119 protein-coding genes, 1 tRNA gene, 5 pseudogenes and 1 riboswitch (1 of these 126 running past the window's edge) are annotated in these 104,367 nt (G+C 62.0%); of the genes and pseudogenes, 103 read left to right on the top strand and 22 right to left on the bottom strand.

Features of this window, described 5'->3' with window-relative positions; genetic code table 11:
* The 32 genes and pseudogenes from F4827_RS26420 to dsbD all read left to right on the top strand — a co-directional run.
* Positions 1-120, top strand: a pseudogene (locus F4827_RS26420) (elongation factor Tu); the annotation flags it as partial.
* Positions 121-312: 192 nt separating this feature from the next.
* Positions 313-624 (top strand): 30S ribosomal protein S10, encoded by a 312-nt coding sequence (gene rpsJ, locus F4827_RS26415; protein WP_017777154.1) that lies wholly within the window; start codon positions 313-315, stop codon positions 622-624.
* Between the two features lie 199 nt (positions 625-823).
* A complete protein-coding gene (rplC, locus tag F4827_RS26410) occupies positions 824-1,483 on the top strand; it encodes a 50S ribosomal protein L3 (RefSeq protein WP_167065684.1) in 660 nt (219 codons plus the stop codon).
* Positions 1,483-2,103, top strand: coding sequence for a 50S ribosomal protein L4 (gene rplD / locus F4827_RS26405; RefSeq protein ID WP_065062797.1), 621 nt, complete (start codon positions 1,483-1,485; stop codon positions 2,101-2,103). The genes rplC and rplD overlap by 1 nt, the downstream gene beginning before the upstream one ends.
* The gene (gene rplW / locus F4827_RS26400; protein WP_027819354.1) at positions 2,100-2,414 is read left to right on the top strand and encodes a 50S ribosomal protein L23; all 315 of its coding nucleotides are present in this window, start codon (positions 2,100-2,102) and stop codon (positions 2,412-2,414) included. Before rplD ends, rplW begins: the two co-directional genes overlap by 4 nt.
* Positions 2,415-2,416: 2 nt before the next feature.
* Complete coding sequence (gene rplB / locus F4827_RS26395) at positions 2,417-3,244, top strand: 50S ribosomal protein L2 (RefSeq protein WP_027819353.1); 828 nt, start codon at positions 2,417-2,419, stop codon at positions 3,242-3,244.
* A gap of 10 nt (positions 3,245-3,254) precedes the next feature.
* The gene (gene rpsS, locus F4827_RS26390) at positions 3,255-3,530 is read left to right on the top strand and encodes a 30S ribosomal protein S19 (protein ID WP_027797286.1); all 276 of its coding nucleotides are present in this window, start codon (positions 3,255-3,257) and stop codon (positions 3,528-3,530) included.
* A 12-nt stretch (positions 3,531-3,542) separates the two neighbouring features.
* The gene (gene rplV, locus F4827_RS26385) at positions 3,543-3,872 is read left to right on the top strand and encodes a 50S ribosomal protein L22 (protein WP_004199272.1); all 330 of its coding nucleotides are present in this window, start codon (positions 3,543-3,545) and stop codon (positions 3,870-3,872) included.
* An 11-nt stretch (positions 3,873-3,883) separates the two neighbouring features.
* A complete protein-coding gene (gene rpsC, locus F4827_RS26380; protein WP_167065690.1) occupies positions 3,884-4,663 on the top strand; it encodes a 30S ribosomal protein S3 in 780 nt (259 codons plus the stop codon).
* A 2-nt stretch (positions 4,664-4,665) separates the two neighbouring features.
* Entirely contained in the window at positions 4,666-5,082 is a 417-nt protein-coding gene (gene rplP, locus F4827_RS26375; protein WP_103706962.1) for a 50S ribosomal protein L16, read from the top strand.
* A gap of 10 nt (positions 5,083-5,092) precedes the next feature.
* Positions 5,093-5,287 carry a 50S ribosomal protein L29 gene (gene rpmC, locus F4827_RS26370; protein WP_027819350.1) on the top strand — a complete coding sequence of 65 codons (195 nt, stop codon included), beginning with the start codon at positions 5,093-5,095 and terminating at the stop codon, positions 5,285-5,287.
* Entirely contained in the window at positions 5,284-5,556 is a 273-nt protein-coding gene (rpsQ, locus tag F4827_RS26365) for a 30S ribosomal protein S17 (protein WP_027819349.1), read from the top strand. The genes rpmC and rpsQ overlap by 4 nt, the downstream gene beginning before the upstream one ends.
* Positions 5,557-5,901: 345 nt before the next feature.
* Positions 5,902-6,270, top strand: coding sequence for a 50S ribosomal protein L14 (gene rplN, locus F4827_RS26360; protein WP_006998478.1), 369 nt, complete (start codon positions 5,902-5,904; stop codon positions 6,268-6,270).
* 9 nt (positions 6,271-6,279) lie between these two features.
* Positions 6,280-6,588 carry a 50S ribosomal protein L24 gene (gene rplX / locus F4827_RS26355; protein ID WP_027819348.1) on the top strand — a complete coding sequence of 103 codons (309 nt, stop codon included), beginning with the start codon at positions 6,280-6,282 and terminating at the stop codon, positions 6,586-6,588.
* 16 nt (positions 6,589-6,604) lie between these two features.
* Entirely contained in the window at positions 6,605-7,144 is a 540-nt protein-coding gene (rplE, locus tag F4827_RS26350) for a 50S ribosomal protein L5 (RefSeq protein ID WP_028206519.1), read from the top strand.
* A 7-nt stretch (positions 7,145-7,151) separates the two neighbouring features.
* On the top strand, positions 7,152-7,457 hold the full coding sequence (gene rpsN, locus F4827_RS26345) for a 30S ribosomal protein S14 (RefSeq protein WP_027819346.1): 306 nt from the start codon (positions 7,152-7,154) through the stop codon (positions 7,455-7,457).
* 14 nt (positions 7,458-7,471) lie between these two features.
* Positions 7,472-7,867, top strand: coding sequence for a 30S ribosomal protein S8 (gene rpsH, locus F4827_RS26340; protein WP_027819345.1), 396 nt, complete (start codon positions 7,472-7,474; stop codon positions 7,865-7,867).
* 18 nt (positions 7,868-7,885) lie between these two features.
* A complete protein-coding gene (gene rplF / locus F4827_RS26335) occupies positions 7,886-8,416 on the top strand; it encodes a 50S ribosomal protein L6 (RefSeq protein ID WP_167065696.1) in 531 nt (176 codons plus the stop codon).
* 12 nt (positions 8,417-8,428) lie between these two features.
* Entirely contained in the window at positions 8,429-8,794 is a 366-nt protein-coding gene (gene rplR, locus F4827_RS26330) for a 50S ribosomal protein L18 (protein ID WP_027819343.1), read from the top strand.
* Between the two features lie 14 nt (positions 8,795-8,808).
* On the top strand, positions 8,809-9,327 hold the full coding sequence (gene rpsE, locus F4827_RS26325; RefSeq protein WP_028206522.1) for a 30S ribosomal protein S5: 519 nt from the start codon (positions 8,809-8,811) through the stop codon (positions 9,325-9,327).
* Between the two features lie 11 nt (positions 9,328-9,338).
* Positions 9,339-9,521 carry a 50S ribosomal protein L30 gene (gene rpmD, locus F4827_RS26320; RefSeq protein WP_027819341.1) on the top strand — a complete coding sequence of 61 codons (183 nt, stop codon included), beginning with the start codon at positions 9,339-9,341 and terminating at the stop codon, positions 9,519-9,521.
* Positions 9,522-9,548: 27 nt separating this feature from the next.
* A complete protein-coding gene (gene rplO, locus F4827_RS26315; RefSeq protein ID WP_028222618.1) occupies positions 9,549-9,983 on the top strand; it encodes a 50S ribosomal protein L15 in 435 nt (144 codons plus the stop codon).
* A 59-nt stretch (positions 9,984-10,042) separates the two neighbouring features.
* Positions 10,043-11,389, top strand: a complete 1,347-nt coding sequence (gene secY / locus F4827_RS26310; protein WP_183728973.1) for a preprotein translocase subunit SecY — start codon at positions 10,043-10,045, stop codon at positions 11,387-11,389.
* 6 nt (positions 11,390-11,395) lie between these two features.
* The gene (gene infA, locus F4827_RS26305) at positions 11,396-11,614 is read left to right on the top strand and encodes a translation initiation factor IF-1 (RefSeq protein WP_004521905.1); all 219 of its coding nucleotides are present in this window, start codon (positions 11,396-11,398) and stop codon (positions 11,612-11,614) included.
* Between the two features lie 20 nt (positions 11,615-11,634).
* The gene (gene rpmJ / locus F4827_RS26300; RefSeq protein WP_183728970.1) at positions 11,635-11,751 is read left to right on the top strand and encodes a 50S ribosomal protein L36; all 117 of its coding nucleotides are present in this window, start codon (positions 11,635-11,637) and stop codon (positions 11,749-11,751) included.
* Positions 11,752-11,786: 35 nt separating this feature from the next.
* Positions 11,787-12,152 carry a 30S ribosomal protein S13 gene (gene rpsM / locus F4827_RS26295; protein WP_103706958.1) on the top strand — a complete coding sequence of 122 codons (366 nt, stop codon included), beginning with the start codon at positions 11,787-11,789 and terminating at the stop codon, positions 12,150-12,152.
* Positions 12,153-12,180: 28 nt separating this feature from the next.
* Positions 12,181-12,585 carry a 30S ribosomal protein S11 gene (rpsK, locus tag F4827_RS26290; RefSeq protein ID WP_006052224.1) on the top strand — a complete coding sequence of 135 codons (405 nt, stop codon included), beginning with the start codon at positions 12,181-12,183 and terminating at the stop codon, positions 12,583-12,585.
* Positions 12,586-12,750: 165 nt separating this feature from the next.
* A complete protein-coding gene (rpsD, locus tag F4827_RS26285; RefSeq protein ID WP_183728967.1) occupies positions 12,751-13,374 on the top strand; it encodes a 30S ribosomal protein S4 in 624 nt (207 codons plus the stop codon).
* A 124-nt stretch (positions 13,375-13,498) separates the two neighbouring features.
* Positions 13,499-14,476 carry a DNA-directed RNA polymerase subunit alpha gene (locus F4827_RS26280; protein WP_027819335.1) on the top strand — a complete coding sequence of 326 codons (978 nt, stop codon included), beginning with the start codon at positions 13,499-13,501 and terminating at the stop codon, positions 14,474-14,476.
* A gap of 141 nt (positions 14,477-14,617) precedes the next feature.
* Positions 14,618-15,010, top strand: a complete 393-nt coding sequence (gene rplQ / locus F4827_RS26275) for a 50S ribosomal protein L17 (RefSeq protein ID WP_027797304.1) — start codon at positions 14,618-14,620, stop codon at positions 15,008-15,010.
* A 199-nt stretch (positions 15,011-15,209) separates the two neighbouring features.
* Positions 15,210-15,581 carry a divalent-cation tolerance protein CutA gene (cutA, locus tag F4827_RS26270; RefSeq protein ID WP_183728964.1) on the top strand — a complete coding sequence of 124 codons (372 nt, stop codon included), beginning with the start codon at positions 15,210-15,212 and terminating at the stop codon, positions 15,579-15,581.
* A complete protein-coding gene (gene dsbD, locus F4827_RS26265; RefSeq protein ID WP_183728961.1) occupies positions 15,574-17,574 on the top strand; it encodes a protein-disulfide reductase DsbD in 2,001 nt (666 codons plus the stop codon). Before cutA ends, dsbD begins: the two co-directional genes overlap by 8 nt.
* Positions 17,575-17,654: 80 nt before the next feature.
* Here the strand turns inward: dsbD and hemB are convergent, their stop codons facing one another.
* Positions 17,655-18,653: a porphobilinogen synthase gene (gene hemB, locus F4827_RS26260; protein WP_183728958.1), complete on the bottom strand. Its 999-nt coding sequence runs from the start codon at positions 18,651-18,653 to the stop codon at positions 17,655-17,657.
* 336 nt (positions 18,654-18,989) lie between these two features.
* On the bottom strand, positions 18,990-19,649 hold the full coding sequence (gene yihA / locus F4827_RS26255) for a ribosome biogenesis GTP-binding protein YihA/YsxC (protein WP_183728955.1): 660 nt from the start codon (positions 19,647-19,649) through the stop codon (positions 18,990-18,992).
* Positions 19,650-19,886: 237 nt separating this feature from the next.
* Here yihA and F4827_RS26250 point away from each other — a divergent pair, with 237 nt between their 5' ends.
* The 5 genes from F4827_RS26250 (at position 19,887) to msrQ (ending at position 26,128) form a co-directional block, all read left to right on the top strand.
* Positions 19,887-20,552 carry a cytochrome c gene (locus tag F4827_RS26250; protein WP_183728952.1) on the top strand — a complete coding sequence of 222 codons (666 nt, stop codon included), beginning with the start codon at positions 19,887-19,889 and terminating at the stop codon, positions 20,550-20,552.
* A 134-nt stretch (positions 20,553-20,686) separates the two neighbouring features.
* Complete coding sequence (locus F4827_RS26245) at positions 20,687-22,891, top strand: cytochrome c biogenesis protein ResB (RefSeq protein ID WP_183728949.1); 2,205 nt, start codon at positions 20,687-20,689, stop codon at positions 22,889-22,891.
* Positions 22,892-22,967: 76 nt separating this feature from the next.
* Positions 22,968-24,209 carry a c-type cytochrome biogenesis protein CcsB gene (gene ccsB, locus F4827_RS26240; RefSeq protein ID WP_260175424.1) on the top strand — a complete coding sequence of 414 codons (1,242 nt, stop codon included), beginning with the start codon at positions 22,968-22,970 and terminating at the stop codon, positions 24,207-24,209.
* 200 nt (positions 24,210-24,409) lie between these two features.
* On the top strand, positions 24,410-25,420 hold the full coding sequence (gene msrP / locus F4827_RS26235; protein ID WP_183728946.1) for a protein-methionine-sulfoxide reductase catalytic subunit MsrP: 1,011 nt from the start codon (positions 24,410-24,412) through the stop codon (positions 25,418-25,420).
* 33 nt (positions 25,421-25,453) lie between these two features.
* On the top strand, positions 25,454-26,128 hold the full coding sequence (gene msrQ, locus F4827_RS26230; protein WP_183728943.1) for a protein-methionine-sulfoxide reductase heme-binding subunit MsrQ: 675 nt from the start codon (positions 25,454-25,456) through the stop codon (positions 26,126-26,128).
* A 63-nt stretch (positions 26,129-26,191) separates the two neighbouring features.
* Here msrQ and lysA read toward each other — a convergent pair whose 3' ends face one another.
* Entirely contained in the window at positions 26,192-27,463 is a 1,272-nt protein-coding gene (gene lysA / locus F4827_RS26225; protein WP_183728940.1) for a diaminopimelate decarboxylase, read from the bottom strand.
* 51 nt (positions 27,464-27,514) lie between these two features.
* A complete protein-coding gene (gene lptM / locus F4827_RS26220) occupies positions 27,515-27,850 on the bottom strand; it encodes an LPS translocon maturation chaperone LptM (RefSeq protein ID WP_183728937.1) in 336 nt (111 codons plus the stop codon).
* Positions 27,851-27,885: 35 nt separating this feature from the next.
* Here lptM and cyaY point away from each other — a divergent pair, with 35 nt between their 5' ends.
* A complete protein-coding gene (gene cyaY / locus F4827_RS26215) occupies positions 27,886-28,203 on the top strand; it encodes an iron donor protein CyaY (protein ID WP_167065745.1) in 318 nt (105 codons plus the stop codon).
* A gap of 123 nt (positions 28,204-28,326) precedes the next feature.
* On the opposite strand, the gene F4827_RS26210 is transcribed toward cyaY, so the two are convergent.
* Positions 28,327-30,780: a penicillin-binding protein 1A gene (locus F4827_RS26210; RefSeq protein ID WP_183728934.1), complete on the bottom strand. Its 2,454-nt coding sequence runs from the start codon at positions 30,778-30,780 to the stop codon at positions 28,327-28,329.
* Positions 30,781-31,084: 304 nt separating this feature from the next.
* On the opposite strand from F4827_RS26210, the gene pilM reads away from it, so the two are divergent.
* The 8 genes from pilM to ugpQ all read left to right on the top strand — a co-directional run bounded on the left by pilM (position 31,085) and on the right by ugpQ (position 39,301).
* A complete protein-coding gene (gene pilM, locus F4827_RS26205) occupies positions 31,085-32,104 on the top strand; it encodes a type IV pilus biogenesis protein PilM (RefSeq protein ID WP_183728931.1) in 1,020 nt (339 codons plus the stop codon).
* The gene (locus F4827_RS26200; protein WP_183728928.1) at positions 32,101-32,763 is read left to right on the top strand and encodes a PilN domain-containing protein; all 663 of its coding nucleotides are present in this window, start codon (positions 32,101-32,103) and stop codon (positions 32,761-32,763) included. Before pilM ends, F4827_RS26200 begins: the two co-directional genes overlap by 4 nt.
* Positions 32,760-33,656, top strand: a complete 897-nt coding sequence (locus F4827_RS26195) for a hypothetical protein (RefSeq protein WP_183728925.1) — start codon at positions 32,760-32,762, stop codon at positions 33,654-33,656. Before F4827_RS26200 ends, F4827_RS26195 begins: the two co-directional genes overlap by 4 nt.
* Positions 33,656-35,251, top strand: coding sequence for a type IV pilus secretin PilQ (gene pilQ / locus F4827_RS26190; protein WP_409258859.1), 1,596 nt, complete (start codon positions 33,656-33,658; stop codon positions 35,249-35,251). The genes F4827_RS26195 and pilQ overlap by 1 nt, the downstream gene beginning before the upstream one ends.
* Before the next feature lie 152 nt (positions 35,252-35,403).
* Positions 35,404-35,958 carry a shikimate kinase gene (locus tag F4827_RS26185; protein WP_183728996.1) on the top strand — a complete coding sequence of 185 codons (555 nt, stop codon included), beginning with the start codon at positions 35,404-35,406 and terminating at the stop codon, positions 35,956-35,958.
* A 77-nt stretch (positions 35,959-36,035) separates the two neighbouring features.
* The gene (gene aroB / locus F4827_RS26180; protein ID WP_183728918.1) at positions 36,036-37,118 is read left to right on the top strand and encodes a 3-dehydroquinate synthase; all 1,083 of its coding nucleotides are present in this window, start codon (positions 36,036-36,038) and stop codon (positions 37,116-37,118) included.
* A 159-nt stretch (positions 37,119-37,277) separates the two neighbouring features.
* A complete protein-coding gene (locus F4827_RS26175; protein WP_183728914.1) occupies positions 37,278-38,495 on the top strand; it encodes a deoxyguanosinetriphosphate triphosphohydrolase in 1,218 nt (405 codons plus the stop codon).
* 56 nt (positions 38,496-38,551) lie between these two features.
* Positions 38,552-39,301, top strand: coding sequence for a glycerophosphodiester phosphodiesterase (ugpQ, locus tag F4827_RS26170; RefSeq protein WP_183728911.1), 750 nt, complete (start codon positions 38,552-38,554; stop codon positions 39,299-39,301).
* 48 nt (positions 39,302-39,349) lie between these two features.
* Here ugpQ and F4827_RS26165 read toward each other — a convergent pair whose 3' ends face one another.
* A complete protein-coding gene (locus F4827_RS26165; protein WP_183728908.1) occupies positions 39,350-39,727 on the bottom strand; it encodes a YqjD family protein in 378 nt (125 codons plus the stop codon).
* Positions 39,728-40,148: 421 nt separating this feature from the next.
* Complete coding sequence (locus F4827_RS26160) at positions 40,149-40,874, bottom strand: OmpW family protein (protein ID WP_183728905.1); 726 nt, start codon at positions 40,872-40,874, stop codon at positions 40,149-40,151.
* Between the two features lie 189 nt (positions 40,875-41,063).
* On the opposite strand from F4827_RS26160, the pseudogene F4827_RS26155 reads away from it, so the two are divergent.
* From F4827_RS26155 to F4827_RS26130, 6 genes and pseudogenes are all read left to right on the top strand, one after another.
* Positions 41,064-41,753 (top strand): annotated as a pseudogene (locus F4827_RS26155) (transposase); the annotation flags it as partial.
* Between the two features lie 674 nt (positions 41,754-42,427).
* Positions 42,428-47,128 carry a glutamate synthase-related protein gene (locus F4827_RS26150; RefSeq protein WP_183728902.1) on the top strand — a complete coding sequence of 1,567 codons (4,701 nt, stop codon included), beginning with the start codon at positions 42,428-42,430 and terminating at the stop codon, positions 47,126-47,128.
* A 102-nt stretch (positions 47,129-47,230) separates the two neighbouring features.
* Positions 47,231-48,697 carry a glutamate synthase subunit beta gene (locus F4827_RS26145; RefSeq protein ID WP_183728899.1) on the top strand — a complete coding sequence of 489 codons (1,467 nt, stop codon included), beginning with the start codon at positions 47,231-47,233 and terminating at the stop codon, positions 48,695-48,697.
* A 160-nt stretch (positions 48,698-48,857) separates the two neighbouring features.
* A complete protein-coding gene (gene thpR / locus F4827_RS26140; protein ID WP_183728896.1) occupies positions 48,858-49,406 on the top strand; it encodes an RNA 2',3'-cyclic phosphodiesterase in 549 nt (182 codons plus the stop codon).
* Between the two features lie 33 nt (positions 49,407-49,439).
* Entirely contained in the window at positions 49,440-50,066 is a 627-nt protein-coding gene (locus F4827_RS26135; protein WP_260175423.1) for a type VI secretion system amidase effector protein Tae4, read from the top strand.
* Positions 50,063-50,530 carry a type VI secretion system amidase immunity protein Tai4 gene (locus F4827_RS26130; RefSeq protein ID WP_183728892.1) on the top strand — a complete coding sequence of 156 codons (468 nt, stop codon included), beginning with the start codon at positions 50,063-50,065 and terminating at the stop codon, positions 50,528-50,530. The genes F4827_RS26135 and F4827_RS26130 overlap by 4 nt, the downstream gene beginning before the upstream one ends.
* 15 nt (positions 50,531-50,545) lie before the next feature.
* On the opposite strand, the gene F4827_RS26125 is transcribed toward F4827_RS26130, so the two are convergent.
* From F4827_RS26125 to F4827_RS26110, 4 genes and pseudogenes are all read right to left on the bottom strand, one after another.
* Positions 50,546-51,901, bottom strand: coding sequence for a D-amino acid dehydrogenase (locus F4827_RS26125; RefSeq protein WP_183728889.1), 1,356 nt, complete (start codon positions 51,899-51,901; stop codon positions 50,546-50,548).
* Positions 51,902-51,947: 46 nt separating this feature from the next.
* Positions 51,948-53,252: an MFS transporter gene (locus F4827_RS26120; RefSeq protein WP_183728886.1), complete on the bottom strand. Its 1,305-nt coding sequence runs from the start codon at positions 53,250-53,252 to the stop codon at positions 51,948-51,950.
* Positions 53,253-53,472: 220 nt separating this feature from the next.
* Positions 53,473-53,739 (bottom strand): annotated as a pseudogene (locus F4827_RS26115) (SDR family oxidoreductase); the annotation flags it as partial.
* Positions 53,740-53,801: 62 nt separating this feature from the next.
* Positions 53,802-55,559: an ABC transporter ATP-binding protein/permease gene (locus F4827_RS26110; protein ID WP_183728883.1), complete on the bottom strand. Its 1,758-nt coding sequence runs from the start codon at positions 55,557-55,559 to the stop codon at positions 53,802-53,804.
* Positions 55,560-55,879: 320 nt separating this feature from the next.
* Positions 55,880-55,993: riboswitch (TPP riboswitch) on the top strand.
* Positions 55,994-56,231: 238 nt separating this feature from the next.
* On the opposite strand from F4827_RS26110, the gene F4827_RS26105 reads away from it, so the two are divergent.
* The 28 genes from F4827_RS26105 to tatC all read left to right on the top strand — a co-directional run bounded on the left by F4827_RS26105 (position 56,232) and on the right by tatC (position 78,534).
* Positions 56,232-57,437, top strand: a complete 1,206-nt coding sequence (locus tag F4827_RS26105) for an FAD-dependent oxidoreductase (protein ID WP_183728880.1) — start codon at positions 56,232-56,234, stop codon at positions 57,435-57,437.
* An 83-nt stretch (positions 57,438-57,520) separates the two neighbouring features.
* Positions 57,521-57,718 carry a sulfur carrier protein ThiS gene (gene thiS / locus F4827_RS26100; protein ID WP_183728877.1) on the top strand — a complete coding sequence of 66 codons (198 nt, stop codon included), beginning with the start codon at positions 57,521-57,523 and terminating at the stop codon, positions 57,716-57,718.
* A gap of 62 nt (positions 57,719-57,780) precedes the next feature.
* Positions 57,781-58,593: a thiazole synthase gene (locus F4827_RS26095; protein ID WP_167065799.1), complete on the top strand. Its 813-nt coding sequence runs from the start codon at positions 57,781-57,783 to the stop codon at positions 58,591-58,593.
* On the top strand, positions 58,593-59,705 hold the full coding sequence (gene thiE / locus F4827_RS26090; protein ID WP_183728874.1) for a thiamine phosphate synthase: 1,113 nt from the start codon (positions 58,593-58,595) through the stop codon (positions 59,703-59,705). Before F4827_RS26095 ends, thiE begins: the two co-directional genes overlap by 1 nt.
* 191 nt (positions 59,706-59,896) lie before the next feature.
* On the top strand, positions 59,897-60,718 hold the full coding sequence (locus tag F4827_RS26085; protein WP_407671241.1) for an ABC transporter ATP-binding protein: 822 nt from the start codon (positions 59,897-59,899) through the stop codon (positions 60,716-60,718).
* The gene (mlaE, locus tag F4827_RS26080) at positions 60,715-61,491 is read left to right on the top strand and encodes a lipid asymmetry maintenance ABC transporter permease subunit MlaE (protein WP_183728871.1); all 777 of its coding nucleotides are present in this window, start codon (positions 60,715-60,717) and stop codon (positions 61,489-61,491) included. Before F4827_RS26085 ends, mlaE begins: the two co-directional genes overlap by 4 nt.
* 130 nt (positions 61,492-61,621) lie before the next feature.
* Positions 61,622-62,227, top strand: a complete 606-nt coding sequence (gene mlaD / locus F4827_RS26075; RefSeq protein WP_183728868.1) for an outer membrane lipid asymmetry maintenance protein MlaD — start codon at positions 61,622-61,624, stop codon at positions 62,225-62,227.
* Positions 62,228-62,239: 12 nt separating this feature from the next.
* Complete coding sequence (locus tag F4827_RS26070; protein WP_183728863.1) at positions 62,240-63,271, top strand: VacJ family lipoprotein; 1,032 nt, start codon at positions 62,240-62,242, stop codon at positions 63,269-63,271.
* A gap of 200 nt (positions 63,272-63,471) precedes the next feature.
* Positions 63,472-64,110: a phospholipid-binding protein MlaC gene (locus F4827_RS26065; RefSeq protein WP_183728861.1), complete on the top strand. Its 639-nt coding sequence runs from the start codon at positions 63,472-63,474 to the stop codon at positions 64,108-64,110.
* Entirely contained in the window at positions 64,107-64,379 is a 273-nt protein-coding gene (locus F4827_RS26060; protein WP_183728858.1) for an STAS domain-containing protein, read from the top strand. The genes F4827_RS26065 and F4827_RS26060 overlap by 4 nt, the downstream gene beginning before the upstream one ends.
* Positions 64,380-64,646: 267 nt before the next feature.
* Entirely contained in the window at positions 64,647-65,570 is a 924-nt protein-coding gene (locus F4827_RS26055) for an ABC transporter ATP-binding protein (protein WP_183728855.1), read from the top strand.
* On the top strand, positions 65,567-66,322 hold the full coding sequence (locus tag F4827_RS26050) for an ABC transporter permease (protein WP_183728851.1): 756 nt from the start codon (positions 65,567-65,569) through the stop codon (positions 66,320-66,322). The genes F4827_RS26055 and F4827_RS26050 overlap by 4 nt, the downstream gene beginning before the upstream one ends.
* Before the next feature lie 24 nt (positions 66,323-66,346).
* Positions 66,347-66,595, top strand: coding sequence for a BolA family protein (locus F4827_RS26045; protein WP_042298005.1), 249 nt, complete (start codon positions 66,347-66,349; stop codon positions 66,593-66,595).
* 108 nt (positions 66,596-66,703) lie between these two features.
* Positions 66,704-67,966, top strand: coding sequence for a UDP-N-acetylglucosamine 1-carboxyvinyltransferase (murA, locus tag F4827_RS26040; RefSeq protein ID WP_183728848.1), 1,263 nt, complete (start codon positions 66,704-66,706; stop codon positions 67,964-67,966).
* Positions 67,963-68,661, top strand: coding sequence for an ATP phosphoribosyltransferase (gene hisG, locus F4827_RS26035; RefSeq protein WP_183728845.1), 699 nt, complete (start codon positions 67,963-67,965; stop codon positions 68,659-68,661). Before murA ends, hisG begins: the two co-directional genes overlap by 4 nt.
* A gap of 136 nt (positions 68,662-68,797) precedes the next feature.
* Entirely contained in the window at positions 68,798-70,114 is a 1,317-nt protein-coding gene (gene hisD / locus F4827_RS26030; protein ID WP_183728842.1) for a histidinol dehydrogenase, read from the top strand.
* A 279-nt stretch (positions 70,115-70,393) separates the two neighbouring features.
* Complete coding sequence (gene hisC, locus F4827_RS26025) at positions 70,394-71,470, top strand: histidinol-phosphate transaminase (protein WP_183728839.1); 1,077 nt, start codon at positions 70,394-70,396, stop codon at positions 71,468-71,470.
* Between the two features lie 72 nt (positions 71,471-71,542).
* The gene (gene hisB, locus F4827_RS26020) at positions 71,543-72,136 is read left to right on the top strand and encodes an imidazoleglycerol-phosphate dehydratase HisB (RefSeq protein WP_183728836.1); all 594 of its coding nucleotides are present in this window, start codon (positions 71,543-71,545) and stop codon (positions 72,134-72,136) included.
* A gap of 196 nt (positions 72,137-72,332) precedes the next feature.
* Complete coding sequence (hisH, locus tag F4827_RS26015; protein WP_183728833.1) at positions 72,333-72,974, top strand: imidazole glycerol phosphate synthase subunit HisH; 642 nt, start codon at positions 72,333-72,335, stop codon at positions 72,972-72,974.
* A 171-nt stretch (positions 72,975-73,145) separates the two neighbouring features.
* Positions 73,146-73,898 (top strand): 1-(5-phosphoribosyl)-5-[(5-phosphoribosylamino)methylideneamino]imidazole-4-carboxamide isomerase, encoded by a 753-nt coding sequence (hisA, locus tag F4827_RS26010; RefSeq protein WP_183728831.1) that lies wholly within the window; start codon positions 73,146-73,148, stop codon positions 73,896-73,898.
* Positions 73,899-74,099: 201 nt separating this feature from the next.
* Complete coding sequence (gene hisF / locus F4827_RS26005; protein ID WP_183728828.1) at positions 74,100-74,873, top strand: imidazole glycerol phosphate synthase subunit HisF; 774 nt, start codon at positions 74,100-74,102, stop codon at positions 74,871-74,873.
* Positions 74,874-74,876: 3 nt separating this feature from the next.
* The gene (gene hisI, locus F4827_RS26000; RefSeq protein ID WP_183728826.1) at positions 74,877-75,293 is read left to right on the top strand and encodes a phosphoribosyl-AMP cyclohydrolase; all 417 of its coding nucleotides are present in this window, start codon (positions 74,877-74,879) and stop codon (positions 75,291-75,293) included.
* Positions 75,290-75,670 carry a phosphoribosyl-ATP diphosphatase gene (locus F4827_RS25995; protein WP_183728824.1) on the top strand — a complete coding sequence of 127 codons (381 nt, stop codon included), beginning with the start codon at positions 75,290-75,292 and terminating at the stop codon, positions 75,668-75,670. The genes hisI and F4827_RS25995 overlap by 4 nt, the downstream gene beginning before the upstream one ends.
* Positions 75,671-75,785: 115 nt before the next feature.
* Positions 75,786-76,178: a hypothetical protein gene (locus F4827_RS25990; protein WP_183728821.1), complete on the top strand. Its 393-nt coding sequence runs from the start codon at positions 75,786-75,788 to the stop codon at positions 76,176-76,178.
* Positions 76,179-76,214: 36 nt separating this feature from the next.
* Entirely contained in the window at positions 76,215-76,583 is a 369-nt protein-coding gene (locus F4827_RS25985; protein ID WP_183728818.1) for a histidine triad nucleotide-binding protein, read from the top strand.
* Positions 76,584-76,788: 205 nt separating this feature from the next.
* Positions 76,789-77,031, top strand: coding sequence for a Sec-independent protein translocase subunit TatA (gene tatA, locus F4827_RS25980; RefSeq protein ID WP_167065860.1), 243 nt, complete (start codon positions 76,789-76,791; stop codon positions 77,029-77,031).
* A 77-nt stretch (positions 77,032-77,108) separates the two neighbouring features.
* Positions 77,109-77,687 (top strand): Sec-independent protein translocase protein TatB, encoded by a 579-nt coding sequence (gene tatB / locus F4827_RS25975; RefSeq protein WP_183728815.1) that lies wholly within the window; start codon positions 77,109-77,111, stop codon positions 77,685-77,687.
* 67 nt (positions 77,688-77,754) lie between these two features.
* Positions 77,755-78,534, top strand: coding sequence for a twin-arginine translocase subunit TatC (gene tatC / locus F4827_RS25970; protein WP_183728812.1), 780 nt, complete (start codon positions 77,755-77,757; stop codon positions 78,532-78,534).
* A 94-nt stretch (positions 78,535-78,628) separates the two neighbouring features.
* Here the strand turns inward: tatC and F4827_RS25965 are convergent, their stop codons facing one another.
* On the bottom strand, positions 78,629-79,846 hold the full coding sequence (locus F4827_RS25965; protein WP_183728809.1) for a Do family serine endopeptidase: 1,218 nt from the start codon (positions 79,844-79,846) through the stop codon (positions 78,629-78,631).
* A 19-nt stretch (positions 79,847-79,865) separates the two neighbouring features.
* Here F4827_RS25965 and F4827_RS25960 point away from each other — a divergent pair, with 19 nt between their 5' ends.
* The 11 genes from F4827_RS25960 to F4827_RS25910 all read left to right on the top strand — a co-directional run bounded on the left by F4827_RS25960 (position 79,866) and on the right by F4827_RS25910 (position 87,178).
* Positions 79,866-80,612, top strand: a complete 747-nt coding sequence (locus F4827_RS25960) for a Nif3-like dinuclear metal center hexameric protein (RefSeq protein ID WP_183728806.1) — start codon at positions 79,866-79,868, stop codon at positions 80,610-80,612.
* Positions 80,613-80,673: 61 nt separating this feature from the next.
* Positions 80,674-80,865, top strand: a complete 192-nt coding sequence (locus tag F4827_RS25955; protein WP_183728803.1) for a hypothetical protein — start codon at positions 80,674-80,676, stop codon at positions 80,863-80,865.
* A gap of 33 nt (positions 80,866-80,898) precedes the next feature.
* On the top strand, positions 80,899-81,519 hold the full coding sequence (gene petA / locus F4827_RS25950) for a ubiquinol-cytochrome c reductase iron-sulfur subunit (RefSeq protein WP_183728800.1): 621 nt from the start codon (positions 80,899-80,901) through the stop codon (positions 81,517-81,519).
* Entirely contained in the window at positions 81,519-82,916 is a 1,398-nt protein-coding gene (locus F4827_RS25945; protein WP_183728798.1) for a cytochrome bc complex cytochrome b subunit, read from the top strand. The genes petA and F4827_RS25945 overlap by 1 nt, the downstream gene beginning before the upstream one ends.
* Positions 82,917-82,940: 24 nt before the next feature.
* Positions 82,941-83,717: a cytochrome c1 gene (locus F4827_RS25940; RefSeq protein WP_183728990.1), complete on the top strand. Its 777-nt coding sequence runs from the start codon at positions 82,941-82,943 to the stop codon at positions 83,715-83,717.
* Positions 83,718-83,831: 114 nt separating this feature from the next.
* Complete coding sequence (locus F4827_RS25935) at positions 83,832-84,443, top strand: glutathione S-transferase N-terminal domain-containing protein (RefSeq protein ID WP_027797364.1); 612 nt, start codon at positions 83,832-83,834, stop codon at positions 84,441-84,443.
* Between the two features lie 76 nt (positions 84,444-84,519).
* A complete protein-coding gene (locus F4827_RS25930; RefSeq protein WP_183728795.1) occupies positions 84,520-85,029 on the top strand; it encodes a ClpXP protease specificity-enhancing factor in 510 nt (169 codons plus the stop codon).
* A gap of 18 nt (positions 85,030-85,047) precedes the next feature.
* Positions 85,048-85,123: transfer RNA gene (locus F4827_RS25925), tRNA-Thr, on the top strand.
* A gap of 308 nt (positions 85,124-85,431) precedes the next feature.
* A complete protein-coding gene (locus tag F4827_RS25920; protein ID WP_260175422.1) occupies positions 85,432-86,187 on the top strand; it encodes a TIGR04255 family protein in 756 nt (251 codons plus the stop codon).
* The gene (locus F4827_RS25915; RefSeq protein ID WP_183728789.1) at positions 86,180-86,728 is read left to right on the top strand and encodes a hypothetical protein; all 549 of its coding nucleotides are present in this window, start codon (positions 86,180-86,182) and stop codon (positions 86,726-86,728) included. The genes F4827_RS25920 and F4827_RS25915 overlap by 8 nt, the downstream gene beginning before the upstream one ends.
* 6 nt (positions 86,729-86,734) lie before the next feature.
* The gene (locus F4827_RS25910) at positions 86,735-87,178 is read left to right on the top strand and encodes a hypothetical protein (RefSeq protein WP_183728786.1); all 444 of its coding nucleotides are present in this window, start codon (positions 86,735-86,737) and stop codon (positions 87,176-87,178) included.
* Positions 87,179-87,196: 18 nt separating this feature from the next.
* Here the strand turns inward: F4827_RS25910 and F4827_RS25905 are convergent, their stop codons facing one another.
* Together F4827_RS25905 and F4827_RS25900 are read right to left on the bottom strand one after the other, a co-directional pair.
* Positions 87,197-88,240, bottom strand: coding sequence for a tyrosine-type recombinase/integrase (locus tag F4827_RS25905; RefSeq protein WP_183728783.1), 1,044 nt, complete (start codon positions 88,238-88,240; stop codon positions 87,197-87,199).
* The gene (locus F4827_RS25900) at positions 88,221-88,928 is read right to left on the bottom strand and encodes a hypothetical protein (RefSeq protein ID WP_183728781.1); all 708 of its coding nucleotides are present in this window, start codon (positions 88,926-88,928) and stop codon (positions 88,221-88,223) included. The genes F4827_RS25905 and F4827_RS25900 overlap by 20 nt, the downstream gene beginning before the upstream one ends.
* Positions 88,929-89,012: 84 nt before the next feature.
* On the opposite strand from F4827_RS25900, the gene F4827_RS25895 reads away from it, so the two are divergent.
* The 10 genes from F4827_RS25895 (at position 89,013) to F4827_RS25850 (ending at position 95,229) form a co-directional block, all read left to right on the top strand.
* A complete protein-coding gene (locus F4827_RS25895; RefSeq protein WP_183728778.1) occupies positions 89,013-89,231 on the top strand; it encodes a hypothetical protein in 219 nt (72 codons plus the stop codon).
* Between the two features lie 236 nt (positions 89,232-89,467).
* The gene (locus F4827_RS25890) at positions 89,468-90,178 is read left to right on the top strand and encodes a hypothetical protein (protein WP_221303816.1); all 711 of its coding nucleotides are present in this window, start codon (positions 89,468-89,470) and stop codon (positions 90,176-90,178) included.
* Entirely contained in the window at positions 90,171-90,449 is a 279-nt protein-coding gene (locus F4827_RS25885) for a hypothetical protein (protein WP_183728772.1), read from the top strand. Before F4827_RS25890 ends, F4827_RS25885 begins: the two co-directional genes overlap by 8 nt.
* Positions 90,450-90,690: 241 nt before the next feature.
* Positions 90,691-91,230, top strand: a complete 540-nt coding sequence (gene mobC, locus F4827_RS25880) for a plasmid mobilization relaxosome protein MobC (RefSeq protein WP_183728769.1) — start codon at positions 90,691-90,693, stop codon at positions 91,228-91,230.
* Positions 91,227-92,414, top strand: coding sequence for a relaxase/mobilization nuclease domain-containing protein (locus F4827_RS25875; RefSeq protein WP_183728766.1), 1,188 nt, complete (start codon positions 91,227-91,229; stop codon positions 92,412-92,414). Before mobC ends, F4827_RS25875 begins: the two co-directional genes overlap by 4 nt.
* Before the next feature lie 150 nt (positions 92,415-92,564).
* Positions 92,565-92,771: a hypothetical protein gene (locus F4827_RS25870; RefSeq protein ID WP_183728763.1), complete on the top strand. Its 207-nt coding sequence runs from the start codon at positions 92,565-92,567 to the stop codon at positions 92,769-92,771.
* On the top strand, positions 92,771-93,055 hold the full coding sequence (locus F4827_RS25865; protein ID WP_183728760.1) for a hypothetical protein: 285 nt from the start codon (positions 92,771-92,773) through the stop codon (positions 93,053-93,055). Before F4827_RS25870 ends, F4827_RS25865 begins: the two co-directional genes overlap by 1 nt.
* Positions 93,056-93,070: 15 nt before the next feature.
* On the top strand, positions 93,071-94,090 hold the full coding sequence (locus F4827_RS25860) for a type IV secretion system protein (RefSeq protein WP_183728757.1): 1,020 nt from the start codon (positions 93,071-93,073) through the stop codon (positions 94,088-94,090).
* 49 nt (positions 94,091-94,139) lie between these two features.
* Positions 94,140-94,535 carry a hypothetical protein gene (locus F4827_RS25855; protein ID WP_260175420.1) on the top strand — a complete coding sequence of 132 codons (396 nt, stop codon included), beginning with the start codon at positions 94,140-94,142 and terminating at the stop codon, positions 94,533-94,535.
* Positions 94,536-95,031: 496 nt separating this feature from the next.
* Positions 95,032-95,229, top strand: a complete 198-nt coding sequence (locus F4827_RS25850) for a hypothetical protein (RefSeq protein WP_183728754.1) — start codon at positions 95,032-95,034, stop codon at positions 95,227-95,229.
* Positions 95,230-95,658: 429 nt separating this feature from the next.
* On the opposite strand, the gene F4827_RS25845 is transcribed toward F4827_RS25850, so the two are convergent.
* The 5 genes from F4827_RS25845 to F4827_RS25825 all read right to left on the bottom strand — a co-directional run bounded on the left by F4827_RS25845 (position 95,659) and on the right by F4827_RS25825 (position 101,122).
* Positions 95,659-96,066, bottom strand: coding sequence for a hypothetical protein (locus F4827_RS25845; RefSeq protein ID WP_183728750.1), 408 nt, complete (start codon positions 96,064-96,066; stop codon positions 95,659-95,661).
* A gap of 137 nt (positions 96,067-96,203) precedes the next feature.
* Positions 96,204-98,849, bottom strand: a complete 2,646-nt coding sequence (locus F4827_RS25840; RefSeq protein WP_183728748.1) for a nucleoside triphosphate pyrophosphohydrolase — start codon at positions 98,847-98,849, stop codon at positions 96,204-96,206.
* On the bottom strand, positions 98,836-99,540 hold the full coding sequence (locus F4827_RS25835; protein ID WP_183728745.1) for a hypothetical protein: 705 nt from the start codon (positions 99,538-99,540) through the stop codon (positions 98,836-98,838). Before F4827_RS25835 ends, F4827_RS25840 begins: the two co-directional genes overlap by 14 nt.
* Positions 99,541-99,553: 13 nt before the next feature.
* A complete protein-coding gene (locus F4827_RS25830) occupies positions 99,554-100,225 on the bottom strand; it encodes an HIT domain-containing protein (protein WP_183728742.1) in 672 nt (223 codons plus the stop codon).
* A gap of 63 nt (positions 100,226-100,288) precedes the next feature.
* Entirely contained in the window at positions 100,289-101,122 is an 834-nt protein-coding gene (locus tag F4827_RS25825) for a DNA adenine methylase (RefSeq protein WP_183728739.1), read from the bottom strand.
* A 654-nt stretch (positions 101,123-101,776) separates the two neighbouring features.
* Between F4827_RS25825 and F4827_RS34975 the strand changes: the two are divergent.
* Positions 101,777-102,049: pseudogene (locus tag F4827_RS34975) on the top strand (Arm DNA-binding domain-containing protein); the annotation flags it as partial.
* A 243-nt stretch (positions 102,050-102,292) separates the two neighbouring features.
* On the opposite strand, the gene F4827_RS25815 reads toward F4827_RS34975, so the two are convergent.
* The 3 genes from F4827_RS25815 to F4827_RS25810 are packed head-to-tail and all read right to left on the bottom strand — an operon-like array spanning position 102,293 to position 103,644.
* Positions 102,293-102,895 (bottom strand): hypothetical protein, encoded by a 603-nt coding sequence (locus F4827_RS25815; RefSeq protein ID WP_183728736.1) that lies wholly within the window; start codon positions 102,893-102,895, stop codon positions 102,293-102,295.
* On the bottom strand, positions 102,896-103,030 hold the full coding sequence (locus F4827_RS35545) for a hypothetical protein (protein ID WP_260175419.1): 135 nt from the start codon (positions 103,028-103,030) through the stop codon (positions 102,896-102,898).
* The gene (locus F4827_RS25810) at positions 103,027-103,644 is read right to left on the bottom strand and encodes a hypothetical protein (RefSeq protein ID WP_183728733.1); all 618 of its coding nucleotides are present in this window, start codon (positions 103,642-103,644) and stop codon (positions 103,027-103,029) included. Before F4827_RS25810 ends, F4827_RS35545 begins: the two co-directional genes overlap by 4 nt.
* A gap of 620 nt (positions 103,645-104,264) precedes the next feature.
* Between F4827_RS25810 and F4827_RS25805 the strand changes: the two are divergent.
* Positions 104,265-104,367: pseudogene (locus F4827_RS25805) on the top strand (type VI secretion system Vgr family protein) (it continues 2,919 nt past the right edge of the window).

Here is a 104,367-nt window from a genome sequence, read left to right as displayed (position 1 = left end):
AACGTGTCGATCACGGTGAAGCTGATCGCTCCGATCGCGATGGAAGAAGGTCTGCGCTTCGCAATCCGCGAAGGTGGCCGTACCGTCGGCGCTGGCGTCGTCGCGAAGATCATCGAGTAATTCGAGTACAATACTTGGCTTGCTTGAGTAGTTGATTTGCCCTTAACCGGGCATGGGGCGGGAGTAAGCGCTAAAGCGCTAACTCCCGCCGACACCCTGGGCCCGCCCCGCGACGCCTTGTCGCGGGGCGGGCCTACGCTCTTTATATCGTCTGGCGGCGCAAGTCCGCCTCGCTCTTTTCAAGGAATCATCATGCAGAACCAGAAAATCCGTATCCGTCTGAAGGCTTTCGACTACCGTCTGATCGACCAGTCGGCTGCTGAAATCGTCGATACGGCGAAGCGCACGGGCGCAATCGTTCGCGGTCCGGTGCCGCTGCCGACGCGTATCCAGCGTTTCGACATCCTGCGCTCGCCGCACGTCAACAAGACGTCGCGCGACCAGCTCGAAATCCGCACCCACCTGCGCCTGATGGACATCGTCGACCCGACGGACAAGACCGTTGACGCGCTGATGAAGCTGGACCTGCCGGCTGGCGTGGACGTCGAAATCAAGCTGCAGTAAGAGTCTCCGGCGCGTCCAGGATAGCCTGATCGCGCTAAGTCTTTGATTGCTTGCGGAAATCGTGGGAGGACGTTATACTTGACGTCTTTTCGCGCATTCGCGCAAAAAATCGGTGTGTCTTTGCGGGCCTTTACCTCGCGAACATGCCGGTACTTTGTAAATTAGCCCCGACCAATCGCAGTCGGGAATGGAGAAAACGATGAGCCTTGGACTCGTAGGTCGCAAGGTTGGCATGACGCGTATCTTCACGGCTGACGGGGATTCGATTCCCGTGACCGTGCTGGACGTGTCCGACAACCGCGTGACGCAGATCAAGACTGTTGAAACCGACGGCTACACGGCCGTGCAGGTTGCGTTCGGTACGCGCCGCGCTTCGCGCGTGACGAAGCCGATCGCAGGTCATCTCGCCAAAGCCGGTGTTCAAGCCGGTGAAATCCTCAAGGAATTCCAGATCGACGCCGCTAAGGCCGCCGAACTGTCGAATGGCGCCGTGATCGGTGTGGATCTCTTCTCGGAAGGCCAGAAGGTCGACGTGCAAGGCACCTCGATCGGTAAGGGCTACGCCGGTACCATCAAGCGTTACAACTTCGCGTCCGGCCGTGCTTCGCACGGTAACTCGCGCTCGCACAATGTGCCGGGCTCGATCGGTATGGCGCAGGATCCGGGTCGTGTTTTCCCGGGTAAGCGCATGACCGGTCACATGGGTGACGAAACCGTGACGGTGCAAAACCTCGAAATCGCCCGTATTGACGCAGAGCGCAAGCTGTTGCTGGTCAAGGGTGCTGTCCCGGGTGCAAAGGGCGGCAAGGTTTTCGTGACGCCGGCTGTCAAGGCACGCGTCAAGAAAGGAGCGCAATAATGGAACTGAAGCTCCTGAACGCTAATGGTCAGGAAGGCGCAGCAGTCAACGCGTCGGACGTCGTGTTCGGCCGTGACTACAACGAAGCGCTGATTCACCAGATCGTTGTCGCCTATCAGGCGAACGCGCGCAGCGGTAACCGCGCGCAGAAGGACCGTGAGCAGGTCAAGCACACCACCAAGAAGCCGTGGCGCCAGAAGGGTACGGGCCGCGCTCGTGCCGGTATGTCGTCGAGCCCGTTGTGGCGTGGCGGTGGTCGCATCTTCCCGAATTCGCCGGAAGAAAACTTCGCTCACAAGGTCAACAAGAAGATGCATCGCGCAGGCCTCTGCTCGATCTTCTCGCAGCTGGCCCGCGAAGGCCGCATCTCGGTCGTTGAAGAGCTGTCGCTCGAAGCGCCGAAGACGAAGCTGCTGGCCGAAAAATTCAAGGCCATGGGTCTCGAATCCGTGCTGGTGATCACCGACACGGTCGACGAGAACCTGTTCCTGGCGTCGCGCAACCTGCCCCACGTGGCAGTCGTTGAGCCGCGCTTTGCCGACCCGCTCTCGCTGATCTACTTCAAGAAGATCCTGATCACGAAGGCTGCGGTTGCCCAGATCGAGGAGTTGCTGTCATGAGCGAGATTCGCAAGAACGATCATCGTTTGATGCAGGTCCTGCTCGCACCGGTGATCTCCGAAAAGGCGACCCTGGTGGCTGAGAAGAACGAGCAAGTCGTCTTCGAAGTTGCGCCGGACGCGAACAAGCAGGAAGTCAAGGCTGCTGTCGAGCTGATGTTCAAGGTTGAAGTTGAGTCGGTGAACGTGCTTGTCCAGAAGGGCAAGGCCAAGCGTTTCGGCCGTTTCAACGGCAAGCGCAAGGACGTCAAGAAGGCGTACGTGTGCCTGAAGCCCGGCCAGGAAATCAACTTTGAAGCGGAGGCCAAGTAATCATGGCAATCGTGAAAGTTAAGCCGACTTCGCCGGGTCGCCGCGCGATGGTCAAGATCGTCAACAAGGACCTCCATAAGGGTGCGCCGTTCGCAGCGCTGCTCGAAAAGAAGTCCTCGAAGGCCGGTCGTAACAACAACGGTCGTATCACGACGCGTCACCAGGGTGGTGGTCACAAGCAGCACTACCGCCTGATCGATTTCCGTCGCAACAAGGACGGTATCGCAGCGAAGGTTGAACGCCTCGAATACGATCCGAACCGTAGCGCGAACATTGCGCTGGTTCTTTACGCAGACGGCGAGCGCCGCTACATCATCGCGCCGAAGGGCGTGACGGTTGGCACGCAGCTGATGTCGGGTTCGGAAGCGCCGATCCGCGCAGGCAACACCCTGCCGATCCGCAACATTCCGGTCGGTACGACGATCCACTGCATCGAAATGCTGCCGGGCAAGGGCGCGCAGATCGCGCGTTCGGCTGGCACGTCGGCAATGCTGCTGGCACGTGAAGGCATCTACGCGCAGGTTCGTCTGCGTTCGGGTGAAATCCGTCGCGTCCACGTCGAATGCCGCGCAACGATCGGTGAAGTCGGCAACGAAGAGCACAGCCTCCGTCAAATCGGTAAGGCTGGCGCGAACCGCTGGCGCGGTATCCGCCCGACGGTCCGTGGCGTTGCAATGAACCCGGTCGATCACCCGCACGGTGGTGGTGAGGGCAAGACTGCTGCTGGTCGCGATCCGGTGAGCCCATGGGGCACGCCGGCGAAGGGCTACCGCACCCGCAGCAACAAGCGCACGACGAGCATGATCGTCCAGCGCCGTCACAAGCGTTAAGGAGTAGGCAATGGCACGTTCTATTAAGAAAGGTCCGTTCTGCGACGCCCATTTGCTGAAGAAGGTTGAGGCGGCTGCAGCAACGCGCGACAAGAAACCGATCAAGACCTGGTCGCGTCGTTCGACGATCCTGCCGGACTTCATCGGCCTGACGATCGCCGTTCATAACGGCCGTCAACACGTTCCCGTGTATGTCACGGAAAACATGGTCGGCCACAAGCTTGGCGAGTTCGCACTGACCCGTACGTTCAAGGGACACGCGGCCGACAAGAAGGCCAAGAAATAAGGGGCAATCAAGATGGAAGTGAAGGCAATTCATCGCGGTGCCCGCATCTCGGCGCAGAAGACGCGCCTTGTGGCTGACCAGATCCGCGGTCTGCCGGTCGACAAGGCGCTGAACGTTCTGACGTTCTCGCCGAAGAAAGCGGCTGGCATCGTGAAAAAGGTTGTGCTCTCGGCAATCGCCAATGCGGAGCACAACGAAGGCGCCGATATCGACGAGCTCAAGATCAAGAGCATCTACGTCGACAAGGCTGCTTCGCTGAAGCGTTTTACCGCACGCGCAAAGGGTCGCGGTAACCGCATCGAGAAGCAATCGTGTCACATCACTGTGACGGTCGGGAATTAAGGAGCCATACGATGGGACAGAAAATTCATCCGACTGGCTTCCGTTTGGCCGTCAGCCGCAATTGGGCGTCGCGTTGGTACGCGAACAACAACAATTTCGCGGCGATGTTGAAGGAAGACATCGGTGTTCGTGAATACCTGAAGAAGAAGCTGAAGAACGCTTCGGTGGGCCGTGTTGTGATCGAGCGTCCGGCAAAGAACGCTCGCATCACGATTTACAGCTCGCGTCCGGGTGTGGTTATCGGCAAGAAGGGCGAGGACATCGAACTCCTCAAGGCCGAACTGCAAAAGCGTATGGGCGTGCCGGTTCACGTCAACATCGAAGAAATCCGCAAGCCGGAAACCGATGCGCAACTGATCGCTGACTCGATCACGCAGCAGCTTGAGCGCCGCATCATGTTCCGTCGCGCAATGAAGCGCGCGATGCAGAACGCGATGCGTCTGGGTGCCCAGGGCATCAAGATCATGAGCGCCGGCCGTCTGAACGGTATCGAAATCGCACGTACCGAGTGGTACCGCGAAGGTCGAGTGCCGCTTCATACGCTGCGTGCTGACATCGACTACGCAACCTCGGAAGCGAAGACGACGTACGGCATCATCGGTGTGAAGGTTTGGGTCTACAAGGGCGATACGCTCGGCCGTAACGACGCACCGGTGGTTGAAGAAGTCGCCGAAGAAAAGCGTCCGCGCCGTAACGCACGTCCGGGCGACCGTCGTCCGCGCCGTGATGGCGAAGGCGCACCGGGCGCACGTCGTGGCGCTCCGCGTCGTGACGGCAAGACTGGAGAATAACGATGCTGCAACCGAAACGCAGGAAGTATCGCAAAGAGCAGAAGGGTCGTAACACCGGCGTCGCAACTCGCGGCAACGCAGTTTCGTTCGGTGAATACGGTCTGAAGGCGATCGGTCGTGGTCGCCTGACCGCACGCCAGATTGAATCGGCACGTCGCGCAATGACGCGTCACATCAAGCGTGGTGGCCGCATCTGGATCCGTATCTTCCCGGACAAGCCGATCTCGCAAAAGCCGGCGGAAGTGCGTATGGGTAACGGTAAGGGTAACCCTGAGTACTACGTCGCTGAGATTCAGCCGGGCAAGATGCTGTATGAAATGGATGGTGTGTCCGAAGAACTGGCCCGTGAAGCCTTCCGTCTGGCTGCAGCCAAGCTGCCGCTGAAGACGGTCTTCATGGTTCGCCAGCTCGGCGCCTAAGGAGTGATTGATGAAGGCATCTGAACTTCTTCAGAAAGACAAGGCCGCGCTCGACCAAGAGCTGTCGGACCTCTTGAAGGCGCAATTCGGCCTGCGCATGCAACTCGCGACCCAGCAGCTCACGAACACGAGCCAGCTGAAGAAGGTTCGTCGCGACATCGCACGTGTGCGGACCGTCCTGACTCAGAAGGCGAACCAGAAATGAACGAAAGCGTGAAAACCTCGCTTAAGCGAACGCTGGTCGGCAAGGTCGTCAGCAACAAGATGGACAAGACGGTCACCGTCCTGGTCGAGCGTCGCGTCAAGCACCCGATCTACGGCAAGTACGTCGTGCAGTCGAAGAAGTACCACGCTCACGACGAAGCGAACACGTACAACGAGGGTGACCTCGTTGAAATCCAGGAGACCCGTCCTCTGTCGAAGACGAAGGCCTGGACCGTGTCGAAGCTGCTCGAAGCGGCTCGCATCATCTAAAAAGTGATGCAACATCCCGGAGAACCTTTCTCCGGGATGCGAAGTTGTTGAAATCGCTAAAGATTTCGCTTGCTAGACCAAGATTATCGAGTTATAGTCTTGGTCTTCCCTCTTTATGGGTTCGCTGTTGGCAAAGCAGCGGACGGAAGTAGTGAGGGGAGTGGTTCGGACGCCAGTCCGGATCTGCAAGATTCACCGGAATGCGATGGCCGGTTTCGTTTGCCGTCGCTGCTGTTCTAACCCAAGCAGCTGAGCGGTCGTTCTAGTGGCGGCGCGGCTGACGGGACCAAGACTGACCGGATGTGCCATGGTGGCGCGACCGGATTAAGTTGGGAAAGATAAACCATGATCCAGACCGAAACTCGGCTTGAAGTAGCCGACAACACGGGTGCGCGTGAAGTCATGTGCATCAAGGTGCTCGGCGGCTCGAAGCGTCGTTATGCCAGCATTGGCGACATCATCAAGGTGACCGTCAAGGAAGCAACGCCGCGCGGGCGCGTGAAAAAGGGCGAAATCTACAACGCTGTTGTGGTTCGCACCGCGAAGGGCGTGCGCCGTCAAGACGGCTCGCTGATCAAGTTCGATGGCAACGCCGCCGTGCTTTTGAATACCAAGCTTGAGCCGATCGGCACCCGCATTTTCGGGCCGGTTACGCGTGAGCTGCGTAGCGAACGATTCATGAAGATCGTTTCGCTGGCGCCGGAAGTGCTGTAAGGAGTCGCGATGAACAAGATTCGCAAGGGTGACGAAGTTATCGTCGTCACTGGCAAAGACAAGGGCAAGCGCGGTGTCGTGGTCGCCATCGGCGAAGAGCGCGTTACTGTCGAAGGCATCAACATCGCTAAAAAGCATGTTAAGCCGAACCCCATGAAGGGTACGACGGGTGGCGTGGAAGCCAAGGCTATGCCGCTGGCTATCTCGAACGTCGCATTGGTCGACGCGAACGGCAAGCCGTCGCGCGTGGGCATCAAGGTCGAAGGGGACAAGAAGGTTCGTTTCCTGAAGACGACCGGTGCTGTCCTGAGCGCCTGACGCTGCGGAGTAAAAAATGGCACGTTTGCAAGAATTTTATAAAGAGAAGGTCGTTCCCGGCCTGATCGAGAAGTTCGGTTACAAGTCGGTCATGGAAGTGCCGCGCCTCACCAAGATCACCCTGAACATGGGTGTGGGTGAAGCCGTCGCTGACAAGAAGGTCCTCGAGCACGCCGTTGGCGACCTCACGAAGATCGCCGGCCAGAAGCCCGTCATCACCAAGTCGCGTAAGGCAATCGCTGGTTTCAAGATCCGCGAAAGCTACCCGATTGGCACGATGGTTACCCTGCGTGGCAATGCCATGTACGAATTCCTGGACCGTTTCGTGACGGTTGCGCTCCCCCGTGTGCGCGACTTCCGTGGCGTGTCGGGCAAGGCGTTCGACGGCCGTGGTAACTACAACATCGGTGTGAAAGAGCAGATCATTTTCCCCGAAATTGACTACGACAAGATCGACGCACTGCGTGGGCTGAACATCAGCATCACGACGACCGCGAAGACCGACGAAGAAGCAAAGGCACTGCTCGCCGGCTTCAAGTTCCCGTTCCGCAACTGAGGTTACCGTGGCTAAACTGGCACTGATCGAACGTGAAAAGAAGCGCGCTCGTCTGGCAGCGAAATTTGCACCGAAGCGTGCAGAGCTGAAGGCGATCATCGACGACCAAAGCAAGTCGGAAGAAGAGCGTTACGCAGCTCGCCTCGAACTGCAACAACTGCCGCGCAACTCGAACCCGACCCGCAAGCGTAACCGCTGCGCGATCACGGGTCGTCCGCGTGGTACGTTCCGCAAATTCGGTCTCGCACGTAACAAGATTCGTGAAATCGCGTTCCGTGGTGAGATCCCTGGCATCACCAAGGCGAGCTGGTAATAGGAGAAACATAAATGAGCATGAGTGATCCTATCGCCGATATGCTGACTCGCATCCGCAATGCGCAGATGGTCGAGAAAGTTTCGGTTGCTATGCCCTCGTCGAAAGTGAAGATTGCGATTGCGCAGGTTCTGAAGGACGAAGGTTATATCGACGACTTCGCGGTGAAAACCGAAGGTGCGAAGTCGGAATTGAACATCGCGTTGAAGTACTACGCTGGCCGTCCCGTTATCGAGCGCATCGAACGCGTCTCGAAGCCGGGTCTGCGCGTGTACCGCGGCCGTAACGACATCCCGCAGGTCATGAATGGCCTGGGCGTTGCGATCGTGTCGACGCCCAAGGGTGTGATGACGGACCGCAAGGCGCGCGCTACTGGCGTCGGCGGCGAAGTTATCTGCTACGTCGCTTAAGACCTAAGGAGAAGAAACATGTCTCGAGTAGGTAAGAGCCCGGTCGCGCTGCAAGGCGCAGAAGCGACGCTCAGCGACGAGAAGATTACCGTCAAGGGCGCGCTGGGTACGATTTCGCAAGCTGCGAACCGCCTCGTGAAGGTGGTGAACGAAGACGGTCAGCTCAAGTTCGAGCCGACCGACGACAGCCGCGAAGCAAATGCGATGTCTGGCACGATGCGCGCGATCGTCGCGAACATGGTGCAAGGCGTGACGAAGGGTTTTGAGCGCAAGCTGACGCTGGTTGGCGTTGGTTACCGTGCTCAAGCGCAAGGCGACAAGCTGAACCTGTCGCTGGGTTTCTCGCACCCGGTGGTGCACCAGATGCCGGAAGGCGTCAAGGCCGAGACCCCGTCGCAAACGGAAATCGTGATCAAGGGGATCGACAAGCAGAAAGTTGGCCAGACCGCTGCCGAAGTGCGCGGTTATCGCCCGCCGGAGCCCTACAAGGGCAAGGGTGTGCGTTACGCCAACGAGGTCGTGATCCTCAAAGAAACGAAGAAGAAGTAAGGGTGCGCAATCATGGATAAGACTCAATCTCGCCTGCGCCGCGCTCGTCAGACGCGTCTCAAGATCGCTGAGCTGCAGGTCGCGCGTCTGGCCGTGCATCGCACGAACACGCACATCTATGCGCAAGTGTTCTCGCCCTGCGGCACCAAGGTGCTGGCCAGCGCGTCGACGCTTGAAGCCGAAGTGCGTGCGCAACTGGCTGACCAGTCGGGCAAGGGCGGCAACGTCGCCGCTGCTTCGCTGATCGGCAAGCGTATTGCAGAAAAGGCTAAGGCCGCCGGCATCGAATCCGTCGCCTTTGACCGCTCGGGTTTCCGCTATCACGGCCGCGTCAAGGCGCTGGCTGATGCTGCGCGCGAAGCCGGGCTCAAGTTCTAAGGAAGGAATTCGTCATGGCAAAGATGCAAGCGAAAGTTCAGGCTGACGAACGCGACGACGGCCTTCGTGAAAAAATGATTTCGGTCAATCGCGTGACCAAGGTCGTGAAGGGTGGCCGTATTCTCGGCTTCGCCGCACTGACCGTGGTTGGCGATGGTGATGGCCGCGTCGGTATGGGCAAGGGCAAGTCGAAAGAAGTGCCCGTCGCTGTCCAGAAGGCGATGGAACAAGCTCGTCGCAACATGTTCAAGGTGCCCCTGAAGAACGGCACCCTGCAACACGAAGTGCACGGCAAGCATGGCGCATCGGTCGTCCTCCTCGCTCCGGCGAAGGCAGGTACGGGCGTGATCGCCGGCGGCCCGATGCGCGCAGTGTTCGACGTGATGGGCGTGCAGAACGTCGTGGCCAAGAGCCACGGTTCGACGAACCCGTACAACCTCGTTCGTGCCACGCTGGACGGTCTGCGCAAGCAGTCGACCCCGGCTGACATCGCGGCGAAGCGCGGCAAGTCCGTCGAAGACATTCTGGGCTAAGGGTGGACACTATGTCTGAAAAAACTGTCAAGGTTCAGCTCGTCAAGAGCCTGATTGGGACCCGCGATACGCACCGTGCCACTGTGCGCGGTCTCGGCCTGCGCCGCCTGAACTCGGTCTCCGAGCTGCAGGACACGCCGGCAGTGCGCGGCATGATCAACAAGGTCTCGTACCTCGTCAAGGTCATCGGCTAAGCCCGACCAGGACTCCAGGAGTTGAAAATGGAATTGAATAACCTGAAGCCGGCAGAAGGCGCGAAGCACGCAAAGCGTCGCGTCGGTCGCGGCATCGGCTCCGGCCTCGGCAAGACCGCTGGCCGTGGTCACAAGGGTCAGAAATCGCGTTCGGGCGGCTTCCACAAAGTCGGCTTCGAAGGCGGTCAGATGCCTCTGCAGCGTCGTCTGCCGAAGCGTGGCTTCACCTCGCTGACGAAGGAATTCGTTGGTGAAGTGCGTCTCGCCGACATCGAGAAGCTGCCGGTCGACGAAATCGATCTGCTGGCTCTCAAGCAGGCAGGCCTCGTTGGCGAAATGACCCGTTCCGCAAAGATCATCGCCACCGGTGAGATCAAGCGCAAGGTCGTGGTCAAGGGCCTGGGTGCGACGAAGAATGCGCGTGCTGCGATCGAAGCAGCAGGCGGTTCTTTTGCCGAGTGATTGTGAGTGGTGAGTGCGGGCTTGCCCGCCGTCACTAACATCTGCATCGGAGAAGCTACTTGGCTAACAGCCCGAGTCTCGCAAAAACCGGTCGCAGCGCTCCGAAGTTCGGCGACCTGCGCCGGCGTGCAATGTTCTTGCTGCTGGCGTTGGTCGTTTATCGTATCGGCGCGCACATTCCGGTGCCGGGCATCGACCCGGACCAACTGGCGAAGCTCTTCCAAAGCCAGTCAGGCGGCATCCTTGGCATGTTCAACATGTTCTCGGGCGGCGCACTGTCTCGCTTTACGGTCTTCGCGCTGGGTGTGATGCCGTATATCTCGGCGTCGATCATCCTGCAGCTGATGGCGATTGTCTCGCCCCAGCTCGAAGCGCTGAAGAAGGAAGGGCAGGCTGGACAACGCAAGATCACGCAGTACACGCGGGTCTTCACGGTAGTGCTGGCGACCTTTCAGGCCTTCGGCATTGCGGTCGCGCTGGAAAACCAGCCGGCTCTCGTGATCGATCCGGGCATGGTGTTCCGCTTGACGACGGTCGTGACTCTGGTGACCGGCACGATGTTCCTGATGTGGCTTGGCGAGCAGATCACGGAACGCGGGCTTGGCAACGGTATCTCGATCATCATCTTCGGCGGGATCGCAGCGGGCTTCCCGAACGCGATCGGCGGTCTCTTCTCGCTGGTGCAAACCGGCTCGATGGGCCCGGTCTCGGCGATCATCATCGTGGCGCTGATCGCAGCCGTGACGTACCTGGTGGTGTTCATTGAACGCGGCCAGCGCAAGATCCTCGTGAACTATGCGAAGCGTCAGGTTGGCAACAAGATTTACGGTGGGCAGTCGTCGCACCTGCCGCTTAAGTTGAACATGTCGGGCGTGATTCCGCCGATCTTTGCATCGTCGATCATCCTGTTCCCGGCAACCATCCTGAACTGGTTTAGTTCAGGTTCGCGAGACAGCTGGTTCGCGAACACACTGCACAACGTGGCCGAAGCTCTCAAGCCTGGTCAGCCCGTGTATGTGTTGCTGTATGCGTTGGCGATCGTTTTCTTCTGCTTCTTCTACACCGCTCTGGTGTTCAACAGCAGGGAAACGGCCGACAACCTGAAGAAGAGTGGCGCGTTCGTACCTGGCATCCGCCCGGGCGATCAGACGGCTCGCTATATCGACCGCATCCTCACGCGTCTGACGCTGGCCGGTGCGATCTATATCGTGTTCGTCTGCCTGTTGCCGGAGTTTCTGGTTCTGCGCTGGAATGTGCCGTTTTATTTTGGTGGCACGTCGCTGCTGATCATTGTCGTCGTCACAATGGACTTCATGGCGCAGGTGCAGTCGTACGTTATGTCGCAACAATATGAGTCCCTGCTCAAGAAGGCTAACTTCAAGGGCGGTGGAGTCCCGATGCGGTAAGGACATATGGCCAAAGACGATGTAATCCAGATGCAGGGTGAGGTCATCGAAAACCTCCCCAACGCAACCTTCCGGGTGAAGTTGGAAAACGGCCATGTCGTTCTGGGGCATATTTCCGGGAAAATGCGGATGCACTACATCCGTATTCTTCCGGGCGACAAGGTGACGGTTGAGTTGACGCCTTACGATCTGTCGCGTGCGCGGATCGTGTTCCGGGCGAAGTGATTTAGAAAAAGGGTAATATCATGAAAGTGATGGCATCGGTAAAGCGCATTTGCCGTAACTGCAAGATCATCAAGCGCAACGGCGTCGTTCGCGTGATCTGCAGCACGGACCCGCGCCACAAGCAGCGTCAAGGCTGATCAGCGCGCTTGCGCTTTTTGTTTGAGGAAAAACAATGGCTCGTATCGCAGGGGTTAACATCCCGAACCACCAGCACACTGAAATCGGCCTGACGGCAATTTTCGGTGTTGGCCGCACGCGCTCGCGCAACATCTGCGTGGCAGCGGGTGTGCCGTTTAACAAGAAGGTCAAGGACCTGAACGACGCGGATCTGGAAAAGCTGCGTGAGGAAGTGGGCAAGTTTGTTGTCGAAGGCGATCTGCGCCGTGAAACGACGATGAACATCAAGCGCCTGATGGACCTTGGCTGCTACCGCGGCGTGCGCCATCGCAAGGGCCTGCCCCTGCGTGGTCAACGTACGCGCACCAACGCACGTACGCGCAAGGGTCCGCGCCGCGCAGCACAGTCGCTGAAGAAGTAAGCGGTTCTGACAGTTACAGGAAAACGTAATGGCTAAGGCTTCGAACAACTCCGCGGCGCAACGCGTTCGCAAGAAGGTTAAGAAGAACGTCGCCGAGGGCGTGGTTCACGTTCACGCGTCGTTCAACAACACGATCATCACGATCACCGATCGTCAAGGCAATGCACTTGCCTGGGCAACGTCGGGCGGTCAGGGCTTCAAGGGTTCGCGTAAGTCGACGCCCTTCGCAGCTCAGGTCGCAGCTGAATCGGCTGGCCGTGTTGCAATGGAATACGGCGTCAAGAACCTCGAAGTGCGTATCAAGGGCCCCGGCCCGGGTCGCGAATCGGCGGTGCGCGCGCTGCATGGTCTTGGCATCAAGATCACCGCGATCTCCGACGTGACGCCGGTCCCGCACAACGGCTGCCGTCCGCCGAAGCGCCGTCGTATCTAAGGCGTCGCGCTTGCCGACTGCCTGAGCCGCCGGTAACGGCGTCCCAGGCTCTCGGCGCTATTGAATTGACTAAGCCCACCGTTCGGTCCAAAGGGTCGAACTAGCGCTAGCCGCGGGGTCTCCCCGTCTCAGGCTTTGCGTGATTAATTATCGAAGGAAAGCAACGTGGCACGTTATATCGGCCCGAAGGCCAAGCTGTCCCGCCGTGAAGGCACCGACCTCTTCCTGAAGAGCGCACGCCGCTCGCTCGCTGACAAGTGCAAGCTTGACAGCAAGCCTGGCCAGCACGGCCGCACGTCGGGCGCTCGTACGTCCGACTACGGCACGCAGCTGCGCGAAAAGCAAAAAGTGAAGCGTATCTACGGCGTGCTGGAACGCCAGTTCCGCCGCTACTTCGCTGAAGCTGACCGCCGCAAGGGCGCGACCGGCGAAAACCTGCTGCAACTGCTCGAATCGCGTCTCGACAACGTCGTGTACCGCATGGGCTTCGCATCGACCCGCGCTGAAGCGCGTCAGCTCGTGAGCCACAAGGCTCTCACGCTGAATGGCGTCGTCGCGAACATCCCGTCGATGCAAGTGAAGGCAGGCGACGTCATTGCTGTTCGCGAAAAGGCGAAGAAGCAAGTGCGTATCGCTGAAGCGCTGTCGCTGGCAGAGCAAGGTGGCATCGCAGGTTGGGTTGCAGTCGACTCGAAGAAGTTCGAAGGTACGTTCAAGAGCGTGCCGGAGCGCAGCGACATCGCTGGCGACATCAACGAAAGCCTGATCGTCGAATTGTATTCGCGTTAATCGAATTGACGGCCGGGGTAGCCTCTGTGCTTCGCGCAGGAGGTGGCCTCGGCTGTTTTTTTCAGGTTGTGGCCATCTCAGCCTTATCGGTGTAACGAGCCGAGGGTATTGAAAAGGAAAACCTATGCAAACCAGTTTGTTGAAACCCAAGATCATCGCTGTGGAATCGCTCGGCGACAACCACGCGAAAGTGGTCATGGAGCCGTTCGAACGCGGTTATGGCCATACCTTGGGTAACGCGCTTCGGCGCGTTCTGCTGTCGTCGATGGTGGGCTACGCGCCGACCGAAGTGACGATCGCAGGCGTCGTGCACGAATATTCGACGCTCGACGGTGTGCAAGAGGATGTGGTCAACCTGCTGTTGAACCTGAAGGGCGTGGTCTTCAAGCTGCATAACCGTGACGAAGTGACGGTTACGCTGCGCAAGGAAGGCGAAGGCGTTGTCACCGCTGGCGACATCGAACTCTCGCACGACTGCGAAGTCATCAACCCGGAACACGTCGTTGCGCATCTGACGAAGGGCGGCAAGCTCGACGTGCAGATCAAGATCGAGAAGGGCCGCGGCTACGTGCCGGGCAACGTGCGCCGTTACGGCGACGAATCGGCCAAGATCATCGGCCGCATCGTCCTGGACGCGTCGTTCTCGCCGGTTCGCCGCGTGAGCTACGCCGTGGAAAGCGCGCGTGTCGAGCAGCGTACCGACCTCGACAAGCTCGTGATGAACATCGAAACCAACGGCGTGATCTCGCCTGAGGAGGCGATCCGCCAGTCGGCTCGCATCCTCGTGGATCAGCTGTCGGTGTTCGCTGCACTGGAAGGCACCGAAACGGCGGCGGAAGCGCCGTCGCGCGCGCCGCAGATCGATCCGATCCTGCTGCGTCCGGTGGACGATCTCGAACTCACGGTTCGCTCGGCGAACTGCCTGAAGGCCGAGAACATCTACTACATCGGCGACCTGATCCAGCGTACCGAGAACGAGCTTCTCAAGACCCCGAATCTGGGTCGCAAGTCGCTCAACGAGATCAAGGAAGTGCTCGCTTCGCGCGGTCTCACGCTCGGCATGAAGCTCGAAAACTGGCCGCCGGCTGGTCTCGACAAATAAGTCGACAAGTAAGTAATGTGGCAGGGACGCGGATTTTCCTTTAGAATCCGCGTCTTGCCTTTTTTCTGTACCGGCCCGTGCCTCGCGTTGTGGTGAGGCGATAGAAGAGCTGGACTAAAACTTTGTTTCAAGGAAATTGAAATGCGTCACCGTCATGGTCTGCGGAAACTGAACCGCACGAGCAGCCACCGTCTGGCAATGCTCCGTAACATGTCCAACTCGCTGATCGAGCACGAAGTCATCAAGACGACGCTGCCGAAGGCGAAGGAACTGCGTAAGGTTGTCGAGCCCCTCATCACGCTCGGCAAGAAGCCCTCGCTGGCAAACCGTCGTCTGGCGTTCAACCGCCTGCGCGATCGTGACTCGGTCACGAAGCTGTTCGACGTGCTCGGTCCGCGTTTCGCGAACCGACCGGGCGGCTACCTGCGTATCCTGAAGTTCGGTTTCCGTGTTGGCGACAACGCACCGATGGCACTGGTCGAACTGCTCGACCGTCCGGAAGTCGCGGAAGAGAACGTCCAGGAAGCGGAATAAGCTTCTAGTCGCTGGGTCCACGGATTCAGCGGCGCGCGAAAAAGCCAGGCCTAGCCTGGCTTTTTTGTTTTCCGCGACGGAATAAGCGGCGCGACGCGGCGTTTGCAGCTTGAAGGCGCCACAGGCACATGAACAAAGCGAGCCAGCGCCGGTGGTACGATAACGTTCTGCTTTCCCGAGTCCCGCCAGGTTGTGCAGCATGCGGGACGTCCTGCCGGAGTTCGTCGTGACCCTCAATGTGATCCCGAGTGTGACCTTGATGCTGACCACGGTGCCAGACGAGGACACCGCCGCGAAGCTGTCGAAGGCGGCGCTCGAAGCGCGCCTGGCGGCCTGCGTGACGCGTCTGGGCGCGGTGCATTCGGAATATCACTGGCAGGGCAAGATCGAATCCGGCGACGAAATCCAGCTGCTCTTCAAGACGAGTCTCGCGCGCGCGTCCGAGCTCGAACAGTTCATCCAGACCCAGCATCCCTACGAGACGCCCGAGATCCTCTCGTGGCAGGTCACGGCGTCGAACGCCTACGGCCAATGGGTGCATGCCGAGACACAGCGTTCCATCCATGTCTAACCGCTTCGATCGGCGCCTGCGCTCCGCGCCGTACGCCTCGTTCCTGAGCTTGCTCGCACTCATTGGCTGTCTGCTGCCGCTGCTGTTCGGCGCAGCACCCGCGCATGCCGACGACGACTTCCTGCCGCCCGATCAGGCGTTCACGTTCAGCGCCAGCGAAGAGCCGGGCACGGTGAACGTGCACTTCAAAATCGCCGATGGCTACTACATGTACCGCGAGCGCTTCGCCTTTGCGGTGCGCAACGTGGCGAACGGCGGCACGGCGACGCTGGGCGACGCGCAGATCCCGCACGGTCACGTGAAGTTCGATGCGACCTTCAACAAGAACGTCGAGACCTATCGCAATGAGCTAACAATCCATGTTCCGGTGAAGTCGGCTAGCGGCGCGTTCGACCTCGCCGTCACCTCGCAGGGTTGCGCCGATGCGGGCATCTGCTATCCGCCCGCCGAACACGTTTATCACGTCAGCGGCGCTGCGCTGCAGGCGGCGGGCGCGGCGGCTACTGCGGCAACGCAATCCGCGCCCGGCAGCGGCCAGCCCTGGTATGAACGCGCAACCAGCGCCGACTACGCCCAATCGCTGCTCCAGGGCGGCGGCTTTTTCGCCGTGGTTGGCCTGTATTTCGTCGCGGGCATGGTGCTGAGCCTGCTGCCCTGTTCCTATCCGATGATCCCGATCCTCTCGGCGATCATCGTCGGTGAAGGGGCGAAGGTCACCCGTACGCGCGGCTTTGCCCTGTCGTTCGTCTACGTGCTGGGCATGGCGCTCGTCTACACGGTGCTTGGCATTGCCGCCGCGCTGGTCGGGCAGAGCCTGGGAGCGTGGCTGCAGAATCCCTGGGTGCTGGGGGTTTTCGCGTTGCTGCTGACGGCGTTTGCCGTGATGCTGATCGCGGGTTACGACGTTGCGTTGCCGCAGCGCTGGCAGGACGGCGCCTCGCGCGCGTCGCAGGGCCGTTCGGGCGGAAAGTTTGTCGCGGTGGGCGTGATGGGCGCGCTGTCGGCGCTCGTGGTGGGCGCGTGCATGACCGCGCCGCTATTTGCCGTGCTCGCCTTCATCGCGCACACGGGCAACGCGTTGCTTGGCGGCGCGGCGCTCTTTGCCATGGGCATCGGCCTGGGCGTGCCGCTGATGATTCTCGGCCTGGGCGCGGGCACGCTGCTGCCGCGCGCAGGCACCTGGATGGACGGCGTGAAGGTGTTCTTCGGCGTGGTGCTGCTTGCGGCGGCGCTGTGGATCGTCTGGCCGGTGCTTGGCGCGACCGCGCAGATGTTGCTGGCCGCGCTGTGGCTGTTGCTCGCCGCCGCCGCGCTGGGCCTGTTCACGCCGAACGCGGGCGGCGCCAATGTCTGGCGGCGTCTTGGCCGCGGCGTGGGCGCGGCGTTGGCGATCTGGGGCGCGACGCTGATCGTCGGACTGGCGGCGGGATCGACCGATCCATTGCGTCCGCTCGCCGTGCTGGCCGGTCATGAGGGCAGTGCCGCTTCGTCGCAGGGCGCAGCTGCTCAGGCCGATGCGCTGAGCTTCGCGCCGGTGCGCTCGTCCGCGCAACTCGACGCGGCGCTCAAGACGGCTGGCAAGCCTTCGATGCTCGACTTCTACGCCGACTGGTGCGTGAGCTGCAAGGAGATGGAGAAGTTCACCTTCAGCGACCCGCGCGTGCAGACGCGTCTTGCGCAATTGGGCTTGCTGCGCGCCGACGTGACCGCCAATAGCAGCGACGACCAGGCGCTGCTCAAGCGCTTCGGCCTGTTCGGACCGCCGGGCATCATCTTCTTCGATCAAAAGGGCGACGAGGTGTTGCGCGTGGTCGGCTATGAGAATGCCGATAAATTCCTTGAGAGGCTCACGCGCGTCGCTGCATCGGGTGCCGAAGCGCCGGGCGTCGCTACGCCGGGCGTCGCCACGCAAACGCCTTCGGCATCGACGCTGCCTGCGTTGCCTGCTTCTTCGCGCAGCAATCTGCTCAATCCGAGCGGCGGCCAATCGTAGACGTACCGCGCGCACGACGCACCATAGAAAAAGCCACGGACAACCGTGGCTTTTTTCGATCGCGTACTACCGGGCGCAGCTTACTTCTGTGCGCGCAGCAAACGCGCTGCGTCCAGCGCGAAGTACGTCAGGATGCCGTCGGCGCCCGCACGCTTGAATGCGAGCAGCGATTCCATCATCGCCTTGTCGTGATCGAGCCAGCCGTTCTGAGCGGCGGCCTTGAGCATCGCGTATTCGCCGCTCACCTGGTAGACGTAGGTCGGGAAGCGGAATTCGTCCTTCACGCGGCGCACGATATCGAGATACGGCATGCCGGGTTTGACCATCACCATGTCCGCGCCTTCCTCGATATCGAGGCGCACTTCACGCAGCGCTTCGTCCGAATTCGCCGGATCCATCTGGTAGGTCATCTTGTTGCCCTTGCCCAGATTCGACGCCGAACCCACCGCATCACGGAACGGACCGTAGAACGCCGAAGCATACTTGGCCGAGTAGGCCATGATCTTCGTGTGGATATGGTTCTCGCTTTCGAGCATCTCGCGGATCGCGCCGATGCGGCCGTCCATCATGTCCGAAGGCGCGACGATATCGACGCCCGCTTCGGCCTGCGCGCGCGCCTGCGCGACGAGGATCTCGATGGTCACGTCGTTGATGACGTAGCCGTTCTCGTCGAGCACGCCGTCCTGGCCGTGGCTCGTGTACGGGTCGAGTGCGACATCGCACAGCACGCCCAGATCCGGGAAGCGCTTCTTGAGCTCGCGCACCGCCCGCGGGATCACGCCATCGGGGTTGGTCGCCTCGATGCCGTCGGGCGTTTTCAGCGCTGGGTCGACGGCCGGGAACAGCGACAGCACCGGGATGCCCAGTTCGACGCATTGTTCGGCCACGCCCATCAGCAGATCGACCGAGACGCGCTCGACGCCAGGCATCGACGGCACGGCTTCGCGCACGTTCTCGCCCGCGACGACGAACACGGGATAGATCAGATCGTTAGTGGTCAGGAGGTTTTCGCGCATCAGGCGGCGCGAGAAGTCGTCACGGCGCATGCGGCGCGGACGATGGTGCGGATAGAAGCTCATGTCGGCGGATTATCTTGAAACAAAACGCGCTTCCGGAGCGCAGGATACTTTTCAGGACAATGGTATATCATACCGATCGAGCGAGGCGCCTTGCGCCAGACTCCCCGCTTCTCCTCCCTGAGCGGGTGCCTGTCGTTTTTCGATAAGGCTGTTTAGCCCGCCGGCACTTACGGCGGGTTTTTTTATGCGCAGCAAAAAATTGCGTTTTGCATGAGATTTGCCTGAAAAACAGGCAGGCGCGAGCGGCGCAGCGCCCAACTATGTGGGCTTGCGCACGCTCGGAACCAGAAAGCGAGGCAGACGGTGTCGGCCGTGAACCGGCTGCCACCGGGGGGATCAGGAAGCGGAGCCTTCCGCTGCGCCGGTATCGGACTGGGGCGCGATCCAGCTTTCGATGACGGCGTGCGCTTCGTCCAGACCCACACGCTTGAGCGCCGAAAACAGCTGCGCGCTCAGTTTTCCCTGGTAGCCCTGATTGCGATATTCGTCCAGCGCCTTGTTGGTGTTGCGCAGCGCCAGCACGCTTTCCTGACGCGTCAATTTGTCGCATTTCGTCAGGAGTGCGTGGATCGGCTTACCGGACGGCTCGAACCATTCGATCATGCGGCGATCGAGGTCGGTGAGCGGGCGGCGCGAATCCATCATCAGCACGAGGCCGTTGAGTTGCGCGCGCGTTTGCAGGTACTGCGCGAGCAGCAGCTGCCAGTGCTGCTTGGCCGATTCCGGCACCTCGGCATAGCCGTAGCCGGGCAGGTCGACCAGATAACCGATCGGCTCGTCGGCGGGACCGACCGAGAAATAGTTGATGTGCTGCGTGCGGCCCGGCGTCTTCGACGCGAACGCCAGACGCTTCTGGTTGCACAGCAGATTGATCGCGGTGGATTTGCCTGCGTTCGAGCGCCCGGCGAAGGCGACCTCGGGCCGCGCCGTGGCGGGCAGGTCGCGCAGGTGATTCACCGTCGTAAAGAAACGGGCTTGATGCAGCAGGAAGGCCATCGTCAGGACCACACATTTGAAATAACGAGGCGGGGGGTCCGCCAAGCCCGGAGAAGCCCGGGAAGGATCTGGAGATATCGGGGGGAGGCCCGACTGGCGCCAAGGCGCCGTGCGCGCTATTGTACAATGCGACGGTTTACTGAATACCCGTGAGGCCGGCGCGGGCCCTTCGAGGTAGATTGGTCGCTGTCGTAGTTTGCAGAACCTGATTCCCACAAGACGAAACAAGGTGCGCGAATGAATCGACTGAGCAAGTCCTGGAAGGTACTCGAATTTGCGATAGCGGCGGGACTCACAGCAGGTGTTTCGATCATGGCGATGGCGGCTGAACCGGTGACCCCGGCCAAGCCCGATCTCGCCCGGGGGCAGGCAATCGCGGCGCAGGTTTGTGCGGCGTGTCACGCGGCCGACGGCAACAGCACGGGCGGCGCGTATCCCAAACTCGCAGGCCAGCACGCCGAATATCTCGTCAAAGAACTCAAGGATTTTAAGCCTCAGCCCGGTGGCAAGCCCCCTGCGCGTAATAATGCGATTATGGCGGGCTTCGCCAGCGCACTTTCCGATCAGGATATGATCAACGTCTCGGCCTGGTTTGCCTCGCAGACGCCGAAGCCCGGCTTTGCGCGCGACGCGAAGACCGTGCCGGAAGGCCAGAAGATCTGGCGCGCCGGCATCGCGGATAAGGGCGTGCCGGCCTGCGCGGCCTGCCACGGCCCGACCGGCCAGGGCATTCCGGTTCAATATCCCCGTCTGTCGGGCCAATGGTCGGAATACGTGGTTGCGCAGTTGTACGCATTCCAGCAGGGCACGCGCAACAATAACGAACCGATGCGCCAGATCGCGCACCGCCTCTCGGACGACGAGATCAAGGCGGTCGCCGATTACGCCGCCGGTTTGCACTGACCTGATATTGACCTGGCGCTCGCGTAGTCTGGCGTACCCGGGGCAAGCGGTCGAAGAACAAGAAAAGGGTGTGGGCGCCGGGTGGATGCGGCGATCCTGCACCCTTTTTTGCTGGAACAAGAAGCGGAGTTTGAATGAGCGTCACCACGCAGGGTCTGCAGTTGAATGTCCGCCAGAAGGCGCTTAGAAGCGCGATCGAACTGCTCAGTTCGATGCGCTTCGCTATTGCACTGCTGGTGGTGCTGGCGATCGCGAGCATCATCGGTACGGTGCTGACGCAGGACGACCCGTACCCGAACTACGTCAACCAGTTCGGTCCGTTCTGGGCCGACATCTTCCGCTCGCTGAGCCTCTACACGGTTTATAGCGCGTGGTGGTTCATGACCATCCTGGGCTTTCTGGTGGTGTCGATCTCGCTATGCGTGATCCGCAACGGCCCGAAGATGATCGCCGACATGAAGAGCTGGAAGGACAAGGTCCGCGAAGGCAGCCTTCGCGCGTTCCATCACAAGGGTGAATTCGCGCTCGAAGGCGTGAGCCGCGAGGAAACTGCCGCCAAGCTCGGCAAGCTCGCGCAGCGCATGGGCTATCGCTTCGTCACGCGCGAAACCGAAGGCGCGACGCTGATCGCGGGCAAGCGCGGCGCGCTCACCAGGCTCGGCTATATCTTTGCCCACCTTGCGATCGTGGTGATCTGCATCGGCGGTCTACTCGACAGCAATCTGCCGATCAAATTCCAGATGTGGCTGTTCGACAAGTCGCCGATCCGCAGCAACGCGGTGATCAACGACATCGCACCCGAGCACCGTCTCTCGCAGTCCAATCCCACTTTCCGCGGCTACGCGTGGGTGCCCGAAGGCCAGTTCGTCTCCACGGCCATTCTGAACCAGCCCGACGGCTCGCTGATCCAGGACCTGCCGTTCTCGATCCAGCTCAACAAGTTCATCGTCGATTACTACTCGACAGGCATGCCCAAGCTGTTCGCCAGCGACATCGTCGTGATCGATCACAAGACGGGCCAGCGCACGCCGGCGCGCGTCGAGGTGAACGAGCCGTTCGAGTACGACGGCGTGTCGATCTATCAGTCGAGTTTCCAGGACGGCGGCTCGCAGATGCAGATGACCGCCTGGCCGATGAGCGGCGCGAGCGCGCAGAGCTTCCCGTTCGGCGGCACGATCGGCAATTCCGCGCCGCTCAAACTGCCGGCTGGGCAAAGCGTGCCGGGCGTCGACGGCCAGACCATCGAATTCGCCGATTTCCGCGCCATCAACGTCGAAAATACCTCGAACGGCAGCGGCCAGAACGATGCGCGGGGCGTCGCGCATCAGAGCCTGAAGGAAGCGTTCGATGAGCGCCTGGGCTCGGGCGCGAAGACTTCGAAGCCGCTCGATCTGCATAACGTCGGGCCGTCGGTGCAGTACAAGGTGCGCGACAAGGACGGCCAGGCGCGCGAGTACAACAACTACATGCTACCGGTGGACGTGGGCGGCGAGCGCATGTTCCTCGCCGGCATGCGCGAGAACCCGGACGAGCCGTTCCGCTACCTGCGCATTCCTGCCGATAGCGGCGGCTCGATGAAGGAGTGGATGCTGCTGCGCGCCGCGTTCGAGGATCCGAAGCTGCGTGCGCAGGCCGCGCATCAGTTCGCCGCGCGCTCGGTCCCCGATTCGAATCGCGATCTGCAACAGCATCTGGAAGAAAGCGCCTCGCGCGTGATGACCCTGTTCTCGGGCACCGATCCGTCGATGCAGGGCGCGCCGAAGTCCCAGATCGGCGGCTTTCAGGCGGTCGCGGCGTTCATCGACAAATCGGTGCCGAAAGATCAGCAGGAAAAGGCCGCGGGCCTCTTGCTACGCATGCTCGAAGGTGCGAGCTGGGATCTCTGGCAGCTCGCCCGCGCCCAGGCCGACGAGCCCGCGCTCACGCCGGACGCCCAGTCCGCGCGCTTCGTGCAGGACTCGATCAATGCTGTTTCGGACAGTTTCCTGTACGGATCGCCTGTCTATCTACAGCTCGATTCATTCAGGCAGGTGCAAGCTTCGGTATTTCAGTTGACGCGCGCGCCGGGCAAGAAAGTCGTGTATCTTGGCAGCCTGTTGCTCGTGCTTGGCATCTTTTCGATGTTCTATGTGCGCGAGCGCCGTCTGTGGTTCTGGCTGAAGGAGCGCAGCGGGGCGCACGGACAGGGCGTCGACGTCATCATGGCGATGTCGACCGCGCGCCGCACGCTCGACTTCGAGAAAGAGTTTGCCCGCACCCGTGAAGCGGTCTCGCGCACCCTGGGCGCCCAGCCCGGGAACGCCAGCGCAGACGACAGCGGGACGGACCGTAACGCTTGATCCACGCGATCCACGCGCATTGACAGGACTCAGTGCGCGCACCTTACGGACACTCAAGATCAACATCGGTAAGCCCATGGACTTGACTCAGGTTTCTTCTTCCGCAAAGACCCGCCGCGCCGACCGCGCAGCGGCGGCAGCGGCACAGGACGTGCGCGGCGCGTCCTCACTCAACATCCATAACGACGCACTGTTCGACGAACGTCCCTTCCTGCGGCGTCTGACGCTGGTGGACTGGCTGTTCGCGCTGGCGATGGTGGCGGGCGCGGGTTTCGCGCTTTCGCGCTACCACGCGCACATGAACTACTACGACAAGCTGGTGCTGTGCGGCACGACGCCCGCGCTGATCGTGCTGGGCTGGCGCTGGAAGCCGTCGCGGCTGTTGATGGCAGCGATTGCGTTGATGTCGGTCGGCGCGATCCAGATCTATCAGGGCGACCTCGCGCGCGCGGATCAGGCCTTTTTCCTCAAGTATTTCCTCTCCAGCCAGTCGGCCATCCTGTGGATGAGCGCGCTGTTCGTGCTCGCCACGATGTTCTACTGGATCGGCCTGCTGTCGCGCTCGGAGACGGGCGGCGCGATCGGTATGCGCCTGACGTGGGCGGCGGTGCTGATGGGCTTCACCGGCCTGATGGTGCGCTGGTACGAGTCGTACCTGATTGGCGCGGACGTCGGCCATATCCCCATCTCGAACCTCTACGAAGTGTTCGTGCTGTTCAGCCTGATCACGGCGCTGTTCTATCTGTATTACGAGAAGCACTACGAGACGCGCGCGCTCGGCGCCTTCGTGCTGCTGGTGATCAGCGCGGCCGTGGGCTTCCTGATGTGGTACTCGATCTCGCGCGACGCGCAGCAGATCCAGCCGCTCGTGCCCGCGCTGCAAAGCTGGTGGATGAAGATCCACGTTCCGGCGAACTTCATCGGCTATGGCAGCTTTGCGCTGTCGGCGATGGTGGGTGTGGCTTACATCATGAAGGAGCGCGGCGTGCTGGCGGACCGCCTGCCCGCGCTCGACGTGCTCGACGACGTCATGTACAAGTCGATCGCCGTGGGCTTCGCGTTCTTCACCATCGCCACCATCCTGGGCGCGCTGTGGGCCGCGCAGGCGTGGGGCGGCTACTGGAGCTGGGACCCGAAGGAAACCTGGGCGCTGATCGTCTGGCTCAACTATGCGGCGTGGCTGCATATGCGCCTGATGAAGGGCCTGCGCGGCGGCGTCGCCGCCTGGTGGGCGCTCACGGGCCTGCTGGTCACGACCTTCGCCTTCCTGGGCGTCAATATGTTCCTGTCCGGGCTGCATAGTTACGGCAAGCTGTAAGCGCTGCTGTAACCGAAATGCTGTAACCGAAACTGCGCGCTGAACGAACTAACCGCCGAATGCCTCGCGCATCGGCGGTTTTTTTTGTGCCGATGGGAAGGATTCCGGTTTGCGCGCGTTAGCCTGCATGACGGACTCCGGCCGGCGACGTGCAGGAAAGCGCGCAAGAACGGGCGGGGCCAGACCTCAGGAGCATCGACATGTGGACCAAGCGTAGCAGCCGGATCATCCTCAACGGCGACGACATCGCCGCGTACGAGATCACGCCGCAAAAAGTGTTTGAACAACGCCGCCGCTTCATGAAGGCGACTGGCGCGCTGGCGCTCGGCGGCATGGGCGCGGGACTGGGCCTGCTCGATCCGCGCGACGCCTTTGCCGAATACGCCTCGCCCGATCCAAATGCGATGAAGCTGGCCGCGCGGACCAACGCGAAGTTCGTTGCGCCCGACAAGGCCACGCCATTCAAGGACGTCACGACCTATAACAACTTCTACGAGTTCGGCACCGACAAGGCCGACCCGGCGCAGAACGCGCACACGCTGCGCCCGCGCCCCTGGAAGGTGAGCGTGGAAGGCGAGATCAAGAACCCCAAGGTCTACGATATCGACGACATCCTCAAGCTCGCGCCACTGGAAGAACGCGTGTACCGCCACCGCTGCGTGGAGGGCTGGTCGATGGTGATTCCGTGGATCGGCATCTCGTTGTCTGAATTGATCAAGCGCGCGCAGCCCACGGGCAACGCAAAATACGTGCAATTCATCACGCTTGCCGATCGCTCGCAGATGCCCGGTCTGGCTGAGCCGATTCTCGACTGGCCTTACTCCGAAGGCCTGCGCATGGACGAGGCGATGAACCCGCTCACGCTGCTGAGCGTCGGGCTCTATGGCCAGGTGCTGCCGAACCAGAACGGCGCGCCGGTACGCGTGGTGCTGCCGTGGAAGTACGGTTTCAAGAGCGCGAAGTCGCTGGTGAAGATCCGTTTCGTCGAGACGCAGCCGTCGACCAGCTGGAACACCTACGCGTCCAACGAATACGGCTTCTTCTCGAATGTGAACCCGAACGTCGATCACCCGCGCTGGAGTCAGGCGACCGAGCGACGTATCGGCGAGGACGGCTTTTTCACGCCCAAGCGCAAGACGCTGATGTTCAACGGTTACGGCGATCTGGTGGCGTCGATGTATCAGGGCATGGATCTGCGCAAGAACTTCTGACGGAGTTCGAGAGGACGCAAAGGGAGCAAGACGATGGAAACGACGACCACACCTGCACGCACGGCCAGACGCCCTCAGGCGGCTGCCGCGACCACTGGGCCGCGCTGGCAGCGCTGGGCGAAAGTCGCGGTGTTCGTCGCGGCGTGGTATCCGCTCGCGCGCATCGTGTTCTTTGGCGTCACGGACCGGCTGGGCGCGAATCCGATCGAGTTCATCACGCGCTCGACGGGTCTATGGACGCTCGTGTTCCTGTGCATCACGCTGGCGGTCACGCCGCTGCGCCGGCTCACGGGCTGGAACGCGCTGCTGCGATTTCGGCGCATGCTGGGCCTCTACGCGTTCTTCTACGCGGCCTTGCACTTCACCACCTACATCTGGTTCGACAAGTGGTTCGACGTGGCCGCGATGCTCAAGGATGTCGGCAAGCGGCCTTTCATCACGGTGGGTTTTGCGGCTTTCGTGCTGCTGGTTCCGCTTGCCGCGACGTCGACCAAAGCGATGGTGCGCAAGCTCGGCCGCCGCTGGCAGTCCTTGCATCGACTGATCTACGCGATCGGCGTGCTGGCGATCCTGCATTTCTGGTGGATGAAGGCGGGCAAGCACGATCTGGTGCTGCCGAAGATCTATGGCGCGATCATGCTGGCGCTGCTCGGCTGGCGGCTGGCCGTCTGGCTGATGGCGCGGATCAAGGCGCGACAGGCGAGCTGAAGTTTCATCCGATAAAAAAAGCGACGCTCAGGGCGTCGCTTTTTCATGGCGTGGCGCAAACGCTCAATCCGGCAGCAGATGTTCGCCCGCCAGAAGTTGCTGCACGGTTTCGCGCTCACGCGCGACGTGTACGCGCGTGCCGTCGACCAGCAACTCCGCCGCGCGCGGGCGCGTGTTGTAGTTCGAGCTCATCGTGAAACCGTAGGCGCCCGCCGAGCGGATCGCCAGCACGTCGCCCGCTTCGATCGCGAGCGTGCGGTCGCGGCCCAGCCAGTCGCCGCTCTCGCATACCGGGCCGACGATATCCCACGTCCTGGCCTCGTCCGCGCGCGGCGCGACGGCTTCGATCGCGTGATACGCCTCGTACATCGCGGGACGCGCCAGATCGTTCATCGCCGCATCGACGATGGCGAAGTTCTTTTCCGCGCCCGGCTTCAGGAATTCGACCGTGGTGAGCAGAATGCCCGCGTTGCCGACCAGCGAGCGGCCCGGCTCGAACCAGACTTCGCGCGACTTGCCGGTCTTCGCGCCATGCGCCTCGATGCGGTCCAGCACGGTACGCACGAACGCGCCGATATCCGGCGGCGTTTCGTCGTCGTAGCGAATGCCCAGGCCGCCGCCCACATCGACGTGATGAATCGCGATGCCGTCCGCTTCGATCTGGTCGACGAGTTCGAGCAACTTGTCGATGGCGTCGAGATACGGCGCGACTTCGGTGATCTGCGAGCCGATATGGCAATCGATGCCCACGACGTGCAGATTCGGCATGGCCGCCGCCGCGCGGTAAGTCGCGCGCGCGTCTTCAAACGCGATGCCGAACTTGTTCGACTTCAGGCCGGTGGAAATGTACGGGTGCGTTTTGGCGTCCACATCCGGATTCACGCGCAGGGACACCGGCGCCTTCTTGCCGAGCGCGCCCGCGACGGCGTTCAGGCGGTCGAGTTCGGGAATCGATTCGACGTTGAAGCACTTCACGCCCGCTTCGAGCGCGGTTTTCATTTCGTCGGCATGCTTGCCCACGCCCGAGAACACCGTGTTTTGCGCTTTGCCGCCCGCTGCCAGCACGCGCGCGAGTTCGCCGCCCGAGACGATGTCGAAGCCCGCGCCTTCGCGCGCGAACACGTTGAGCACGGCAAGATTGCTGTTCGCCTTGACCGCGACGTGCACGGTGGCGCGGCGGCCCGCGCAGGCGTAGGCGTAGGCGTGCCAGGTGCCCGTGAGCGCGGCGCGCGAGTAGACGTAGAGCGGCGTGCCGTACTGCGCGGCGAGATCGGCGGCGGGGACGCCTTCGACGAACAACTGGCCGTCGACGCGGTGGAAAGCGGGCTGGGTCATGCGGAGATCGGGTTGCGGATGTTGGGGCTCAGCAAGCGCTTGCTGCGGCGCTCACTGCGCCGGCGCGGCAGCGGAAGCCGGCGTTGCGCTGGCGGCCGATGCCGGTACGGAGTTCAGTTCGGGGTCCGGGGACAGCGAGAGCGGCGTGCCCGAGGTGTCGGGAATCGTGCCCACCTGCGCGTCCGAGGCGGCGCGTGCCTGATCGTCGGGCGCGGGCTGGGTCTCGAAATTGGGCTTCTGCGGCATCGGCGGCACGTTCGGCATGTAGAGCGGGCCCTTCTGGCCGCAACCCGTGAGCGACACTGCGCCAAGCGCGAAAGCGGCTAGAATCGCGGCGGACGTCGAAACGCGGGATGCCCGTGCGCGCATCCGGGAATTGACACGCATAATTGTCCCTGATTGATTAACTGGTGGAGTTTAGCATGGCAGATAGTGACTACCTGAGCCGCGCGGAGGCCGTGCTGGCGGCGGTGGAACGCGCTGTGGACGAGGCCGATGCCGACATCGAACTCGAACGCAGCGGCAATGTTCTGACACTCGAATTCGAGAATCGTACGAAGATCATCGTCAATCTTCAGCCGCCGATGAAAGAGATCTGGATCGCCGCCAAAGCAGGCGGTTTCCATTACCGCTTCATCGACGGTCAATGGCTCGACACGCGCACGGGCACCGAGTTTTTCTCCGCGCTCACCGCGTACTCGACGGAGCAGGCGGGCGAGCCGGTGACGTTCAAGCCGTAAAGGCGCACTGATTGGCGCACTGACAGGCGCACTGATCGCGTCGATGAAAAAACGGGCACCTCTTCTGGGCGCCCGTTTTTCGTTTCTGCGTGGTGCGTGTTGCGTGTTTCAAGCGGGAGGGATTCAGTGCCCGCGGAACAGATTCATGATGTCTTCCTTCTCCTTGGCGTTGACCTGCTCCGGCGCGGGCGCCGCGCCTGCATCGCCTTCGCCGCCCGAAGCCGATCCGCCGCTGGCGGCCGCCTCCAGCGCCGCCTGGCTGATGCCGACCGTCGAGACGAAGCCGCGTCCAGGCGTGGCGTCGGCGTAATAGAGTTCGTCGCCGAGGGTGACGATGCCGTCGGGCATCGGCATCTTGTAGTCGGGCACGCCGTTGAGCGCCTTCTGCATGTATTCGATCCACACGGGCAGGGCGAGGCCGCCGCCGGTTTCCTTGTCGCCCAGGCTGCGCGGATTGTCGTAGCCGATCCACGCGATGGCCGCGAGCGTGTGCTGGTAGCCCGCGAACCAGGCGTCGCGCGAATCGTTGGTGGTGCCGGTCTTGCCGCCCAGATCGGTGCGCTTGAGGACGTTGGACTTTGCGCCCGTGCCGCGCTGCGCCACGCTCTGCAGCAAGCTGTTCATGATGTAGGCGTTACGCGGATCGATCGCGCGCGGGGCGTTTTCGGCCGCCACCAGCGGCTGCGCCTGCGCGACCACCGCGCCGCGCTGATCGGTGACTTCGGCGATCAGGTAGGGATTGACGCGATAGCCGCCGTTGGCGAACACCGCATAGCCGCCCGCCATCTGCAGCGGCGTGACGAGGCCCGCGCCCAGCGCCATTGGCAGATAGGCCGGATGGCGGTCGGCATCGAAACCGAAGTGCGTGATGTACTGCTGCGCGTACTTCGTGCCGATGTGGTTGAGGATGCGGATCGACACGAGGTTCTTCGACTTCATGAGCGCGGTGCGCATCGACATCGGGCCGTCGAAACCGCCGCCGTAGTTCTTCGGCTCCCACGCCTGGCCGCCGGTTTCGGCGGCGCTGAAGAACAGCGGCGCGTCGTTGATGATGGTGGCCGGCCCGAGACCCTTGTCGAGCGACGCCGAATAGATGAAGGGCTTGAAGCTCGAACCCGGCTGACGCCACGCCTGGGTGACGTGGTTGAACTTGTTCTTGTTGAAGTCGAAGCCGCCCACCAGCGCGCGGATCGAGCCGTCCTGCGGCACCACCGAAACGAACGCGCCCTCGATCTGCGGCAACTGCGTGATCGACCATGCGCCGTCGTTGTTGCGCACCACGCGGATGATCGCGCCGGGGCGGATCTTCTGGCTCGGCTGCGCGCGCGTGCTCAGGTTGTACTGCGCGAAACGCAGGCCGTCGCCGTTGATGCTGGCGGTGTTGCCGTCCATGAAAGTCGCCTGGACTTCCCTGGGGCTCGCCGCCGTGACCACGGCTGCGACCAGTTCGCCGTTATCGGGATGTTCGAGCAGGGCGTCGTCGATGGCCTGTTCGCGGTCGTCGGCGTCGCTGGGCAGGTCGATGAAGGCCTCGGGGCCGCGATAGCCATGACGGCGCTCATAATCCATCAGCCCCTTGCGCAGCGCGCGGTAGGCGACGTCCTGATCGGCCGAATCGATGGTGGTGACCACGTTCAGCCCACGTGTGTAGGCTTCTTCGTGGTACTGCGCGTACATCATCTGACGCACCATTTCGGCCACGTATTCCGCGTGCACGCTGTATTCCTTGCCCTGGCCCTTGACCACGAGCGGTTGCGCCGCGGCTTCGTCGTACTGTGCCTGGGTGATGTAGTGCAGCTCCAGCATGCGTTGCAGGATGTACTCCTGACGCACCTTGGCACGCTTGGGATTGACGACCGGGTTATACGCCGATGGCGCCTTGGGCAGGCCCGCGAGCATCGCGCATTCGGCGAGCGTCAAATCCTTCAGATCCTTGCCGAAGTACACGCGCGCTGCGCTGGCGAAGCCGTAGGCGCGTTGCCCCAGATAGATCTGGTTCATGTAGACCTCCAGGATCTGGTCCTTCGAGAGCTTCGACTCGATCTTGTAGGCGAGCAGCATCTCGTAGACCTTGCGCGTGTAGGTCTTTTCGCTCGACAGGAAGAAGTTGCGCGCGACCTGCATGGTGATCGTGCTCGCGCCCTGCGACGCGTGGCCGTTGGTCAGCGCGACGATGCCCGCGCGCGCGATGCCGGTGAGATCGACGCCGCCGTGCTCATAGAAGCGCGCGTCCTCGATCGCGAGAATCGCATTCTTGAGATTGCCCGGCACGTCCTGGAAATGAACGATATCGCGCCGCTCCTCGCCGAATTCGCCGATCAGCACGTGGTCGCGCGTGTAGATGCGCAGCGGCACCTTGGGGCGGTAATCCGTGAGCGCGTCGAGCGAGGGCAGATTGGGCGTGGCGACGATCAACGCATAGCCCAGCACCAGCGCCACGCTGGCGACGGCGCCCATGATCAATACGAAGAAGCCGATCAGCAGCCGCGCCCACCAGGGCCGGCGGCGCTTCTTCGGCGCGGTGGGTTCGGGCGGCGTGGACGGCGGAACGGACGAGGGCGGCGGGGCTTCTTGCATACGGACACCGAAAAAACAGTCCCGCGATTATAGCCGCCCGCCCTCGCGTGCTTTCGGAACGCTTACGCATTGGAAAGCCGGACGCGGCGTGTGGGGCAGGCGGTGCGTGGGGACTGCGAAGGCACTGGGATTGGGATATAGACGCACTCTAGCTGTGTCTCGAATGCGCGAGAAGGCCGAGGGCACGAGCCGGGCGCAAAGATTGGCCATCTGGCCGAGTGTTCGGCAATGGCGCCGCTTCGCACAATTTCTCCCAGGGCGCGCCGCGAATCGTTCGCGGCGCCACGCATGAGGGAGGAAGGCGATGGGCCTGCTCAATCCGCTATTGTTGGGGGCGCGCCGTTACGCGGCGGGCGTCGATGTGCACGCACGGGGCGTCACGCTGGTCGTGCTGAGTCAGCGCGTGTTCGGCGGCGGCCCGCTGCGCATCGAATGGCTCGGGCGCGTGCCGCTGGCGCGCGAGGCACTCGCGGGAGCGGAGATCGTCGATCGCGCCGCGCTGGTGACGGCGTTGCAGGCGGCATTCGGCGCGATGCCGCGCGCCTGCGCCGAAGCAGCGCTGCGCTGCGCGATGGCGCTGCCCACGGGGGCCACGTTGATGGCGTCGGTGCCGCTGGCGCGCTTATCGCCCCGGCCACCCGGCATCGCCGGCGCCCCCTTCGTGGCCGACGTCTCGGGCCTCTTCACCGAACTGGAGCCGCTCGTGCTGGCCGAAGCCGAGCGCGTGGCCGGCATCGAGCGCCATGAGCTTTCCGTGGACTGGCGCGTCGGTCCGCTTGCCATGGACTGCGGCGTCGCCAGTACGCACGAAGCGAAGGTGATGATTGCGGCCACCGCGCGCGCCTATCTGGAGTCGCGCATCGAGTGTGCGGCGATGGCGGGCGTGGCGCTGTGCGTGATGGACGACGAAGCCCACGCTGCGCTGCGCGCGATGCGCCACGCCGCCGCCTTCGAGTTGCCGCCGCACGAGCCATGGGCCGCGCTCTGGGTGGGCGCTGACGGCGTGCACGGCTGGTTCGTGGCCGACGACAGCATCGCGCGCACCATGCATTTCCCGGCGCTGGAGCACGCCGACCTGGTCGAGGCGCTGCGCGATCTGGCGGGTAGCGAGCAGACCGGCTGCGCCATTGTGGCTGGCGACGTGGGCTTGCTTCAGGGCGTGCATTTTTCGATAGCCGATATCGGCGATGTGCTTGGCTGCCCAGTGCTGCCGTTCGAATGCGCGCCGCTCGCCGATGCTGATTTCCCGCTCGACGCTCAACTGCTGCACGACCCCGCCTGCGCGGTGGCATTCGGGCTTGCGATGCGCGGGGTGCACGAATGAGTGCGCCTGCGAAGGTCTTCGCGTGGGACGGATTCAATCTATTGCCGTGGCGGCTTGCCGCTGCACGACGGTTGCGCAGACGGCGCGCGCTCGAATGGCTGGCCGCGCTGCTGATCGGCGCGGCGCTGGGCGCCGCCGCCGCGGGCTGGCAGGCGTTCGAGCGAACTCAGGCCGATGCGCGGCGCGCGCAAATCGAGCAGCAACTCGCACAGTGGGGTACGCCGCTGCGCGAGGCGCGCAGGCTCGCGCGCGAAGCCGATGAGCGTCACGCCGCGTGGCGCGAGGCGCAGCAAAAGGCGCAGCCGCTCAGCCATTTTTTCGCGCTGATCGACGCGCTTGCCCGCGTTCGCACGGAAGGCGTGGTGCTCGATCAACTCATACAGCACGCCGACGAAACCGAGCTGCAGGCCAGCGCCGCCGATGAAGCGGCTGCGGCGGCGTGGCTCGAACGCCTGCATGCGCTGCGGGACATCGAGGCCGTCAACGTGCGTGAGCTCAAGCGCGAAGCGCAAACCAGGCAGACCCGTATCACGTCGAGCGCTGCGGCAGGCGGCGCACCGATCCATATCGCTGCTCGACTCGTCTGGAAGGGCGCGGCGCTGAGCGGGCAGAACACGACGAATGCAGCTCGCAGCATCGGCGTGAAGGAGGCGAAATGAGCGATTTGAGTTCAGATGTGCCGCGCATGAGCGAGCCACCTTTCTCCCGCGCGCCCCTTGGCGAAGTGAGGGCGGCGCTGCTGCACGGCTGGCGGCCTCTGCATGCGTGGAGCACGCGGCGGCGCGCTGTCGTGGCGCTCACGCTGGGCTGTCTGGCAGCGGTGCTGACGGCCATTGCGTACATCGCTGCGGATGTGGGCGGGGCCCAGACCGCGCACGTCGCACTGGCCGACGCCCAGGCTCGGCAGGTCGCGGCGCGGCAGACGCTGGCGCGCCTGCCAGCCTTGCGCATCGACGCGCGCGACTGGCCGCAGCGCCCGCATAAGGGCAGCGCCGCCTCTGACATGCGCAATGTCTCGCAACTCGCCGCGCAGGCCGGTCTCGCCCTGATCGCGCTTGAGCCCGTGACGCCGGACGCCGGGAAGGCACAAGCATTTCGCGCCACCAGGCTCGTGGCGCAAGGCAGCTTCGCGCAGCTCAGAGGCTTCCTCGACGGTCTCGCAGAGCTGCCCGAGCTCGCGGTGCCGATGGCGCTTTCACTGCGGCGCAGCGCAAGCGGTCTCGCGGTTTCGGCGCAATTGCAGGTGTTCGACGGCTTGCCCGCCGTTGCGTTTGCGGGTGATGCAAACGAGACCGGCAAATCCGTCGATCCATTTTCGGAGCGTTCCGGAAGCAGTCCAGGTGAGAAGGGCGACGGCGCGCTGCGCCTTGCGGGCACGCTGGCAGAGCGCGGACGCGCCGTCGCGCTTATCGAGACAGCCGAGGGCACGACGGCAGTACAGGCTGGCGCGACGATCGTCGGCGCGCGCGTGCTTCAGGTGACGCCGGCGCGCGTGGTGCTCTCGGTCGATGGCGCGATACAGACGCTGGATTGGGCGCAGGAGAAGCGATGATGGTGCGGCGTGCGTTTGCCCCGGTGTTCGTGGCGGCTCTGGCCTTGGCGGCCTCGATGCTGCAGGCGGCGGTGCCCGCGCCGCCTCCCGCGTGGCAGTCGGCGTCGCTGCCGGTTGCGCGCTACGAAGCGCCGCCTTTGCCCGCAGGTGAGCCCGTGGCCACGACCGGCTGGGTGGCGAATCCCTTTACCGAAGGCGCTGATGACGATCCCGCTGGGGTAAGCGCCGCCGCCGTCGTGCCCGCTTCGCCGCCACCGGAAACCGCCGCGGCGCGGCCCGCCGCCGAGCCGCTCGAAGGGCCGCCGACGCCGCTTCCCGCGGTGGCGCGCCTGAGCGACGCAAGCGCCGCTAGCGACGGATTGCCGCCCGATCGGCCGATTTCGCTGAACTTCCAGCGCGCCGAACTCACCTCGGTGCTCCATACGTTCGCGCAATTCACGAAGCTCAACATCGTCGCGAGCGAACGGGTGCGCGGCCAGGTCACGCTGCGGCTGGACCGCGTGCCGTGGCGCGCCGCCTTCGATTTGCTGTTGGCCTCGAACGGACTCGCGCTGGAGCGGATCGGCAATGTTCTCTGGGTCGCCCCGTCCAGCGAGCTTGCCGCGCGCGAGCGTCAGCGCTTCGAGGCGCATGCGCGCGCAGCCGATCTGGAGCCGCTCGCGAGCCGCGCCTTCGAGCTGCAGTACGCGCGCGCCGAGGATCTGCGCAAACTGCTGACTGGCTCCGGCACGCAGCGCGCGCTCTCGAAGCGCGGCGCCGCCGTGGCCGACACGCGCACGAATCTGCTCTTCGTCACCGATCTGCCCGCGCGGCTCGACCAGATCGCGGGGCTGATCCAGCGTCTGGACGCGCCCGCGCGCCAGGTGCTGATCGAAGCGCGCATCGTCGAAGGGGATGTGGGTCTCTCGCGCGAGCTGGGCGTGCGACTGGGTGTCAGTCCGACCAGCGTGGATGGCACGGCGCGCGGGCTGCGCGGTGGCACAGGCGAGGGCGGCGCGAACAGCGCCGGCCAGGTCTTCGACCTCGGCGCGGGCGCGCTGAACGGTTTTGCCGCCGCGCAGCTTGGCCTTACCCTGCTGGCGGCGCGCGCCACACGTCTACTCGATGTCGAGTTGAGTGCGCTGGAAGCCGAAGGGCGCGGGCGTGTTGTGTCGAGTCCGCGCGTCGTCACCGCCGATCGCACCAAGGCCGTGGTCGAGCAGGGCACCGAACTGCCCTATCAGGCGAAGGTCGGGCAGGGTGTGTCGGGCGTGCAATTCCGGCGCGCCAGCCTGAAACTGGAGGTCGAGCCGCAGATTACGCCCGATGGCCGCGTGATTCTCGACCTCGACGTGGCCAAGGACAGCGTGGGCGAGCAGACCGCCGCAGGACCGGCGATCAACACCAAACATGTGCAGACGCGCGTCGAAATCGAGGATGGCGGAACGGTCTCGATTGGCGGTATCGACGCAAGCGATGATCGGGATGATGTGACGCGCGTGCCGCTCCTGGGCAAAATACCGGTTTTGGGCGTGCTTTTTTCGCATCGCGCACACTGGGACAAACGTAGCGAACTGGTCGTCTTCATCACGCCGCGCGTGGTCAGCGCGCAATGAGCGATGCTCGTGCGCACATCGCGCGTGATTCGGCCCCAAAATAGGGAAAAGCTGCGCAGGATGGCCGAAAGGGGGCCGACCGTGCAGTCCGCAGGCTCGACAACGCCGCCGCTTTGCCAGTAAGCTGCTGCACCAATCTTTTGTAGGAAACGCTGCAAGTGCGGGACGCAAACGCCAATGTTTTTTTCGTAGGGCTCATGGGCGCCGGTAAGACGACCGTGGGCCGTGCGGTCGCGCGCCGGCTTGAGCGTCCGTTTTTCGACTCCGATCACGAGGTCGAAGCACGCACCGGCGCGCGCATCCCGGTGATCTTCGAACTCGAAGGCGAGGCGGGTTTTCGCGACCGCGAAGCCCAGATGATCGAAGAGCTGAGCGCGCGCGAAGGCATCGTGCTCGCGACGGGCGGCGGCGCGGTGCTGCGGCCCGAGAATCGCACTGCGCTCAGAGAGCGCGGCTTCGTCGTCTATCTGCGCGCCCATCCGCATGACTTGTGGCTGCGCACGCGCCGCGACAAGGACCGGCCGCTGCTGCAGACCGAAGATCCCAAAGGACGCCTCGAAGCGCTCTACGAGCAGCGCGATCCGCTTTATCGCGAAGTCGCGGATTTCGTGATCGAGACGGGCCGTCCTTCGGTGAACGGTCTCGTCAACATGGTGCTGATGCAGCTCGACATGGCTGGCGTCCTTCGCTCGCCGGCGAGCGAATAGCGTTTTCTGCGATCCGGCGTACCGGCGATCCGCTGATCCGGCACCGAAGCGCCCCACACTTTGAACTACTGCCTGGCATGATTACCGTCAACGTCGAACTGGGCGACCGCGCCTACCCCATCCATATCGGCTCCGACCTGATCGGCCAGACGGCGCTGTTCGTGCCGCATATCGCCGGCAAGTCGGTGACGATCGTCACCAACACCGTCGTCGAGCCGCTGTACGGCGAGAAACTGCGCGCCGCGCTCGCGCCGCTCGGCAAGGATGTGCACACCGTGGTGCTGCCCGATGGGGAAGCGTTCAAGAACTGGGAAACGCTCAACCAGATTTTCGACGCGCTGCTGAGCTCGCGCGCGGACCGCAAGACCACGCTGATCGCGCTGGGCGGCGGCGTGACGGGTGACATGACCGGCTTCGCTGCGGCCTGCTACATGCGCGGCGTGCCCTTCATCCAGGTGCCGACGACGCTGCTGTCGCAGGTCGATTCGTCGGTGGGCGGCAAAACCGGCATCAACCATCCGCTCGGCAAGAACATGATCGGTGCGTTCTACCAGCCGCAGGCCGTGATCGCCGATATCGCCGCGCTGCGCACGCTGCCGGCGCGCGAACTGGCGGCGGGCGTGGCCGAAGTCATCAAGACGGGCGCGATCGCCGACGCGGACTTCTTCGGCTGGATCGAAGCCAACGTCGAAGCGCTCAACCGCTGCGAGCCCGCTGCGCTCGCGCACGCGGTCAAGCGTTCGTGCGAGATCAAGGCTTCGGTGGTGGCCGCAGACGAACGCGAAGGCGGTTTGCGCGCGATCCTCAATTTCGGTCATACCTTCGGTCACGCCATTGAAGCGGGCCTCGGCTACGGTGAGTGGCTGCACGGCGAGGCCGTGGGCTGCGGCATGGTGATGGCGGCCGATCTGTCGGTGCGCATGGGCATGCTCGACGAAGCCTCGCGCGAGCGGCTGGTGAGCGTGGTGAAGGCTGCGCATCTGCCGGATGTCGGCCCGGCGCTCGGTGCGGATCGCTACGTCGAACTGATGCAGGTGGACAAGAAGGCCGAAGGCGGCGCGATCAAGTTCATCCTGCTCAAGCGATTTGGCGAGACGCATATCGGTCTCGCGCCCGACGAGGCCGTGCAAGCCACGCTGGCGGCCACCGTCAAGCACTGAAACGAACCGGAGCGCCTGCTCGCCGTGGCTGTGCATACCCGGTACGGCGGGCAAACAACGCAGTGCCGATGTAGTTCCGATCTTGAGCTGAACGACGGCCCAGGCCCACAAGGCGACGAAGCCGCAGCCGTCCACTTTGCGATCCGTGCGGAGGAACCGTTGAGCGACACCCGCAGCGACACCCTTGACACCCTTGGCAACAAGGCAGACGCAACCGCGCCTTCATCCGACGCAGCCGGATCCGAATTCGAAACCGGTCTCGCGCCCTACGCGGCGCACTCCCCCCAGTCGCGCGGCCGCCGCTTTGCCGAAGCGCCGCCCGCCGCGCGCAGCGAGTTCCAGCGCGACCGTGACCGCATCGTGCATTCCACCGCGTTTCGTCGGCTCGAATACAAGACGCAGGTGTTCGTGAACCACGAGGGCGATCTCTTTCGCACGCGGCTCACGCATAGCCTCGAAGTGGCGCAGATCGCGCGCTCGGTGGCGCGCAATCTGCGTCTGAACGAAGACCTCGTCGAAGCGATCTCGCTGGCTCATGATCTGGGCCACACGCCGTTTGGCCATGCGGGCCAGGATGCGCTCAACGAGTGCATGCGCGACCACGGCGGCTTCGAGCACAACCTGCAGAGTCTCGCCGTGGTCGACGAGCTGGAGGAGCACTATGGCGCGTTCAACGGGCTGAACCTGTGCTTCGAGACGCGCGAGGGCATCCTCAAACATTGCTCGCGCGAGCATGCGCGCCAGCTCGGCGAACTGGGCGAGCGCTTTTTGCTTGGGCGTCAACCGTCGCTTGAAGCGCAGATCGCCAATATCGCCGACGAGATCGCCTATAACAATCACGATGTCGATGACGGCCTGCGCTCCGGTCTCATCGCCATCGGGCAACTGGCCGAAGTCGAGCTGTGGCAGACCCACTGCGAGGCCGCGCGCGCCGAATATCCGCAGATCGACGGGCGGCGGCTCGTGCACGAGACCGTGCGACGCATCATCAATACGCTGATCGTCGATTTGATCGACCAGACTCGCCGCAACCTCGCCGAACACGCGCCGAAGTCGCTCGACGATGTGCGCGCCGCGCCCCCGCTGGTCGCGCACAGCGAGCGCGTCGCCGCACAGGCGGCCGCGCTCAAGCGCTTTCTCTATCGCAACCTGTATCGCCACTATCGCGTGATGCGCATGGCGAACAAGGCGCAGCGCGTCGTCAAAGGCCTTTTCGACGCGTTCAGCGACGATCCGCGCCTGTTGCCGCCCGCCTATCAGAAGACGCACGATCCGGCAACGCAGCCGCGCCTGATCGCGCATTACATCGCGGGCATGACCGACCGCTACGCGCTCAAGGAGTATCGGCGGCTGTTCGTCGTTTCCGATGAAGTCTGACGGCGTCTAGCGGCGTGTAGCGGCATCTGCCCCCGCGTTCCACTGGAGTTTTATCGATGAAATCCTGGCCGTATCCGCGCGTCGCCGCGCATCGTGGCGGCGGCACACTCGCGCCCGAGAACACGCTTGCGGGCCTGTGCGTAGGCGCAGGCTTCGGGCACACGATGGTGGAGTTCGACGCAAAGCTTTCCGCCGATAACATCGCCTTCCTGCTGCACGACGATACGGTCGAGCGCACCTCGAACGGGCGCGGCGCGGCGGCGCAGCTTCGGTATGCGCAGATCGCGGCGTTGGACGCGGGTAGCTGGTGCGATCCGCGTTTCGAGGACGAGCACATGCCGACGCTCGCGGAGGCGGCGCAATGCTGCCGCGAGGAAGGGCTGGCGGCGAATGTGGAGATCAAGCCCTGTGTGGGGCGGGACAAGGACACGGGGCGCATCGTTGCAGCGGAAACCGCGAAGCTGTGGAAAAAGACGCCGGGTCAGCCGCCTTTGCTGTCGTCGTTCTCGTTCGAAGCGCTGGCGGCCGCACGCGAGGCTGCGCCGGATCTGCCGCGCGGCCTGTTGTTCGAGCGCGTGCCCGACGACTGGCGCGCGCAGACGGAAGCGCTTGTCTGCGTGTCGCTGCACGCGGACCATCGGCATCTGGATCAGGCGCTCGTCGCGCGTATCAAGGAAGCAGGGCTTTTCGTCCTTGCCTATACGGTCAACGAACTTGAGCGCGCGCGTGAGCTGGCGCTCTGGGGCGTGGACACGATCTGCACTGATCGCATCGATCTGATCGGACCGCACGCCCTCGACGGCTGAGCGTGGCCAGCCGCTACGGCGCGCGGTCCAGTCTTTGGGCTGAAATCCTTAGCGCCAGCGCGCCAGAATAGCGCCTGCGACCAGCGCGACGCCGCCCACGATGGCGATCGCCTGCCACGGATTGGCGTGCACGTAATCGTCCGCATTGTCCATCGCCTCGCCGGCGCGCTCGCGCGCGTTGACGCGGGCGATTTCGAGGCGTTCGCGCGCGGCGTCGAGGCGCTTGCGCACGTCGGCGCGCAGGGCCTGGGCGTCGGCCTGGGTGCCTTCGCCCAAGGTGCTTTCCAGCTCTCCGAGCAGGTCTCGCAGCTCGTCGGCGATATCGGCGGCGGCGCTGCGGCCGCGGCGCGCAATGCGCTTTGCATGGCGACCCGTGCGGGTCCAGGATTCTCCGAGGGCGTCTCGCGTGTTCGGGAATGCGCTCATGAATGGCTCCGTTTTGGCAATCTCAGGTTCTGGGGCTCGCGGCGTCCGCGCAAAAAAGGGCAGGACGCTCGAGAAGGAGTCTGAGTATTGCGCAAATCGGGTGCCTGAAGCGCGAGGGTGCGCAGCTGAAAATCGGACAGGCCCGACTGGCGCGGCTTTCCGGGGCGATGTGGCGGGCTTTCCCGGGCTTGCGTTACGCTTTGTTTGCGACAAATGATTACGGGGACAGCACGGTTTTTCCCAGAGGCATAGAATCAAGAAAAACCGATCCGGTTGTCAGGAACAACCAGTGCTGAAGTAAGAGGATGTGCGGCAGGGTGGGGAAGAGGCCGCCAACCGTTGGATTCCGCGAGGGCGGGACGGTCGGCGGCGAGGCAGCGGAACGGGAATGCGCCAGCGCGTGCCGCAAGCGCAAGCCGCTTCAGAACATGTAACCGACCTTCAGGTACGTGACGAGCGGGTTAAGGTGAATCTTCGCTTCGGCCTTCTGCGAGATCACGCCCACTTGAGTCTGCTTCTGGGTATTGAGCGTCGCGATCACGCTGACCGGAATGTACGAGACCGAAAAGCCCGCGAACCAGTGCTTCGTGAAGTTGTAGTTAAAACCGACATTGAACACCGGCGCCCAGGAACTGTCCGTCGAAACGCTGGTCGGACCCCCAAGGGCAGGGCTATTGATGAAGTTGCTGTTGGTGATCTTTGCGTCCGAGAACGAAACGTGCGTGACGCCGATACCCAGGTACGGATGGAATTTCGCTTCAGGCTTGTTGAAGTAGTACTTGAACAGCAGCGCGGGGCTCCACAGTCTGGCGGAGCCAAGCTTGCCGTAGGTGCTGAGCGAGCCTGCGCCGTCCAGGTCGAATTTGGGCGGAACGCCCAGTTCGAATTCGGTGGCGAGGTGATCGGTGACGAAGTAACCAAGGCTCAGGCCAAAGGTGTCGGAGCTGCTAATGCCGGCACCCGTGCCCGGAAAGGCCTGGTTGACGGAGCGGCCGCCAACATCGTCGATCTTCAGTGCGTCGCTGCTGTCCTGCGGACTGAAATGGAACCACCCCGTTGTAACGTAGAACGTGTTGGCCGTTTGCGCGTGAGCCCCCGACATGCAGGCGAGCGCGGCGACTGCTGCCAGCGCCTGTTTTAATTTCATATATGTGCTCCTCCATTAAAGGCCCGCTCATTATGAACACAACGTTTGCAACAAACCATATGCGACCGTTAGAGCTTTTTCCCTAAGCGCCGCGAAGTCTCCGCTCAAGCTGCAATGCCCGCGAGAACAAGCGCTGGCGCGGCCTGGGCGGGTCTGCGGGTATTCACCAACGGACCAGGAAAATCGAGCATGGCACGGCTTGCACGTCTTTATGTTCCCGACCAGCCGCAGCATGTGATTCTGCGCGGACTGGATCAGCAGCCCGCATTCGTCGACGACCAGGACTACGAACTGTTCATCGACTGCCTGAAGGCAGCGGCGCGCGATCACCACCTTGCGGTGCATGCCTGGGTTTTGATGCCCGGCGCGGTGCAACTGCTCGTCACGCCGTCCGACGAAGCCAGCCTTCCCAAGGCGATGCAGGCAGTCGGCAGGCGCTATGTGGCCCACTTCAACCGTCGTTACGCGCGGCGCGGCACGCTCTGGGAAGGGCGCTACCGCGCGACTGTCATCGAGGGCGAGCGCTTCTTCCTGCTGGCGAGCCGCGTGGTCGAACTCGCGCCGGTGCGCAGCGGCCTCGTCGCGGCGGCCGAGGACTATCGCTGGTCGAGCTACCGGCATCACATCGGGCTCACGGTCGACAGCCTCATCACCGACCATCCGCTTTACTGGGCGCTCGGCAATACGCCGTTCGAGCGGCAGCGCGCCTATCGCGAACTCTGCGAGCAGCCGTTCGACGAGCGCGAAACCAATCAGCTGATGCAGGCCACGCTCAAGGGCTGGGTGCTCGGCAGCGATACCTATCGCGACTGGGCTTCGCGCACAGCGAACCGCCGCGTCTCGCCGCTGCCGCGCGGACGGCCTCGCAAGGTGCGCGAGCCGGCTGCGCAGGCGGGTACTGCCGGTGCGATCGGCGCAGCGCCCTCGGCCACGGCTGGAACGACGAGCGGCGGGACGGGGACGGTGGCGACGGGCAGCAATGCAGGTGGCCACGTTGCCGGGCAGGGCGCCCCGCATGCCGGATCATCAGGCCCCTTTTCATCGTCGCCATCGGGTGCCCAGCCCGGATCGAACGCGGCAGGCCACCCCACTAGTCCTTCCGGTAGTGGTGGCGGCGCAACGCCAGGGGCAAATACGGGTGGTTCGAGCGGCCATTCTGCGGGTTCGTCGCCGGCAGGCTCGGCGGGTGGTTCGGGCGCGACGCCCGGCCATCACGAACACAAGCCCGGCACCGGTACGCACTGATCCCCTTTTAGATCAAAGATTTATGAACAGAAGCGGCATCCACGGATGCCGTTTTCTTTTGCCCCTTAACGATGCGTCCCCAATAAAAATACACCGCAATGCACCATGACGATAATCGGGGTCTAAACATACGGTTTTATTTGCATGCCCTTGATTCGTCGCGTATATTCGCCTTTCGGCTCTCCTGGACGCACAACGCGGGAAGCCAGCATCGCCCGCGCAACGCCGTACAGCGGTCACGCAAGCGGCGGGAAAACAAAGTACGGAATCAACGGCCATTCCCCTGGCCCCTCTAGGACGGTGTCCCCATGAACGATCACCTGCAGCGCGCCGCGGTGCCCGCCGCGCAAGGTCTGTATGACCCGCAAAACGAACACGATGCCTGCGGCGTCGGTTTCGTCGCCCATATCAAGGGCAAGAAGAGCCACGAAATCATTCAGCAAGGCCTGAAGATTCTCGAAAACCTCGACCATCGGGGCGCTGTTGGCGCCGATCCGCTGATGGGCGACGGCGCGGGCATCCTGATCCAGATTCCGGACGCGTTCTACCGTGAAGAGATGGCCCGCCAGGGCGTGACGCTGCCGCCGTTCGGCGAGTACGGCGTCGGCATGATCTTCCTGCCGAAGGAACACGCCTCGCGTCTGGCCTGCGAACAGGAACTCGAACGCACGGTGCGCGCAGAAGGTCAGGTGGTGCTGGGCTGGCGCGATGTGCCGGTCGACCACACCATGCCGATCTCGCCCACCGTGAAGGCCAGCGAGCCGCTGATCCGCCAGATCTTCATCGGCCGCGGCAAGGACGTGATGGTCACGGACGCGCTCGAACGCAAGCTGTACATTATCCGTAAGACCGCAAGCCACCGCATCCAGGCGCTCAAGCTCAAGCACGGCAAGGAATACTTCGTGCCGTCGTGCTCGGCGCGCACGGTCGTCTACAAGGGTCTGCTGCTGGCAGGTCAGGTTGGCGTGTACTATCGCGACCTGCAGGACGAGCGCGTGGTGTCGGCACTGGCGCTCGTGCACCAGCGCTTCTCCACGAACACGTTCCCGGCGTGGGAACTGGCTCACCCATACCGCATGATTGCCCACAACGGTGAAATCAACACCGTGAAGGGCAACGTGAACTGGCTGAACGCCCGGACCGGCGCGATCGCCTCGCACGTGCTGGGCGACGACCTGCCCAAGCTCTGGCCGCTGATCTACCCGGGCCAGTCGGATACGGCTTCGTTCGACAACTGCCTCGAACTGCTGGTGATGGCCGGCTACCCGCTCGTCCACGCGATGATGATGATGATCCCGGAAGCCTGGGAACAGCACACGCTGATGGACGAGAACCGCAAGGCGTTCTACGAATACCACGCCGCGATGATGGAGCCGTGGGACGGCCCCGCCGCGATCGCCTTCACCGACGGCCGCCAGATCGGCGCGACGCTCGACCGTAACGGTCTGCGCCCGGCGCGCTACATCGTCACGGACGATGACCTTGTCATCATGGCGTCGGAAGCCGGCACGCTGCCGATCCCCGAATCGAAGATCGTCAAGAAGTGGCGCCTGCAGCCGGGCAAGATGTTCCTGATCGACATGGAACACGGCCGCATCATCGACGACAAGGAACTCAAGGACAACCTCGCCAACGCCAAGCCGTACAAGAGCTGGATCGACGCCGTGCGCATCAAGCTCGACGAGATCGAGCCGAAGGCGGAAGACGTCGCGACCGCGCGCACCGAAGCCGCCGCGCTGCTCGACCGTCAGCAGGCGTTCGGCTATACCCAGGAAGACCTCAAGTTCCTGATGGCGCCGATGGCGATGTCGGGCGAAGAGGCCGTGGGTTCGATGGGCAACGACTCGCCGCTGGCGGTCATGTCCAACAAGAACAAGACGCTCTACAACTACTTCAAGCAGCTGTTCGCGCAGGTCACCAACCCGCCGATCGACCCGATCCGCGAAAACATGGTGATGTCGCTGGTGTCGTTCATCGGCCCGAAGCCGAACCTGCTCGACACCAACAACATCAACCCGCCGATGCGTCTGGAAGTGTCGCAACCGGTGCTCGACTTCAAGGACATCGCGAAGATCCGCGCGATCGAGCAGTACACGGGCGGCAAGTTCAGCAGCTACGAGCTGAACATCTGCTATCCGGTGGCCTGGGGCAAGGAAGGCATCGAAGCGCGTCTGGCGTCGCTGTGCGCGGAAGCTGTCGATGCTGTCAAGTCGGGCTACAACATCCTGATCGTGTCGGACCGCAAGGCCGACCGCGATAACGTCGCGATTCCCGCGCTGCTGGCTACGTCGGCGATCCACTCGCACCTCGTCCAGCATGGTCTGCGCACGAGCACGGGTCTGGTCGTGGAAACGGGTTCGGCGCGTGAAACGCACCACTTCGCGCTGCTCGCGGGCTTTGGCGCGGAAGCCGTGCACCCGTACCTCGCGATGGAAACGCTCGCGCAGATGGCCACGGGCCTCAAGGGCGACCTGTCGGCTGACAAGGCTGTCTACAACTTCACCAAGGCAGTGGGCAAGGGCCTGCTCAAGGTGATGTCGAAGATGGGCATCTCCACCTACATGTCGTACACCGGCGCGCAGATTTTCGAAGCCGTCGGTCTGGCTGACGATCTGATCGCCAAGTACTTCAAGGGCACGGCGTCGAAGGTTGGCGGTATCGGCCTCTTTGAAGTGGCGGAAGAAGCGATCCGTCTGCACCACGACGCATTCGGCGACAACCCGGTTCTCGCCAACATGCTCGACGCAGGCGGCGAATACGCATTCCGCGTGCGCGGCGAAGACCACATGTGGACGCCGGACGCGATCGCCAAGCTCCAGCACTCGGCGCGCAGCAACTCGTATCAGACGTACAAGGAATACGCGCACCTGATCAACGATCAGACCCGGCGCCACATGACCTTCCGCGGCCTGTTCGAATTCCGCATCAACCCGTCGAACGCGATCTCGATCGACGACGTTGAACCGGCCAAGGAAATCGTCAAGCGCTTTGCGACTGGCGCGATGTCGCTCGGCTCGATCAGCACGGAAGCGCACGCCACGCTGGCAGTCGCGATGAACCGCATCGGCGGCAAGTCGAACACGGGCGAAGGCGGCGAAGACGAGAAGCGCTACCGCAACGAACTGCGCGGCATTCCGATCAAGAACGGCGACACGATGCAGTCGATCATCGGGCCGGAAGTCGTCAAGGACATCCCGCTCAAGGATGGCGACTCGCTGCGTTCGAAGATCAAGCAGGTCGCGTCGGGCCGCTTTGGCGTGTCGGCGGAGTATCTGTCGTCGGCTGACCAGATCCAGATCAAGATGGCGCAGGGCGCGAAGCCGGGTGAAGGCGGTCAGTTGCCGGGCCACAAGGTTTCGGAGTACATCGGCAAGCTGCGTTACTCGGTGCCGGGCGTGGGTCTCATCTCGCCGCCGCCGCACCATGACATCTACTCGATCGAAGATCTGGCGCAGCTGATTCACGATCTGAAGAACGTGAACCCGGCGTCGTCGATTTCGGTGAAGCTGGTCTCGGAAGTGGGCGTGGGCACGGTGGCAGCGGGCGTGGCGAAGGCCAAGGCCGACCACGTCGTGATCGCCGGTCACGATGGCGGCACGGGCGCATCGCCGCTGTCGTCGCTCAAGCACGCAGGCACGCCGTGGGAACTGGGTCTGGCCGAGACGCAGCAAACGCTGGTGCTGAACCAGCTGCGCGGCCGTATCCGCGTGCAGGCCGACGGCCAGATGAAGACGGGCCGCGACGTGGTGATCGGCGCGCTGCTCGGCGCGGACGAATTCGGCTTTGCGACGGCGCCGCTCGTCGTGCAGGGCTGCATCATGATGCGTAAGTGCCACCTGAACACCTGCCCGGTTGGCGTGGCGACGCAAGATCCGGTGCTGCGCGCGAAGTTCTCGGGCCAGCCCGAGCACGTCGTCAACTTCTTCTTCTTTATCGCTGAAGAAGTGCGCGAAATCATGGCGCAACTGGGCATCCGCAAGTTCGACGATCTGGTCGGCCGTGCGGATCTGCTCGATACGCGCCGCGGCGTGGAACACTGGAAGGCCAAGGGTCTGGACTTCTCGCGCGTGTTCTATCAGCCGTCGGTGGGCGAAGAAGTCGCACGCAAGCACGTCGATACGCAGGACCACGGTCTGGACCGCGCGCTCGATCACACGCTGATCGAGAAGGCGAAGGATGCGATCGAAAAGGGCGAGCACGTCTCGTTCATCCAGCCGGTGCGCAACGTCAACCGTACGGTTGGCGCGATGCTCTCGGGCGTGGTCGCGAAGAAGTACGGCCACGACGGCCTGCCGGAAGACTCGATCCACATCCAGTTGAAGGGCACGGCGGGTCAGAGCTTCGGTGCGTTCCTCGCTCGCGGCATCACGCTGGATCTGGTGGGCGACGGCAACGACTACGTCGGCAAGGGCCTGTCGGGCGGGCGCATCATCATCCGTCCGACCAACGACTTCCGCGGCAAGTCCGAAGAAAACATCATCTGCGGCAACACGGTGCTGTACGGCGCACTCGAAGGCGAAGCCTTCCTGCGCGGCGTGGCGGGCGAGCGTTTCGCGGTGCGTAACTCGGGCGCGACGGCCATCGTCGAAGGCACGGGCGACCACGGCTGCGAATACATGACGGGCGGCACGGTGGTGGTGCTCGGCGAAACGGGCCGTAACTTCGCGGCGGGCATGTCGGGCGGTATCGCCTACGTGTACGACCCGGATGGCACCTTCGCCGGCAAGTGCAACAAGTCGATGGTCGCGCTCGATCCGGTCCTGCAACAGGCCGAACAGGAACGCACGGTCGACCGTGCACTGTGGCACGCAGGCCAGACCGACGAAGCGCTGCTCAAGGGACTCGTCGAGCGTCACTTCCAGTTCACCGGCTCGCCGCGTGCGAAGGCGCTGCTGGAAAACTGGGACGCGGCACGCCGCCAGTTCGTGAAGGTGTTCCCGACGGAATACAAGCGTGCACTGGGCGAAATCGGCGCGAAGAAGGCGAACCAGGAAGAACTGGCCGCTTAATCCGCGAGAACGACTCAAAGACGAAGCGCCCGCTGCGCACTTTACTGATGCAGCGGCGGGCGCTGTCCCCCTCACTGAATAGATTAGATAGACGAGAACCAAATGGGTAAGGCAACCGGTTTTCTCGAGTTCGAGCGCCAGCATGAGGCGTACGAAGCACCGCTCACGCGCGTGAAGCACTACAAGGAATTCGTCGCGGCGCTCTCCGATGCCGACGCGAAAATCCAGGGTGCTCGCTGCATGGACTGCGGCATCCCGTTCTGCAACAACGGCTGCCCGGTCAACAACATCATTCCGGACTTCAACGACCTCGTGTTCCACCAGGACTGGAAGAACGCGATCGAAGTACTGCACTCGACCAACAACTTCCCCGAGTTCACGGGCCGCATCTGCCCGGCGCCCTGCGAAGCGGCGTGTACGCTCGGCATCAACAACGATCCCGTAGGCATCAAGTCGATCGAGCACGCGATCATCGACAAGGCCTGGTCCGAAGGCTGGGTCGCGCCGCAAGTCGCGAAGCACAAGACCGGCAAGAAGGTGGCCGTGGTCGGTTCGGGCCCGGCAGGTCTGGCGACGGCGCAGCAACTCGCGCGCGCCGGTCACGACGTGACCGTGTTCGAAAAGAACGACCGCATCGGCGGCCTGCTGCGTTACGGCATCCCCGACTTCAAGCTGGAAAAGTGGCTGATCGACCGCCGCATGCGCCAGATGGAAGCCGAAGGCGTGACGTTCCGCACCAACGTGTTCATCGGCAAGGGTGAACTGCCGGCGTACATCGGCAACACGGCCAGGGAAACCGTCAGCCCGGACGAGTTGAAGGAACAGTTCGACGCAGTGGTGATCGCGGGCGGTTCGGAAACGCCACGCGACCTGCCGGTGCCGGGCCGCGAGCTCGAAGGCGTGTACTACGCGATGGATTTCCTGCCGCAGCAGAACAAGGTCAACGCCGGCGACAAGCTGCCGAACCAGCTGCTCGCCAAGGGCAAGCATGTGGTCGTAATCGGCGGCGGCGATACGGGTTCCGACTGCGTGGGTACGTCGAACCGTCACGGCGCGAAGAGCGTCACGCAGTTCGAACTGCTGCCGCAGCCGCCGGAAGCCGAGAACAAGCCGCTCGTGTGGCCGTACTGGCCGGTCAAGCTGCGCACCTCGTCGTCGCACGAGGAAGGCTGCTCGCGTGACTGGGCGGTCGCGACCAAGCGCCTCGAAGGCAAGAACGGCAAGGTCGAGAAGCTGATCGCCGCGCGCGTCGAGTGGAAGGACGGCAAGATGATCGAAGTGCCGGATTCGGAATTCGAAATGAAGGCCGATCTGGTGCTGCTGGCGATGGGCTTCACGCAGCCGGTGTCGCCGGTGCTGGAAGCGTTCGGCGTGGACAAGGACGCGCGCGGCAACGTGCGCGCCGCGACCGAAGGCGACAAGGCGTACTACACGTCGGTGGACAAGGTGTTCACGGCAGGCGATATGCGCCGTGGCCAGTCGCTGGTGGTGTGGGCGATCCGTGAAGGCCGTCAGTGCGCTCGCTCCGTCGATGCATATCTGATGGGCAGCACCGAACTGCCGCGTTAATCCTTCTGATGCGCCCGTCAAAGTCGATTCGACGGGCGCACGGGAGACGGCAGGAGACACACGCCAAAAGGCCGGGCATCCGTAAGGATGACCCGGCTTTTTCACGTCCTGTTTGAAGCGTAGGATTAGCCGATTGCCCGACGATCCGAGGCTCCCGATCATGTCCGAAGCCCTTGATGAGGCGCGGGAGTGGAAGCGCTGCTTCATCGCGCTTGCGCCCGATGCGCCTTCGCGAGACGCACTGGCCGCGCTCGACGTGCCGCCGAACGCGCGGCGCGTACCGCATGCGCAGTTGCATCTGACGGTGGCGTTCATCGGCGCGATGACGTTCGCGCAGGGCGAGGCGCTTGCGCGGCGGCTCGCGGATCACGCAATGCCGATGCCGCCCGCCACCGTCACGAAAATCGAATGCTGGCCGGGCCACGCGCAGCCGCGCCTGCTGGTGGCCGCGCTGGCGATGTCCGATGCGTTCACGGCACTCGACTGGCGCGTGAGATCGTCGATGGGCGAGGTGGGTTTGTCGCTCGATGCGCGCGCGTTCCGCCCGCATGTGACGCTGGCGCGGTTTGCGCGCGATGCGAAGGATGCACCTTCGGCAAGCCCGGTCGTCGCGCTGCCGCCATTGCGCTTCACCTCGCTCGTGCTGTATTCGAGCACGCTCGCGAAGCAGGGCGCGCGGTATGAGGCGCTGGCGAGTTTGCCGGTTTAGCGTACAAGACAACGCTTATGCAAGCGATCCTGAATGTACGTCAAAACCCCTAAAAAACTTAGCACGAACAAAGGACTACGATGGGCCTTTGTCGATGCGGGAGGCTTGCGTCGACTCGCCAGGGCGAATGGCCCTCAACGAGAAAAGCAAGGGTGCGAAATGAGTCGACCGCCTTTTTCTAAGGCCTGGGCAGCAGCGATGCGAATTTACGATCCGACGGACTCCGCAGGCAAGGCAGCGCAGGTGATCGGCGGCAACGTCGCGAAGAACATCGGCAATCCCAACGCAGCGCAACGATGGAGCAATACCTGCGCGGTCCGAATGAGCTATATCCTGAACCAGTCCGGGCTTGTGATCCCAACAATCGCGGGGAAAACCGTTTCCGGCGTCGATAAGCGCCAATACTTCTTCCGTGTCAAAGACCTGATTGCTTTTCTTCAGCAACGGTGGGGGCAGCCGGAAATCGTCAACAATCCGCCCTCCGGCGGCGGGTCGCTGGCGGGCAAGAAAGGCATCGTTCTTTTCGAGGTTTCAGGATGGTCGGACGCAGCAGGCCACGCGACGTTGTACAACGGAAGCGGCTGCTATGATCATTGCTACTTCAACGAACCAGAAGCCCGGTATCGCACGGACCGCGCAAACTTCTGGAGCCTGCCGTGAATAAGATCCTGAATGGCGTTCTAGCGGTAATCGCTTTTGCCATTGGGCCGTCGATCAGTCACGCAAAAGACGATAGTCCGACCTCGCCCCAAGCGGCTTCCCGGACGTACGCGCAGAACTTCAAGGATATGGTTCTGGCGTCGTGTATCGCCAAAGCCTACAAGCGTGACAACGGTGCCTCCATCGATGCGGGAAGTAGCGTCAGCGCCCTGCGGGACTGGACGTATTACGACATGGATAAGGCACCTGACGCGATCGAGGCGCTCGTCGATCGCTATCTGGCGCGCGATTATCACAACCCTTTGGCCGACGCGGAAATCAAGGACGTCAAATTCGACCTCCTCAAATGCCTCGACCTGTATCACAGCAAGGAGCTGGATGCGGCGGTCGGGCGGCTGGTGATCCATCCCAATCGCCGCTACCGTCAGGACAACCCGGTTGCATCAAAGGCCAAAGTGCCTTGACGCACCAAGCACACCTCACCGCCGATACCGCTCCAGCGTCAGCCCATCCAGATCGATCTCCGGCGCGCGCTGCGCGATCAGATCGGCGACCACGCGGCCTGAGCCCATCGACATCGCCCAGCCCGTCGAACCGTGGCCCACGTTGAGCCACAACCCGTCGACGCCCGACGCGCCCAGCAGCGGCGCGCCGTCCGGCACCATCGGCCGGCGTCCCACCCAGAATTGCGCCGACGAAGGCGTCGCCGCATGCGGGAACCAGTCGTCGAGCACCTTCATGAGCGTCTGCAAGGCCTGTTCGCGCAGCGTCGTGCGGTGGTTGCCCAGCTCGGCCGTGCCCGCCACGCGCAGATAAGGACCGAAGCGCGTGATCGCGGTCTTGAGCGATTCGTCCATGAGTGCGGCGCGCGGCGCTTTTTGCTCGTCGACCACGGGCAGCGTGGCCGAATAACCCTTCACCGGATAAAGCGGCACGCGCACGCCCAATGGCGCGACCAGCGCCGCGCTCTCCACGCCGAGCGCCACCACCACGGCATCGGCGGCCAGCGTCTGCGGCGCGGCGTTGGCGGCGGGTTCGCTCAGATCGGCGGGGCGCAGCACTTCGGCGGGCGCGCGACGCTGCTCGCGACGGTTGCGCGCCTCGCGTCCCGGCACTGGCCGCACGCGCACGCCTGTGACCTTGCCGCCTGCGGCTTCGAGCGCGAGCACCTCGGTATCGAAGATGAATTTCACGCCGTTGCTTTCGCACACGGCGCGCAGTTCGCGCGTAAAGCGCGCGCAATCGCCGGCTTCGTCGTCGGGCAGGTAGACGCCCGCCACCGGCTTCACGCGCGACCAATGGAGCCCCGGTTCGACCTGCGCGCAGGCTGCGGCGTCCAGTTCGCGATACACGATGCCCGCATCGCGCAGCACGTCGAGTGCGGGCTGCGCCAGTTCCAGGTCGTAGTCGCTGCGAAAGAGCTGCAGGTAACCCTGGCTGCGGCCGTACTCGAACGCATGCTGCGCGCGGAAGGCGTGCAGGCAATTCCGGCTGTAGTAGGCGATGCGCTGCATGCGCTGCTTGTTGACGCGAAAGCGCGCGAGGTCGCATTCGCGCAGCCAGCGCGCGATCCAGCGCCATTGCGCGGCGTCGAAAGTCGGCCGGAAGATCAGCGGCGAAGTGGGCTTGAGCAGGTATTTGATGAGCTTGGCCGGCATGCCAGGCGCCGCCCACGGTGTGACGTAGCCGGGCGCGATCACCCCTGCGTTGCCGAAGCTCGTGCCGAGTGCGACGCCCGGTTCGCGCTCGATGACCGTGACGTCGCAGCCTCGTTCGCTCAGATAATAAGCAGTGGCGACGCCGATCACGCCTGCGCCGAGGACGATCGTTTTCATGCCGGTCGTAGTGAGGGTGACGGACGATATTGCAGCACGTTCAGGCTCATTGTGCAGTGGAATCCGCAGAGGGTTGAGCGGCCGCAGACGCGCGGTGCGGGTCGGCTTCGGGTCCGAGCACCTTGCCTTTGGTTTCTGGCAGGCACAGTGCGGAAACGATCACGAGCAGATAGCCCGCGCCCGCCACCGTGCCGATCGCCTTGACGAGCGTGGTGGTGTGCGAAAGCGTGCCGACGAGAATCGGGAAAAACGAGCCGAGCCCGCGTCCCAGGTTGTAACAGAAGCCCTGGCCGGAGCCGCGGATCGCATTGGGATACAGCTCGGAGAGATACGCGCCCACGCCCGCGAAGATGCCCTGCACGACGATGCCGAGCGGAAAGCCGAGCGCCAGCATCGCGCCATCGGTGATGGGCAGCATGGTGTAGGCCATGCCGAGCGCGAACGAGCCGATCGCGAACAGGATGAACGAGGCGCGCCGCCCGATCCGGTCGCACAGGATCGCGCCGACGATATAGCCCGTGAAGGAGCCGACGATCAGTACGATCAGATAGCCGCTCGTGTTGAACACGGAAAGATGACGCACCGTCTTCAGATACGTTGGCAGCCAGGTGGTGATCGCGTAGTAGCCGCCCAGCATGCCGGTGCACAGCGCACTGCCGAGCAGCGTCGTCATTCGATGCGCGGGCGCGAAGATCTGCAGGAAGTGGCCGTGCGTTTCGCCGCGTTCGCGCGCGCGGCGCGTTTGCAGGAAGACTTCGGGGTCGCTCACGTTGCGGCGCACGTAGAGAATCCACAGCGCGGGCAGGATGCCGATCCAGAAGCACGTGCGCCATGCGTAGTCCTCGGGCAGCAGCGCGAAGAACGCCCAATAGAGAATCGCGGCGGCGGCCCAGCCGAACGACCAGCTGCTCTGCACGGTGCCCACTGCCTTGGCGCGGTGCTGCGGCGAGCGGATCGTCTCGGCCATCATGATGGTGACCACCGACCACTCGCCGCCAAAGCCGATGCCCTGCAGCGTGCGTGCGATGAGCAGTTGCCAGAACGAATGCGTGAAGCCGGACAGGCAGGTGAACAGCGCGAAGGTGGCGATGGTCCACTGCAGCACGCGCGCGCGGCCGTAGCGGTCGGCGAGGATACCCGCAAGCCAGCCGCCGATGGCCGACGAGATCAGCGAACTCGTCGCGATCATGCCTGCTTCGCCCTTGGTCATGCCCCACGCGGCGATCAGCGAGGGAATCAGGAACGAGTAGATCATGAAGTCGAACGCGTCGACCGCATAGCCGCCGAAACCGGCGTAGAGCGTGCGGCGCTCACGTTCGTTCAGCTCACTGAACCATTGAAAAGAGCCCATGGCGCCTCGTCTCCCCCTCGTTTGTTTTGCGTGCCACGACCGGGTGGGGCGGCGTGTGGCGACTCATGACTACGGTGTCGTCTGCGGCGGCGCCGGTGTGCCCGGGCGGCAGGATCGCGCCTATTTTAGGTGCGATGGGCCGCTGATGCGAGCGGCGTTGAAAGCACGGTGTTGGCGAGGCGATCAAAAATTCGATAGCCAGCGAACGAAGCGCGGGCGTTTAACCCAGCGTCAGGCCGCCATCGACGTGGATCGTCTGGCCGGTGATATGGCGCGCGGCATGGGACAGCAGGAAGGCGATGAGTTCGGCGATGTCGGTGGCTTCGGCGGCGCGCGCCCAGGCGGGTGCGTTGGCGGGCGTGGGGCCCGCGTCCTTGCGCGTTTAGCCGGGCGCGACGCAGTTCACCGTGACGCCGTGCGGCGCGAGTTCGGCGGCGGCGGTTCTGGCCAGCGATTCGAGCGCCGCCTTGGCGGCGGCGGTGGCGGAGGCCGCGCCGGTGATCAGGACGACGCACTGCGCGCCGCACTGCGAGCCGCGCCGCGTATCGCTCACGCTGCGACGCGCTCCGCAGGCGAGCGCTCGATTTCGAGCGTCTCGTCGTGCCAGGCCTCAAGCGACTCGCGATGCGCCACGCTCACGATTGCCGCCTTCGGCAGCCGTTCGACGAAGAGCTTGTAGAGACGGCCTTCGTTGTCAGGATCGAGCGCGCTGGTTGCTTCGTCGAGGAACAGATAGTCGGGCTTGTGCAGCAGCACCCGCGCACCGGCCAGACGTTGCTGCTCGCCGGGCGAGAGCACGCGCGACCAGTGAGCGGATTCGTTAAGGCGGTCGACGTACTCTTCCAGACGGCAGGCGCGCAGCGCTTCGCGGCAATCGTCGTCGCTGTAGTCGTCGGCGGGCGAGGGGTAGGTGAGCGCGGCCTTGAGCGAGCCGATCGGCAGGTAGCTTTGCTGCGGAATGAACATCATGCGCGCATCCACCGGCGCGTCGATCGAGCCTTCGCCGAACGGCCAGAGACCCGCGAGCGCGCGCATCAGCGTGCTCTTGCCCGAGCCCGACGGCCCGCGCACGAGCCAGCGCGAACCCGGCTTGATGGCGATGTCGCGTACTTCCGAAAGCGGCTTGCCATTGGGCAGCGCGAGCTTCAGGTGCTCGGTGGAAAGCTCGCCCGCGTCGATGAAGTGCAGGTTGATGCCGCCGTGTTCCGTCGCCGGCGAGACGCTTTCCTTCAGACGCGGCGAATTCACCACGCGCACGAATTCGCGCAGACGGTTCACGGTCGCGCGCCATTCGACGAGGGTGGAGTAACTGTTGATGAACCAGGAGAAGCAGTCGCTCACCGTGCCAAAGGCCTGCGAGATCTGCATCAGCACGCCGAAGGTGAAGGCGCCCGCGAAGTAGCGCGGCGCGGCCACCACCAGCGGGAAGATGATGGCGATCTGGCCGTAGAAGCTCAGCACGAAGGTGAGGCGCTTGGTGTACTTCATCACGCGCCACCAGTTGTCGCGGATGTGCGCGAAGAGCCCTTGCGCGCTGCCGCGCTCGGTATCCATGCCGTCGTACAGCGCGATTTGCTCGGCGTTTTCGCGCAGGCGGATCAGGCCGAAACGGAAGTCGGCTTCCACCTTTTGTTGCTGGTAGTTGATCGACACGAGCGGATGACCGACCTTCTGGATCACCACAGAACCGATCACGGCGTAGAGCGCCGCAGCCCACACCATGTAGCCCGGAATCGTGATGGGCGTCGAGCCCAGCGAAATCGTGATCGCGCCCGCGATCGTCCACAGGATCGTGACGAACGACACCAGCGTCACCACCGTGGAAAGCAGATCGAGCGTAAGCGAGAGCGTGGTGGTGGCGAACGACTGCAGGTCGTCGCTGATACGCTGGTCCGGGTTGTCGGCGAGGCGATCGCGCTCGATGCGGTAGAACGCGCCCTTGTCGAGCCAGTCGCCCAGATAGCGCGTGGTAAGCCACTGGCGCCAGCGGAACCCGAGCATCTGGCGCAGATAGCGCCCGTACACCGCGAGAATGATGAAGCCGAACGCAAGTCCCGTGAAGATCATCAGCAGATGCGGGAACTGTTTGACGTCCTTGTTTTGCAGGGCGTTGTAGAAGTCGGCGTTCCAGCCGTTGAGCCGCACGTTGATCCACACGACGAGCAGGTTCATCACGATGATCGCGACGAGCAGCCCCCATGCGATCCAGCGTTCCTCTGAGACCCAGTAGGGCTTGATCAGGCTCCAGGCCGTGATCTTGTGATGCTCGTTCTGATCCGGCGTGGCGCGGGGAGTGGAGTTGGTCATGTGCGTCCTGATGTTGTGCCGGCCCGCGGCCGGAGTCGACGATGCCCGCCGTGCGTGGCGTGATGCCGTGCGCTGCCGTCTTTCGGGGAGGGCCGTCAGCGTAGCGATTCTGTCCCGCACCGCTTAAGCGAGTCTTAATCGACCCGCTCAAGCAGAGCCTGCGGCCGCACGATGCGGGAGGACGAGCATTTTCACACTGCGCGCCCCCACCACGCGTTTCGCGCCGGTTCAGCGCATTGTGCCAGAGCAGGGAACGTGCGGAGATTGTGCGCTTGCCCCCGCGGTTTGCGGCGCTCGCGGCTTTTGTGGTCTAATAATCGTTGACGAAACAGGGGTGCTTCACCGGTATGCCGGGCATGCCACAGTGAGGCTGAGAGAGACCCTTCGCACCCGATCCGGGTAATACCGGCGCGGGAAGTTTCCGGAAAGTCTTGCTGGCGCCATTCATCAGTCGATACAAGCGATTGTCGGATTTTCGATGTCGCAGGTCGGGCTGATTAAATCTGATCGATCCTGATTGATCGATCCTGATTGGTTCAGGCATCCAGCTTCCCGCCGGGCAATCCTTGCGGCGCATATCCAGTTTTCGCGCGTCACATCGTTTGCACGGCCGGCCTTGCCAGCCGGTTTCGTCCTTGGGTACGCATCTCGTTGCCGTACGGAAAGGATACGATGACCGCAGCTTCTTTATCTTCTTTACATTCCGATCATTCCCCGGTTTCCGGCGCATGCGCGTCCGGGCCTGCATCGCTGCCTGATTTCGCCGTGCTCGGCGGCGGGCTGAGCGGGCGTCTGGTCGCCTGGCGGCTCGCGGGCGCGGGGCATCGCGTGGCGCTTTACGAGCGCGGCGGCCCCGACGGCGGGGAGGCGGCTGCCTGGGTGGCGGCGGCCATGCTCGCCCCGCTCGCGGAAGCCGCGGTGGCGGAACTGCTCATCACCGAGCTGGGCGTCGCTTCGCTCGAAACCTGGCCGCGCATTCTGGCCGAACTGCCCGAGCCTGTGTTCTTCCAGCGCAACGGCACGCTGGTGGTCTGGCATCACGCCGATCGCACCGAAGCGCCGCTGTTCGAGCGCCGCGTGCGCGCCAACGCGCCGCGCGAACTCGCCGATGCGCATTTCACGACGTTGCAGGGCGCGCAGCTCGACGCCGCCGAACCGGCACTGGCCGGGCGTTTCGCGCGCGGCTGGCTGCTCGACGGCGAAGGCCAGCTCGACAACCGCCAGGCGCTGGCGGCGCTCGCGGCAGGCCTCGCGCAGCGCGGCGTGCAAACGCACTGGCACACGAACGTCGATGACGCCAACCCGCCGCAAGCGCGCGTGACGATCGATTGCCGTGGCCTGGGCGCGAAGCCCGCGCTGCCAGCGCTGCGCGGCATCCGGGGGGAAGTGGCGCGCGTGCACGCGCCGGGCATCGGCCTGACGCGCCCGGTGCGCCTGCTGCATCCGCGCTATCCGCTGTATATCGCGCCGAAGCAGAACGACCTCTATGTGATCGGCGCGACCGAAATCGAGGGCGAGGACCGCTCGCCCGTGAGCGTGCGCTCGGCGCTCGAACTGCTGAGCGCGGCGTTTGCCGTGCATCCGGCGTTTGGCGAAGCGCGCATTCTCGAACTCAATTCGCAGGTGCGCCCGACGCTGCCCGACCATCGCCCCGCGCTGATCTGGGACGGTGCGGCGACCTTGCGCGTAAACGGCCTGTACCGCCACGGCTTCATGATCGCGCCCGCGGTCGCCGACGAAGCGGTGCGCGTGGCCGAAGCGCTGCTGGCGGGCCGTATCGCCGATGCCGACGCGTTCGAGGCGCTGCGTACGCAGTCGCGCTGGGCGTCGATGCTGCACGCGCCGCAGGCGCAGGCCGAAAGCCGCGCGCAGGCCTGAAATACCCCAGGCGTGGCGCGCCGCTTGCGCCCGCCGGACTCATCCGAAATTTCACCCGCTTTCGCGTAGTCAGAAGATTTGCCATGGACATTCAGATCAACCAGAAGCCGCTCACGCTGCCCGAGGGCGCGACCGTCGCCGATGCGCTTGCCGCTTTCGGCGCGCGTCCGCCGTTCGCCGTCGCCGTGAATGGCGATTTCGTCGCGCGCGGCCAGCACGGCGTGCGCACGCTTGCGACGGGCGACCGCCTCGATATCGTGAGCCCGGTGGCCGGCGGCTGAAAGCGCTGCGCCTTCGTTGCACATTCGCCGCTTTCACCGGATCACGCCAAGGATTCCACGCCATGACCACCCCACATACCGCCGACGCGCTCACGCTCTACGGCGAAACCTTCCAGAGCCGCGTGCTGCTCGGCACCTCGCGCTATCCGTCGCTGCAATCGCTGTCCGATTCGATGGAGGCCGCGCGCCCCGGCATGATCACCGTCGCGCTGCGCCGCCAGATGAACGACGGCACCGCCGAAGCCGGCTTCTTCGATCTGCTCAAGCGCCATGGCGTGCCGCTCCTGCCGAATACGGCTGGCTGCCTGACCGTCAACGAAGCCGTGACGACGGCGCATATGGCGCGCGAAGTGTTCGACACCGACTGGATCAAGCTCGAACTGATCGGCGACGACTACACGCTGCAGCCCGATCCGGTTGGCCTGATCGAAGCGGCCGCGCGTCTCGTGAAGGACGGCTTCAAGGTGCTGCCGTACTGCACCGAAGACCTCGTGATCGGCCGCCGCCTGCTCGACGCGGGCTGTGAAGCGCTGATGCCGTGGGGCGCGCCCATCGGCACCGGCAAGGGCGTGATCAATCCCTACGGCCTGCGCGTGCTGCGCGAGCGTCTGCCCGACGTGCCGCTGATCGTCGATGCGGGTCTGGGCCTGCCGTCGCATGCGGCGCAGGTGATGGAGTGGGGCTTCGACGGCGTGCTGCTCAATACGGCGGTGGCGCAGGCCACGCATCCGGAAGCGATGGCGCGCGCCTTCGCGCTGGGCGTGGAAGCGGGCCGCACGGCGTTCCTCGCCGGGCCGATGGCCGAACGCGAAGCCGCCGTGGCGAGCACGCCCGTGGTGGGCATGCCGTTCTGGCACCAGGATGGAGGCAAGTGATGACCGATAAGCTGAAACTGAAAGACCGCGAACTGTTCTGGCCGCCCGCCGACGAACTCACCGAAACCACCGAACGCATCCGCGCGAAGCTCGGCGACTGGCCGGCCACGCACGCGCCGTGGCGTCTGTGCCTCACGCCGCCGGACGCGCCCAATGGCGGCGACCTCATCATCGTGACCGACGCCGCGCCGCATCTGGCGAGCATCGCGCGCTGGATGACGCAAGGCGCGGGCGTGATCGAGGCGAAGGGCGACGATCCCAGCGCCGCGCTCGTCACGCTTCATCTGGGCGGCGAGCGCTATGCGCTCGAAGGCTCCCTCGCGGAAGACTGGATGCCTGCGCTGGCGGCCTTCCTCGACTGCGGTTTCGATCCGCACGACGCGCTGGTGCTGGCGCTCGCGTGGCGCGATGGCGACGAGCAGAAAGTCGACGCCTGGCCGGTCGATATCGCGCGCTTTCCGCGCGTGCGCGGCTTGCCCGACGCGCCCGCGCGGCCGTTCGCGACCTGTCCGCAGAAGCTCGGCCTTTACCCGGTTCTGCCCACCGCCGACTGGGTCGAGCGCGTGCTCGACTTCGGCGTGAAGACGGTGCAGTTGCGCAGCAAGCAGGCGGAATCGGCGGAACTCACGCGCGAGATCGAGCGCTGCGTGGCGGCGGGCCGCAAGCACGACGCGCAACTCTTCATCAACGATCACTGGCAGGCGGCGATGGCCGCAGGGGCGTACGGCGTCCACCTCGGCCAGGAGGATCTGCGCGAGGCGGATCTGAATGGGCTGGCCGCGTCGGGCATTCGTTTGGGTTTGTCCACCCACGGCTACTTCGAGATGCTCACGGCACTGCACTTCCGTCCGAGCTATATCGCGTGTGGCGCGGTGTTCGCGACCACCACGAAAGCGATGCCCACCGCGCCGCAGGGCATGCAGCGCCTCAAGCGCTACGTGCAGCTCCTTGACGGCGTGGTGCCGATGGTGGCGATCGGCGGCATCGACGCCGCCGTGTTCCCGGAAGTGGTCGCCACGGGGGCGGGCAGCGTCGCGGTGGTGCGCGCCGTGACCGAGGCGGCCGACCCGGCTGGCGCGGTTGCTGCGCTGCGCAAAGCGTTTACGCAATAATGGCCCGACCTCGCCGCAAGCCACGCGCCTGATCCAACCGGGGCGCGATGCTGGACATCGCGGCGGGAAGCGAGCGGCAACGGGCGTCATACGACGCCCGTGCTTCATCAAAGGGTCATGGGCGCATTACGGCAGCAATTGCACGATGGCCCTATAATCCCGCCTTCGTGTAAATGGACTTGTCAGCTTACGTGCCCTCATCCTCTGAGACCCTTCTGGAGCTGCGCGACGTCGACTTCGGCTATAGCGACCGGCTCGTCCTGTCCGGACTGAACATGCGCTTTGGCCGCGGTCAGGTGGTCGCGGTCATGGGCGGCTCGGGCGGCGGCAAGACCACGGTGCTGCGCCTGATCGGCGGTCTGGTGCGCGCGCAGCGCGGCCAGGTGCTGTTTCAGGGCCAGGACGTCGGCGCGCAAACGCGCGAAGGCCTTTACGCGCTGCGCCGCAAAATGGGCATGCTGTTTCAGTTCGGCGCGCTGTTCACGGACATGTCCGTGTTCGAGAATGTCGCCTTTGCCCTGCGCGAACACACCGACCTCCCCGAAGAGCTGATCCGCGACCTGGTGCTCATGAAGCTCAACGCGGTGGGCCTGCGCGGCGCGCGCGACCTCGCGCCTTCGGAGATTTCGGGCGGCATGGCGCGCCGCGTGGCGCTGGCGCGTGCGATCGCGCTCGACCCCGAACTCATGATGTACGACGAGCCCTTCGCGGGTCTCGATCCCATTTCGCTTGGCATCACGGCGAACCTGATCCGCACGCTCAACGACGCGCTCGGCGCGACGTCGATCCTCGTCACGCATGACGTGCCGGAATCGTTCGCCATTGCCGATTACGTCTACTTCGTCGCGAACGGCAAAGTGCAGGCGCAGGGCACCCCTGCGGAGCTGCGCGCCTCGACCGATCCGATCGTGCGCCAGTTCATCGACGGCGCGCCGGACGGCCCGTTCCGCTTTCATTACCCGACGAACGTCCCGCTCGACGCGGACTTCGGTATTGGCGGAGGCCGCTCATGATCGGCGCCATCAGTTCGGTTGGCCGTGGCGTGCTCGACACGATCGCGCGCGCGGGCCACGCCACGCGCTTTTTCGTGCGCCTCGTGCTGGAATTTTTCCCGCTGCTGCGCCGTCCGCGCCTTGTCACGAAGCAGATCCACTTCGTCGGTAATTATTCGCTGCTGATCATCGCGGTGTCGGGTCTGTTCGTTGGCTTCGTGCTGGGTCTGCAGGGCTACTACACGCTCAACCGCTACGGCTCGGAGCAGGCGCTCGGGCTGCTGGTGGCGCTGTCGCTCGTGCGCGAACTCGGTCCCGTGGTCACGGCGCTGCTGTTCGCGGGCCGCGCGGGCACCTCGCTGACCGCCGAAATCGGTCTGATGAAGGCGGGCGAGCAGCTCACCGCCATGGAAATGATGGCGGTCGACCCGGTGCGTATCGTGGTCGCGCCGCGCATGTGGGCGGGCGTGATCGCCATGCCCATTCTGGCGGCTATCTTCAGCGCGGTCGGCATCCTGGGCGGCTATGTGGTGGGCGTGCTGCTGATCGGCGTGGATTCGGGCGCGTTCTGGTCGCAGATGCAGGGCGGCGTCGATGTCTGGAAGGATGTCGGCAACGGCGTGGTGAAGAGCATCGTGTTCGGCTTCGCCGTGACGTTCACCGCGCTGTATCAGGGTTACGAGGCCAAGCCCACGCCCGAAGGCGTGTCGCGCGCGACGACCAAGACCGTCGTGTACGCGTCGCTTGCGGTGCTCGGCCTCGACTTCCTGCTGACCGCGCTGATGTTCAGCTAGGGCTTAAGGCCAAACAGGATAAACAGGTTAAACAGGCCCGGCGCGCGTTGCATCGATGCCATCGATACAGCGGGCGGGCCACGCGGCGGACGCCCGGATCAGGGCTTCGCCGCAAAGGATTCTCATTGGGATGACGATGAAAAAGACTGCTCTCGACTTCTGGGTCGGCCTGTTCGTGGTGCTGGGCTTCGTTGCGCTGCTGTTTCTCGCGCTGAAGGCCGGCAATATGAGCTCGCTCTCGTTCCAGCAGACCTACGCCGTAAAGATGAAATTCGACAACATCGGCGGCCTCAAGCCGCGCGCGCCCGTCAAGAGCGCGGGCGTGACCGTGGGCCGGGTGGCGTCGATCGGCTTCGACAGCAACTCCTATCAGGCGCTCGTGACGATCAACCTGGACCAGCAGTACCAGTTCCCGAAGGACTCGTCGGCGAAGATCCTGACGTCGGGCCTGCTCGGCGAGCAGTACATCGGTCTGGAGCCGGGCGGCGACGATCAGATGCTCAAGAACGGCGACACCGTCGCCATGACGCAATCGGCGATCGTGCTCGAAAACCTGATCGGTCAGTTCCTCTATAGCAAGGCGGCCGATTCGGGCGCCTCGAAATCTGGCAGCAGCGCGGGTAGCAGCGCAGGCAACGGAGCCGCGAACGGGGCGGCAGGCGCGGCAGCGGGTGGCGCAAGCCCCGCGCCGGCACCGGCGTCGGCGCACGCGGGCTCCGGCGCGGCAGCCCAATAAGGAGAATAAAAAATGATCACCACACGCATGCGCGCCATCACGATCGGCGTTGCGGCGCTCGCGCTGACGGCATGTTCGACGGTGCAGACGCCGTCGAAAGACGATCCGTGGGAAGGCTTCAACCGCACGGTCTACACCTTCAACGACAAGGTGGACCAGTACGCGCTCAAGCCGGTCGCGAAGGGCTACGTGAAGATCACGCCGCAACCGGTGCGTGACAGCGTGACGAACTTCTTCGCCAATATCGGCGACGTCTACAACGCAGCCAACAACTTCCTGCAGCTGAAGATCACCGACGGTGTCGAAGACATCATGCGGATCGTGATCAACACGGTCTTCGGCGTGGGCGGTCTGTTCGACGTGGCGACGCTCGCGAAGCTGCCCAAGCACAACCAGGATTTCGGTCTGACGCTCGGCCACTACGGCGTGCCGGCGGGTCCGTACCTCGTGCTGCCGCTGTTCGGTCCGAGCACGGTGCGTGACGGCGTGGGCCTGGTGGGCAACTACTTCATCAACCCGATCAGCTATATCGATTCGACGGCGGTTTCGTGGGGCCTCTATGGCCTGAACGTCGTCAGCACGCGCGCGAATCTGCTGGGTGCGAGCGACCTGCTCGAAGGCGCGGCGATCGACAAGTACTCGTTCGTGCGCAACACCTATCTGCAACGCCGCCGTTATCAGCTTTCGGATGGCCGCGCCTCGGGCGCGAGCCTGCCCGATTACGGCGATGGCGCGCCGCCGCCCAACTACGGCGAGCCGGACGACGGCGCTGCGGCTCCTGCCGCGGCTTCCGGCGCGGCGGCCGCGGTCCCGGCGTCGGGCACTGCGCGTGCTTCAACGCCCAGCGCGGCCAGCATGCCGCCGGCTTATCCGAATGGCATGCAGGCCGCGCCGGCCACGCTTGAAGGACCGACCGGGGCGGCAACGCCTGAGTCGGCTTCCGGCGCGGCCTTACCGAACGGCGCTTCGGCGACCAACGTGCCTGGCGACTCGATGGTGCCGCCAACGCGCTTCGGTTATCCGGGACTGCTGCGTCTGCGTTGAGCACGGGTTGAATGTGACATCCGGCGCGGTGCGGCGGCAGGCTCCCCGCCCGTCGCGCCGACGTTTCGTTGGCCCACGTCTGACGTAACAAGTCGATACGCTTGTCGCAGTTTGCTGGCACTTGTTGACTTAGCGCGATAGAACTCGCGTGATATCGTTGGCGTCCAACGGGGCGTATTCCCCAACTTGCAGGACTCAATATGAAAAAATTCTTTCTGTTTCCGCTTTTTGCCGCGTTTTTTGCCTTTGCTGGCGCAGGTTCCGCCTGCGCGCAGACGGTGGACACCAGCAACCCTGACGCCATGATCAAGACGATCACGCAGCAGGTGATGGACCAGATCAAGGGCGACAAGTCGATTCAGTCCGGCGATATCAACAAGATCACGCAACTGGTGAACGAGAAGATCCTGCCGTACACGGACTTCCGCCGCACCACGCAGCTCGCGATGGGCCGCAACTGGCGCGCCGCCACGCCGGACCAGCAGCAACAGGTCATCGAACAGTTCAAGATGCTGCTGATCCGTACTTACTCGGGCGCGCTTGCCCAGGTCCGCGATCAACAGATCGAATACAAGCCGTTCCGCGCCAACCCGGACGATACCGATGTGGTGGTCCGTTCGACGGTGCTGAACAACGGCCAGCCGATCGAACTCGACTACCGTCTTTACAAGACGCCGCAAGGCTGGCGCGTGTATGACATCAACGTGCTCGGCGCATGGCTGATCCAGGCGTATCAGCAGCAGTTCCAGGAAAAGATCCAGCAGGGCGGTGTGCAAGGCCTGATCTCGTTCCTGACGCAGCGTAACCAGCAACTCGCCGCAGGCAAGGCTGCTTCGTGAGCGAACGCTTCGCCACCGGCGCCACGCTGACCCACGAGAGCGCGAATGCCGCGCTCTCGGCGGGTTTGGCCCAGATCAAGGCGGGCGCCACGGCCGTCGATTGCTCGGCGCTTGCGCAGTTCGATTCGTCGGCGCTGGCCGTGCTGATCGCCTGGCAGCGCGCCGCTCGCGAACGCGGCGTCACCCTCAGCGTCCTCAATCTGCCCACCGCGCTCGCGGCTCTCGCGCGCGCCTACGGCGTCGATACGCTCCTGCACGAGCGACATTGACGCGCGCCGCTCTTGCGGCGCTGCGCGCTGGCTCATCGCCAGACACGCAGCCGCCGCAAAGCGGACGCATTCCAATCTCCCTCTTCAGACCGAGGTCGGGTCGGGCTTTCCGACTTGGCCTATAATCAAACGTTTTTTGGGCGCTGCCCCCGGATTCCGGAGCTGGCGAACGCCATCGGAAAAACCGGTGCCGTCCCCAATAAGCCTTCCCCGCAGCATTGATGCACTTACCGGCCGCGCCGTTAAAAAACGGGCGGCGTCTGAGTCATGCCAGCCATAGAAATCCGCAACGTCAAGAAGCGCTACAAAGAGCTTCAGGCGCTCAAGGGCGTCAGCTTCACGGTCGAAGAAGGCGAGTTCTTCGGGCTGCTCGGCCCGAACGGCGCGGGCAAGACGACGCTCATCAGCGCGCTTGCCGGCCTCGCGCGAGCCGATGAGGGCACGATCGCCGTGCGCGGTCACGATGTCGTCAGCGACTACCGCAACGCGCGCCGCAACCTCGGCGTGGTTCCGCAGGAACTGGTGTTCGATCCGTTCTTCACGGTGCGCGAGACGCTGCGCATCCAGTCCGGCTACTTCGGTCTGCGCAAAAACGACGCGTGGATCGATGAGATCATGGCCAATCTCGATCTCACCGAGAAAGCCGACGTCAACATGCGCGCGCTGTCGGGTGGCATGAAGCGCCGCGTGCTGGTCGCGCAGGCGCTGGTGCACCGTCCGCCCGTGATCGTGCTCGACGAGCCGACCGCCGGCGTGGACGTCGAACTGCGCCAGACGCTCTGGAAGTTCATCTCGCGCCTGAATCGCGAAGGGCACACCATCGTGCTCACCACGCATTACCTGGAAGAAGCCGAAGAACTTTGCAACCGCATGGCCATGTTGCGCCGCGGCGAGGTGGTCGCGCTCGAACGCACCAGCACGCTCCTGCAGCGCTTTGCCGGTACGCAGCTGTATCTGCGTTTTTCCGCGGGCGCGCTGCCCACGGAACTGCGGTCCCTCGAAGTCGGTACGACCAACGGCAACGATCAGCATCTGTTGCGCCTCACGAGCTACGACGAGGTCGAGCGCATTCTCGGCCTGTGCCGCGCGAACGGCTGCAAGATCGAAGAAATGGAAGTGCGTAAGGCGGATCTCGAAGACGTCTTCGTGCAGGTGATGAACGGTCCGGACGTGATCCAGGGGCTTTCATGAGCGGTTTCCGTACGTTGTTTTACAAAGAAGTGCTGCGCTTCTGGAAGGTCGCCTTCCAGACCGTGCTGGCGCCGGTCATCACCGCGCTGCTCTATCTGACGATCTTTGGCCACGCGCTGCGCGGGCATGTGGAGGTCTATCCGGGCGTGGAATACACGAGCTTCCTGATCCCGGGTCTCGTGATGATGAGCGTGCTGCAGAACGCCTTCGCGAACTCGTCCTCTTCGCTGATCCAGTCGAAGATCACGGGCAATCTCGTATTCGTTCTATTGCCGCCGCTGGCCGCCTGGGAGATGTTTGGAGCTTACGTGCTCGCCTCGATCGTGCGCGGCCTCGCCGTTGGCGCGGGCGTGTTCGTCGTGACGATCTGGTTCATTCCGATGAGCTTCGCAGCGCCGCTTTACATCATCGCTTTCGCGGTGCTCGGCTCGGCGATCCTCGGCACGCTCGGCCTGATCGCCGGGATCTGGGCCGAAAAGTTCGACCAGCTCGCGGCGTTTCAGAACTTTCTTATCATGCCGCTCACGTTCCTTTCGGGCGTGTTCTATTCGACGCATACGCTGCCGCCAGTCTGGCGGGAGGTGTCGCGGCTTAACCCGTTCTTCTACATGATCGACGGCTTCCGTTACGGGTTCTTCGGGCTTTCCGATATCAACCCGCTGGCAAGTCTCGCGATCGTTTTCGTCTTTTTCGTGGTGCTGGCTACCGTCGCGATGCGTCTGCTCGCAAGCGGTTACAAGCTGCGCCACTAAGTGAAATTCAGGCAGGAGCACTACATGTCAGCCACGTTGCCGACTCCGGAACAGGTCAAGCAGTACATCTCGGCAGGACTCGCGTGCGAGCATCTCGAAGTTGAGGGCGATGGTCAGCACTTCTTCGCGACGATCGTCTCCTCGGCGTTCGACGGCAAGCGTCTGATCCAGCGCCATCAGCTCGTCTATGCGGCGCTCGGCGACCGTATGCGCCAGGAAATCCATGCGCTCAGCATGAAGACGCTCACGCCCGCCGAATGGCAGAACGCATAATCTGGAATCTCAGTGCGAATTACCCAGGATAAAGGTGCTGCAGCCAGCGGCGCCGCTCATCAAGACGCGACCTCTCAAGCCGGCCGCACCGATCAGGAAACTTCAGGCATGGACAAACTCGTCATCGTCGGCGGGCAAAAGCTCGCAGGGGAAGTCATCGTTTCCGGCGCGAAGAACGCTGCGCTGCCGATTCTGTGCGCCGGCCTCCTGAGCGCCGAACCCGTCCATCTGGACAACGTGCCCGACCTCCAGGACGTGCGCACTACGCTCAAGCTGCTCAACCAGATGGGCGTGCGCACGGAGCAGGACGGCGCTCGCGTTCAGCTCGACGCCTCGAACGTGAACAACCTCGTCGCGCCGTATGAGCTGGTCAAGACCATGCGCGCCTCGATTCTCGTGCTCGGCCCGCTGGTGGCGCGCTTCGGCGAGGCCAAGGTGTCGCTGCCCGGCGGCTGCGCGATTGGCGCGCGCCCCGTGGACCAGCACATCAAGGGCCTGCAGGCGATGGGCGCCGAAATCACCATCGAGCACGGCTTCATCGAAGCGCGTGCGAAGCGCCTGAAGGGCGCGCGCATCGTCACCGACATGATCACGGTCACCGGCACGGAAAACCTGCTGATGGCCGCGGTCCTCGCCGATGGCGAAACGGTGATCGAAAACGCCGCGCGCGAGCCCGAAGTGGGCGACCTCGCGAACCTGCTGGTGGCGATGGGCGCGAAGATCGACGGCATCGGCACCGACCGCCTCATGATCCAGGGCGTGGAAAAACTCCACGGCGCGCAGCACACCGTCATTCCCGACCGTATCGAAGCCGGCACCTTCCTGTGCGCGGTCGCGGCCGCGGGCGGCGACGTGGTCCTGCGCAACGTGCGTCCGAACACGCTCGACGCGGTCACGGACAAGCTGCGCGAAGCGGGCGTGACGATCGAAGAGGGCGACGACTGGATGCGCGTGCGCATGCACGAGCGCGCCCGCGCCGTGAATCTGCGCACCTCCGAATACCCGGCGTTCCCGACCGACATGCAGGCGCAGTTCATGGCGCTCAACACGATCGCGGACGGCACCTCGCAAGTGGTCGAGAACATCTTCGAAAACCGCTTCATGCACGTGCAGGAACTCAACCGCCTGGGCGCGCACATCACCATCGACGGCAAGACCGCGCTGATCGCGGGCGTCGAAAAGCTCTCGGGCGCGAAAGTGATGGCCACCGATCTGCGCGCATCGGCCAGCCTCGTGATCGCCGCCATGTGCGCCGAAGGCGAGACGCTGATCGACCGCATCTATCACCTCGACCGTGGCTACGACCGCATGGAAGCCAAGCTCACGAAGCTCGGCGCGAACGTGAAGCGCATCAAGGGGAATGAAGCATGAGCACGGTCGAGCAAAAGCCGGTGCCGGCTGCGGCATCGAACGCGCCGCTGACGCTTGCGCTGTCGAAGGGCCGCATCTTCGAAGAGACCATGCCGCTGCTCGCCGCCGCGGGCGTGCAGGTGGCCGAAGATCCGGAAACCTCGCGCAAGCTGATCCTGCCGACCACCGATGCGAACCTGCGTGTCATCATCGTGCGCGCGACCGACGTGCCCACCTATGTCGAATACGGCGCGGCCGACTTCGGCGTGGCGGGCAAGGACGTGCTCAACGAGCACGGCGGCGGCGGTCTGTATCAGCCGATCGATCTGGACATCGCGCGTTGCCGCCTGTCGGTGGCCGTGAAGAACGGTTTCGATTATGCGACTGCGGTGCGCCAGGGCGCGCGCCTGCGCGTGGCGACCAAGTACACCGAAGCCGCGCGTCAGCACTTCGCGGCCAAGGGCGTGCACGTCGATCTGATCAAGCTGTATGGCTCGATGGAACTCGCGCCGCTGGTGGGTCTCGCCGATGCGATCGTCGACCTGGTGAGCACTGGCGGCACGCTGCGCGCGAACAATCTGGTCGAAGTCGAGGAGATCATGGAAATCTCGTCGCGCCTCGTCGTCAATCAGGCGGCGCTCAAGCTCAAGCGCGCCGCACTGCGACCTTTCCTCGACGCGTTTGAACGCGCGTCGCGCGGCCAGCAAGCCGCTTGAAGGCGTGTGATTTCGTGCGGGCGCCTGGCGCTCGCGCGAGATCTGAATCAACGCGCCAACCCGCGCCGCTTCTCGCGCTACGCATCTCAAAAGGCGTTGCGCGCGCCGCGCACTACTGACACGGATGGATATCAGCATGGCTATCACGATTCGCAAACTCGACTCCAGCGCGCCAGGCTTCAAGAAGGCGCTGCACGCGGTGCTCGCGTTCGAGGCGAGCGAAGATGAGGCGATCGAGCGCTCGGTGGCGCAGATTCTGGCCGACGTGAAAGCGCGCGGCGACGCCGCAGTCCTGGAATACACGCAGCGCTTCGACCGTCTGGACGCGAACAGCGTCGCGGCGCTCGAACTGCCGATCAGCGAACTCGAAGAGGCGCTCGAAAGCCTGCAGCCCAAGCAGCGCGCGGCGCTCGAAGCGGCGGCGGCGCGCGTGCGCGGCTACCACGAGAAGCAGCGCATCGAGTGCGGCTCGCATAGCTGGCAGTACACCGAATCGGACGGCACCGTGCTGGGCCAGAAGGTCACGCCGCTGGACCGCGTCGGCCTCTATGTGCCGGGCGGCAAGGCGGCGTATCCGTCGTCGGTGCTGATGAACGCGATTCCGGCGCGGGTCGCTGGCGTACGCGAAATCATCATGGTCGTGCCTACGCCCGACGGCGTGAAGAACCCGCTGGTGCTGGCCGCCGCACTGATCGGGGGCGTCGATCGCGTATTCACGATTGGCGGCGCGCAGGCGGTGGGCGCGCTCGCCTACGGCACGCAAACCATCCCGCCGGTCGACAAGATCTGCGGCCCGGGCAACGCCTATGTGGCGTCGGCCAAGCGTCGCGTGTTCGGCACCGTTGGCATCGACATGATCGCCGGTCCCTCGGAAATCCTCGTGATCTGCGACGGCACGACCGATCCGCGCTGGGTGGCGATGGACCTGTTCTCGCAGGCCGAGCACGACGAACTCGCGCAGTCGATCCTGCTGTGCCCCGACGAAAGCTTCATCAAGCGCGTGGAAGCGGCCATCGACGAACTGCTGCCGACCATGCCGCGCGCCGACGTCATCCGCACGTCGCTGACCAATCGCGGCGCGCTCGTGAAGGTGCGCGACATGGCCGAAGCCTGCGCCATCGCCAACGACATCGCGCCGGAGCATCTGGAAATCTCGGCGCTGGAGCCGCAGAAGTGGGGCGCCGAAATCCGCCACGCAGGCGCGATCTTCCTGGGCCGCTACACCAGCGAAAGTCTGGGCGATTACTGCGCGGGGCCGAATCACGTGCTGCCTACGTCTCGTACCGCACGTTTCTCGTCGCCGCTGGGCGTCTATGATTTCATCAAGCGTTCGAGCCTGATCGAAGTCAGCGCGGAAGGCGCGCAGACGCTGGGCGAGATCGCCGCGGAACTGGCCTACGGCGAAGGCCTGCAAGCCCACGCGCGCAGCGCCGAATACCGCATGAAGCACTGATTCGTCGCGCGTCGTGCGCTTCGTGCCGCTCGATCGGCCGATATGTACGCCATGCGCGAATTTCGAGATATTTGCAGACATCGAAGAACGCCGGCAGGAGACCTTCGAGTGGCCGCCGCAGCGGGCGTGACAGCGCCCGTGGGCGGCATTCGATGCCTGCGACATCGAATCAAGCACGCGCAACACCGCACGCCTGAGACCAAAAACAACCAGGACGGCCCTCGCAGCATCTGAGCCGCCCGATCCGGCTCGCCGCTTTCGCGCGCGAGCCTTGCAGACATGACGACACCTCAAGACATCATCCGCGCCGACGTTCTCGCCATGACGAGCTATCCGGTGCCCGACTCCACCGGCTTCGTGAAGCTCGACGCGATGGAGAACCCGTACCCGCTGCCCGCCGATCTGGCCGCGAAGCTGGGCGAGCATCTCGCGGGCGTCGCGCTCAACCGCTATCCCGCACCGCGCCCCGAAGCGCTGATGGCGAAGCTCAAGACCGCCATGAGCGTGCCCGCCGATTGCGACGTGCTGCTCGGCAACGGCTCGGACGAGATCATCAGCATGGTCACGATGGCGTGCGCGAAGCCGGGCGCCAAGGTGCTCGCGCCGGTGCCGGGCTTCGTCATGTACGCGATGTCGGCGAAATTCGCCCAGGTGGAGTTCGTCGGCGTGCCGCTGAATGCCGATTTCACGCTCGACCTCGACGCCATGCTCGCCGCGATCGGCGAGCACCAGCCGGCCGTGATCTGGCTCGCGTATCCGAACAACCCAACCGGCACGTTGTTCGCCGCCGCCGACATCGAGCGCGTGATCGCCGCCGCAGCCGATACGAACGGCCTCGTGGTGATCGACGAGGCCTACCAGCCGTTCGCCCAGCAAAGCTGGATGGCGCGCGCGGGCGAGTTCGACAACGTGGTGGTGATGCGCACGCTGTCCAAGCTCGGCCTTGCGGGGATCCGTCTGGGCTATCTCGCAGGCCGCCCGGCGTGGCTCAACGAGTTCGACAAGGTTCGGCCTCCGTACAACATCAACGTGCTCACCCAGGCCGCCGCCGGCTTCCTGCTCGATCACCTCGATGTGCTCGACGAGCAGGCCGCGCTGCTGCGCGCGGGACGCGCCGAACTGGCCGCCGAAGTGGCGAAACTGCCGGGCGCGGAGGTGTTCGAAAGCGCCGGCAATTTCCTGCTCGTGCGCGTTCCCGATGCGCCCGCCGTTTTCGATACGCTGTTGACAGCGCGGGTGCTGGTCAAAAACGTGAGTAAAATGCATCCATTGCTGGCGAATTGCGTGCGTCTGACCGTCGGAACCCCCGACGAAAATGCGCAACTGCTCGCCGCCCTGAAGCTTGTCCTCAAGTGAACCGTCCCCACGTTTGCTGAGCGAGCCCTCTCTAAAATCCCTCCTGTTACGGGCTGTTTGAAGGAAATTGCCATGCGCGTCGCGCAAGTCGTTCGCAACACCAGCGAAACGCAAATCAGCGTGAAAATCAATCTGGACGGCACGGGTGAGCAAAAGCTCAAGACCGGCGTGCCGTTTCTCGACCATATGCTCGATCAGATCGCACGACACGGTCTGATCGATCTCGAAGTCGAGGCGCATGGCGATACGCATATCGACGACCACCATACGGTGGAAGACGTGGGCATCGCGCTCGGTCAGGCGGTCGCCCAGGCGATCGGCGACAAGAAGGGCATCCGCCGCTATGGCCACGCCTACGTGCCGCTCGACGAGGCGCTCTCGCGCGTGGTGGTGGACTTCTCGGGCCGTCCGGGTCTCGAATTCCACGTGCCGTTCACGCGTGCGCGCATCGGCACCTTCGACGTCGATCTGTCGATCGAATTCTTCCGCGGCTTCGTCAATCACGCCGGCGTGACGCTGCACATCGACAATCTGCGTGGCCTGAACGCCCACCATCAGCTGGAAACCGTGTTCAAGGCTTTCGGCCGCGCGCTGCGCCAGGCCGCGGAATTCGATGAGCGTCAGGCGGGCAAGATCCCGTCGACGAAGGGCAGCCTGGTCGGTTAATCGGCACAACTGAGCGGCACAACTGGACGGCGCAACTTGACGGTGCAACTGGGCGCGGACCGCTCGCGCTGCGCTCGATGAGCATGCCGCGCCGGGAACGCGTACATTCATGGGGTTCGACGCGTGTGCATGAGATTTGCGCAAGATCGCGGCGTCGAGCCTGTCAGATAGCCAGGACGGACGGTCCTGAATCGAGATGAAAACTTCAATTGCGATTGTGGATTATGGGATGGGCAACCTGCGTTCGGTGGCCCAGGCGCTCAGACAGGCGGCTCCCGAAGCCGACGTGCAGATCGTCGAGCACCCGGAAGCGATTCGCGCGGCTGACCGCGTGGTGCTGCCGGGGCAGGGCGCAATGCCCGACTGCATGCGCAGCCTGGCGGAGTCGGGCCTGCAGGATGCCGTGATCGAAGCGTCGCGCAACAAGCCGCTGATGGGCGTGTGCGTGGGCGAGCAGATGCTGTTCGACTGGAGCGCGGAAGGCGGCACGAAGGGCCTCGGCCTGTTGCCGGGCAAGGTCGTGCGTTTCGATCTGGAAGGCCAGCTGCAGGACGACGGCTCGCGCTTCAAGGTGCCGCAGATGGGCTGGAACCGCGTGCGCCAGTCGCGCGCGCATGCGCTCTGGGAGGGCGTGCCCGACGAGAGCTTTTTCTATTTCGTGCACAGCTACTACGTGGTGCCCGCCGACGCGGCGCACACCGTGGGCGAAACGCCGTACGGCGCTGCCTTTACCTCGGCTGTGGCGCGGGATAACATCTTCGCCACCCAATTCCACCCGGAAAAGAGCGCCGCAGCGGGCCTGCGCGTGTACCGCAACTTCGTGCACTGGAACCCGTAATTCACCGGCGGCGCTGACGGACGGCGCACTTGCAAAGTGCGCCCAAGCCGATTTTCATCAGCAAAGCCGCTGAAAGAGTTGTACTAAACTAGCGAAACGGCGTCGGAACGGGCCTTTTTTCCGCCGAAGCCTGCTGATTTCAACCCCATTCCAGATAAACACCCGATAGCTATGCTGCTGATTCCGGCGATCGATCTCAAAGACGGTCACTGCGTACGCCTGAAACAAGGCGATATGGACCAGGCGACTATTTTCTCCGAGGAACCGGCGGCCATGGCCCGACATTGGGTCGAGCGCGGCGCGCGCCGTCTGCACCTCGTCGACCTGAATGGCGCCTTCGCGGGCAAGCCGAAGAACGAAGACGCGATCCGCGAAATCATTCGCGAAGTCGGCGACAAGATCCCCGTCCAGCTGGGCGGCGGCATCCGTGACCTCGACACAATCGAGCGTTACCTCGACGACGGTCTCTCGTACGTGATCATCGGCACCGCTGCCGTGAAGAACCCCGGCTTCCTTCAGGAGGCGTGCACGGCGTTCGGGGGGCATATCATCGTCGGCCTCGACGCCAAGGACGGCAAGGTTGCCACGGACGGCTGGAGCAAGCTCACTGGCCACGAAGTCGTGGATCTCGCGCGCAAGTTCGAGGACTACGGCGCCGAGTCGATCATCTACACCGACATCGGCCGCGACGGCATGCTGCAAGGCATCAACATCGAAGCGACCGTGCGCCTCGCGCGTGCGGTGAAGATTCCGGTGATCGCGAGCGGCGGCCTGTCGAATCTCGCCGATATCGACGCGCTGTGCGAAGTCGAAGACGAGGGCATCGAAGGCGTGATCTGCGGTCGTGCGATCTACTCGGGCGACCTCGATTTCGCGGCGGCGCAAACGCGCGCGGACAGCCTGCGCGAATCCGACGACGCTTAAGCGTCGCAAACACGGCCTCCGGCAACGGAGGCCTTTTGTTTTGTGCGGCTGGCGCGTGCGGGTTTCATGCACGCCACATTCGCCAATTTCGCGATAAGCGGCAAAGCGCGACAATGCAAGCACTGCGCAAGCACTGCTCATACGCCGCGAGCGCGCCGCGCACGAAAGACATCCCAACCGACTGGCAACATCGGCAAGATCATGGCTCTACCCAAACGCATCATCCCCTGTCTCGACGTGACCGCCGGACGGGTCGTCAAGGGCGTCAATTTCGTCGAGCTGCGCGACGCGGGCGACCCCGTCGAAATCGCGCGCCGCTATGACGAGCAGGGCGCGGACGAACTCACTTTCCTCGACATCACCGCGACTTCCGACGGGCGCGATCTGATCCTGCCGATCATCGAGGCGGTGGCGTCGCAGGTCTTCATTCCGCTGACGGTCGGCGGCGGCGTGCGCGCCGTCACCGACGTGCGCCGCCTGCTCAACGCGGGTGCGGACAAGATCGGCATGAACTCGTCGGCGGTGGCGAATCCGCAGCTTGTGCGCGATTCGGCCGACAAATACGGCTCGCAGTGCATCGTGGTGGCGATAGACGCCAAACGCACTTCCGCACCGGGCGAACCGGCGCGCTGGGAAGTGTTCACGCACGGCGGACGCAAGGCCACCGGCATCGACGCCGTCGAATGGGCGCGCAAGATGGCGGAATTCGGTGCAGGTGAAATCCTGCTGACCAGCATGGATCGCGACGGCACCAAGAGCGGCTTCGACCTCGAGCTCACGCGCGCCGTCTCGGACGCGGTGCCGGTGCCCGTGATCGCCTCGGGCGGCGTGGGCGGCCTGCAGGATCTGGCCGACGGCGTGGTCGAGGGTCACGCCGATGCGGTGCTCGCGGCGAGCATCTTCCACTACGGCCAGCACACTGTCGGCGAGGCCAAGCGCTTCATGGCCGATCAGGGCATTTCGGTGAGGATGTAAGCGATGACCTCCATTTCCAGTGAAAAAGCCGCCTGGCTCGACAAGGTCAACTGGGACGCCAACGGCCTCGTGCCGGTGATCGCCCAGGAAGCCGCGAGCGGCGACGTGCTGATGTTCGCGTGGATGAACCGCGAGGCGCTCGCCAAGACCGTCGAGACGCGCCGTGCGGTGTACTTCTCGCGTTCGCGCCAGCGCCTGTGGTTCAAGGGCGAGGAATCGGGCCACGTGCAGCACGTGAGCGAGATTCGCCTCGACTGCGATGAAGACGTCGTGCTGCTCAAGATCGAGCAGGTGTCGGGCATCGCCTGCCATACCGGCCGCCACTCGTGCTTTTTCCAGCAATTCGAAGGCACCGTCGACGAAGGCCGCTGGGTCGCCGTCGATCCCGTGCTGAAAGACCCCGAACACATCTACAAATGACGCAACCGAACTCGAACCTCAGTACGACCGATACGCTGCTGCGCCTTGCAGCCGTGATCGACAGCCGCAAGGGCGGCGATCCGGACTCCTCCTACGTGGCACGCCTGTTCCACAAGGGCGACGACGCGGTGCTCAAGAAGGTCGGCGAAGAAGCCACCGAAGTCGTGCTGGCCGCCAAGGATGTGCGCCAGGGCGGCGCGCCGAAGGCGCTGGTCGGCGAAATGGCCGATCTGTGGTTCCATTGCCTCGTCACGCTCTCGCATTTCGATCTGAGCCCCGCCGATGTGCTGGCTGAGCTCGAACGCCGCGAAGGCCTGTCGGGCCTCGAAGAGAAGGCGCTGCGCAAGAGCCGCGAGCGCGAGGAAAGCGGCGAATAAGCCGGCATCGGGAGGCGACCGGGCAACTGTCTTCAGGTAGGCTTGTCGAAAGCTTTGTAGTTCGAGTAGCAACTCGCCCAGCCGGGCGGGCCTCTGTCGACAGGAGACGCCACGCATGTCCACCTCCGGCGGTTACCCGCCTCCCGCCTTGCGCGATCCGCTCGACGCGGATCGTCTGCGCAGCCTGCGCACCCTCACGCATGTCCTCTACGGGCTGTACGCGTTCTACTGGCTCACGGGCGGCATCACCGTGCTCGTGGCGATCATCATCAATTACCTCAAGCGCGACGAAGCGGCGGGCACGCCCTACGAGCAGCATTTCACCTGGCAGATCCGCACCTTCTGGTATGGCCTCGCGGGACACCTGATCGGCATCGCGCTGTTTGTCGTGGTGATCGGTATTCCCATTCTCTGGGCTGTGGCAATCTGGACGCTTTACCGTATCATCAAAGGCTGGCTGTATCTGCACGACAACAAGCCGCTGGCCGATCCGCGCGGGTGGTTCTGATCCGCGTATCGGCGTGAGCAGCTGCCCGGGAGCCTCATGAGTCACGACCGCAGCACCTGTCTCTTTTGCAAGATCGCCGATGGCCAGATCCCGAGCACGCGCGTCTATGAAGACGACGAGTTCGTTGCTTTCCGCGATATCCGGCCCGCCGCGCAGACCCACGTACTGGTGATACCGCGCGAACATATACCGACCCTCGCCGATTGCGGTGAAAACGAGGCTCCGCTGCTTGGTAGAATGTTCGTGCTGGTGGCGCGCCTCGCGAAGGATCTGGGCGTGTCGTACACCGGCGGCGAGACGGGTTTTCGCACCGTGGTGAACACGGGTCCGGGCGGCGGTCAGGAGGTCTACCACCTGCACGCGCATTTGCTGGCCGGGCCTCGTCCGTGGCAGCGCATGGGCTGAGTGGTTTTTGCTCAGGGGTACGACTGATACTCAGGTCGTTGCACGAAAGCTACGGACGTTTCTGAAAAGGCGGCTGAAAAAGGGCAGAATGCCACGCAGCCGAAATACCTTGCAGGCAACATTTCCAGGCGTGCATCGCGCACTCGCGCTAACGTTTTTTCGCTGCGCATGACGCGCGGCGTCGGGGTTAAGGAGATTTTTGATCATGGGTTCGTTGAGCATCTGGCACTGGCTGATCGTGTTGTTGATCGTGGCGCTCGTCTTCGGGACGAAGAAACTGCGCAATATCGGCAGCGATCTGGGCGGTGCGGTGAAGGGCTTCAAGGAAGGCATGCGTGACGGCGAAGAGCCGGGCGCCGATGCACAAAAGCGTGAGCTGCCCAAGAACGACGGCACGGTCGATGTCGACGCCAAGGACAAGACTCCGCGTTCGAACGACTACCGCTAGGCGCGGGCGTCGTTTCTTTGCGCTCAAGCGCAATTAACCTCTTTGTTTCGCCCCAAGGCTGACGGAAAGCTCCATTCATGCTCGATCTGGGTCTAACCAAGATGGCGCTGATCGGCGTCGTCGCGCTGGTCGTTCTCGGACCGGAGCGGCTGCCGCGCGTCGCACGCACGGCGGGCGCCCTGTTCGGCCGCGCACAGCGCTATATCAACGACGTCAAGGCGGAAGTCACGCGAGAGATTGAACTGGACGAGCTGCGCCGCATGAAGGGCGAGTTCGAGCAGGCCGCGCAGAACGTCGAGAAAAACGTTCACGAGAATCTGCGCAAGCATGAGACCGAGCTGAACGACGCCTGGAGCCAGGGCACGAGCGTTTCGCCGAGCATCGCGGGCGCAGCGGATTTTTCCGGTGGCACATCCATCCCTACGCTCGAAGGCGCGGCGCTCGGCACCTCGATCGCCGATGGTTCCAGCGCCGCCGCCTGGCGCTCCGGCAATGCCGGTCCCGCCGCCAAACGCAAGAACTGGCGCGTCAAGCAGAGCGCGGCGCCCGTCTGGTACAAGCGCGCGACGCTGCGGCGCACGCGTGTGCAGTCGGGCGCGGCGCGCGTCGCGCAGCACACGCCGGCCAGCCTGCGCCGTCCGGTGCGCTTCTTCTAATCTCGTCTGACGCGCCGATGTCCCATCCGAGTTCAAACTTGTCCATCTCCAACCCCCGAGGGCCGGTGTGAGCGACCCCCAACAAAAACAGGACGAGGGCACTGAAGAGACCTTCATCTCGCACCTCGTCGAGCTGCGCGACCGCATCATGCGCGCGGGCATCGCCGTGATCGTGGTGTTCGTCAGTCTCGTCTACTGGGCGCCCGATATCTTCAAGCTGCTCGCGCGTCCGCTCATGAACAATCTGCCGAAAGACGGCAAGATGATCGTGACCGACGTCACCGGCTCGTTCTTCGTGCCGATGAAGGTGACGATGCTGGTGGCCTTCGTGATTGCGCTGCCTGTCGTCCTCTACCAGATCTGGGCGTTCGTCGCGCCGGGGCTCTATCAGCACGAGAAGAAGCTGGTCGCGCCGCTGGTGGCGAGCAGCTACACGCTGTTCCTGTGCGGCATGGCGTTCGCGTATTTCGTGGTGTTCCCCACCATCTTTCGCGTGATGGCGCACTACAACGCGCCGCTGGGCGCGGAGATGACCACCGATATCGACAATTACCTGAGCTTCGTGCTGACGATGTTCATCGCGTTCGGCGTGACCTTCGAGGTGCCGATCGTCGTCGTGATTCTGGTGCGCATGGGGCTCGTGACGGTCAAGAAGCTCAAGGAAGTGCGGCCGTATGTGATCGTCGGTGCGTTTATCATTGCGGCCGTCGTGACGCCCCCGGACGTGTTCTCGCAGCTGATTCTGGCGCTGCCGCTGATTGTTCTGTACGAGGCCGGGATTATCGCCGCGCGTATCTTCATCGGCACCGGCGAAAAAGCGCCGGACGAGAGCAAGGCGACCAGCTAACCCGCTCCTGCGCAGACTGCATAAGAGAAAAAGGCCGCGAACGGTGACGTTCGCGGCCTTTTGCCTTGATGCGCTCGCGCGGAGCGTTGCAGCTTCAACCGCCGTCGTCGTCGCCTTCGCCGTCTTCGTTGGCAGGCTGTTTGGGCGGCGGCGGGCGCTTGCCGATGGTCACGTCCAGATCCATGTCCTTGTTCTTGCGCACGAGGTGGACCTTGGCGTCGCTGCCCGGCTTGATCTGCGCGATCACGTTCAGCAGGCGCGTGGTGTCGGTGATTTCCTCACCGTTTACCGACAGCAGGATGTCGCCCGGCTTGATGCCGGCCTTGTCCGCCGGGCCGCCTTGCAGCACGCCCGCGACAATCGCGCCCGACTTCTGGTTGATGCCGAACGATTCCGCGATCTCGGGCGTGAGATCCTGCGGTTCGACGCCGATCCAGCCGCGCGTGACCGAGCCCGTCGTGATGATGCTTTCCAGCACGCTGCGCGCCGTCGACACCGGAATCGCGAAGCCGATGCCGAGCGAGCCACCCGAGCGCGAGTAGATCGCCGTATTGATGCCCAGCAGATTGCCGCTCACGTCCACCAGTGCGCCGCCCGAATTGCCGGGGTTGATCGGCGCATCGGTCTGGATGAAGTTCTCGAACGTATTGATGCCGAGGTGATTGCGCCCAAGCGCGCTGATGATGCCCATCGTCACCGTCTGGCCCACGCCGAACGGATTGCCGATGGCGAGCACGACGTCGCCCACGCGCGCTTGGTCCATGCGCCCGAGCGTGATGGTGGGCAGGTTCGGCAGATTGATTTTGAGCACCGCGAGGTCCGTTTCCGGATCGATGCCGATCACCTTGGCGTTGGTGGTGCGGCCGTCGGACAGCGCGATTTCGATCTGATCCGCCCCGTCGATCACGTGCTGGTTCGTTAGAATGTAACCGTCCGGACTGACAATGACGCCCGAGCCCAGGTTCGCCGCAGGCTGTTGCTGCTGCTTGCGGTTGTTGTTCTTATCGCCGAAGAAGTAGCGAAATAGCGGGTCGTTCTGGCGCGGATCGGGCGGCAGCGACCCATCCTTGCTGGAAAACACGTTGACGACCGCGGGCATCGCTTTCTGGGCGGCGTCCGCGTAGGAGCCCGTGGCGGATCCGCCGCCGATGCCCGGCGCCACCTCGCGCAGCGCGACGATCGGTTCGGCGAGCTGCTTGCCGAGTTGCCCCTGGTGCTGAAGCCATTGCGGCTTGAGCGTCGTGATGATGAACATCAACGCCAGCAGGACCGTCACCGCCTGGGCGAAGAACAGCCAAAAGCGTCTAAGCATCTGAAGATTAGAGGATTATATGGATCGGATCGAACTGGAATTGTATCTGAACAATCTTCTGGAAACCTCGCGGTTCAAGGACTACTGCCCCAATGGCCTGCAGGTGGAAGGCCGGCGGCGCGTGGAGAAGATCGCGACCGGCGTGACCGCTTCGCTGGCTTTTCTGGAAGCCGCGCTGGAGTGGGGCGCGGACGCCGTGCTGGTCCACCACGGTTATTTCTGGAAGAACGAGGCGCCGCAAATTACAGGTCGCAAGTATCGTCGACTGAAGACGCTGCTGGCCAACGACCTCAATCTCTTTGCCTACCATCTGCCGCTCGACAGCCATCCCGAACTCGGCAATAACGCGCAACTGGGCGCGCGCTTCGGCTGGATCGGCGAACAGCGCTTTGGCGAGCAGGATCTCGGCTGGATGGCCACGCTGCCCATGCCGATCACGCTCGCGCACTTTACCGCCGAAGTCGAACAGACGCTCGGCCGCACGCCGCTCGTGCTGGGCGACCCGGACTGGCAGATCCGCCGTGTGGCCTGGTGCACGGGCGCGGCTCAGGGTTTTTTCGACGACGCCATCGACGCGGGCGCGGACGTCTACCTCACCGGCGAGATCTCCGAGCAGACCACCCACACAGCCGCCGAAAGCGGCGTGGCGTTCCTGGCGGCGGGTCACCACGCGACCGAGCGCTATGGCGTGCAGGCGGTCGGCGCCCACCTCGCCGAAGCCTTCGACATCGAGCATCTGTTTATCGATATCGATAATCCCGTTTAAGTAGCGGGAAAGCATTCATCGCGCATCGATTTGCTTCGCGACTTGATCGAGTGGTACGGCAATGGATGCGCCGCAGCGCGATGCCGTATTCGCCGGGCATTTACAAAAGCAAAAGAAAATGGCCCCGTTTCTTCGGGGAAAACCCCGAGATATCAAGGACTTCGCGCGCTTTCTGGTAACCGCCCCTTGTAAATGGCAACTCCATTCGCGCACACTAGCGTTCGGCAGCACTGCGGGTAAGCAAACGGCGTGACGGAAAAATCCAACTCAGAAGTGGGGCGATGTGATGCGAGACAAAGATAATGACCGCGTCGATGGCAGCCGCCGTACCTGGCTGATTGCGACGTCCGTAGCAGGTGGCATAGGAGGGGTTGCCACTGTCGTACCTTTGGTAGGCTCGTTTGCACCATCCGAAAAAGCCCGCGCCGCTGGCGCACCTGTCGAAGCGGATATCAGCGCGCTCGCACCCGGCTCGATGATGACCGTCGCCTGGCGCGGCAAGCCCGTGTGGATCCTCAACCGCACTGATCGCATGATGGCCGACGTCAAGAAGGCCGATCCGGGGCTGGCGGACCCGAACTCCGAGCATCCGTTCTCCATGCCGATGCCCGAGTACTGCCAGAACGAATACCGCTCGCGAACCGAGCACAAGAACATTCTCGTCGCCGTCGCTGTCTGCACCCATCTGGGCTGCACGCCGACGGCGCGCTTCCAGGAAGGCCCGCAGCCCAATCTGCCCGACGACTGGCCAGGCGGCTTCCTGTGCCCGTGCCACGGCTCCACCTACGACCTTTCTGGCCGAGTGTTCAAGAACAAGCCCGCGCCGCAAAACCTCGACATCCCGCGCTACATGTTCGCGTCAGCGACGACGATCGTGATCGGCAAGGACGAAAAAGGAGAAGCGTGATGGCTACGGAAACCGAAAAGGAAGTGGTGGACACGTCCAGTTCGTCCGGCCTTGTGGGCTGGATCGACAAGCGCTTTCCGATGACGGCGACGTGGAAGGCGCACGTCGCCGAGTACTACGCGCCGAAGAACTTCAACTTCTGGTACTTCTTCGGCTCGCTGGCCTTGCTGGTGCTGGTGAACCAGATCGTCACCGGCATCTTCCTCACCATGAATTACAAGCCCGATGCGACGCTCGCGTTCGCCTCGGTCGAGTACATCATGCGCGAGGTGCCGTGGGGCTGGCTGATCCGCTACATGCACTCCACGGGCGCGTCGATGTTCTTCGTGGTCGTGTATCTGCACATGTTTCGCGGACTGCTTTACGGTTCGTACCGCAAGCCGCGCGAGCTGGTCTGGATCTTCGGCTGCGCGATCTTCCTGTGCCTGATGGCCGAGGCGTTCTTCGGCTATCTGCTGCCGTGGGGCCAGATGTCGTTCTGGGGCGCGCAGGTGATCGTGAATCTGTTTTCGGCGATTCCCTTCATCGGCCCGGACCTGTCGCTGTGGATTCGCGGCGACTACGTGGTTTCCGACGTCACGCTCAACCGCTTCTTCGCATTCCATGTGATCGCGATTCCGCTCGTGCTGGTGGGGCTGGTGGTGGCGCATATCGTCGCCCTGCATGAAGTGGGTTCGAACAACCCGGACGGCATCGAGATCAAGGAGAAAAAGGACGCGAACGGCATCCCGCTCGACGGCATCCCGTTCCACCCCTATTACTCCGTGCACGACTTCATGGGCGTGTGCATCTTCCTGATGATCTTCGCGGCGATTATCTTCTTCGCGCCGGAAATGGGCGGCTACTTCCTGGAAGCCAACAACTTTATCCCGGCGAACCCGCTGCAGACGCCGCCGGAAATCGCACCGGTCTGGTACTTCACGGCGTTCTACGCGATGCTGCGTGCGACCACCGACCCGTTCAAGATCGTGCTGATGATCGTGATCGGCCTGCTGGGTGTGCTTGCGCTGCTGCGCGCGCGCGGCAAGTGGCGCGCGGGCCTGCCGTTGCTGGCGGTGCTCGTGATTCTGGCGATGGCCTTCACAGAATCGAAGTTCTGGGGCGTGGTGGTGATGGGCACGGCGGTGGTTTCGCTGTTCTTCCTGCCGTGGCTCGATCGCGCGCCGGTGAAGTCGATTCGCTACCGGCCGCTGTTCCACAAGGTTTTCCTCGGCATCTTCGTGCTCGCGTTCCTGACGCTTGGCTTCCTCGGCACGCGTCCGCCATCGCCGGCGGCCACACTGATCGCACAGATCTGTGCGCTGGTCTACTTCGCGTTCTTCCTCGGCATGCCGTTCTGGACGCGGCTTGGCACCTTCAGGCAGCCGCCTGAACGTGTGCACTTCAAGCCCCATTAACCCGCGAGCGAGGAAGGCATGATGATGAAATCTCTCTTTTCGACGCTTGCACGGGCGAGCGTGCGCACCGGCTTGCTGGTGGTGTGTGCGCTTTCGTTAGGGGTCGGATCGGCAATGGCCGAGGAAAACATTCCTCTCGACCGCGCTCCCGATAACGGCGAAAATCTTGCTTCGCTGCAACACGGTGCGCAATTGTTTGTAAACTATTGCCTGAACTGCCACAGTGCGAATCTGATGCGCTACAGCCGGTTGCAGGATCTTGGCATTCCGCAGAAGCAGATCGAAGATAATCTCTTGTTCACGACGGACAAGGTCGGCAACACGATGTCCATCGCGATGCGCCCGGACGACGCCAAGTCGTGGTTCGGCGTGCCGCCGCCGGACCTCTCCGTGGAGGCGCGCGCCAAAGGGCGTGACTGGCTGTACACGTATCTGCGCAGCTTCTACCGCGACGACACGCGCCCGACCGGCTGGAACAACATGGTGTTCGAGAACGTGAGCATGCCGCACGTACTCTGGCAGTTGCAGGGCGTGCGCACGGCGAAGTTCGAAGACACGGTGGATGAAGAAACGGGGGAAAAGGTCCGCCGGTTTGTGGGGTACCAACAGGTCACGCCGGGGAAGCTTTCGCCGGTAGATTATGATTCTGCCGTGGCCGACCTGGTTGCGTACCTCGGCTGGATGTCGGAACCGGAGCAGCGCACCCGTAAGCAGCTTGGGGTCTGGGTGCTCCTGTTCCTCGGCATCCTGAGCTTTTTCGCGTGGCGATTGAACGCCGCGTACTGGAAAGATATCAAATAGGCACGTCCTGACCGACGTGGGGCCGGTATGACGACACACCGCCTGACGGTCTCTCGACCGTCGGGCGGTGTTTGCGCCCGCTGGCCTTTTGGGTTTATTGAGGAAATGTAAATCATGATGGTTCTGTACTCCGGCACTACCTGCCCGTTCTCCCAGCGCTGCCGGCTGGTGTTGTTCGAAAAGGGCATGGACTTCGAAATCCGCGACGTCGACCTGTTCAATAAACCGGAAGACATCGCTGTGATGAATCCGTATGGTCAGGTGCCGATTCTGGTCGAGCGCGACCTGATTCTGTACGAATCGAACATCATCAACGAGTACATCGACGAGCGCTTCCCGCACCCGCAGCTGATGCCGGCCGATCCGGTCCAGCGCGCGCGCGCCCGCCTGTTCCTGCTCAACTTCGAGAAGGAACTGTTCGTGCACGTGAGCACGCTCGAAAACGAGAAGGGCAAGGCTGCCGAGAAGAATCACGAGAAGGCACGTCTGGCGATCCGCGATCGTCTCACGCAACTCGCGCCGATCTTCCTCAAGAACAAGTACATGCTGGGCGAAGAGTTCTCGATGCTCGACGTCGCGATCGCGCCGCTGCTGTGGCGTCTGGATCACTACGGCATCGAACTGTCGAAGAACGCCGCGCCGCTGATGAAGTACGCGGAACGCATCTTCAGCCGTCCGGCTTACATCGAAGCGCTCACGCCTTCGGAAAAGGTGATGCGCCGCTAAACCTTCAGCGGCAGTTGCAACAGGAGGCGCGCGCGGGTGCATGAGGCTTGCGCGCCGCCTCTTCTGAGGATTGTTGATGCAAGAGATTTCCACCAAGCCGTATCTGTTGCGCGCGCTGTACGAATGGTGCACCGACAACGGCTTCACGCCGCATATCGCGGTGCGGGTCGACAACCGCACGCGCGTGCCGCGCCAGTTCGTGCGCGACGGCGAGATCGTCCTGAACATCAGCTTCGAGGCCACCAGCCAGCTGCAGATGGGCAACGAGATGATCGAATTCAACGCCCGTTTCTCCGGCAAGTCGCACAAGATCGAAGTGCCGGTCTCGAACGTGCTGGCGATCTACGCGCGCGAGAATGGCCAGGGCATGGCGTTCCCGGTCGAAGCGCCGGCAGGCGATGCGAACGACGTACTGCCCTCGGCGCAGGACGAGCACGAAGACGTGCCAGGCGGTCCCGCACAGGTCGAGCCTCAGGGGCCCAGTGCGGACGACTCCGCAGCATCGGCTGCCGCAGCGTCGGCTCCAGAAAAAGGCGACGAAGGTGCGGCAAAGAGCAGTAAGGGTCACCTCAAGATCGTGAAATGAAGTAGAATCACGGGCTACGCCGGCTTAGCTCATCTGGTAGAGCAGTTGATTTGTAATCATCAGGTGGCGGGTTCGAGTCCTGCAGCCGGCACCATATAAAACAAGGGCTTACGATCATCGTAAGCCCTTGTTCACATCTGACTGTCAACCAGGTGTCAACGGCGCGCCTGGAAGTGCTGCAACTGGCCGGCGCTTGTCCTGCGAACAGTTTGCAGGTTGTTGCGAATTTGGGTTTTTCCCGTTATCCCACACAGTTGCTTCGTGTAAAGTTCGCTCAGGTTGAGCCGTTATTAGAATTCAAGAACTTTGCTCCGCAACTTGTTGCAAGCAGGACATGCCCTGGGAAATTTTGCCACTAGCACAGTGACAGTGTTCGCAAGTTAGATAAGATCAGGACGCTTGATGCTTTCCAGAATACCCAAGAGACTCGGGAAAGAACCGCTCGTGGATGCACTTTTTGAGGTGCATTTCGCACCTTCTGAGGCGTCCTTGGCGTCAAGCGTACCCGGTTTCCTCATGTTTGCGATACCAGGTATCGACCGAACAGTTCAGAGCCTGCCTTTGGGATCGGTTCCCAAGGAGTTTCGTGATTCCCAGCCGGGTTTGTCCTTCCAGCCACTCGTAAGGCTGGAATTTGGGAGATATTTCATCAATGTCGGAGATCGCTCGCTGATCGTAGGGGCCAAATTGCCTTACTCAGGATGGAGCGGGTTCCGAAGCGCTATTCTTTCAGCCCTCGATGCCGTGCTGGGTTCTGGCTTGGTCACTTCCGTCGTTCAGTGCTCCATTCGGTACATTGATGTCGTGGAGCAATCAATAATTGCAAGCGACATCAGCGCGCTCGACCTGGGCATGCGAATCGCGGGTAAAGAGATTACTATTGAACGGACAACGATCACTACTCGCTTGCAAGACGGGCGGTTAGTACACGACGTGATGATTAACAACTCCGTGGATGCGCAGGTTGTCAATCGTGGAGCAGTTAAAGGAATTATCATAAACACGGCGACCATCGACGAATTCGAGGAAGAACCTGCAGCTAAATTTAAGGAGCGGCTGCCACAGCTTGCGGATGAAATTCACGCATCTAACAAGAAGGTCTTTTTCGGGTTGCTGACCGAGGACCTCGTTGCCAAGCTCGATCCCATATATGAATAACCAATCAGCAAACTTCACGGCGAAAGGTGGGCACGCATTAGCCGGCATCCTGAGTGTGGCAATGCTTGCTGGGATCAACTTGACTCACACGATGCCGAATCGTGAAGCATTGCCTGCAGCTAGTGTTCACGCGCATAATTTGTTGATTGACGACTATGATGGACTGTTTGCGGTCGATGCGCTTCCGATAATCGGTGCCGCAAATATATCGACCAGCGTTGGTAACGTAGAAGGTTTTGGGCTGCCCCACTGGGATCGAGTTGTGGCTGCAGTTGCGGCAATTGGGGGCGACACGAGACATGCGTATCCACTATACAAAAATATAGTGGCATACTTGGATTCACGCTCAATCTCTATTGCGGATCTTGTAGCGAGAGTATCTACCGATAGGGAAGAGGGTGTTGCCTATGCCGCAATCCGGATTTTGGTAAATCTTCCTTTTGAGGAAGCTATGGACCTCGACTGGGACACTACCGAGTATGTCCTTGAAAATCACAAGTTTCCGGATAGGGTGACGATTTCCATTCGATCGCTCACGTAGATTGACATGGTCTCATTGGATGATTTGGCGGCCTACGGGATAGAACTCGTCAAGGCGGATGCTTCCGAGCTCCAGCTGAGGAATGGTACCGGACGCCTTTATTACGTGGCTTTTCATCTTTGCGATCAAGCAGGTGAGGAGCATTGCAATCCCCTTCCGACGCAAGAGGGAAAAGATAAAGGTATGCATGAGCGCGCGTATCTACGTCTTGAGGGGCATTGTAAGGAGCCGACTATTTCCAATAGTCGGTTGAAAATTATTTGCCAGAAGGCACGTGACATGCGTGAGCTTCGTACTCGCGCTGATTATCATTTAGATGATAAATTTGAATATGATGATGCGCGGGAAGCGCAACAATTACTTTTTATGATAAGGCGAGAATTTAAAGAGGTGCAACGTCAATTGGATTCGGCGAAAAAGAAATTAAGCCAACCGCCGGAAGCAAAGTGACGTAATCTGATTTTTATGTCAGCCGAGGTTCGATCGTTGCTCGGGTCTCTTGTTACTGCGATTCAATTGGGCTAAAGGATTGAGTTGTTTGGCTTCTAGTAAATGCTCGGGCGCAAGATGAGAGTAACGCATCGTCATTTGGAGACTGGAATGACCAAGAATGCGCTGCAAGGTCAAAATATTCCCACCATTCATCATAAAATGACTAGCGAAGGTGTGGCGGAGCACGTGGGTAAGCTGCCCGTTCGGTAGGTCAATGTGTGCGTCGCGCACTCCCATGCGGAAAGCCCCTGCAGAGCTTTCAAAGATACGATCGCCTAGGTCCTTCGTCTTCGACGCCCGAAACACGAGTATCTCTTCAGCCAGTGTCGCGTCGATAGGCACGGAGCGGTTCTTGTCAGTCTTCGTCTGCGTATAGTGGACTGCGTTCCCTCGCAGTTGCTGTACTCGCAGGCACTCAGCTTCGCTCCAACGAGCCCCCGTCGCTAAGCACAGCTTGGTAATCAACAGTGCGTCTTTTCTTTTTCGCTGACCGAGGGCGATCAGCAACGCTTCGATTTGATCCGACGTTAGAAAGGATAGCTCCCGTTCAGCAATTCGAAACTGACGGAGGCGTGCGAGCGGGTTCGCCGCCTGCCAATGACCGAGCCGAGCAAGCTCATTGAAGACCGCTCTCAGATAGGCATGCTCGCGATTGACCGTGTTTGGTGTTACGCCCTCGGCAATCCTGGACGCACGATAAGACGCAAAGTCGTCAGCGTTGAATGCTGTCGCTAGCGGATTACCTAGCGCAGCGCACATGCGCTGGAGCGTTGGGTACGTGCGAGTATGTCGCAACTGCATTCCGTGATGGAGATTCCACAGCTCGATGAGTTCCGACAGCCGCCGAGAGTCCTTGGGGGCAGGTACCCACTCGGGTGCTTGAGCAACCTTCGCCGTGAGCCATGCTTCGTATGCCTTCGCTTCGGCTTGTGTCTTGAGCGTTTTCCGGTAGCGCTTTCCTCCACGGCCGCCAGGCTGGATATCAACGAGCCAGCCGCCCTTAGTCTTCTTGATGGTCATCTTGTCGAGCGAACAATGTGCCGAAGACCTTGCTAAGCAGCGCCTTCGGATTTTGGAGCAGCCGCTTGTCGATCTTCGCGGACACGAGGACGTTATCGAACCAACTGAAGCCGTCCTTCCGGAGTTGATCCTCGGTGTCTCGTCGAGCCTTTCGGATGGCTAGATATTCAGGATCAAGAGCCAGTGGATAGAAATCGTGCTGGCCGGACTCACCAAGCACACGCATCGCCTTTTCATACGAAACGTTTGCCGCTGGCGATATCACTTTCTCCATAGCTTGAAGAGCCGCGTCTTGGATTTGTCGCCGGCGCGAAGTTCTTTCAACGTCGTCGGTCGGCTCGTTGTTGCTCGCTGCGATCAGATACCGAAACTCGCGGGTTGCCCACGCCTGTTCGACCCCTCGCATAACTGGGTACCCGCTTGCGGCCGACGCCGGTGCGATATGGTTCCGCTCGGGATCGGTGATGCCGGTTACAAGCCAAAAGGCGTATTGCGGCCATCGCTGGCTTACTGCCTCAATCATTTCGGCGGTGGGACGCTGCTTCCCGTACCAAAACGACTTCCATGTGTCTGGATGAACATTCGAGATTTCCTCCAGCTCCTTGTAGCGTCGCCGGTTGTCCGTCTCAGCTTCGATGATCGCTTTCATCCGCGTGGCTATGGGGTGCATGAGCATGACCGTTGACAAGAAATCGTTCCGTGACTATAAATCACTAACAGTGGCAATTTACCACTATCGCTGGTGATTCTCCAAGGAGTGATTATGCCGTCAATGAACGAAGTGGCAAAGAGCGCGTCGAGTCCACCGGTGCTACCACCGGTTCCGATGATGTCTCGCGAGGCCTTTGCCGCAGCAATCGGCCTACCGGTCGGCGTTATCGTCGGGTTCTGCAACAAGGGTTACTTGCCGACGGTAAGTGTCGGCAAGTACAGCCTGATCAACGTCGCACTCCTTCAGCAGCGGTGCCTTGAACAAGGGTTCTCCCTGTGACGGCATCCACAACGGTACGAGATCGATCGGCCTTTCCCCATCACGCGGGGGGAGTTGTTCGCGTAACGCATCGAACACGATGGGGATCAGTTCCTGAAGCATTGCTAGAAGACGAGCGTTTGGCGCTCGACAGTCGCGCTGTTGCCGCGTGGCTCGCTGTGAAGCCAGCGGGATGGCAGGTTAGTGTGCAAGCGCTTCAAATTCGGTTGCAGGTCCGCAAGGACCGTTGGCAGCGAATGGCTAGCGAGCTCGAAGCTGCCGGCTATCTGATCCGCGAAAAGCGGCAGGGGGCAGGAGGAAAGTGGGTGTGGAACATAGAGTTCAACCCGGAGCCGCCAACTCCGCCTGCGACGAACACCATAGCCGGATTTTCCGGCTCCGGTCGTGCCAACTCCGGTGACCCCGTGCACGGCTCGGCCGGCGCCGGCGCAAACGGTCATAAAGGTTTACCAAGCAAAGAGATACCAAAGTCAGTTAATACCACTACTACAACCACTACAGCGAAAGACGTTGGTTGTTGTGGTGACGAAATGCGAGGTGAGCTCGGAAGCACCGAGCGCATACGCAGCACGCGCGATTTGATTTTTCCCCGACGGTTGTCGCCGGTCGAACGAGCGGCCATCGAGGACCTCCTAGGCCGGCGCACAGATGTGGAAGGCTATCGAGCGCAGGAACTGCTGGACGAGTTGGCGGATGTAATTGAGAACAGGGTCATTCGGACGACGCCCTTCAGATGGTTTTGTGCTGTCCTGAAGAAGTTCGACGAAGGATGCTTTGTTCCGCTTGGGGCAGTGCGCATCAAAGAGCGTCGCGAACTACAGGAGCAGCAATGTCTTGAGTCGCTGCGACGGATGGAGGCTTCCCGCAGTGATCCACAGGTTGCTCGACCGGCGCTAGATGCGATCAAACGGATCGCCCAACAGAAGCGAGGAGGCAGGCATGCGTAGAACAATTTTGACGGCCGTTGCAATTTTGCTCATGTGCGCTCTTCTCGGGCTCAGCTGGGTTCGCCCTATCGTGAGATGGCCGCTATTGCTGCTGTCCGGTGCATCGCTTTTCGTTCTCGCCGCGACGCTTGTTATCCCGTATCCCGTGCCGGTTCGCAATCAATTGCTGATGGCGACAGTTGGGACCGGTGCGCTGGCGCTCACCTATGTTTACGACGCGGTTTTGGGCTTTTTAGCGGGGTGTGGCGAAGGCATTCGAGGTGTGCAATGAGCTACCGTCGAATATGCAGACTAGCGGCGGGAGCCGCCATCGAGGGGGAACCCCTCGCCTTTGCAAGCAACTACGACATGGTCGCGCGGGAGCGCGACGATGCGCCCCAGTGCCCAATACGAGTGTGTATTGCGCAATACAGATCGACGAAAACTTTCGTCAACGAAAGTCGCAATGTGTCCTGTGATCTAGGGCAGGAAACACTTTCTTCTAGAAAGTGGGCACGCGGCGGGGCCGTGGCATGAACGAGTACGAGACGATCCGGGCGCGTGTGTCGCGAGAAACCAAGCTGAAGTTTGCTGCGGCGGCGCAGCGCCACGGTTGTCGGAGCGAAGCGCAACTTCTACGGCTGATGCTGGATAAGGTGTTGCAGACCGAAGAGATGAAGTCCGCTTTACCGCCTACTCGGAAGTCGCGGAACGCAGGGACACAGGTGAACGTCTTACTGACCTTCGAAGAGCATCAGCTACTCACGGCAGCGGCTACGGGGGAGGGCCTTCGAAGGACGGAATGGATCGTCAAGCTCATACGGGCGACATTGCTCCGGCAGCCACAGTTCAATCGTACCGAGGTTGATGCCTTGGCCGAGTCGAGCAGACAACTTGCAGCGATTGGGCGAAACCTCAATCAGATCGCCCGTACTCTGAACATGGACCCAAATGCGAGTCGAAGCGTGACGGTCGAGCGTGTCGAAACCCTGAGTGCAGAAATCAAGCGGCATTGTGCTCTCGTTGCGGAACTGACGGATGCAAGCATCAGCCGAAGGAGTGCGAAGCCATGAGTAACTGCAAGTTCGAGAAACTCTTCGATACTTTAGGGGTACTGGACTCGTCGGATTCGGAAGAACTCCGACGACTAACATCGGTTCGCGCCGGACGGCAATCGACCGGGCAAGTGCGGCCTTCGCTTCCTGACCTGTATATGCGCGGTAGCCGTCGCGCTGTTACCAGCACCGATACGGCCCGAGCGGCGATAGCGCGTGTTGTGCATCGAGTGCCGGAGGCAGTTGTGAAGGTCAGCAGTGTCGCGAAAACGACCGGTCGCATATGGGCTCATTTGACATATATCACGCGAAATGGCCGGCTCACAGCTGAGACGGATAGCGGTCAACAACTCACGTGTCTCGATGATGTGCGCGAGTTGCAGCAGCACTGGTCTGAATGGTGCGGCAAGCGACGCTCGAACGGAAAGCTTGCAGTCAATTTGGTGCTTTCGATGCCTGCCGATACGAACGTCGAGCGGTTCACGTCTGCGGTCAGGGCATTTTCGCGAGAAGCATTCGCTGGGCACGAGTACGTCTTCGCACTCCACACGCCCGATACTGATCCAGATCCACAAGCACCACCGCATCCGCACGCTCATGTATGCGTGAAAGCAGGTTCTGTGGATGGGCAACGACTGCTTCACGGTCCGCCTCAGCTTTGGGAGTTTCGGCAACTGTTCGCTCAGAAACTACGTGAGCACGGAATTGAGGCAACAGCTACGCCGAGATCTATCCGCGGCGTTGTCCGAAAAGGAAAACGACAGAACATGTACCACATGTCCAAGAACCGCCAGGACAATCACTGTCGGTCGAATGTTGAACTCGCCAAGCTTCGAGCCGCCGCCGATGCCGTACTGACTGGAAAGAGCGTCGATGGCGTATGGGAGACGGCAGCTGCGCGGAGGCATGAAGAAGTCACCAATTCATGGCTGGAACTCGCTGACGCGCTTCGAGCCTCTGGTAAGCCGAGTGACGCGCTTTTGAGCAACGACATTAGACGTTTCGTGAGCAGCGTGCCGGCGCCGATGACAGAGCGGCAGGACACCGCTAGCCGGATGAGGAAGACGAGGGAAGGGCATGATCGTCGCAGTGACGAGAGGCCGAAGGTCGCAAGTGCGGCAGGAGCTCGTGCGCAGAAGTCGAGGCCGAGCGTGATTCCAATGCGTGATAGTGCGCCGGGGAAAGATGACCACGAGCGTTGAGCTCGTCGCCGTTGCATGTCTTGTTGTGCCCTAGGCTCTGCTGTTTCGCGCGTCGTTCGAAGCACAACGATGCGTTCTTCGTAGCGGGACGAACGAGCGGTGACACGCTCCTTCGTCCCTAACCACGACCCACCTGCAAGGAGGTGAATCATGGCTGGCATCAATAGTAACGCGTCCCCCGATTTACTCACGTGGTACACGTCGCTTCAGGACGCTGTCCATGGGATGGGCAAATGCATCGATCTGATGCGGCCGAATCCGATGTACGAGGACCTCGCGGCAATGTTGGGCGTTTTCTACGAGCGCCTAGATCATCTGGTGGTCGAGGGCTTTCCGGCCGTCACGGAGGTTCTTTGATGACCGATAGCTTGGCTCGCCTCGAAACGGCATTGGAAGTGCTCAACTCGATGATCGGATTCATCGTGAGCGAAATAGCTGCGGAGGAAGCAAAGCCTCGGCCTGACGCGAAGATGTTGGCGCGCTTACATATCAAGCGGCAGCTACTCGCCTTTGAGCGACGTACGCTCGATGCATACGACGATGTGGCAATCGAACGCGTATGCCGTGACTACGGCCGCTTTCTGAAGGCCCAGCGCGCCGGCAAAACTTTAGTCAACGAAAGTCCGGCTCGCCGGCAATAGCAAGGAGAGAGCGCCATGACGCTGACAATTTTCGCAAACATCTTCACGCACTTCCAGGCTGCGATTGATGCGTTTCTGAATGCCGCTGTCCAGCGGACGATTACTGCGATGCTACCTGTCGTAACAACGTGCCTCGGGATCTACTTCATTCTCTATTCATGGGCGGGCATTCGCGGAAAAGTGCAGGATTGGGGCAATGACATGGTATTCAGGATCATCAAGATAACGCTGATCCTGAGCATCGGTTTTTCCATGGCTGGATACGGACAGTACGTGCTCGATCCCGTGCTGAATTTGCCGACAGACCTCACGAGCATCGTTACTGGGCAAACCGCCGACACCGTTGCCGGTCCATCGATCCTCGATCGACAACTGAGTCAGGCATGGTCGCTCGGGAGCGATGCGTTCTCTCGGGGATCCTTGCTAACCTCTAACGGGTTTTCGTTCTTCTTTTCCGGCATTGTGTATTACGGGGCTGGGCTCATCATGACCGTCTATGCCGCCTACCTCATCCTGCTCTCAAAGGGCATGTTGACCGTCCTGTTGGCTTTTGGTCCGATTTTCATCGGCTGCCTGATTTTCGACGCTACGAAGCGGTTCTTCGATGCGTGGGTAGGTCTGATCGTCAACTATGTTTTCGTCAACGTATTTGCGGTGACAGTGCTGTCGTTCACGTACGTTGCATTTCAGCAGTATATGGATTCGATGACTCCGACCTCCGGCCTCGGCAGTGCGTTGGGATTGCTGCTGATAGCGATCATCGACGTGCTCGTGATCATGGGTGTTACCCAAGTGGCATCTAGCCTCGCCGGAGGTGCGCCGATCGGCACCGGCTTCGGGAATTGGGTCGTATCTTCGGCGACTGGCGGTGCGTCGCGCATCATCGCTCGCGCGGCTGGTCAAGGCTCGAAATGGATGGGAGGTAAAGCACTGGGTGGTGCGCAAGCTGGCGCGCGCCACGCCGTTGGTGCTGGACAGGCTGCCGCTCGCGCTGCGACGAGGCGTTTCCGTATGAACAGCGTCAAGGGGCTATAGGCGCTGGCGAAATTTCCCTTACGTGTTGGCCGATAAAAAGGACGGAAAATTGAAGAAGCTCTCGTGTATGGTGCTTGGACTCCTTGTGGCGACACTTTCGGGCTGTACCCGGAATACGCCGGATACGCTGGAGGGGGCGTACGGTGCGATGCAGAACGGAAAAGTCGAACCAGTGATCAAGGTGGAAAAGAAGGCTTCCGGCTATGTGTTCGATGACTACAGTAATGGAGGCTGGCGATCAGGCTCTGACTTGGCGCAGCCGGTGACTAGGGACGAGTTTGAAAAATTGATCGGTAGCCCGGTGAACGGCCCGTTCATCGGGCTGAAAACGAGGGTCGCGTTGGTGGCAAAGGTCCAACCCGGTTTTACGGCGGGGAAATTTACGACCTCGACGGGCTATCTGATGGTATTCATGTTTGGTCCGATCGAACTCTCAAAGCTTTAGCGAACACAAGGATGAGGGACTTTGAACGCCGGTACGCGTCTAGGAGTCTACTGTTCTTTTGCTTGCCTCGCGCTCCCGCGCGAGGCCCGCGAACAAAACCGGTATCGTAGGGGTGAGGGCGTGGCCCTCGGCGGCGGCTCCCGCCGCAAAGGCAGCAACGCTCGTCCAGACTGTCGTTTGGTACGTTACGATACGATTGATACGTTACGTTATGCTATGAAATCACGGTTGCCGTCATCTGAAGCTCACGATGTGAGTCACGCGGTTGAGGTCGAGCCCGATCAGAGAGCAACGGCACGCGCGCGATTCCAGCAAGAGGCCGAGAAATCCTGGCTAGAGTTCCAGAATGCGGGCTTGCACCTCTCTGGCGAAGAGGTATACGCATGGCTTGACACATGGGGCATTGATAACGAAAAGCCGGTGCCTGAGTGCCACAATTAACCACAGGTGACGCCGATGCGAGCTGCCCTGTTGTTGTCACAAGGATGGGGGACCGGTGAACATCAACCGCGCCAATGCCGATATCTACGGGCATGCTAACCAGTTCACGCTGGACGAGCAGATCGAGCGCGCCCGCCGAGCCGCTTCACGTATCGATGCCGGCTACTACTTCACCGATGACGAGCTCGACGACGAGACATTGACGAACACACCGCATCACCCACAGGATGACGCTGTTAGCCAATGGCTCTGAGCATATTTGACCATCTGCATTCGCCTTACAAGGATGAGTCACCGATGAACATCAACGCATCGGATGCCGAGCCGGATCGAAAAGCTGCGCGACTGGAACGACAAGTTGCACGCACGGAAAAGGCACTGGCGGCCGTAAAAGCTGGCTAATATGCGACGGACGACGAGCTCGACGAAAATCCGGGTGTGAGTAAAATCCAGTGGACATCTTTTCAGTGCGACTCGGTTTGATGTCGGGCCCGCTCACAGATTCCTTGATGAAACGGTCTTCTGGGCAGTAGTGCTGCGAAGGTCTGTTGAATCCTTTGGTCGCCCTAGATCAGAAACTGAGGCGGGGCGCAGATTTCGGATATCATCAGCAGCTGATTAAACTCGCGACGTGGGGCGCGGGCCTTTGAACTGCTGGATTTGTTCACGATCGGAGCGGCGTCTACCGATCGATTTTAACCGTCTCGAATCCCAGTAGATACAAAGTGCATAAACGCAAAAAATTCTTTTTAGCCAAAATGGATAGCGTCAGACCTTGAGGGTTTTTCGCTAGGTAGGAGAAAGTGATCAGGAGGCAGAAGGCAAGTATCGTCCCTCCAATGATCGGCCCCCAACTGGCGAGGTCGTTTTCAGGCAGGCTATCGTTCATCTTTCCTACAAGCTCGATCCACATTCCAGTCAATCCATAGGCCCAAACAATAAGAATGATCAACGAAGCGCCATTCGCCGACAGTGGATCTGCAATATTTTCACCATCACCTAAAAAGCAATAAAAGAACAGGCCAACAAAGATAAAAAGCAGAACACGACTATTGGCCTTTTCAATAACACCCAAGATCTCCGCTAGCATTGCGGGCTACCTCCTTATTTGATGCGGCAATGAGCAGCGAGAGCAGTCAGCCGTCCGGCCATTAGGGCGGGAGGGCGAAGAGAGTGATAGAACGGATTTCTACGAACCTTCGCTGATCCCCCGCACAACGTGGTCAGCTAAAACGGTAACTCCAGCTGGGATTGGCTGACTTGCAAACGGATCTTTCCTCGAACCATGGACTTGTCCCGGTCCAATTCTACTGTCAGAACTAGTGGCGTCTTTCCGGCATGAGGCATGGGCATTTCAAAGGCCAAACGTTGTTCAAGCTCGCTCAACGAAACCAGATCCGTTTTGAATGTAAACAATTTTTCCATGGTCCCGTCTACATTCCGCATGTCTGGCCGACGATATGGGGATTTCGTTGGCATGGCTAGGGGATCGGAAATGACAGGAAGCGACTGACTCCGCAGTTCTTCCATTGACAGGTCCCCTCCAAAACTTGTCGCCTCATTGTGCGATTTGCCGATCGATTGTGGCGTTGCCGTCTTTAGCAACATTAACCCCTTTTCGAATCCCCCCCTTTTCTTTCGCTTCTTGAGCCGTTCTTGTTCCAAGGCTGCTGGGTCGACATTTAAGGCCGTGGCAAGTGCAAGCAACACTTCTTGGACATCCGCGAGTTCTCCAAGCAACTCGTTCCCGGTGCTGGCATCGAGCGCTTCGAGCGCCTCTTCCACAAGCTTCTGCCGAAGAGCGGCAATCAGCGCATCTCCCTTTAGGGCGATGGAGTCGACCCGCTCGCCTCGATCGCGAATCATGTCGGGGATACCATCTCTGACCAGCTTGTGAAATTCGACCACCTCTTCACCTGCGCCAAAGAGGTCGACACATTCGACTCGGCAACCCTCCCGGTTCAGCATGTAGTAGGCGTGGGAAAGGATTCCGCCCGACAACTCAACGACGAAGCCGACCGTTTTCGCGAGCTTCGCCAAATCGGTTGCGAAGCTCGCGTTGCGGATCAATTCCGCATCGATCGGTGCCATCACGACTCGTTCAATGGTTTGACCGCCCTCGGCCGCACTTTGGAGCTCCGCCCAATCTGCGGCATGCCGAATCACGAAATCGTGAGACGAGAGGCGCTTCCGTCTGGGAGCGGCTTTCGGGCCACCGTCAAGTGTCGATGGGCTGTGAAACCACGGCAAAACACGGTGTGGGGTTGCTTCGCGATGGTTATCCACGAACCACATCACAGCCGTCGACTGCTGGCAGCGCTCAGCTATCCTGCGCGTACTTTGTGCAATTTCGAATATCCATTGCGTCCGCGTAATACTGCGAGCCCAATCGTGAGCTATGTCTGTAATCTGCGGGATCCAATGGCCTTCGTCGTCCGCAGCAATGAACGTGCCCTTGTATCGGAGACGCTCACGCAGCCCATATTCCAAGTGCCCGCCGATGTTCGCATTCCTGATATCCCGACTTCCGGTATCGACTTCGAACGTATCGTGAGAATGCCAATACAGCCCCTCTGGAATGCCCCACAGGGATTCGATGCGAACTAGCGGGTTTCCCGGCTCTGCTCGTGCCCAAGCCGACGCAACCGACGGGATGAAATGGTGGGCGATGAGGCACAACCCCGTGTCCGCAAGGTCAGCGTCAATTACGATTTGTGCGAAGGTTGTTGTAAGCCATTCCGTTGCGTCGGCGAGCGATCGAAGTTCATCACTGCGCGGCAACATTTCGCGCTTCACCTTGGGAATCTGGGTGCCGTCAGTACGGATAATGAAGGGGCGTTGAGTCAATACGCTCAGATCGGCCGCAAGCTCGTCAGTGACTTCGCCGCGAAGTAGCGCATGAATGATTTCGGGTTGATTGAGCACATAGAACGGCGGCATCTGATAGCCAAGTTCACCATACATGCTAGCGTTGCGCAGCTTGCCATACGTGGCGAAGTCCGATTCGCACGCAGCCTTGAATGCGCGAAGCTCATCGGTCTTTAGCTTTGGTATGTGCGCGGGAATCACTGATCTAGGGTCGATACCACCGCTGATCGACGCGACATCGGCCTGAACGAGCCAGATGGCACTCTTGTCCCACACCCATTCGAAATGCATCCGGGAGGCGAATTGCATCGCCCAGCCTCCCACACGCTTAAGGACGATTCCGACCGCGGCGCGGGCATCACACGCCAGATCGGTAACGGTGTCGATGGCCTTGCCACTCCGCCAAGTCCGAACGGCCACTGATTCAGTTCGACCCCGTTCACCGTTAATAGGCTCGAACTCGGCGACCCAGTCTCTCGGCTCGCGACTGAGACGGCGCTCATTCGACAGGTGCCCTTTCTCCGCCACAGAAACGCTTTTTTGGACGACCAGATGAATTGTGCCGGCGCCCGCTGGTGCGACCGCATTGAGTCGCTCCACTAACGCTTTCGCGCTAGACAAAATGTTGCCTGCGGAGCACTCGATCGAATCCAGTTGACCGCGGACGTGCAACGTCTCAGCGACACCGCTTGACCTGATAAATACTGGCGTTTGCTCACTGAGTTGGAGCTCGCCCAAGATATCCTTGATAGCCTGTTCGATCCGATCGTGGAAGAGCTGGCCAAGGTTAGTGCCAAAGCAGGCGGCTGAGATGACAAAGAAAGGTGGAACCCATGCAGCCGGCATTGTGCAGAGGCCCACTGCCTTCCAACCAGCTATAGCCGGTGTAATTTTGTCGCCGCGGAGCGTCTGCAATCCGTCTGTCGTAACAATCCTGAGATCGTGAATCGGCGATGGCAGCGTAGTTGCAGAGCGCTGAGCGCGGGGTATCTTATTGTTGGCCATCCGCTCTTGCTTGAGAGCCGCTCGACTTCGGCGCGTCGCGGGTGCCGAAAATAACATCTGCCATTTCAGTCATCTTGGCGAGCGCCTTGTCGCCGAAGTAGCCTGTGATAAAGCCCAGTGACACGTACGCCGGTGCCTTGCTAGCGCTGATTGTCAGACCAAGAAAGCCGGCGTCCGTGAGAGCCCCAACGACGAACGCTAATGAACCGGCGAGCAGCGGCGAAAGCACACGCCACAAACACCGGTCTTGATTCCAAAATCCCCTGGCGACGACGTGGTACAAGTACTTAATGCCGAACAGCGTTCCGCCCAGTACGCCACCAAAGAAGAAGTAGCCGTAGCGAGAAAACGCCGGCCGACTACAGACGGTCCAACCCGTCCACTTGGGAATGAGACCAGTCCATACGAGGAAGATCATGGCCAGCGACCCGATCGAAATCGCCGCTACGGCGGCGGCCTCCCAACGAATCTGTACTCGCGCCTCATGAGGATAACGCGACTTCCAGTCGTCAATAGGCCGCCCGTCGGCTTCATCGTGTGGGATGACGCTGGGTATTGCGGGGGCAGCGTTCGTTTCAGCTTGCTGGTTTTGAATTGGGTCAGCCGATTCCGCGTCGCTGTCGCGGACGACACCAATCGGGAATGGCGTGGTTTCCGGCGGCTCAGGCCGATCGGTGCTTTCGGGCAGCATGGCGCTTACAGCCCTAGGCGACTGCAGAAGGGAAGCGCTCGCAAGCAATTTCGCCGAGCCGCTTGGACGTCCGTGCGGTGGTTTCAGCAAACGGAAATGACCGGTAGTCAGATTGTCCGTCGAAACCATGCTGGGCAGCCAAAACCTTGCGGAAAAATTGCGATTGCGGTTCGCTGACGTTAGAAACGTAAGCAGACGTCCACAGTGCTTCCACCGAATCTGCCATCAGCAGATATTCGTGGCTGCCCGTAAGATGTCCAACGTCCGAGCTTGGGCCGCGAACCCATGCGCGTGCACGATCGTAAGCACAGACCCGCTGGACCAAAGATTCACGTAGCGGCACAAGATGCAAATGCGCATGATCGGTGCCGCAACCGGTCAGAGAACCATTCCTCCTGACACCGTGCTCGAATGCAACAATGGGCCCGTATACCGACGAGACGACGCTCGCAACTTCCGACACGAACTCCCGAAGTGCGCTTCGGCCGTAATCGTCCGAGAAGTTCAATGTGTGGCGCTTCGCGCAGACGAGCGTCCACCCTTCAATGAATCCACCGATTGACGCAATCGCAAAGTAGTCGTCGGAATCCATCAATACGCGGTCATGGCTGAGATGGGCTCTCCCAGCCCCGATACGGCAAAAACGGCATTCCATCTCTGGCGGTTTCGTCCGGTTGCTGGTCATATCAGCCTCCAATCACCCATCCAATTATCTTACTATGCCGCGGCATATAGTCGAATTTCTTCACTAAACTGAGCGTGGAACCCGCAGCGAGTTCGAAAAAAAGAGCACCTCTCGCCCGGTTCGAGTTGTCCTCGCGTTGTGCAACAAGTCGAACCCCCGTGTTTTGACCCCAGCATACAGCTTCCGGATTTCCGGAATGTCGTCGTAAGAGACAACCCAAGGGACTTCAATGTTCTCTACTGCCTCGCGTACCTTCGCGTGATCCTGGGGACTATAGGCATTCAGATAGAGATCGGGCCCCTTTTTAAAGTAGGGGGGGTCAAGATAAATCAGACGCTCGCGTCGGCGGTGGCCGAGACGCGATAGAAACACCAGCGCATCGAGATTCGAGAGATGTATGCGCGAACGGTGCGATCCAACGCGCGCCACGCGCGAGATCAAGTCATCTTTGTTAAAGCGTGCATCAAGCTTCCACTCCCCACGCTGAGCTTTGCCGCCGATCATACCGCCGTTCATGATGCCCGAGTGGTTCGTCCGATTGAGGAAGAAAGTGGCAAAACCCAACGCGAATGGGTCTGCTCGTTTGCCTTGCATGTAAATGCTGCGCTGTCGTTGCCACTCATCTGGCGTAACCTCGACGGCGGCAACCTCGTCGATGAACCGCTGGTTGTGTTCTAGCGCTGCCCACCAGAATGAATAGATGGCGACATCCAGATCATTCAGATAAACCGCTCCGACCTTGTCCTGAAAGAGCAAACTGAGCGCGAGGGAAGCTCCGCCGGCATACGGCTCCACGTAGTCGATCCCCTCCAATCTATTTGCAGCTAGCAGGCGATTGAAAAACGGGGCGACCCGCCACTTCCCGCCAGGATACCTAAGGGGAGATGCGGTCTTCATTCAGTTTCTATGTTTCCGAGTTAGGTGAATCGTCCGCGACAGTGCGGCCCGAAGTTTAACCGAAGTCCGCCACCCGGCACCGCGCTGAAGGGGACTCAGCCCGTGGTCAGCTTCACAGGCGGCGGCAAGCGACGTGTACTATCTGAGCGCTGCACGCTCGTTTCATTGTTCGTCACAATTCTGCGGAGAACGCCTATCGCGTTTCCTCTGCAGCTTTCTAGCTTCTTGGCGATCAGGATCGCAACGCGCAGACGACGGAACTGGCAACGAATGGCTTCGACCGGATTTAGCCGTCTGCCCCGCCTCAAAAGGATGCGGTTAAGCATGTCAACGGAGTGTCGACGCCATGGTGACCTATCGAGCACCCATAGTTGCCCGTGCGCTTTCAGGCGATTGTTTTATAAGACAAAGTTGCGCAAAGTGGCTTGTCGGCAGGCATTTGTAATCATCAGGTGGCGGGTTCGAGTCCTGCAGCCGGCACCATATACCTATCCGACGACCTCCTAGGTTGTCTAGAAACCCCGCTAGAGTCCTTGATTCTGCGGGGTTTTTTGTTTTTTCTGTCCGGCTTGAGTCCGAGGGAATCCAACTGAATCCGAGAGGCTTGCTGGTATATTCGTTGGTATCTTGCTGATGCTTGTTGGTACCGACGATATGAACCTTACAGATCTGGCCGTTAGAAACGCCAAGCCACAAAACAAACCCTACAAGCTCACGGATGGCGGCGGCATGTTTCTGCTGATTCAGCCCAACGGAGGCAAGTATTGGCGTCTCGCGTACCGGTATCTCGGTCGACAGAAGACGTTAGCACTCGGCGTATACCCAGAGGTAAGCCTATCTGTCGCGCGGCGGCGTCGAGCCGAGGCACGGGACCGAAATCGACAAACAGCGCCGCGATCTCCGGGACGTTGCCGCAACCGCGGGCGGGATCGAGGAACGTCAACGTCGGTAACTTGTCGTACAGCGCTTGCAACCGCAGCTTGCGTCTACGGGCCTTATCAAGCCCCGCTCGCAAATCGTCCATGGACATCGGGTTGATGACGCGCAGGATGTTTCGCCCCGACGTGTAATGCGCGCGAAGTTCTCGCCGGCTGGCCTCGTATTTTGCATCGGGCGTGCGCGCTTTTAGTACCCTCTACATCGCCAGCGGCGGGCATGAGCGTGTGACCATCACTTCGGATACGGCTTGTCCACTGCCTCGCGCTCCGGGCCGTGGACAAGCTTGGGGTCGTTGGTGTGTCGGCTACAGATCGAACGACGTGACCAGTTTCCCTCCGCCGTTGAGGTACGTCGGTTTGTCTCGTACACATCGACGTGTAGATGTTGCAACGTCACGTGGACCTGATTGCCGTTCTGCACCTTATCGACGCGCAGGTACGCCAGGCCGCGCAGCGAGAGCATCCCGGACGTGCGCAACTGCTCAATCTGCCGGGCCAGAGCCTCGTCCTCGATTTGCTCGAACTGGCCGGTGTCTTCCGCGATCACCGAAACTACATTCTGCTGATTCGAATAGTTCATGTTTGCGAACGAGCCGATAGTGATGGGCAACGCTTCATGCACGTTCAGGTTGGTCGAGCCGCCGAACGGTAGCGCGTAGTAGTTCTGCCCCGCGTAGGGCTTCAGGCTCGCCTCGATCGGAGGCCATTCCGTCGCGATCAGGTCGTGCTTCTTGAACGTGTCTTGCTCGTTGTAATACTTCGCCGAGAACAGGTTGAGCAGTTCGTCCTGGGCTGGCTGCTGGCCCGTGGCGCGCGTGACGGACAAGTACGTCAACTACGTGCCGTCCGCGCGGTCCACGGTTTCGTAACCGGCGAGCGGCGTGTTGTCCGGCGCAGGCGTGGCCGCTACTGCGGGTGCGGCTGGAGCCGGCGCCGGCGCAGTGGCGGGCGCGGATACGGCGCTACTCAAGGCATTGAAACGATATTTTCTTTCTGAATCCAGTCGTGATATGCGGCGATTTGTGCAGCAAGATTCTCGGTCTGATCTTTCGCGTACTCGAACGTGCGATATACCGTTTTCCCCATCAGGTCCATGTGCCGCTGGATTGTATCGGGTTCGTCATCCAGGTCAGAATCGTACTCATCGTCATACACCGCCGGCACGATGTCGTATTCGTGCTGGCAGTGAAATCCGAAGAACCACGGCGCTTCGTCTGACCACTGTTGTAGTCCCGCCCAAGGCATTCCTGCAAACCGCAAGCCGCCGTGTACCTTGAACATGGCGAGCACGGGAGCATTGTGTCTGCCGGAATATCCGTCGGTATCGGGATCGGATGTGGGCAGCGAGAGTACGTGCCGGACCGTCTCGAAATCGCCAACACGTGTGAACTCGGCCAGCGGCGCACCCCAATCGCCCATATAAGGCGCAATGCTGTCGATGTCGAGCCCGTACAGGATTGAGGTCTGCCTGACGCCGACGTATCCCTGCCATGCTTGCGAGGAAGGATCGCGCCGTAGCAGGCATGGAAGACCGTGCAGTTCGCACTTCAATTCTTTCGGTTCTTTTTTCCAGACGGGTTTCATTTGTCGGGTAGCGTTACTTCATGTCAAAGGCTTGGGTATCGATAGAAGTAACGGCAAGCATGGCTTTGATCTTTAATGGCTTCGACGCGGGCTTATGTGAATTGCATGGGTGGTCCAAAAGATGTCGCCAATACAGACGGCATGATTTTTCGGGGGATCAAACGTCAATTGTTAAAACCCTTCAAGGTGAAACTTTTTTCTGTGAGAGAGCCGACTTGCGAAGTCGGACATCCGGTCGGTCCTCGTGGCAGAAGACCGAATGCTAAAGCAAGGCGGCCGTCATGATACGCTTACATCGCAGCGGGGACAGGAAAGTGAATGGTTCATGTATCAGCCTCATGAAGATTTGTGGCAAACGGCGTTGCCCAGGCATTCCGGGTGGATGCTCTATGAAGTGATATGTACTTTCAAAAATCTAGGATCTAGGATCGAAGCGAGTGATTTATCCGCTCTTTTCCTGGCACTGAAATTGGATCTGCAATAATTGATTATCTCGCGGTTGAGGCAAAATATTCGCCGAAACTAAAATCATGCGCCTGTGTTGTCGGCTGCTATGGGGCCGGGCTGTTCATCAAGAGTGCAGATGGTTGATCTGTAACGCATAAGAAGTTGGGGAATACATGAATTTGACCGAACTGGCCCAGATAATCCGGGGAGGGCTGATCCAGCGGGATCGCCTGATCAAGACAGATATTCCAGTTTTACCTGAGAATGCGCTCGTGC

It is taken from the genome of Paraburkholderia bannensis (assembly GCF_014200455.1).
Classification (GTDB): Bacteria; Pseudomonadota; Gammaproteobacteria; order Burkholderiales; family Burkholderiaceae; genus Paraburkholderia; species Paraburkholderia bannensis_A.
This window is presented reverse-complemented; position numbering and strand designations above follow the sequence as displayed.

Bases quoted from the DNA above. Each gene is read 5' to 3' on its own strand.
- F4827_RS26050 (WP_183728851.1), top strand. From the start codon at position 65,567: ATGAGCGGTTTCCGTACGTTGTTTTACAAAGAAGTGCTGCGCTTCTGG.
- F4827_RS25990 (WP_183728821.1), top strand. From the start codon at position 75,786: ATGTCCACCTCCGGCGGTTACCCGCCTCCCGCCTTGCGCGATCCGCTC.
- mlaD (WP_183728868.1), top strand. From the start codon at position 61,622: ATGACGATGAAAAAGACTGCTCTCGACTTCTGGGTCGGCCTGTTCGTG.
- F4827_RS26055 (WP_183728855.1), top strand. From the start codon at position 64,647: ATGCCAGCCATAGAAATCCGCAACGTCAAGAAGCGCTACAAAGAGCTT.
- ugpQ (WP_183728911.1), top strand. From the start codon at position 38,552: ATGAAATCCTGGCCGTATCCGCGCGTCGCCGCGCATCGTGGCGGCGGC.
- F4827_RS25865 (WP_183728760.1), top strand. From the start codon at position 92,771: ATGACCGATAGCTTGGCTCGCCTCGAAACGGCATTGGAAGTGCTCAAC.
- F4827_RS25940 (WP_183728990.1), top strand. From the start codon at position 82,941: ATGAAATCTCTCTTTTCGACGCTTGCACGGGCGAGCGTGCGCACCGGC.
- F4827_RS25995 (WP_183728824.1), top strand. From the start codon at position 75,290: ATGACGCAACCGAACTCGAACCTCAGTACGACCGATACGCTGCTGCGC.
- cyaY (WP_167065745.1), top strand. From the start codon at position 27,886: ATGGCAGATAGTGACTACCTGAGCCGCGCGGAGGCCGTGCTGGCGGCG.
- F4827_RS26125 (WP_183728889.1), bottom strand. From the start codon at position 51,901: ATGAAAACGATCGTCCTCGGCGCAGGCGTGATCGGCGTCGCCACTGCT.
- hisD (WP_183728842.1), top strand. From the start codon at position 68,798: ATGGCTATCACGATTCGCAAACTCGACTCCAGCGCGCCAGGCTTCAAG.
- tatA (WP_167065860.1), top strand. From the start codon at position 76,789: ATGGGTTCGTTGAGCATCTGGCACTGGCTGATCGTGTTGTTGATCGTG.
- rpsC (WP_167065690.1), top strand. From the start codon at position 3,884: ATGGGACAGAAAATTCATCCGACTGGCTTCCGTTTGGCCGTCAGCCGC.
- thiS (WP_183728877.1), top strand. From the start codon at position 57,521: ATGGACATTCAGATCAACCAGAAGCCGCTCACGCTGCCCGAGGGCGCG.
- F4827_RS25810 (WP_183728733.1), bottom strand. From the start codon at position 103,644: ATGAAACCCGTCTGGAAAAAAGAACCGAAAGAATTGAAGTGCGAACTG.
- rplE (WP_028206519.1), top strand. From the start codon at position 6,605: ATGGCACGTTTGCAAGAATTTTATAAAGAGAAGGTCGTTCCCGGCCTG.
- F4827_RS26250 (WP_183728952.1), top strand. From the start codon at position 19,887: ATGAATCGACTGAGCAAGTCCTGGAAGGTACTCGAATTTGCGATAGCG.
- F4827_RS26105 (WP_183728880.1), top strand. From the start codon at position 56,232: ATGACCGCAGCTTCTTTATCTTCTTTACATTCCGATCATTCCCCGGTT.
- rplN (WP_006998478.1), top strand. From the start codon at position 5,902: ATGATCCAGACCGAAACTCGGCTTGAAGTAGCCGACAACACGGGTGCG.
- F4827_RS26120 (WP_183728886.1), bottom strand. From the start codon at position 53,252: ATGGGCTCTTTTCAATGGTTCAGTGAGCTGAACGAACGTGAGCGCCGC.
- rplQ (WP_027797304.1), top strand. From the start codon at position 14,618: ATGCGTCACCGTCATGGTCTGCGGAAACTGAACCGCACGAGCAGCCAC.
- msrQ (WP_183728943.1), top strand. From the start codon at position 25,454: ATGGAAACGACGACCACACCTGCACGCACGGCCAGACGCCCTCAGGCG.
- msrP (WP_183728946.1), top strand. From the start codon at position 24,410: ATGTGGACCAAGCGTAGCAGCCGGATCATCCTCAACGGCGACGACATC.
- F4827_RS25985 (WP_183728818.1), top strand. From the start codon at position 76,215: ATGAGTCACGACCGCAGCACCTGTCTCTTTTGCAAGATCGCCGATGGC.
- hisA (WP_183728831.1), top strand. From the start codon at position 73,146: ATGCTGCTGATTCCGGCGATCGATCTCAAAGACGGTCACTGCGTACGC.
- mobC (WP_183728769.1), top strand. From the start codon at position 90,691: ATGAACGAGTACGAGACGATCCGGGCGCGTGTGTCGCGAGAAACCAAG.
- F4827_RS25895 (WP_183728778.1), top strand. From the start codon at position 89,013: ATGAACGAAGTGGCAAAGAGCGCGTCGAGTCCACCGGTGCTACCACCG.
- F4827_RS25965 (WP_183728809.1), bottom strand. From the start codon at position 79,846: ATGCTTAGACGCTTTTGGCTGTTCTTCGCCCAGGCGGTGACGGTCCTG.
- F4827_RS26045 (WP_042298005.1), top strand. From the start codon at position 66,347: ATGTCAGCCACGTTGCCGACTCCGGAACAGGTCAAGCAGTACATCTCG.
- rpsE (WP_028206522.1), top strand. From the start codon at position 8,809: ATGGCAAAGATGCAAGCGAAAGTTCAGGCTGACGAACGCGACGACGGC.
- F4827_RS25840 (WP_183728748.1), bottom strand. From the start codon at position 98,849: ATGGCCAACAATAAGATACCCCGCGCTCAGCGCTCTGCAACTACGCTG.
- rpmC (WP_027819350.1), top strand. From the start codon at position 5,093: ATGAAGGCATCTGAACTTCTTCAGAAAGACAAGGCCGCGCTCGACCAA.
- murA (WP_183728848.1), top strand. From the start codon at position 66,704: ATGGACAAACTCGTCATCGTCGGCGGGCAAAAGCTCGCAGGGGAAGTC.
- F4827_RS25875 (WP_183728766.1), top strand. From the start codon at position 91,227: ATGAGTAACTGCAAGTTCGAGAAACTCTTCGATACTTTAGGGGTACTG.
- F4827_RS26280 (WP_027819335.1), top strand. From the start codon at position 13,499: ATGCAAACCAGTTTGTTGAAACCCAAGATCATCGCTGTGGAATCGCTC.
- F4827_RS25830 (WP_183728742.1), bottom strand. From the start codon at position 100,225: ATGACCAGCAACCGGACGAAACCGCCAGAGATGGAATGCCGTTTTTGC.
- dsbD (WP_183728961.1), top strand. From the start codon at position 15,574: ATGTCTAACCGCTTCGATCGGCGCCTGCGCTCCGCGCCGTACGCCTCG.
- rpsQ (WP_027819349.1), top strand. From the start codon at position 5,284: ATGAACGAAAGCGTGAAAACCTCGCTTAAGCGAACGCTGGTCGGCAAG.
- F4827_RS25860 (WP_183728757.1), top strand. From the start codon at position 93,071: ATGACGCTGACAATTTTCGCAAACATCTTCACGCACTTCCAGGCTGCG.
- F4827_RS26095 (WP_167065799.1), top strand. From the start codon at position 57,781: ATGACCACCCCACATACCGCCGACGCGCTCACGCTCTACGGCGAAACC.
- F4827_RS26195 (WP_183728925.1), top strand. From the start codon at position 32,760: ATGAGCGATTTGAGTTCAGATGTGCCGCGCATGAGCGAGCCACCTTTC.
- rplV (WP_004199272.1), top strand. From the start codon at position 3,543: ATGGAAGTGAAGGCAATTCATCGCGGTGCCCGCATCTCGGCGCAGAAG.
- rplX (WP_027819348.1), top strand. From the start codon at position 6,280: ATGAACAAGATTCGCAAGGGTGACGAAGTTATCGTCGTCACTGGCAAA.
- hisC (WP_183728839.1), top strand. From the start codon at position 70,394: ATGACGACACCTCAAGACATCATCCGCGCCGACGTTCTCGCCATGACG.
- rpsH (WP_027819345.1), top strand. From the start codon at position 7,472: ATGAGCATGAGTGATCCTATCGCCGATATGCTGACTCGCATCCGCAAT.
- F4827_RS25890 (WP_221303816.1), top strand. From the start codon at position 89,468: ATGGCTAGCGAGCTCGAAGCTGCCGGCTATCTGATCCGCGAAAAGCGG.
- yihA (WP_183728955.1), bottom strand. From the start codon at position 19,649: ATGGCCTTCCTGCTGCATCAAGCCCGTTTCTTTACGACGGTGAATCAC.
- F4827_RS25885 (WP_183728772.1), top strand. From the start codon at position 90,171: ATGCGTAGAACAATTTTGACGGCCGTTGCAATTTTGCTCATGTGCGCT.
- rpmD (WP_027819341.1), top strand. From the start codon at position 9,339: ATGTCTGAAAAAACTGTCAAGGTTCAGCTCGTCAAGAGCCTGATTGGG.
- F4827_RS26200 (WP_183728928.1), top strand. From the start codon at position 32,101: ATGAGTGCGCCTGCGAAGGTCTTCGCGTGGGACGGATTCAATCTATTG.
- rplB (WP_027819353.1), top strand. From the start codon at position 2,417: ATGGCAATCGTGAAAGTTAAGCCGACTTCGCCGGGTCGCCGCGCGATG.
- F4827_RS25920 (WP_260175422.1), top strand. From the start codon at position 85,432: ATGCTTTCCAGAATACCCAAGAGACTCGGGAAAGAACCGCTCGTGGAT.
- thiE (WP_183728874.1), top strand. From the start codon at position 58,593: ATGACCGATAAGCTGAAACTGAAAGACCGCGAACTGTTCTGGCCGCCC.
- F4827_RS26110 (WP_183728883.1), bottom strand. From the start codon at position 55,559: ATGACCAACTCCACTCCCCGCGCCACGCCGGATCAGAACGAGCATCAC.
- pilM (WP_183728931.1), top strand. From the start codon at position 31,085: ATGGGCCTGCTCAATCCGCTATTGTTGGGGGCGCGCCGTTACGCGGCG.
- F4827_RS25835 (WP_183728745.1), bottom strand. From the start codon at position 99,540: ATGCTGCCCGAAAGCACCGATCGGCCTGAGCCGCCGGAAACCACGCCA.
- pilQ (WP_409258859.1), top strand. From the start codon at position 33,656: ATGGTGCGGCGTGCGTTTGCCCCGGTGTTCGTGGCGGCTCTGGCCTTG.
- rplC (WP_167065684.1), top strand. From the start codon at position 824: ATGAGCCTTGGACTCGTAGGTCGCAAGGTTGGCATGACGCGTATCTTC.
- hisB (WP_183728836.1), top strand. From the start codon at position 71,543: ATGCGCGTCGCGCAAGTCGTTCGCAACACCAGCGAAACGCAAATCAGC.
- F4827_RS26150 (WP_183728902.1), top strand. From the start codon at position 42,428: ATGAACGATCACCTGCAGCGCGCCGCGGTGCCCGCCGCGCAAGGTCTG.
- aroB (WP_183728918.1), top strand. From the start codon at position 36,036: ATGATTACCGTCAACGTCGAACTGGGCGACCGCGCCTACCCCATCCAT.
- petA (WP_183728800.1), top strand. From the start codon at position 80,899: ATGCGAGACAAAGATAATGACCGCGTCGATGGCAGCCGCCGTACCTGG.
- rpsJ (WP_017777154.1), top strand. From the start codon at position 313: ATGCAGAACCAGAAAATCCGTATCCGTCTGAAGGCTTTCGACTACCGT.
- F4827_RS26070 (WP_183728863.1), top strand. From the start codon at position 62,240: ATGATCACCACACGCATGCGCGCCATCACGATCGGCGTTGCGGCGCTC.
- F4827_RS26065 (WP_183728861.1), top strand. From the start codon at position 63,472: ATGAAAAAATTCTTTCTGTTTCCGCTTTTTGCCGCGTTTTTTGCCTTT.
- rpsM (WP_103706958.1), top strand. From the start codon at position 11,787: ATGGCTCGTATCGCAGGGGTTAACATCCCGAACCACCAGCACACTGAA.
- rpmJ (WP_183728970.1), top strand. From the start codon at position 11,635: ATGAAAGTGATGGCATCGGTAAAGCGCATTTGCCGTAACTGCAAGATC.
- F4827_RS26160 (WP_183728905.1), bottom strand. From the start codon at position 40,874: ATGAAATTAAAACAGGCGCTGGCAGCAGTCGCCGCGCTCGCCTGCATG.
- lptM (WP_183728937.1), bottom strand. From the start codon at position 27,850: ATGCGTGTCAATTCCCGGATGCGCGCACGGGCATCCCGCGTTTCGACG.
- F4827_RS25935 (WP_027797364.1), top strand. From the start codon at position 83,832: ATGATGGTTCTGTACTCCGGCACTACCTGCCCGTTCTCCCAGCGCTGC.
- rplW (WP_027819354.1), top strand. From the start codon at position 2,100: ATGAGCGAGATTCGCAAGAACGATCATCGTTTGATGCAGGTCCTGCTC.
- ccsB (WP_260175424.1), top strand. From the start codon at position 22,968: ATGGACTTGACTCAGGTTTCTTCTTCCGCAAAGACCCGCCGCGCCGAC.
- F4827_RS25825 (WP_183728739.1), bottom strand. From the start codon at position 101,122: ATGAAGACCGCATCTCCCCTTAGGTATCCTGGCGGGAAGTGGCGGGTC.
- rplD (WP_065062797.1), top strand. From the start codon at position 1,483: ATGGAACTGAAGCTCCTGAACGCTAATGGTCAGGAAGGCGCAGCAGTC.
- rpsK (WP_006052224.1), top strand. From the start codon at position 12,181: ATGGCTAAGGCTTCGAACAACTCCGCGGCGCAACGCGTTCGCAAGAAG.
- cutA (WP_183728964.1), top strand. From the start codon at position 15,210: ATGCGGGACGTCCTGCCGGAGTTCGTCGTGACCCTCAATGTGATCCCG.
- hisG (WP_183728845.1), top strand. From the start codon at position 67,963: ATGAGCACGGTCGAGCAAAAGCCGGTGCCGGCTGCGGCATCGAACGCG.
- F4827_RS25915 (WP_183728789.1), top strand. From the start codon at position 86,180: ATGAATAACCAATCAGCAAACTTCACGGCGAAAGGTGGGCACGCATTA.
- rplP (WP_103706962.1), top strand. From the start codon at position 4,666: ATGCTGCAACCGAAACGCAGGAAGTATCGCAAAGAGCAGAAGGGTCGT.
- F4827_RS25870 (WP_183728763.1), top strand. From the start codon at position 92,565: ATGGCTGGCATCAATAGTAACGCGTCCCCCGATTTACTCACGTGGTAC.
- F4827_RS25945 (WP_183728798.1), top strand. From the start codon at position 81,519: ATGGCTACGGAAACCGAAAAGGAAGTGGTGGACACGTCCAGTTCGTCC.
- F4827_RS26135 (WP_260175423.1), top strand. From the start codon at position 49,440: ATGTACGTCAAAACCCCTAAAAAACTTAGCACGAACAAAGGACTACGA.
- hisH (WP_183728833.1), top strand. From the start codon at position 72,333: ATGAAAACTTCAATTGCGATTGTGGATTATGGGATGGGCAACCTGCGT.
- rpsS (WP_027797286.1), top strand. From the start codon at position 3,255: ATGGCACGTTCTATTAAGAAAGGTCCGTTCTGCGACGCCCATTTGCTG.
- F4827_RS26210 (WP_183728934.1), bottom strand. From the start codon at position 30,780: ATGCAAGAAGCCCCGCCGCCCTCGTCCGTTCCGCCGTCCACGCCGCCC.
- mlaE (WP_183728871.1), top strand. From the start codon at position 60,715: ATGATCGGCGCCATCAGTTCGGTTGGCCGTGGCGTGCTCGACACGATC.
- F4827_RS25845 (WP_183728750.1), bottom strand. From the start codon at position 96,066: ATGCTAGCGGAGATCTTGGGTGTTATTGAAAAGGCCAATAGTCGTGTT.
- F4827_RS25930 (WP_183728795.1), top strand. From the start codon at position 84,520: ATGCAAGAGATTTCCACCAAGCCGTATCTGTTGCGCGCGCTGTACGAA.
- F4827_RS25960 (WP_183728806.1), top strand. From the start codon at position 79,866: ATGGATCGGATCGAACTGGAATTGTATCTGAACAATCTTCTGGAAACC.
- rplO (WP_028222618.1), top strand. From the start codon at position 9,549: ATGGAATTGAATAACCTGAAGCCGGCAGAAGGCGCGAAGCACGCAAAG.
- hisI (WP_183728826.1), top strand. From the start codon at position 74,877: ATGACCTCCATTTCCAGTGAAAAAGCCGCCTGGCTCGACAAGGTCAAC.
- F4827_RS25955 (WP_183728803.1), top strand. From the start codon at position 80,674: ATGGATGCGCCGCAGCGCGATGCCGTATTCGCCGGGCATTTACAAAAG.
- thpR (WP_183728896.1), top strand. From the start codon at position 48,858: ATGTCCGAAGCCCTTGATGAGGCGCGGGAGTGGAAGCGCTGCTTCATC.
- lysA (WP_183728940.1), bottom strand. From the start codon at position 27,463: ATGACCCAGCCCGCTTTCCACCGCGTCGACGGCCAGTTGTTCGTCGAA.
- tatB (WP_183728815.1), top strand. From the start codon at position 77,109: ATGCTCGATCTGGGTCTAACCAAGATGGCGCTGATCGGCGTCGTCGCG.
- F4827_RS26165 (WP_183728908.1), bottom strand. From the start codon at position 39,727: ATGAGCGCATTCCCGAACACGCGAGACGCCCTCGGAGAATCCTGGACC.
- infA (WP_004521905.1), top strand. From the start codon at position 11,396: ATGGCCAAAGACGATGTAATCCAGATGCAGGGTGAGGTCATCGAAAAC.
- F4827_RS25910 (WP_183728786.1), top strand. From the start codon at position 86,735: ATGGTCTCATTGGATGATTTGGCGGCCTACGGGATAGAACTCGTCAAG.
- hemB (WP_183728958.1), bottom strand. From the start codon at position 18,653: ATGAGCTTCTATCCGCACCATCGTCCGCGCCGCATGCGCCGTGACGAC.
- hisF (WP_183728828.1), top strand. From the start codon at position 74,100: ATGGCTCTACCCAAACGCATCATCCCCTGTCTCGACGTGACCGCCGGA.
- rplR (WP_027819343.1), top strand. From the start codon at position 8,429: ATGGATAAGACTCAATCTCGCCTGCGCCGCGCTCGTCAGACGCGTCTC.
- F4827_RS26145 (WP_183728899.1), top strand. From the start codon at position 47,231: ATGGGTAAGGCAACCGGTTTTCTCGAGTTCGAGCGCCAGCATGAGGCG.
- F4827_RS26245 (WP_183728949.1), top strand. From the start codon at position 20,687: ATGAGCGTCACCACGCAGGGTCTGCAGTTGAATGTCCGCCAGAAGGCG.
- F4827_RS25905 (WP_183728783.1), bottom strand. From the start codon at position 88,240: ATGACCATCAAGAAGACTAAGGGCGGCTGGCTCGTTGATATCCAGCCT.
- rplF (WP_167065696.1), top strand. From the start codon at position 7,886: ATGTCTCGAGTAGGTAAGAGCCCGGTCGCGCTGCAAGGCGCAGAAGCG.